The organism is Portibacter lacus (assembly GCF_021533215.1).
GTDB lineage: Bacteria > Bacteroidota > Bacteroidia > Chitinophagales > Saprospiraceae > Portibacter > Portibacter lacus.
The window spans coordinates 1-113,938 of sequence record NZ_JAJNKA010000016.1; the positions used below are offsets into that span (position 1 = coordinate 1).

93 protein-coding genes, 2 tRNA genes and 1 pseudogene are annotated in these 113,938 nt (G+C 35.4%); 43 read left to right on the forward strand and 53 right to left on the reverse strand.

Annotated features, from left to right (window positions below):
* Positions 1 to 3,441: pseudogene (locus tag L2586_RS21030) on the reverse strand (hypothetical protein); the annotation flags it as partial.
* A 522-nt stretch (positions 3,442 to 3,963) separates the two neighbouring features.
* Between L2586_RS21030 and L2586_RS21035 the strand changes: the two are divergent.
* The gene (locus L2586_RS21035) at positions 3,964 to 4,311 is read left to right on the forward strand and encodes a 4Fe-4S dicluster domain-containing protein (protein WP_235294931.1); all 348 of its coding nucleotides are present in this window, start codon (positions 3,964 to 3,966) and stop codon (positions 4,309 to 4,311) included.
* On the opposite strand, the gene L2586_RS21040 is transcribed toward L2586_RS21035, so the two are convergent.
* The 3 genes from L2586_RS21040 to L2586_RS21050 form a co-directional block, all read right to left on the reverse strand.
* Entirely contained in the window at positions 4,306 to 5,646 is a 1,341-nt protein-coding gene (locus tag L2586_RS21040; protein WP_235294932.1) for a hypothetical protein, read from the reverse strand. The two genes, L2586_RS21035 and L2586_RS21040, sit on opposite strands and share 6 nt — an antisense overlap.
* Positions 5,636 to 6,184 (reverse strand): RNA polymerase sigma factor, encoded by a 549-nt coding sequence (locus L2586_RS21045; protein WP_235294933.1) that lies wholly within the window; start codon positions 6,182 to 6,184, stop codon positions 5,636 to 5,638. The genes L2586_RS21040 and L2586_RS21045 overlap by 11 nt, the downstream gene beginning before the upstream one ends.
* 396 nt (positions 6,185 to 6,580) lie before the next feature.
* A complete protein-coding gene (locus L2586_RS21050) occupies positions 6,581 to 7,720 on the reverse strand; it encodes a DNA recombination protein RmuC (protein WP_235294934.1) in 1,140 nt (379 codons plus the stop codon).
* A gap of 82 nt (positions 7,721 to 7,802) precedes the next feature.
* Between L2586_RS21050 and L2586_RS21055 the strand changes: the two genes are divergently transcribed.
* Together L2586_RS21055 and L2586_RS21060 are read left to right on the forward strand one after the other, a co-directional pair.
* The gene (locus L2586_RS21055) at positions 7,803 to 8,522 is read left to right on the forward strand and encodes a hypothetical protein (RefSeq protein WP_235294935.1); all 720 of its coding nucleotides are present in this window, start codon (positions 7,803 to 7,805) and stop codon (positions 8,520 to 8,522) included.
* A 232-nt stretch (positions 8,523 to 8,754) separates the two neighbouring features.
* Positions 8,755 to 10,116 carry an aminopeptidase P family protein gene (locus L2586_RS21060; RefSeq protein WP_235294936.1) on the forward strand — a complete coding sequence of 454 codons (1,362 nt, stop codon included), beginning with the start codon at positions 8,755 to 8,757 and terminating at the stop codon, positions 10,114 to 10,116.
* Here the strand turns inward: L2586_RS21060 and L2586_RS21065 are convergent.
* The 10 genes from L2586_RS21065 to L2586_RS21110 all read right to left on the reverse strand — a co-directional run bounded on the left by L2586_RS21065 (position 10,110) and on the right by L2586_RS21110 (position 20,971).
* Complete coding sequence (locus L2586_RS21065; protein ID WP_284284825.1) at positions 10,110 to 10,982, reverse strand: TIGR01459 family HAD-type hydrolase; 873 nt, start codon at positions 10,980 to 10,982, stop codon at positions 10,110 to 10,112. The two genes, L2586_RS21060 and L2586_RS21065, sit on opposite strands and share 7 nt — an antisense overlap.
* Positions 10,979 to 12,010: a hypothetical protein gene (locus L2586_RS21070; RefSeq protein ID WP_235294938.1), complete on the reverse strand. Its 1,032-nt coding sequence runs from the start codon at positions 12,008 to 12,010 to the stop codon at positions 10,979 to 10,981. The genes L2586_RS21065 and L2586_RS21070 overlap by 4 nt, the downstream gene beginning before the upstream one ends.
* 158 nt (positions 12,011 to 12,168) lie before the next feature.
* Complete coding sequence (locus L2586_RS21075) at positions 12,169 to 13,068, reverse strand: DMT family transporter (RefSeq protein WP_235294939.1); 900 nt, start codon at positions 13,066 to 13,068, stop codon at positions 12,169 to 12,171.
* A gap of 155 nt (positions 13,069 to 13,223) precedes the next feature.
* Positions 13,224 to 13,311: transfer RNA gene (locus L2586_RS21080), tRNA-Ser, on the reverse strand.
* A gap of 217 nt (positions 13,312 to 13,528) precedes the next feature.
* Positions 13,529 to 14,260: a Crp/Fnr family transcriptional regulator gene (locus L2586_RS21085; RefSeq protein WP_235294940.1), complete on the reverse strand. Its 732-nt coding sequence runs from the start codon at positions 14,258 to 14,260 to the stop codon at positions 13,529 to 13,531.
* Positions 14,261 to 14,422: 162 nt separating this feature from the next.
* Complete coding sequence (locus L2586_RS21090) at positions 14,423 to 15,301, reverse strand: DUF4249 family protein (RefSeq protein WP_235294941.1); 879 nt, start codon at positions 15,299 to 15,301, stop codon at positions 14,423 to 14,425.
* Between the two features lie 165 nt (positions 15,302 to 15,466).
* Complete coding sequence (locus L2586_RS21095; protein ID WP_235294942.1) at positions 15,467 to 16,354, reverse strand: DUF4249 family protein; 888 nt, start codon at positions 16,352 to 16,354, stop codon at positions 15,467 to 15,469.
* Positions 16,355 to 16,553: 199 nt separating this feature from the next.
* Entirely contained in the window at positions 16,554 to 19,199 is a 2,646-nt protein-coding gene (locus tag L2586_RS21100) for a TonB-dependent receptor (RefSeq protein ID WP_235294943.1), read from the reverse strand.
* A 125-nt stretch (positions 19,200 to 19,324) separates the two neighbouring features.
* Positions 19,325 to 20,350, reverse strand: coding sequence for a FecR family protein (locus tag L2586_RS21105; protein WP_235294944.1), 1,026 nt, complete (start codon positions 20,348 to 20,350; stop codon positions 19,325 to 19,327).
* Between the two features lie 63 nt (positions 20,351 to 20,413).
* The gene (locus tag L2586_RS21110) at positions 20,414 to 20,971 is read right to left on the reverse strand and encodes an RNA polymerase sigma-70 factor (protein WP_235294945.1); all 558 of its coding nucleotides are present in this window, start codon (positions 20,969 to 20,971) and stop codon (positions 20,414 to 20,416) included.
* 320 nt (positions 20,972 to 21,291) lie between these two features.
* Between L2586_RS21110 and L2586_RS21115 the strand changes: the two genes are divergently transcribed.
* Positions 21,292 to 22,098, forward strand: a complete 807-nt coding sequence (locus L2586_RS21115; RefSeq protein ID WP_235294946.1) for a hypothetical protein — start codon at positions 21,292 to 21,294, stop codon at positions 22,096 to 22,098.
* 140 nt (positions 22,099 to 22,238) lie between these two features.
* Here L2586_RS21115 and L2586_RS21120 read toward each other — a convergent pair whose 3' ends face one another.
* On the reverse strand, positions 22,239 to 23,720 hold the full coding sequence (locus tag L2586_RS21120) for an ArnT family glycosyltransferase (RefSeq protein ID WP_235294947.1): 1,482 nt from the start codon (positions 23,718 to 23,720) through the stop codon (positions 22,239 to 22,241).
* A 141-nt stretch (positions 23,721 to 23,861) separates the two neighbouring features.
* Here L2586_RS21120 and L2586_RS21125 point away from each other — a divergent pair.
* Positions 23,862 to 23,938 (forward strand) — tRNA-His (locus tag L2586_RS21125).
* A gap of 103 nt (positions 23,939 to 24,041) precedes the next feature.
* Here the strand turns inward: L2586_RS21125 and L2586_RS21130 are convergent.
* Positions 24,042 to 26,837 carry an FG-GAP-like repeat-containing protein gene (locus L2586_RS21130; RefSeq protein ID WP_235294948.1) on the reverse strand — a complete coding sequence of 932 codons (2,796 nt, stop codon included), beginning with the start codon at positions 26,835 to 26,837 and terminating at the stop codon, positions 24,042 to 24,044.
* A gap of 158 nt (positions 26,838 to 26,995) precedes the next feature.
* On the opposite strand from L2586_RS21130, the gene L2586_RS21135 reads away from it, so the two are divergent.
* Entirely contained in the window at positions 26,996 to 27,700 is a 705-nt protein-coding gene (locus tag L2586_RS21135) for an O-methyltransferase (RefSeq protein ID WP_235294949.1), read from the forward strand.
* On the opposite strand, the gene L2586_RS21140 is transcribed toward L2586_RS21135, so the two are convergent.
* A complete protein-coding gene (locus tag L2586_RS21140; protein ID WP_235294950.1) occupies positions 27,686 to 28,348 on the reverse strand; it encodes a CoA transferase subunit B in 663 nt (220 codons plus the stop codon). The two genes, L2586_RS21135 and L2586_RS21140, sit on opposite strands and share 15 nt — an antisense overlap.
* Position 28,349: 1 nt before the next feature.
* Positions 28,350 to 29,045 carry a CoA transferase subunit A gene (locus L2586_RS21145; RefSeq protein WP_235294951.1) on the reverse strand — a complete coding sequence of 232 codons (696 nt, stop codon included), beginning with the start codon at positions 29,043 to 29,045 and terminating at the stop codon, positions 28,350 to 28,352.
* Positions 29,046 to 29,120: 75 nt separating this feature from the next.
* Between L2586_RS21145 and L2586_RS21150 the strand changes: the two genes are divergently transcribed.
* The gene (locus tag L2586_RS21150; RefSeq protein WP_235294952.1) at positions 29,121 to 30,794 is read left to right on the forward strand and encodes an RluA family pseudouridine synthase; all 1,674 of its coding nucleotides are present in this window, start codon (positions 29,121 to 29,123) and stop codon (positions 30,792 to 30,794) included.
* A 7-nt stretch (positions 30,795 to 30,801) separates the two neighbouring features.
* On the opposite strand, the gene L2586_RS21155 is transcribed toward L2586_RS21150, so the two are convergent.
* On the reverse strand, positions 30,802 to 30,969 hold the full coding sequence (locus tag L2586_RS21155) for a hypothetical protein (protein ID WP_235294953.1): 168 nt from the start codon (positions 30,967 to 30,969) through the stop codon (positions 30,802 to 30,804).
* A gap of 137 nt (positions 30,970 to 31,106) precedes the next feature.
* Between L2586_RS21155 and L2586_RS21160 the strand changes: the two genes are divergently transcribed.
* The 4 genes from L2586_RS21160 to L2586_RS21175 all read left to right on the forward strand — a co-directional run bounded on the left by L2586_RS21160 (position 31,107) and on the right by L2586_RS21175 (position 34,507).
* A complete protein-coding gene (locus L2586_RS21160; RefSeq protein WP_235294954.1) occupies positions 31,107 to 32,060 on the forward strand; it encodes a hypothetical protein in 954 nt (317 codons plus the stop codon).
* 29 nt (positions 32,061 to 32,089) lie between these two features.
* Positions 32,090 to 32,557 (forward strand): YehS family protein, encoded by a 468-nt coding sequence (locus L2586_RS21165; RefSeq protein ID WP_235294955.1) that lies wholly within the window; start codon positions 32,090 to 32,092, stop codon positions 32,555 to 32,557.
* 125 nt (positions 32,558 to 32,682) lie between these two features.
* Positions 32,683 to 33,957 carry an alpha/beta hydrolase family protein gene (locus L2586_RS21170; protein ID WP_235294956.1) on the forward strand — a complete coding sequence of 425 codons (1,275 nt, stop codon included), beginning with the start codon at positions 32,683 to 32,685 and terminating at the stop codon, positions 33,955 to 33,957.
* A 94-nt stretch (positions 33,958 to 34,051) separates the two neighbouring features.
* Positions 34,052 to 34,507: a hypothetical protein gene (locus L2586_RS21175; protein WP_235294957.1), complete on the forward strand. Its 456-nt coding sequence runs from the start codon at positions 34,052 to 34,054 to the stop codon at positions 34,505 to 34,507.
* Here L2586_RS21175 and L2586_RS21180 read toward each other — a convergent pair.
* From L2586_RS21180 to L2586_RS21190, 3 genes are read right to left on the reverse strand one after another with little or no spacing between them, the layout of a single operon-like run.
* Positions 34,499 to 35,281 carry a M90 family metallopeptidase gene (locus L2586_RS21180; RefSeq protein WP_235294958.1) on the reverse strand — a complete coding sequence of 261 codons (783 nt, stop codon included), beginning with the start codon at positions 35,279 to 35,281 and terminating at the stop codon, positions 34,499 to 34,501. The two genes, L2586_RS21175 and L2586_RS21180, sit on opposite strands and share 9 nt — an antisense overlap.
* Before the next feature lie 9 nt (positions 35,282 to 35,290).
* Positions 35,291 to 35,503 carry a hypothetical protein gene (locus L2586_RS21185; protein ID WP_235294959.1) on the reverse strand — a complete coding sequence of 71 codons (213 nt, stop codon included), beginning with the start codon at positions 35,501 to 35,503 and terminating at the stop codon, positions 35,291 to 35,293.
* 9 nt (positions 35,504 to 35,512) lie between these two features.
* Positions 35,513 to 36,049, reverse strand: a complete 537-nt coding sequence (locus L2586_RS21190; protein ID WP_235294960.1) for a GNAT family N-acetyltransferase — start codon at positions 36,047 to 36,049, stop codon at positions 35,513 to 35,515.
* Positions 36,050 to 36,224: 175 nt separating this feature from the next.
* Here L2586_RS21190 and L2586_RS21195 point away from each other — a divergent pair, with 175 nt between their 5' ends.
* The 6 genes from L2586_RS21195 to L2586_RS21220 are packed head-to-tail and all read left to right on the forward strand — an operon-like array spanning position 36,225 to position 41,950.
* Positions 36,225 to 38,087 carry a SulP family inorganic anion transporter gene (locus L2586_RS21195; protein ID WP_235294961.1) on the forward strand — a complete coding sequence of 621 codons (1,863 nt, stop codon included), beginning with the start codon at positions 36,225 to 36,227 and terminating at the stop codon, positions 38,085 to 38,087.
* Between the two features lie 2 nt (positions 38,088 to 38,089).
* Complete coding sequence (locus tag L2586_RS21200; protein ID WP_235295023.1) at positions 38,090 to 38,287, forward strand: YwbE family protein; 198 nt, start codon at positions 38,090 to 38,092, stop codon at positions 38,285 to 38,287.
* 51 nt (positions 38,288 to 38,338) lie between these two features.
* The gene (locus L2586_RS21205) at positions 38,339 to 39,121 is read left to right on the forward strand and encodes a DUF4349 domain-containing protein (RefSeq protein ID WP_235294962.1); all 783 of its coding nucleotides are present in this window, start codon (positions 38,339 to 38,341) and stop codon (positions 39,119 to 39,121) included.
* 19 nt (positions 39,122 to 39,140) lie between these two features.
* Positions 39,141 to 40,241 carry a M23 family metallopeptidase gene (locus tag L2586_RS21210; RefSeq protein WP_235294963.1) on the forward strand — a complete coding sequence of 367 codons (1,101 nt, stop codon included), beginning with the start codon at positions 39,141 to 39,143 and terminating at the stop codon, positions 40,239 to 40,241.
* Between the two features lie 43 nt (positions 40,242 to 40,284).
* Positions 40,285 to 40,893 (forward strand): hypothetical protein, encoded by a 609-nt coding sequence (locus tag L2586_RS21215; protein WP_235294964.1) that lies wholly within the window; start codon positions 40,285 to 40,287, stop codon positions 40,891 to 40,893.
* A complete protein-coding gene (locus tag L2586_RS21220; protein ID WP_235294965.1) occupies positions 40,883 to 41,950 on the forward strand; it encodes an alpha/beta fold hydrolase in 1,068 nt (355 codons plus the stop codon). The genes L2586_RS21215 and L2586_RS21220 overlap by 11 nt, the downstream gene beginning before the upstream one ends.
* Positions 41,951 to 41,985: 35 nt before the next feature.
* Here the strand turns inward: L2586_RS21220 and L2586_RS21225 are convergent, their stop codons facing one another.
* The 5 genes from L2586_RS21225 to L2586_RS21245 form a co-directional block, all read right to left on the reverse strand.
* Positions 41,986 to 43,959, reverse strand: coding sequence for a choice-of-anchor V domain-containing protein (locus L2586_RS21225; protein WP_235294966.1), 1,974 nt, complete (start codon positions 43,957 to 43,959; stop codon positions 41,986 to 41,988).
* Positions 43,960 to 44,067: 108 nt separating this feature from the next.
* Complete coding sequence (locus L2586_RS24720; protein WP_235294967.1) at positions 44,068 to 45,114, reverse strand: NAD(P)/FAD-dependent oxidoreductase; 1,047 nt, start codon at positions 45,112 to 45,114, stop codon at positions 44,068 to 44,070.
* Positions 45,104 to 45,460 carry an MmcQ/YjbR family DNA-binding protein gene (locus tag L2586_RS21235; protein ID WP_235294968.1) on the reverse strand — a complete coding sequence of 119 codons (357 nt, stop codon included), beginning with the start codon at positions 45,458 to 45,460 and terminating at the stop codon, positions 45,104 to 45,106. Before L2586_RS21235 ends, L2586_RS24720 begins: the two co-directional genes overlap by 11 nt.
* A 5-nt stretch (positions 45,461 to 45,465) precedes the next feature.
* Entirely contained in the window at positions 45,466 to 46,047 is a 582-nt protein-coding gene (gene ribA / locus L2586_RS21240; RefSeq protein ID WP_235294969.1) for a GTP cyclohydrolase II, read from the reverse strand.
* An 81-nt stretch (positions 46,048 to 46,128) separates the two neighbouring features.
* Complete coding sequence (locus L2586_RS21245) at positions 46,129 to 49,371, reverse strand: amidohydrolase family protein (protein ID WP_235294970.1); 3,243 nt, start codon at positions 49,369 to 49,371, stop codon at positions 46,129 to 46,131.
* A gap of 170 nt (positions 49,372 to 49,541) precedes the next feature.
* Between L2586_RS21245 and L2586_RS21250 the strand changes: the two genes are divergently transcribed.
* The 3 genes from L2586_RS21250 to L2586_RS21260 all read left to right on the forward strand — a co-directional run bounded on the left by L2586_RS21250 (position 49,542) and on the right by L2586_RS21260 (position 51,646).
* Entirely contained in the window at positions 49,542 to 50,267 is a 726-nt protein-coding gene (locus L2586_RS21250) for a hypothetical protein (RefSeq protein WP_235294971.1), read from the forward strand.
* Between the two features lie 94 nt (positions 50,268 to 50,361).
* On the forward strand, positions 50,362 to 50,709 hold the full coding sequence (locus tag L2586_RS21255) for a TfoX/Sxy family protein (protein ID WP_235294972.1): 348 nt from the start codon (positions 50,362 to 50,364) through the stop codon (positions 50,707 to 50,709).
* A gap of 1 nt (position 50,710) precedes the next feature.
* A complete protein-coding gene (locus L2586_RS21260) occupies positions 50,711 to 51,646 on the forward strand; it encodes a YheT family hydrolase (RefSeq protein ID WP_235294973.1) in 936 nt (311 codons plus the stop codon).
* Positions 51,647 to 51,751: 105 nt separating this feature from the next.
* Here L2586_RS21260 and L2586_RS21265 read toward each other — a convergent pair whose 3' ends face one another.
* The 7 genes from L2586_RS21265 to L2586_RS21295 form a co-directional block, all read right to left on the reverse strand.
* Positions 51,752 to 52,156 (reverse strand): hypothetical protein, encoded by a 405-nt coding sequence (locus tag L2586_RS21265; protein WP_235294974.1) that lies wholly within the window; start codon positions 52,154 to 52,156, stop codon positions 51,752 to 51,754.
* 120 nt (positions 52,157 to 52,276) lie between these two features.
* Positions 52,277 to 53,854, reverse strand: coding sequence for a T9SS type A sorting domain-containing protein (locus L2586_RS21270; RefSeq protein WP_235294975.1), 1,578 nt, complete (start codon positions 53,852 to 53,854; stop codon positions 52,277 to 52,279).
* Positions 53,855 to 53,876: 22 nt separating this feature from the next.
* Positions 53,877 to 56,693 carry a TonB-dependent receptor gene (locus L2586_RS21275; protein ID WP_235294976.1) on the reverse strand — a complete coding sequence of 939 codons (2,817 nt, stop codon included), beginning with the start codon at positions 56,691 to 56,693 and terminating at the stop codon, positions 53,877 to 53,879.
* A 134-nt stretch (positions 56,694 to 56,827) separates the two neighbouring features.
* The gene (locus L2586_RS21280) at positions 56,828 to 59,665 is read right to left on the reverse strand and encodes a M16 family metallopeptidase (protein WP_235294977.1); all 2,838 of its coding nucleotides are present in this window, start codon (positions 59,663 to 59,665) and stop codon (positions 56,828 to 56,830) included.
* 140 nt (positions 59,666 to 59,805) lie between these two features.
* Positions 59,806 to 60,543 carry an MIP/aquaporin family protein gene (locus L2586_RS21285; protein WP_235294978.1) on the reverse strand — a complete coding sequence of 246 codons (738 nt, stop codon included), beginning with the start codon at positions 60,541 to 60,543 and terminating at the stop codon, positions 59,806 to 59,808.
* A gap of 87 nt (positions 60,544 to 60,630) precedes the next feature.
* Positions 60,631 to 62,112 carry a glycerol kinase GlpK gene (glpK, locus tag L2586_RS21290; protein ID WP_235294979.1) on the reverse strand — a complete coding sequence of 494 codons (1,482 nt, stop codon included), beginning with the start codon at positions 62,110 to 62,112 and terminating at the stop codon, positions 60,631 to 60,633.
* A 135-nt stretch (positions 62,113 to 62,247) separates the two neighbouring features.
* Entirely contained in the window at positions 62,248 to 63,609 is a 1,362-nt protein-coding gene (locus tag L2586_RS21295) for a M1 family aminopeptidase (protein ID WP_235294980.1), read from the reverse strand.
* A 144-nt stretch (positions 63,610 to 63,753) separates the two neighbouring features.
* Between L2586_RS21295 and L2586_RS21300 the strand changes: the two genes are divergently transcribed.
* From L2586_RS21300 to L2586_RS21325, 6 genes are all read left to right on the forward strand, one after another.
* The gene (locus L2586_RS21300) at positions 63,754 to 64,155 is read left to right on the forward strand and encodes a rhodanese-like domain-containing protein (protein ID WP_235294981.1); all 402 of its coding nucleotides are present in this window, start codon (positions 63,754 to 63,756) and stop codon (positions 64,153 to 64,155) included.
* A gap of 299 nt (positions 64,156 to 64,454) precedes the next feature.
* Positions 64,455 to 64,838 (forward strand): DUF7009 family protein, encoded by a 384-nt coding sequence (locus tag L2586_RS21305; RefSeq protein ID WP_235294982.1) that lies wholly within the window; start codon positions 64,455 to 64,457, stop codon positions 64,836 to 64,838.
* A gap of 46 nt (positions 64,839 to 64,884) precedes the next feature.
* Positions 64,885 to 65,682 carry a formate dehydrogenase accessory sulfurtransferase FdhD gene (gene fdhD / locus L2586_RS21310; protein ID WP_235294983.1) on the forward strand — a complete coding sequence of 266 codons (798 nt, stop codon included), beginning with the start codon at positions 64,885 to 64,887 and terminating at the stop codon, positions 65,680 to 65,682.
* Positions 65,669 to 67,942 (forward strand): FdhF/YdeP family oxidoreductase, encoded by a 2,274-nt coding sequence (locus tag L2586_RS21315; protein WP_235294984.1) that lies wholly within the window; start codon positions 65,669 to 65,671, stop codon positions 67,940 to 67,942. Before fdhD ends, L2586_RS21315 begins: the two co-directional genes overlap by 14 nt.
* A 33-nt stretch (positions 67,943 to 67,975) precedes the next feature.
* On the forward strand, positions 67,976 to 70,063 hold the full coding sequence (locus L2586_RS21320; protein ID WP_235294985.1) for a putative metal-binding motif-containing protein: 2,088 nt from the start codon (positions 67,976 to 67,978) through the stop codon (positions 70,061 to 70,063).
* A gap of 56 nt (positions 70,064 to 70,119) precedes the next feature.
* A complete protein-coding gene (locus L2586_RS21325) occupies positions 70,120 to 72,108 on the forward strand; it encodes a MopE-related protein (protein WP_235294986.1) in 1,989 nt (662 codons plus the stop codon).
* 42 nt (positions 72,109 to 72,150) lie between these two features.
* On the opposite strand, the gene L2586_RS21330 is transcribed toward L2586_RS21325, so the two are convergent.
* The 4 genes from L2586_RS21330 to L2586_RS21345 form a co-directional block, all read right to left on the reverse strand.
* Positions 72,151 to 72,504, reverse strand: a complete 354-nt coding sequence (locus tag L2586_RS21330) for a hypothetical protein (RefSeq protein WP_235294987.1) — start codon at positions 72,502 to 72,504, stop codon at positions 72,151 to 72,153.
* Positions 72,505 to 72,603: 99 nt separating this feature from the next.
* Complete coding sequence (locus L2586_RS21335) at positions 72,604 to 74,907, reverse strand: T9SS type A sorting domain-containing protein (protein WP_235294988.1); 2,304 nt, start codon at positions 74,905 to 74,907, stop codon at positions 72,604 to 72,606.
* 127 nt (positions 74,908 to 75,034) lie between these two features.
* Positions 75,035 to 76,954 (reverse strand): molecular chaperone DnaK, encoded by a 1,920-nt coding sequence (dnaK, locus tag L2586_RS21340; RefSeq protein WP_235294989.1) that lies wholly within the window; start codon positions 76,952 to 76,954, stop codon positions 75,035 to 75,037.
* 218 nt (positions 76,955 to 77,172) lie between these two features.
* A complete protein-coding gene (locus tag L2586_RS21345; protein WP_235294990.1) occupies positions 77,173 to 78,159 on the reverse strand; it encodes a hypothetical protein in 987 nt (328 codons plus the stop codon).
* Between the two features lie 422 nt (positions 78,160 to 78,581).
* Here L2586_RS21345 and panB point away from each other — a divergent pair, with 422 nt between their 5' ends.
* Positions 78,582 to 79,400: a 3-methyl-2-oxobutanoate hydroxymethyltransferase gene (panB, locus tag L2586_RS21350; protein ID WP_235294991.1), complete on the forward strand. Its 819-nt coding sequence runs from the start codon at positions 78,582 to 78,584 to the stop codon at positions 79,398 to 79,400.
* Between the two features lie 8 nt (positions 79,401 to 79,408).
* The gene (gene mltG / locus L2586_RS21355; protein ID WP_235294992.1) at positions 79,409 to 80,437 is read left to right on the forward strand and encodes an endolytic transglycosylase MltG; all 1,029 of its coding nucleotides are present in this window, start codon (positions 79,409 to 79,411) and stop codon (positions 80,435 to 80,437) included.
* Between the two features lie 10 nt (positions 80,438 to 80,447).
* Here mltG and L2586_RS21360 read toward each other — a convergent pair whose 3' ends face one another.
* Complete coding sequence (locus L2586_RS21360; protein ID WP_235294993.1) at positions 80,448 to 80,912, reverse strand: hypothetical protein; 465 nt, start codon at positions 80,910 to 80,912, stop codon at positions 80,448 to 80,450.
* A gap of 74 nt (positions 80,913 to 80,986) precedes the next feature.
* On the opposite strand from L2586_RS21360, the gene tilS reads away from it, so the two are divergent.
* The 3 genes from tilS to L2586_RS21375 all read left to right on the forward strand — a co-directional run bounded on the left by tilS (position 80,987) and on the right by L2586_RS21375 (position 84,088).
* Positions 80,987 to 82,300: a tRNA lysidine(34) synthetase TilS gene (tilS, locus tag L2586_RS21365; protein ID WP_235294994.1), complete on the forward strand. Its 1,314-nt coding sequence runs from the start codon at positions 80,987 to 80,989 to the stop codon at positions 82,298 to 82,300.
* Positions 82,301 to 82,317: 17 nt separating this feature from the next.
* Positions 82,318 to 82,914 carry a cytochrome c oxidase subunit 3 gene (locus L2586_RS21370; protein WP_235294995.1) on the forward strand — a complete coding sequence of 199 codons (597 nt, stop codon included), beginning with the start codon at positions 82,318 to 82,320 and terminating at the stop codon, positions 82,912 to 82,914.
* A gap of 67 nt (positions 82,915 to 82,981) precedes the next feature.
* The gene (locus L2586_RS21375) at positions 82,982 to 84,088 is read left to right on the forward strand and encodes a peroxiredoxin family protein (protein ID WP_235294996.1); all 1,107 of its coding nucleotides are present in this window, start codon (positions 82,982 to 82,984) and stop codon (positions 84,086 to 84,088) included.
* 29 nt (positions 84,089 to 84,117) lie between these two features.
* Here L2586_RS21375 and L2586_RS21380 read toward each other — a convergent pair whose 3' ends face one another.
* On the reverse strand, positions 84,118 to 84,852 hold the full coding sequence (locus L2586_RS21380) for an RNA methyltransferase (protein ID WP_235294997.1): 735 nt from the start codon (positions 84,850 to 84,852) through the stop codon (positions 84,118 to 84,120).
* Positions 84,853 to 84,878: 26 nt separating this feature from the next.
* Between L2586_RS21380 and tamL the strand changes: the two genes are divergently transcribed.
* On the forward strand, positions 84,879 to 87,257 hold the full coding sequence (tamL, locus tag L2586_RS21385; protein ID WP_235294998.1) for a translocation and assembly module lipoprotein TamL: 2,379 nt from the start codon (positions 84,879 to 84,881) through the stop codon (positions 87,255 to 87,257).
* Between the two features lie 33 nt (positions 87,258 to 87,290).
* Here tamL and L2586_RS24725 read toward each other — a convergent pair whose 3' ends face one another.
* The 6 genes from L2586_RS24725 to L2586_RS21415 form a co-directional block, all read right to left on the reverse strand.
* Positions 87,291 to 87,488: a GDCCVxC domain-containing (seleno)protein gene (locus L2586_RS24725; protein WP_317218963.1), complete on the reverse strand. Its 198-nt coding sequence runs from the start codon at positions 87,486 to 87,488 to the stop codon at positions 87,291 to 87,293.
* A 251-nt stretch (positions 87,489 to 87,739) separates the two neighbouring features.
* Positions 87,740 to 88,375, reverse strand: a complete 636-nt coding sequence (nth, locus tag L2586_RS21395; protein WP_235295000.1) for an endonuclease III — start codon at positions 88,373 to 88,375, stop codon at positions 87,740 to 87,742.
* On the reverse strand, positions 88,372 to 89,379 hold the full coding sequence (locus L2586_RS21400; protein WP_235295001.1) for an acyl-CoA reductase: 1,008 nt from the start codon (positions 89,377 to 89,379) through the stop codon (positions 88,372 to 88,374). Before L2586_RS21400 ends, nth begins: the two co-directional genes overlap by 4 nt.
* A complete protein-coding gene (locus L2586_RS21405) occupies positions 89,363 to 89,875 on the reverse strand; it encodes a DUF1415 family protein (protein WP_235295002.1) in 513 nt (170 codons plus the stop codon). The genes L2586_RS21400 and L2586_RS21405 overlap by 17 nt, the downstream gene beginning before the upstream one ends.
* A gap of 2 nt (positions 89,876 to 89,877) precedes the next feature.
* Positions 89,878 to 90,912 (reverse strand): RluA family pseudouridine synthase, encoded by a 1,035-nt coding sequence (locus L2586_RS21410; RefSeq protein ID WP_235295003.1) that lies wholly within the window; start codon positions 90,910 to 90,912, stop codon positions 89,878 to 89,880.
* 4 nt (positions 90,913 to 90,916) lie between these two features.
* Entirely contained in the window at positions 90,917 to 91,609 is a 693-nt protein-coding gene (locus tag L2586_RS21415) for a hypothetical protein (RefSeq protein ID WP_235295004.1), read from the reverse strand.
* Positions 91,610 to 91,654: 45 nt separating this feature from the next.
* On the opposite strand from L2586_RS21415, the gene L2586_RS21420 reads away from it, so the two are divergent.
* The 3 genes from L2586_RS21420 (at position 91,655) to L2586_RS21430 (ending at position 94,515) form a co-directional block, all read left to right on the forward strand.
* Positions 91,655 to 92,851, forward strand: a complete 1,197-nt coding sequence (locus tag L2586_RS21420; RefSeq protein WP_235295005.1) for a trans-sulfuration enzyme family protein — start codon at positions 91,655 to 91,657, stop codon at positions 92,849 to 92,851.
* A gap of 72 nt (positions 92,852 to 92,923) precedes the next feature.
* Entirely contained in the window at positions 92,924 to 93,358 is a 435-nt protein-coding gene (locus tag L2586_RS21425; RefSeq protein ID WP_235295006.1) for an SRPBCC family protein, read from the forward strand.
* Positions 93,355 to 94,515, forward strand: coding sequence for an FAD-dependent oxidoreductase (locus L2586_RS21430; RefSeq protein ID WP_235295007.1), 1,161 nt, complete (start codon positions 93,355 to 93,357; stop codon positions 94,513 to 94,515). The genes L2586_RS21425 and L2586_RS21430 overlap by 4 nt, the downstream gene beginning before the upstream one ends.
* 3 nt (positions 94,516 to 94,518) lie before the next feature.
* Here the strand turns inward: L2586_RS21430 and L2586_RS21435 are convergent, their stop codons facing one another.
* Together L2586_RS21435 and L2586_RS21440 are read right to left on the reverse strand one after the other, a co-directional pair.
* Complete coding sequence (locus tag L2586_RS21435; protein WP_235295008.1) at positions 94,519 to 95,049, reverse strand: metallophosphoesterase family protein; 531 nt, start codon at positions 95,047 to 95,049, stop codon at positions 94,519 to 94,521.
* Positions 95,046 to 96,014 (reverse strand): quinone oxidoreductase family protein, encoded by a 969-nt coding sequence (locus L2586_RS21440; protein WP_235295009.1) that lies wholly within the window; start codon positions 96,012 to 96,014, stop codon positions 95,046 to 95,048. Before L2586_RS21440 ends, L2586_RS21435 begins: the two co-directional genes overlap by 4 nt.
* A gap of 44 nt (positions 96,015 to 96,058) precedes the next feature.
* Here L2586_RS21440 and L2586_RS21445 point away from each other — a divergent pair, with 44 nt between their 5' ends.
* Positions 96,059 to 98,785: an AAA domain-containing protein gene (locus L2586_RS21445; RefSeq protein ID WP_235295010.1), complete on the forward strand. Its 2,727-nt coding sequence runs from the start codon at positions 96,059 to 96,061 to the stop codon at positions 98,783 to 98,785.
* A gap of 9 nt (positions 98,786 to 98,794) precedes the next feature.
* Here L2586_RS21445 and L2586_RS21450 read toward each other — a convergent pair whose 3' ends face one another.
* The 5 genes from L2586_RS21450 to L2586_RS21470 all read right to left on the reverse strand — a co-directional run bounded on the left by L2586_RS21450 (position 98,795) and on the right by L2586_RS21470 (position 106,432).
* Positions 98,795 to 99,256, reverse strand: coding sequence for a hypothetical protein (locus tag L2586_RS21450; protein WP_235295011.1), 462 nt, complete (start codon positions 99,254 to 99,256; stop codon positions 98,795 to 98,797).
* Between the two features lie 84 nt (positions 99,257 to 99,340).
* Positions 99,341 to 100,933 carry a hypothetical protein gene (locus tag L2586_RS21455; RefSeq protein WP_235295012.1) on the reverse strand — a complete coding sequence of 531 codons (1,593 nt, stop codon included), beginning with the start codon at positions 100,931 to 100,933 and terminating at the stop codon, positions 99,341 to 99,343.
* A gap of 164 nt (positions 100,934 to 101,097) precedes the next feature.
* Positions 101,098 to 101,709: a Cif family virulence factor gene (locus L2586_RS21460; protein WP_235295013.1), complete on the reverse strand. Its 612-nt coding sequence runs from the start codon at positions 101,707 to 101,709 to the stop codon at positions 101,098 to 101,100.
* Between the two features lie 138 nt (positions 101,710 to 101,847).
* The gene (locus L2586_RS21465) at positions 101,848 to 104,520 is read right to left on the reverse strand and encodes a tail fiber domain-containing protein (RefSeq protein ID WP_235295014.1); all 2,673 of its coding nucleotides are present in this window, start codon (positions 104,518 to 104,520) and stop codon (positions 101,848 to 101,850) included.
* Between the two features lie 196 nt (positions 104,521 to 104,716).
* Positions 104,717 to 106,432: a helix-turn-helix transcriptional regulator gene (locus tag L2586_RS21470; protein WP_235295015.1), complete on the reverse strand. Its 1,716-nt coding sequence runs from the start codon at positions 106,430 to 106,432 to the stop codon at positions 104,717 to 104,719.
* Between the two features lie 162 nt (positions 106,433 to 106,594).
* Between L2586_RS21470 and L2586_RS21475 the strand changes: the two genes are divergently transcribed.
* The 7 genes from L2586_RS21475 to L2586_RS21505 all read left to right on the forward strand — a co-directional run bounded on the left by L2586_RS21475 (position 106,595) and on the right by L2586_RS21505 (position 113,381).
* The gene (locus tag L2586_RS21475) at positions 106,595 to 107,284 is read left to right on the forward strand and encodes a hypothetical protein (RefSeq protein WP_235295016.1); all 690 of its coding nucleotides are present in this window, start codon (positions 106,595 to 106,597) and stop codon (positions 107,282 to 107,284) included.
* A gap of 12 nt (positions 107,285 to 107,296) precedes the next feature.
* Positions 107,297 to 107,914 (forward strand): response regulator transcription factor, encoded by a 618-nt coding sequence (locus L2586_RS21480; protein ID WP_235295017.1) that lies wholly within the window; start codon positions 107,297 to 107,299, stop codon positions 107,912 to 107,914.
* A complete protein-coding gene (locus L2586_RS21485; RefSeq protein ID WP_235295018.1) occupies positions 107,911 to 109,722 on the forward strand; it encodes a tetratricopeptide repeat-containing sensor histidine kinase in 1,812 nt (603 codons plus the stop codon). Before L2586_RS21480 ends, L2586_RS21485 begins: the two co-directional genes overlap by 4 nt.
* A 188-nt stretch (positions 109,723 to 109,910) precedes the next feature.
* Positions 109,911 to 110,795 (forward strand): sugar phosphate isomerase/epimerase family protein, encoded by an 885-nt coding sequence (locus tag L2586_RS21490; RefSeq protein WP_235295019.1) that lies wholly within the window; start codon positions 109,911 to 109,913, stop codon positions 110,793 to 110,795.
* Complete coding sequence (locus L2586_RS21495; protein WP_235295020.1) at positions 110,795 to 111,955, forward strand: mandelate racemase/muconate lactonizing enzyme family protein; 1,161 nt, start codon at positions 110,795 to 110,797, stop codon at positions 111,953 to 111,955. The genes L2586_RS21490 and L2586_RS21495 overlap by 1 nt, the downstream gene beginning before the upstream one ends.
* Positions 111,956 to 111,960: 5 nt before the next feature.
* Entirely contained in the window at positions 111,961 to 112,449 is a 489-nt protein-coding gene (locus L2586_RS21500; protein WP_235295021.1) for a VOC family protein, read from the forward strand.
* Positions 112,446 to 113,381 carry a 2-hydroxyacid dehydrogenase gene (locus L2586_RS21505; RefSeq protein WP_235295022.1) on the forward strand — a complete coding sequence of 312 codons (936 nt, stop codon included), beginning with the start codon at positions 112,446 to 112,448 and terminating at the stop codon, positions 113,379 to 113,381. Before L2586_RS21500 ends, L2586_RS21505 begins: the two co-directional genes overlap by 4 nt.
* The last annotated feature ends 557 nt before the right edge of the window (positions 113,382 to 113,938 follow it).

Consider the following 113,938-nt stretch of genomic DNA (forward strand, 5'->3'; position numbering starts at 1 on the left):
CCAGGTCCTGGTAATCATCCCGGTTCCATTGCATCCTGATAAATCTGCTACATCTGCAAACGTCGCTTCTACTACTCCACAATTATCGGCTTCGTCTTCTACATCGCCTGTATTTGCAATTGTTGGCTTTACTTCACAATTGATCGTAATAGCTGATGGGACAGTGAAGCTTGGCGGTGTGGTGTCTTGAACAGTAATGGTTTGCTCTTGCACATTCATATTTCCACAGGCATCAACTAAGGTCCAGGTCCTGGTAATCATCCCGGTTCCATTGCATCCTGATAAATCTGCTACATCTGCAAACGTCGCTTCTCCCACTCCACAATTATCGGTTTCGTCTTCTACATCGCCTGTATTTGCTATGGTTGGCATTACTTCACAATTGATTGTAATATTTGATGGGACGGTAAAGCTCGGCGGTGAGGTGTCTTGAACAGTGATGATCTGCTCTTGCACATTCATATTTCCACAGGCATCAACTAAGGTCCAGGTCCTGGTAATCATCCCGGTTCCATTGCATCCTGATAAATCTGCTACATCTGCAAACGTCGCTTCTCCCACTCCACAATTATCGGCTTCATCCAATACATCGCCTGTATTTGCAATTGTTGGCATTACTTCACAATTGATCGTAATATTTGATGGCACGGTAAAGCTTGGAGGTGTGGTGTCTACAACATTAATAATTTGCACTATCATATTGCTTAACCCACAAGAATCAACAACCGTAATAGTTCTTTCTACGACTCCAGTATTATTACATTGACCTAACGAAGGTAAAAATACTTCCATCGTATCTGAAATCCCTGATATACTAGAAATTACTTCAACCTGCCCGATTAAACTCTTATGTGTATAATCTTCTTCACACGAAATAGTAATCGGTGATTGAATATTCAAACTTGGGACTGTATTCCCCAAAATAATGATATCCACCATATCAAAAACTGGATCGCAAGTATTATTCCCATCTACATTCCAGGTTAGACTTACCGTATTCCCAATTTCAGAACTTTCAGGTGTATAAATTGCCAAAGGATCATTAATATTTGAAAACATTCCATCTCCACCAGTCCATATCCCTGTTTCCCCACTGGCCAAAGTAGCTGCTAATTGGGCATCTTCATCATAACAAATTAATAAATCTTCTCCAGCATTTGCAATACTTTCATTTTCAATTGTTATCGCAAATGATGAAAATGCTTCACACCCAAATCTATCAGTAACTGTAGTGCTGAAAATTGAAGATTCTGTGACATCGACTTCAATTTCAGGAGTGGTTTCACCTGTATTCCACAGGTATAAATAACCTTCATGCCCTCCTAAATTTTCATGTTTCAAAGTACCTGAATATGATTCACATACTGTTGTATCCATCGCTGAATTCGTCATCACATCAATAATAAATCCACTGTTATATGATATGGAATAGACTATACATGCAGATCCTGTAACACCTAATTCATTTTCAAAAGAAACTGTCACCGTATCATTACCATTAAAATCATCTGGAGGAGTATATAATATACAAATATCTCTAATCGCAGAAGCACTAGATTGAGAATTCGCAGTTACTATTGACGTGATTTGATAAGTCTCTCCACAACCAGCAAAGTCCAAGCACATTTCATTAGGTTCACCAGCACAAATAGTATCCGAGTAAAAAAAGGTACTAGGAAGTCCGTTTTCTGGATCAACTATAAAGATTCTCTCTTCAAAAGATGAAAGGTACCCAAAAGTGCCACTTGCACCATCGCCAACAATTAGCCCAGCAGTAAAATTAATATCTGCTGTAATTGTATTTTCATCTTCAACTTCAGAATTTGGAATTGTTACCGCTATATGCGCCGGACTTAATCCAGGAACGACATCCGTAATAGCATTGCCAATATCATTAACTAATGTGTTATTAAATCTCAATGAATTAAATCCAGAAACAGGAATAATAATTTGCACCACATTTTGGCCTGCATTAAATTTTGCAAAACTAATACTAGTAGAACCTGAACATTCAGAAATCGGTCCTGCTATTCCCATTCCTACTTCTTCAGAAGACTGGCCTGTGATATGATAAACGTACGAAGGCTTAGAGGTATTTATATAATGTGATTCTCCTTCTGTATTGCCTCCTAAGTAATATTCATAGAATTGGCCTGCATCTAAAATAACCTCAGGACTTGCATTTCCATCGATATAAACACTCGTATTATTATCCACAGCTATAATGATCGCGTAATCATCATCAGCATCGACTCCACCTCTAACCACAACATAATCGTTGCCCAAACTTTCAATCGGGACTAACTGATCTATTCCGCCATCTAAATCACCACCTTCTAAAAGCCTTGAATGCTGTGAACCTGAAATAGCAGCAATGTCCTTAGTTGAAGTAATTTTTATACCTGAAACCGTTACGTTGTTTTCATTATCTTTTATCAAGTAAGTTTCTCCCCTATTAAGGGTAACAGTATGTGGACTAGTTATCCCTTGCATAGGTACATCAAATATAAAAGTTACATCCGTATCATCTTCCACAGCCATGACTGATATAAAGTGATTCTCTGATAAACCAGTTCCTTGATTTCTCGCAATTGCCATTCTGGTTTGACTACCTGCAATAAATGAACGCCCTAATGCTTCTATACCTTTACCAGTCATTAAAACTTTATTATTTCTTGCGTCAATTTTATAGATAAGCTGGATAGGGAAATCAGAAGTTACGATTACACCATTATCCAACTCCTTTGCATTATTGTTGGGTGTTTGCATAATATTCTCCCCTTGCAAATCTACTGTTAATGAATTCATACTATTTACAACACCTGAATAAGTGTATGACCCATCTGCAGAGGTAATGTTAAAATTTGCTTCGGGAAAAATTGTAGATATATTAAAAGAAGATGGTTCCATATAATCAGTATTGCCTGCATTAGACATTCTCCATACTGGTGGGATGTAATATGTTAAGGCATTATCACAGTCAAATTGCTCCATAACACCATCTTCTATACAACTTAAATCCAATTCATCTATAAACTGGTCTCCATCGTTATCTATGCCATCTGTACAATCTTCAATTTCTGACATGGTGTCATAAGGGTCTTCACAATAAATTTGGGCAACCCATCCTGCCCTATTGGTGCTGCCATCAGAAATAAAATGAAATGTCAGACAGTTAGTTGAAGCAACAATTAAACTACGCATATCTCCTTCATTTCCGTTATAAGTCCCAATTAGTGAAGAACTTGTATTCGGACCATCATATATAAGAAAATCGTCAGAACTATGAACATTAAACGCTGAAAAAATAGCACGAATTCTTCCACCTCCGTTATCTGAGCAAAAAGTTGAAACTATATTTTGATTATTGCCATAATTTGATCCAGTTCCTCCAGAATCTGTAAACGTAGTGCTACAGGTATTAATCACCTGAGCTACCATAGTTGTCGGGCTAAAAAAATACAGCACACTCAAAAGCATAATCAGCACAGATTTACACTGCGAGTTTACTAGGTGTTTAGTCATTTTACTTCAAAATATTTATATTAGACTACTTCCCATTCAAATGAAATAGCCTAGTTAATTTTATTCCAGGTAACGATTTCTCATCGTGAATAAAATCAGAACATCCCTATTCTAGCATGAAAAGTAATAATAAATAGTTCATTCTATATCTTTTACATAGAATTATTTTTAATATAAATTATAAAAATTTATATTATACTGATAAAGTGTTAATTAAACATTATTAAATATTTTAATATCAAATTTATATATCTATAAGTGTATCACTTTTAATAAAAACGTATTATATAATTCACTTTTGGTCAATAAGAAACATATCACAAAATAGAACCCTATGATAATTCATATTATGATTTTATTAATACACTTTTTCTGAACTAAACAAGGCTTATTATTCTTTATTTGTATATTTGCATCCTAATACTTGAATGAACACATATGGCAATTTATATAACAGATGAATGTATTAACTGTGGAGCATGTGAACCTGAATGCCCTAATAATGCAATTTATGAAGGTGGAGTTAACTGGCAAATTGCTGAAGGAACAGGAGTTTCTGGAAAGTATGAGCTAGAAACAGGTGAATTTGTAGACGCAGAACATGATAACGAACCAGTCAGTGATGAATTCTATTTTATTGCTCCTGATAAATGTACAGAATGTAAAGGTTTTCATGATGAACCTCAGTGTGCAGCTGTTTGTCCAGTGGATTGTTGTTTACCTGATCCAGACAGGGAAGAAACAGAAGAAGAATTGTTAGCAAGAAAAGCTAGACTACACTTATAATTTGTAGGCTACTCCTACATTAATATAGGACAATCTATTCTTTGAATCCAATTTGGCTTCAGTTTTCAGAATTTTATTCAAACCATAATTTGTAGTAAGGTTGACGCCTAATTTATTGGTTATCTCATATCTATACTGACCTCTGAAAGCAAAGTTATGCTTTGTTAATAGGTTATTATCATTCAGAGTAGAAACTCCTAAGAAACTATTAGAATTGGAAAGGCTCGTCACAATTTCAGCAAGATTTATTTCATCATTATATCCTTTTATAAGATAACTATATTGAACTCCCAATCCTACATGATGTTTTTGAGTAATCTTGTAATTTATCTGCAGTGGGATATTCAGAAAATAGAGTTTGGTTAATTTCTGAGACACAAGACTGTAGTATTTCTCAGATATTTTATTCTTACCAAGCTCCTCAACTGTATTATACCCGACAAATTCATCTGTCACTTCGGTTGGAGCGCCAAAACTAACATCAAATTCTTCAGTCCTATAATTAGATAAAAAACTATAATTTTTATTGCTTAATAAAAAATGAATCCCAGTTTGTAATTCCCAACGGCGGCCTAACACTTTTCCAGCATTAAAACCAAATTCAGGCCCTTTTACATCAGAGGCTAATGGAAAGGCATACCCAGCATAAAATCTAAAGAATATTGGATTAGGATTCATAATTTCTACAATTTCGGGAGATTCGCTGATTCTATCTTCAATTAAAAACATTTTAAGATCTTGACTTGACAATCCATCTAGTAAATTTATGGATGGCTTTTTAATTATCGCTTCAACCTTTTCCGTTTGATTGCCACTATCTTTAATGCTTGTGTCATGTTCGAGGTTAGAATAGGATTTCAACTTAATTTCTTCAATACTTGTTGCCTTATTTATATCATCATCTGAAAAGTTAGTGCTTTCATGACTATTCTGACCATCACCCTTTTGAAGAAGGCTAGGTAAACTATGGTCACCACTTAGGTTTTTCACAGGAGTAATATTTACAGCTTCGCTTTCACTCCTTGCTGTTTTAGGTAAAACGGAAGTTTCTTGGATTGTGTTATTTACTAAGAGTTCAGTAGTTATCTTTTCTTTATTCACTTTACTTTCCAGGTTCTCATCTAATGCGACATCTTCAATTTTTGTCTTGACATCATTTTCTAAAATTAAATTATTTAATGTAAAATAACCTAAAGTAGAAGCAACCATGCCGAACAATAGAAAAAAGATCAAAGCTCTCCTTCTATTATCTCTTACAGGCATTTCTTTATCGAGCAATGCCTCCATCGACTTCCAGCCTATTTCGCTAAGATCTTTATGTTTATTATCCTGCATGATTAAGTGTTGCCTTTGATTCTTTAATTATTTCCTTTAATTTTCTACGAGCTTCAGATAGATGCCATTTAGATGTTCCTTCACTGATGCATAGCTTTTCTGCAATTTCTCTGTGATTAAAACCTTCTATAGCGTAAAGACTAAAAACTTTGTGAGTATTACCAGATAATCGATTGATAAGTAAGATCAAATCATCATAGAAAAGCCTTTCTAATATGGTTTCATCTGATTTCTTTTCTGGCTCTTCGAAAATCATAAACTTTAAGTACTTATTCTCCTTCCGAAAATAATCGGACAAACTAGTAAATATGATTCTTCTAACCCATCCTTCGAATGAGCCACGATTTTCAAAATTTTGAATATTCTTGAATACTTTTAGAAATCCGTCATTAACTACCATCATGGCAGTGTCTTGGTCAGATGTATATCTGAGACACATAGCAATCATCTTAGAGAAATACATTTTGTATAACTCTTCCTGGTAGCGCCTTTTATTAGCAATACAACCCGATATGATTTTATCTAATGAAGAACCCATTATTTAAATAGACGGAAGGAAATAGAAAAAGGTTGGCTAAGGGTATAAAAAAAGGCTAGGAAATTTAAATTCCTAACCATCTTTCGTAATCCTCTTCTGGGCCCATGGCAATCTTCCGCTTTCTGGAAGTAAAAATTAGAAAACTGAAGAAGGATTTGAGCAAGCTCTTTAATTTGTTCATAATAGTTGGATTAATAATGTTACTTAATAAAGTTAATTTTCATAGTGTCAAAGAATTCAAAATACATTTTGCAACTTTTGAATAAAGTCATATAATGTTCTGCACATCTCAAATTCTTCCTTCTATATAATAAGAACGATATTAGATTCAATTATGTTGATGCTAATATGTTAATAATTTATAATTTTTTAAAAAATGTCTTACAAAAGCATAAATCAGTCTAAAAATTTGATTTTATCAAGATTATTTAACTTTCGTTCAATATTTCTAGATTTCGCTCCAGCCGTTTCGATTATCTTATTTGCCTCTAGAATTTTTCTTTGAGTTTTATCTAAAATATCTCCGAACTTGTGAAATTCATTTTTTACTACATTTAGTAATTTCCACACTTCACCAGTTTGTTTTTCAATTGCTAAGCTTTTAAATCCTTGCTGCAGTGAAGATAAGAATGCCCCTAAATTACTAGGACCTACAATCATTATCTTATATGCACTTTGTACATCCATTATTAAGCCAGGAATTCTTAAAACTTCAGCATAAAGACTTTCTGTCGGCAAAAACATGATACCGAAATCTGTTGTGTATGGTGGATAGACATATTTCGTGTTTATTTCAGAGGCCATTTGCTTAACAGTTACTCCTAATTGTTTCCGCTTCTTTGTAATTTCATCTTTATCATTGCTTTCATACGCATTTAATAGATGTTCATATATATCTAGGGGAAACTTAGCATCTACAGGAAGCCAGATATAGGGCAAACTTTCTGTATTTCCTGGAAATTTTATTGCGAATTCAACATGGTTTCTCGTATTGGGAATTGTCGTTACATTTAAAGAATATTGATCTTGAGTCAACAATTGTTCTAGTAGATTACTGAGTTGTATTTCCCCTAAAACACCTCTTGATTTTGTATTGGACAATACTCGCTTTAAGTCGCCTACCCCATTCGCTAAAATTTGCATTTCTCCAAGTCCTTTCTGAACTTTAGTTAACGAATCAGAAACCAATTGAAAAGAATGGGTCAACCTAGTTTCAAGTGTCTTTTGTAATTTTTCATCGACTACAAATTTTATTTCTTCTAATTTCTTGTGTACTGTTTCATCTAACGACTTGCTACTTTTCTCTAGCTCCTCAAAAACAAACTGGTGATGATTGGCTGTATTTTCTAGTTGACCAAAAATTGACTTCTGGAAATTAAAAAAGTTTTCTTGAACATGCTTATTTAGACTAAGTTCTAACTGATTAGAAATAGCCTTCTGAGACTGGAAGGATTTCTGGTGTTGGATTAAGTTGATGAACAAAATACAAATCACTAGAATTAGCATGATGATAATGACAACAAGAAGCTGGTTCATAGTACAAATATATATTATATTTTTATTTAATATATACCTTAATAAGAAATTTTGTATTTTAACTTTTATAATTCGATAATTAATGAAATTAAGAAACCTATTTGCCAAAAAAATAGACCCTGCAATTCAACATTCGATAGAATTAAAAGCTTTATCGAAAGTACCGCTGGCCGAACGAAATTTGACGTGGGATAAGAACTTTATGAAGCATGCTGGTGAAGCTCATCTAGCTTGTAGAATTCCACAAATAGAAAAAGGAGACGATGGATTCCCATATTTCCAGCTTGAAATCCCAAATGTAGGTGCTCCATTTCAGGCGTATACCATATCTAAACTAATCGAAGATCATTTATTAAAAGATGGTTTGGGTGCATCTATCACTGCTTATGGTGAGAAACCAGAAATGAGATTTTCTTATGGGGAACTCCTGAACTACCATTATAGGAAATCGTTCAGAAGCAACTTGCAAAACTGGCTACCACCCTCGCCTACTCAGTTTCAAAATGAAAAAGAAATATTAGGTGGGAATCCAACAGCCAGTATATTACATCCACTGACTCGTAAAGTTATACTAGCATACCTTGTGAAGAATAATTACCATTTTCCAAAGGTCTCTTTATTGAATATTATGACAGAAAATGGAATTATGAATCAACTTGTATTCAATCTAGTTCCTTCGAAGTTTAATAGTGAAAAACATTTTCAGGCGGTGTTAAGCAGTTTGAAGTGGTACCTTCCAGTACATTACACTTATACATCTATGCCAGAGCACTATCTTGGAGAATTATTTTTTGATTTATAGAACAATTTAACAGAAGTAAATTCTTTTTAAATGAAATCTACCTTATAAATCATCATGAGATGCCTTATATTGTGAAGATTATAAATAATGTGTCAAGTGATTGACGCTCAAAATACTATTAAACATAAACTTTGAAAGAGAAAAAATTTCTAAGGAATTGGGGACTAGGTATTATTGTGGGTTTCATCATTTATAAAATTATTATGGCTATAATTACGTAAATTTAAATCGCATGATGATCCACACATTTAGTGCAGAAACCTATATTAAAAGGAGAGAACAATTAGCAAAGACCATTTCTAACGGGAAAATATTCTTATTAGGAAATAGAGAAAGCAGTGTTAATTTCAAAGATAATTGGTATCCATTCCGACAAGATTCTACATTTTTATATTATGCAGGTCTGAATATTCCCAGCCTTGATTTAATCATTGATACAGATACAGGAGAAACAACACTTTATGGAGACGAGTTAACGATAGAAGATATTGTGTGGACTGGGCCACTTCCTACGGTCAAAGAAATGGCTGAAAAAGTTGGAATCACAAATGTAAAACCGTTATCTGATCTTGCTAAAGATTTAGGAGGTAACATTCATCACTTACCACCATATCGGCCGCTTCATCAGATGAGAGTTGCAAGTTTAGGAGATCACTCTGAAGAACTTATAGAAGCAATCGTAGCACAACGAAATGTAAAATCACCAGAAGAGATTGATTCTTTACATGAAGCATGTACTTTCACTAGCCACATGCACTTAGAAGTAATGTCTAAAGCTAGGCGTGGAATGCATGAATATGATCTGGTGGCGATAGCTAAAGCATTTGGTGCTAGTAAGAATGTCGATTTTAGTTTTTTACCAATATGTACAAAACGTGGTCATGTACTTCATAATCATTCCTATGATAATGTCTTAGAACACGGAGACATGATTCTTTTCGATAGTGGTCTGGAATCCACTTTGCATTATGCAGGGGATATGACAAGGACATTCCCTGTCGATAGAAAATTCTCTGCAATACAAGCAGATATGTACCAAATTGTTCTTAATGCGCAGAAGGCAGCCATTAGAAAATCAAAAGTTGGTGTAAAGTTTCTTGATGTTCATTTAGAATCTTCTAAAACTTTAGTAAAAGGTTTAATTGAGTTAGGCATCATGAAAGGTGATCCAGAAGAAGCTGTTGCTAATGGTGCACATACTATGTTTTTCCAATGCGGCCTAGGTCATCTTATGGGACTCGATGTTCACGATATGGAAAACTTAGGAGAACAGCATGTAGGTTATGGCGGTGGAATGATTAAAAGCAAAGAATTCGGATTAAAATCTTTGAGGTTAGGAAGATCTTTGGAAGAAGATTTTGTCATTACGATCGAACCTGGATTGTATATTATACCAGAATTAATTGATCAATTAAGTGCTGAAAAGAAGCACACTTCCTTTATCGATTACAAAGAATTAAATAAAATACGAGATTTCGGTGGTATTAGAATCGAAGATGACTACTTAATAAAGCAAGATGGAATCGAATTACTAGGAGAACCACTAGCTAAAGAAATCAAAGAAATAGAAGATATTAGATCAGCAAATCAATAATGGTCCATAGCGATACTCGGGCAGATATAATTTGGAATTATACCGGTACTTTTGATGTAGGTCCTCATCTGATTTTCAGATGTATTCCCACTGAGTACGAGTGCGGTGCCTAGTCCGAATTTATTACCACCCATAATGTCTGTTCTCAGCGTATCACCTACCATCAGAATCTCATTCCTCTTCAAGTTCTTTTTGTTGACAATGCGCTCATAAGCAAACATAAACATTTGAGAATCTGGCTTCCCAAAGTAAATGAACTTTTTCTTGCTAATCTTTTCTATCATTCTTGCAATTGCGCCAGTTGCTATGTTTACTTCCGTGGAAGAAACAGGATATGTATTATCTGTATTAGCCACAACCACTGGAATACTCTTCATTCTCAGAATATTAATAGTTTTATTTAAGTGCATCTGCCAATCATATCCTTCGTCATCCAGAAAAACTAGTGCTGAAACATCCTTTATATCTTTCAAATTAAAGTCTCGAATAGAAATAAAATTTCTTCCTGTTTCTTCTACATAGAATGAAGATTGCTTTGTTCCAACGTAAACAATAGTCCCCTTTTTGATTTTATTTTTCAAAAAAGCCAAAGCCATCATTCCTGAGCTAATTATATTTTCTTCGTTGACCATATCCATACCCAACCGGCGAAAGTTCTGTGCAAGCAATGCAGGACTTTTAGAAGAGTCATTTGTCAAAACAATTACCTCCTTGCCCATTTCTTTTAAGGTATTCACTGAATCTATAACACCAGGAATAATTCCATGAGCATTTTTTATTACTCCAAATGAATCAAGGAACACGGCTTTATAGTTTTTTAAAACCGATTCAAAGCTTCTCAGCTTCATTCTGTGCGACATAGTCATATCTTAAGATGTTTTAAATAGATATCAGTATCTAGATCATTGTCTAATTGAGGTAAATAATGATATGCATCTTCCTGTAATTTATAGCTGTAGTCATTATGGAAAAAACGTCTTCCTTCTCTCACTACATAGTTCAATATGAAGAATCGATAGCTTTCTTTGATAAAATGCAGCTCTTCTCCTGAAAAAGGAAAAACCTCGTGGTATGATTTGAGAAAGTGCATAAATCGATCTTCTTTTAAAATTTCAAATCCATAATGAAATGAAGTTTTGTCCCCTACTTCAGAGACGACTCTTGCCAGAAAGTAAAGATCCATTATTCTACTGTCTATTCTGAACCAATCATAATCCCATCGTGAGAAAAGCGAAAAATTTTCATTGACACTAAAGTTTCCAATATTCCAATCTAAGAATACAGGAATTTTATTAAATGACCTATAATTTAAAGTAGCTGCATTTACTAAAAACTTTTCTATGTGTTCATGTATTAATGGAGCATGAGCACCGAACTGCGTGTGACCATTATATAAGTCTGTTTTTAGATGTCTCAAATCATCATACAGATCTTTCTTTGATTCTGGAAGTGTATTTCTTATTTGATCACAGCAGAGATGAAAATGAGCTATGCTTCTTGCTAACTTAGTGATTTGATTCTCATCTAATTTCTTCGGAGGTCTTTGGTTAATTTTAACAGGCAAGTAAAATACAAGTGAAGCATCTATTTCTACATCTTTAAATCGATAGATGTATAATTTTTTTCCTTGCATTAAAGAGCGAGCTAAGAATCCATCAAATGGTAAACCCAAATTATTAGAAAGCACGTTGATTATCCTATGATCATTAGAAAAAGCTTCATGTTTTCCGAAATAGGATAATTTGGCAAACAGAATATTCTTATCCTCTAAGTCTATTTTATAAACAGCATTTGTAGATACTTCAATACTAATATTTGTAATATTTCTAATCTTCCTGGTATCCCCATAACCATCCCAAGCTTTCTGAATAATCGCTGTGTAATCAATCTGCATAAGAAGTTTGTTTGACTAAAGGTAATTTTTTTTCTGTCGTTGAAAAAGGAACACCTAAATAAACCAATAAATATTAGTTCTAAAAAATTAATTGGTAAATATGATAAAGTAAATGCCTTCTATTTAAAGATAAAGAATTTGCCTCCGTGTCACAATCATTACCTCGGGATAAGATGTGGATCCTTTTTCTTTTCTCTGATTAAATATATACCTATAAGGATTAAAAGTCCGCCGATCACATAAATAATGGAAAATTCTTCTCCATCTATTAAACCCCACATGACAGCAACAACCGGAAGAAGGTAAGTTACGGTACTTGCGAAAATAGGTGAAGTACTTTGAATTAGTTTAAAATACAAAATCATCGCTATTGCTGTACCCATAATAGTCAGAATACTCAAGTATCCCAAGGATTGCAATGTTTCACTATCCAAGTTTGTGTTTTCAAAGAAGCCAGAAAATATTAATAATACAAAAGAAGGAATCATCCAAATGGTGAAGACACCACCCGAAAGCTGCAAGGAAGGGACGTGTTGCAATTTCTCTTTTACAATTAATCCATTAGTTGCATAGCAAATGGTTGCTAATACTATTAATAAGGCATACCCAATTTGAGAATCGGTACTACTACTCTTAGAATAATACATCAAGAGAGCTGCTCCTATAAACCCAATCACTGCTCCTATTAATTGGAACCATCGACTTTTAATCCCGAAAAAGAGAAATCCGAGAACTAACACAAAAACTGGAACCAAAGAGTTAAGAATACCAGCGATCGAACTACTAATATGCGTCTGGGCAATTGGAAATAAAAACATTGGTAAAAAATTCCCTAAGAAACCTGATACGGTTACCCAGAATAAGGTTTTCTTCTTCATCTTTAATAAAGCCGGTATTCCATAGATGGACATTATCAGACCGGAAACGCCAACTCTGAATGCTCCTATTTCCAGCGGCGTAAAGGAAATAAGTGTTTTCTTAATTAAGATAAAAGAACTCCCCCAAGTAAGTGCTATAATGATTAATAAAAACCAGCGATTTTCTAGTAGATTCTTCATATCAATCTAAAAATTTGATCACAAGAAATAGATTTAAGACTTCATAGCACTTCTAACATTATTCATTACTTCATGAAGAATACAATATTCTAGCAATTATATGTAAAATAAAAAAGAGGCAATCTCTATTGAGAAAGCCTCTTTATTAGTATTTGCGGAGGAGGAGGGATTCGAACCCCCGGTACCGGTAAGGGTACGTCGGTTTTCAAGACCGGTGCATTAAACCAGCTCTGCCACTCCTCCGAAATAAAAACATTCTAATCATTTTTAGAATGGGACACAAAAGTACATTTCCTTTTTGAATTGAGAAATATTTTTTGGTTTTTTTTTATAAAAAAGGAAAAAGGCACGCAATCTTTTTTGCATGCCTTTTAGTGCTTCTTGTTTGAGTGGCTAAGCTGGCCACATGAAAACATTAACTAAACCTAATTACTAATTACTACTTACGTCTTATATATTTTTAAACTAATGCTGCCATATCTCTGATAAGAATACTCTTACGCTTGAAATATATTAGATTAGATTTTTTCAAATCATTTAATACGGAGGTGACAGTTTGCCTGCTCGTACCCGTAAAATTTGCGATATCTTGCTGGGTTAAACTATGTTTTAACAACATTTCAAATCCAACTTTTCTACCTTGATTTCTAGCATTATCTTTCAAGAAATCAATTATCCTTGCTCTTGCATCTTTTAAGATCATTGACTCTAATCGCATTTCCGTATTTTTCAGTTTTCTTCCTAACATGGAAATCAACTTCATACTTAACTGCGAATTAGATCTTACAACTTCTTTAAAGTCAGCAACCTTCATTATATAGTATACCGTTGCAGAATCCATTGTTTTAGCAAAATCTGCTCTTTTCTCTTCTCCAAGTAAAGACAGCTCACCAAACATTGCTTTCGGATGCAATATTGATTTTATAACTTCTTTGCCTTCTTTAGAATGAGTGCCAATTTTCAAAGTACCTTTTTCTAAGAAGTATATGGTATCCGTTAGGTCGCCGGCTTGGTATATAAAATGATATTTTGGCGATTCTTTTTTATCAATGATACTGGCTAACTTTACCAAATCTTGATTCGGAAGGTCCTCAAAAAGAGGAAAATTTCTTAAAAAATCTGCTTTAATCTGAATTTCCACGTCACTACATTTTTTATTTCTAACACTAATTTTAGATTTGATAATTTTCAAAACCGCATCTGTATAATAGACACTCACAACTCTCTCCTCCCCTATGTTTATATTTAAATAAGAACTTTACTATCGGGCACATATACGCTTAAGCCCTTTAAAATGGGGAATACTCGCTAATTTTAAAGCTAATATTAATTGATAAAAAAAAATATATGTTATTTAATTGATAAGGAAACTGGCACTACTTTTAGCATAACCTGTGAAAAGGCCTAGTCCATTTTCGAAATTTGTCTGACGAATAATTGGTTCCGATACAGAAATACTTTGAGAAACAACTTCTAGTGAATACTTTTCATAATACTTATAAGCCTCTTTAGTAATACTTCTTAATTCTATGTCTAGTAGATTACCAGTTAAAACTTCATCAGATGTCACCTCAAAGATGAGATCTTCCTCTAACTCTGCTTTAGAAATTAATAATTTATTCTCATTAATAATTGATCTTAGAGATACATTAGTATTTTCTATATCGCTTATTTCAGTCCTTAAAAAGGCTCCTTGATAACTCTTAAACTTAGGTATTAGCATGAAATACTCATTTTCTAAGTTCTTAAATCCGCAAGAAACTCTTATGTGACTTTCATCTATTTTCTCAATTAATACATTACTTAGAGTGTCCTTTACAGGTATAGATGTTTCTGCATAAATTTCCTTAATCTTTGAAGTCTTATCCGTTAATTCAACATGCAAACCATAAACTGCATTTGTTTCAGGTCGAAAGGATCCAAGAGACACAAAAGCTGCTTTAGAAGATATATATCTAAATCCTGGGTTATCTAATGGAACTCCATCTTTATAAAGGGTCACATTAGCACCTTCCTGTCCTGGAAAATAAAATCGGTCGTCAGTATTAATACCTATACTGGTATTAACTTTAACTTCTATTAAATCTTCAGTATTAATTTCTGAAAACGCAAACAATTTTGACTCTCCATCTGGAACTTCAAAATAAGCATCAGATTCACAAGATGTGAATCCTATAGATATCATAACAAGTAAGGCTATGATAGAACGAATTGTAAGTAGTGGTCTAATCATATCGTTAAGACGATACAACTTTTGATTGTCACACTTTAGGCAAAAAAAATTTACAAATTAAATTTGCATATTAACTACGTATGCAAAATATTTATAATATATGACTATGTAATTATGGAGAATGGAGTATATAATATATATACTCCAGAGAAATGTAGAAAGATTTTAATTTACGCTAACCGTAAGCTCTGTAGATGAATATCCTGTGAATAAACCCAAACCATTTTCAAAATTAGTATAAGAAATTACTGGTTCAGCAATCCCTGCAGATTGAGAAGCAACTTGCTTTGCAAAAGATTTATAATAATTATAAGCATCTGATGTAATAGATAACAATTCAAATTGTATTTCATCGATTAATAAATCGCCATCTACATTTTTTCTATTAGTAAATTCAATAGTTAATTCATCAGTTAATTTATCCTTATTAATTAATACTCCTTTATTATAATTAGAAATGTATGCACCTTCCCCTTCTTGATTAATATCTCGAACTAGTAAATTTTCTTTAACACCATTATTATCGAAATAAGCTCTTAAGATATAAAGACCATTTTCCATATCGTCAAAACCAATGTTAAAAGAAGCTACGAAATCTTTCATATTATAGGCTAGAAATTGCTCTTTAAGAGATTTTACTTTTACAACTTTCAAAGTATCAGGAATAGGAATCATCGTATTCCCTAAAATAGGATTAATACGATTATTTTCACTCAATATAACTTTAAGTCCATAATTTATGCCAGCTTCAGGCCTGAAAGCCCCTTGCGATACAAATGCTCCTTCTGAACTAATATATCTAAACCCCGGATCTTCTAGTGCAACACCATCGATCATCAGAATAACTTCTGCGTCAGATTGTTTCGGATAAATAAAGCTGTCGTCAGTATTAATACCAACTGCTGTGTTAACAAATACCTTTACCTTTTCTTTAGTAGATATTTCTGAAAAAGCAAATAATTTAGAATCCCCATCGGGAACTGTAAAAAATGCGTCTTGCTCGCAGGATGAAAATAGCAAGAGGGCGAATAAAAAAATAGTTAGTCTTTTCAAAGTATTCCTAGTTGGTTCCATAAATCTCAATGCAAATATACAATTTACATTTAAGTCCTCATTAATTTTAACATATTACACTTTTCTCATAAGTGATTGATTCTCATACAGTAAAGTTACAAATAATTTATTCTAATATCCATAAAAATAACTTTTTGCAAGATTACTTACTTATTACACTTAACATCATATGTAACCTTTAGAAAGTCAGACTGTAACTTAATGAAGGTAAAAGGGGTAAAATGGAAATTTGTTTCCTTTCGGGTTGGGTTATATTATCTTTGTTTCTTCTGACATAATAAAACAGGGGATTTTGCCAGTTAAATAAGTTGTAAACACCTATGGTAAGTTTTTGGCGTCCCCAAGCATATTTATTAAATATGTTAACCGAAACATCTATTCTTTTATAATCAGAGAGTCTGATATTATTTTTTTCTGTATAAACACTTATAAAATCCGGTGAATCTGGCCCTACCGGTAAAAATTGAGAGGGAACTGTAACTGGGTTGCCAGTTAAGTAAAGACCATTCATTGCTATTTCTATGTTACTATTTATTCTATAAGATGCACTCGTGTTAACCATATGCCTCCTATCATATCTAAAATAATAAGGATTTCCATTATTTACTTCATCAAATAAACGGGTAGCTTTAGACCATGTATACGAGGCCGAACCTTTGAATTTTCCTACATTCTTTACTAAAGTGGTTTCGATTCCATAACTTAAGCCACTTCCCGTAGGTATGTCACTTTCCCAGTTTGTGCCACTATTAATATCTAAAACAGGGCCTTCCCTTAAAGTAAGAATCTGACTTAAATTTTTGTAAAATCCTCCTATTTCTAAATGCCCAAATTCCGTAAACCTAGACAAAATACTTGCACTGTATTGCCAAGCACGTTCTGGCTGTAACTCATCTGTCGTAGGCAACCAAACATCTGTAGGCAATCCCAAACCTGATGTCGTAAGTAAATGTAGAAATTGGTTAGATCTAGAATAAGTCAATCTCAATAAAAAATCTTCTGATAATTCTGAATTTATGATTACAGAAGGTAAAAAGGAAATATAATTTTTCTTCCTTGATCTAATGAATGAAGCTCGTGCACCTAATACAACATCTATATTATCTGTCGCTTTTATCTTATCTTCAAAATATAAATTCCCCTCTAGACCCGATTCAGTTGTTGGGTCTAAATATTCTTTTAAGTCCGCTCTTCTCAGGACTTCGTCATCAAATACTATTGAATCTGATTCATTTACAACTGCTAAACCTGGATCAAACTGATGTCTAACTAAATCTAACCCAAACTGGAGTTGGTGGTAATTATTAGCATTCAGGTTAAAGTCAAGTCTATACCCTATATCTGTTATTTTACTTTGGAAAAGACTTCCATCATATTTTAATGTATTCGGTTCTAGGTCAATGGTAGATCTAGATTGTTCATTTTTGAAGGCATCAAACGAAAATTGAGAATAGTAAGCTGTAGAATTCATAAACAGCTTCTTGCCTATTTTTGTGCTTAACCTTGCAGAACCTATTCTATTCCCCCAGTTCCAGGCATTTTCATAATTATCAATAATATCTAATGAATCCTCTCTAGATTCACTAATTGTTTCATCACCGAATACATCTTTTCCCTCATAATAACTCAAATAGAAAGTAGAACTTTTTCCAACTCTGAAAGTCAGTTTTGCATTTAAGTCATAAAAACTATAAGATACTTGTCCATCATTCTGAGCAGCATTTTTGAAAGATCTCGAAAATGATTTTATCCATGGATCTATCATCGATCGTCGACCAGAAATAATAAATGAACTTCTATCTTTCTTAATAGGTCCTTCTAGAACAAACTTTGCAGAAATAGTCCCTAGTGAAACATCTCCTGCAAATTTCTTAAGGTTTCCTTCTTTCGTTCTTACATCTAACACAGAGGATAATCTTCCTCCATACTTAGCAGGAAATGCATCTTTGTAAAGTTTCGCACTTTTAACCATAGAGGTATTGAACACTGAAAACATTCCTAGTGTATGACCTGTATTATAAACTGGAACACCATCCATTAATATTAAATTCTGATCAATAGAACCACCTCTCACATTTATTCCTCCCAGACCATCAGCTCCAGTTGATACTCCTGCTTGCATTCCGGCAAGTCTAATTACATCAGGATCACCACCAAGGGCGGTCATATTATTTAAGATATGAAGTGGGAAAGTATTGACTTCCTGGATGTTCTCTTTCTTTACAAGTCTAGTATCCTCAATGATAATTTCATTCAATAAGATATTAGGCGTCATGCTGATCACATGATTTTTCTTTTCGTATGATAAAGTAGCAGTAAAAGCTTCATAACCTAAGTATGTAAATCTTAAATTGACGATACTATCTTTTGCCGTAAAACTAAAATATCCATATTCATTTGCAGAAACACCCACATTAAGTTTCATGCTATAAACATTCGCATATGCCAGTCGCTCCCTACTTACTGCATCTTCTATATATCCAGAAAAAATAAATTTGCCCACCTTATCCTTGAGCGGATTAGCAGTTATTATAATTTGGCCTCCGAGCATTTCATATTCCAGATTCGTGTCAGCGAGGATAACACTTAACACATCTGCTAAAGATTCTTTCTGAATATTAATAGAAATAATATATTCTTCAGAAATGACGGAAGGATCAAAGGCAATATTAATATCTGTAGCGGTACTTAGATCTACCAGAACTGCGGAAAGCGGTTTCTTAAAACAAGAATATGTTATATTCTTAGCGAATACATCATTCTGCCCAAAGGCTAATATTGGTAGTCCAAAAACGATTAGTATGAGTAGTATTTTCTTGTGCATAGGTTGTTACCTATCTGAATTGACAAAATCATGCCAAACTTGCATCAATAAAGGGTTTTTGCTCTATAAACAAAAAAAAGCTCTTGGAAACCAAGAGCTTTTAAAAATTATATTTTTTTTAAAATCTAATTACAAGGATCAGCATTAATAATATATTTATTATTCTCTACTTTCTCAATGGTTAAATTTCTATTCTTGTATACTCTTTCGATAACATTCAAAGCACTTTGAATATTATTTTTATCAAATTCTATCGGACTTGTAAATTCACAGTTCTCTAATCCTTCATTTCCGAATTCAAAATCTACATCATATACATCTTCTAAAACTCCGAAAACAAATGTGTATTTAGAATTAACAAACTTATACTTATTAGTGATAAAGAAATCCGCGTTAGAGACTGAAAGTAATTCTTTTTCTAGGAACATCTTCTTATCTGAATCGAAGTAACCTTTCTCATTCTTTGTAAGAACAAATGATTCACTACTTCCTTTAGGTTTGATTTCTACTGTCCCCGTTTTAACTTCTACTTCCATTAGGCCATCCATGTTTTCAGTATCAAAGGAAAATGAAGTTCCTAATACTTTAACATCTGCATCACCACCTTGTATAATAAAAGGTTTTTTTGCATTTTTTTCAATTTCAAAGAAAGCTTGGCCATCTAGAGAGACCACTCTTTCACTTCCATTAAATTTATCTGGATAACTAAAAGAACTTTTCTCGTTAATCCACACCTTAGAACCGTCAGGTAAATCTATTGACTTTATTTCATTCGAAATTGTCGATACCATCAGTTGATTAACATTAACAGATTGCGTGAGTTGCCAGACTAGAACTGAACTGATCAGAACAGCAGCGACTGCAGCGTACTTCATCCAAGCTTTAATTGGATTTAATGATAATACTTTAGTGGGTTGTGGAATAGCTTCTTTCTGTATTCGATTAGAAAATCGTTCGAAACCTTTATTTACATCAGGTTCGAAAGAAGGCTCATAATTTCCAGAAAGCTCCCAAATCTTGGACACATCTTTCTGTTCCTCTACATTCTGTGAGGAATTTTCCAACCAGTCTAGTAAAAGCCTCTTATCGGGACCTTCCAACTGATTAGTCAGTTGCTTATGCAACAGCGTTATTACTGAATTGTCATGCATAGTTTTAAGCGTATATGACAGTAAGACACCATTACTTTAATGTCCCCCTACTCTTTTTAAAGATTATTTTAAATCTTTATCAAGATAAGGGTTTACTGCTTTTTTCAAAATCTTTAAAGCCTTTGAAATTTGGTTCTCTACGGTTTTAATAGAGATTTCCAGCTGGGCAGCAATTTCCTTATAACTCATTTCCTCAAAACGACTCATCATAAATACGATGCGACACTTTTCAGGAAGTGTGTCAATGGAAGCGTTAATAATATCCTGCAATTCCATTGCTTCAAAGCTGTTTTCAGAGCTAGCAACAGAAATATTAATTACAGTATCATTATCATCACTATCAAACTTCATCTTCTTACTACGAATGTAATTCAATGCTTTATTGATAGCTGCGCGTTTCAAATAGGCTTTCAAAGAACTATTAATCTGAATCTTCTCCCTCTTTCTCCACAACTCATAAAAAACATCTTGGGCTAAATCTTCCGTCAGTACAGGATCTGGGATAATCTTATAAACCGCACTACATATATAAGAGTAGTATTGTTTAAAGATTTTTTCAATCGCACCGTCGTCAGTATCATTTAAAAAGCCAACAAGTTCTTTATCGGTATAGTTGCTCATACAAGGAACACTAAGGTTCAAAGATTTAAATTTAAAATAACTCTAATTTAGAAAAACACACTTTTGTCAAGCACTTATCGAAATTAAATTTTCAAATCATATAAAGCAACAATCATGCAATTTAATTCCAATTTCACATATTACATAATTTTATAATGTAAAAATTCAACAAAATCAACACGCTTCGTCCAAAAAAAAAATATTATATTTTTATTAACATATTAAACCACAATAAAAAAAAGTGTTTTACCGAACAATTAATGCTTATTCAATATTTTAATAGTATTAAACCTTACCTTTGAGTAAACAAAATTATTAAAATGAAAACTTATATTTTAAGACTATCCATATTTATTGCAGTGGCTTCATTCGCATCTTGTGACAATGCAACTAAGACTGCAGACACTATGGATGCTAAAGATGATGTGACTGTAGCGGAGATGAAATACACTATTAGTCCATTCTCAGAATCACCTGCTTTTACAGATGCTGCTATTCAATCTATGGATTATCAAAATGGTAAATTCAACTTTGGGGTTACAGGATCGGAATACAAACTAGGAAACCAGACTCCAGATGCTGAAGTGAAAATGTGCGCTAATTCTAGTAAGGGCCAACATATTCACTTAATTGTAGATAATGAGCCATACGCTGCTAAATATACTGCAGACTTTGACTATGAAATTGCTGATGGAGAACACTACTTACTTGCTTTCTTAAGTAGATCTTATCATGAATCGATCAAAACAGATCAAGCAAATGTTGCGCAAAAAATAGAAGTTAAGAACAATTCTATTGTTGCAGGAGAAGACATTAAGGAGCCTATGTTGTTTTACAGCAGACCTAAAGGAACTTATGTAGGTCAGAAGGACACAGAGAAAATCATGCTTGATTTCTACCTCGCTAATACGACACTAGCAGCCAATGGTAATAAAGTAAAAGCTGAAATAAATGGTGAGGAACATATGTTTGACAAATGGCAACCATATTTTATAGAAGGCTTACCAATGGGAGATAATACAATCACCTTGACCTTAGTAGATAAAGATGGTAAAACGGTGGACACTCCGTTAAATCCAGTAACTAGAACCTTTAAATTAGAAAAAGATCCAGCTCCAGCTGACTAATTCTTTTCTTAAAAGATATAATAAAAAGACTGTCACTAACTGGCAGTCTTTTTTTTGTCGTTAACTGAGCGGTTCCTATATACAATGCCCATAAATTGACATAAATACTGAGTATTATCTAATCAATAAACTCTAACAACCTATTCCTTCTCTTTCCATATTTCAAACCAGACGTGATTCATTTCAAAACGTTTTAATAAGTCTCCATTAAAATTATCTCGCCTTTCGTCTAGTTCCACATTATTAAAAATGTAGATCGCTTCCCTACTTTCTTTACCTCCATTTACATTTTCAAAGGTTTCTGAAGTTTTCCGGTAACCTGCTTTATCATCAGTCAATGCGATATACATAAGAAACTTTGTATTAATCCTTTCTTTGTACCATTCATTCTCTTCTAGGAATTCGACAGCCTCCATCTGCAGTGGACAATAGCTTAGATAAGATAAATTGACATCATTTACCGCTTTTGGATTCAATAATTCAAAAATGAATAGTGGAACAAATACGATAAACAAATAAGGTATATATTTCTTGAATACACTATCGGTTAGTAAAAAATAAATCGGGATGAATAGAATGTACAAAAATGTGGATAGCAAATATCTGACGGTATAAAAATTAGCCGCAGAAAAGAGGCAATAAATTATGATGAAAATAAAAAACAATAGAATTATTTTCTCTCGCTCTTTACCTTTTATAAATCTTTCGATTGCAAAATGTCCTGCAAACAAAATGTATAAGACAGTAATTACAAAATGATTGCCGTAAAATGTATTAAAATATAAACTGATTAGGATGCTTATTATTATAAAGACTATGGAGGCAAAATTTTTCTTCAACACAATATGATAACCGTATAAAAGAATAAACGGCACAGTTATCAGAAATCGCCATTGATTCCATACTTGATCTTTAATTGTTGAACTAAATGCTATAATGACTCTATTAATATCGCTCTTAATCAACCCTGTATGTTCTGGGTATAAATACCAGCCAAAAACTGCTTTCAAATAGATCATGTGAGCTACTAATGCTAGTATGGGACAGATATAAATAAAACCGCTCTTTATGATCTCAATAAAACTTCGCTTCTCTGCAATGTTCTTAATAAAGTCATACAATGCAATTGCTCCGATGATCAGAATTCCTGTTTCTTTCGTTAGAATAGTCAACACGCCAAAACATATATATAATAGTGTCCTGCCTTTCACATAGAAGTAAATACTACATAACGTTAAGGTAGCAAGCAGCATTTCAGGTAAGACAATAGAAGCTTGAGCTACAAATAAAGGTTGGATACAAAGAAGTAAGGTAACCCAAAAAGTTACTTGATCATTTTCAAATGTTTTAAGAAGCGCTACAGCAGTAAATAAAAATCCTATGGTTATGGTCAATGCAAAAAAATGCATACTAAAAAAACCACTTCCAAAAATTAAGATCCATGAACTTCCAAGAAAATGAAAAAGTAGTGGATGTCCTCTAGAATAATCTAGTGGAATAGAATCTGGTAATAAGGAAGGTCCAATTTCTGCCATCGAGCGAATTGCAGGTGCATAAACCCACGATTCATCCCAAAAAAAACTAACATTTAGGTGAAAAAGCTTAAAAATCACAAAGATCATGATCAAAAGATAAGGACTTAAACTTCTGACTACCTGACTGTTATACATAAATTAGCGAAAATTTTAATCAAATATTGAAAAAATTTACATAAATATGCAATATATATTATTTTTGCAGCGCTTTACGAAGGTAAATATATGGTGGTTGTAGCTCAGCTGGTTAGAGCATCGGTTTGTGGTACCGAGGGTCGCGGGTTCGAATCCCGTCTTCCACCCCACTTAAGACATTATTCTGAAAAGGATAATGTCTTTTTTTTTTGCAACACTTCTACCTATCCAACTCAGACTAAACCTCTTACTATTCTATATTTAACTAGCTAGCTACAGTTTGACAATTTTATATACTTCCGAAGCTATCTTTAGGAAGTAAATACCAGAATGCAATGAAGACAGATCTATTTTATGATCCATTCTTTCTTTCTTTAGTAATCTGCCATCCATGCTAAGTATATGATAAGCCATATCTTCTTCGAAATCTCCTCTTATAAAGACAACATCATCTACAGGATTAGGAAATATTTCTAATCTAGCTGAGGAAATTGATGAAATAGAGCTGCTTTGATCCACAATGATCGGAACCCCTACTCTATCTGAAACACAACTAAGAGCAGAAACAATAGTTTTCCAATTATAGAAGGAATAATAAGAATCTGGCGTTCCAGTGGATGCCTGAATAACGACATTACCATCCTTCGATTTTAAATCATAAACACTCTCATTGTAAAGGCCTCTAAAAAGCCTAGGAGATCGTGAGCCTAGATTTTCCTGATTATATGCTTCATCGGTCGTTAACAAATAATAAGAAGCAGGTTGCATTTTGAATCCTAACTGAATTACAGAGTCTGTAGGAGAGATGAATACTTCTTTTTCATGAATTACCGTTCCCCAGTAATCTTTAATCTGAATCCTCCTCATCGCAGCCGTATCCGTGTAGCTATTGACTGATTCTAAAATCGTATTGTAATGCTCTACTGAAAAGATGACACCGCCATTTATATGACTTGGTGGCAATCCAAATTCACTTGCAGTCAAATCTATTTGGATAGAATCTATAATTTTCTTGCTTACTCTATTTTCAGCAAATATGATCGTGTCCGATTGCAAGTTCGCTATAACAAATTCATTCCCTTCAGCTAAAGCAGCTTCCGCTGATTCTGTCTCAAACCAAGAAATATCACTTCCAGTTACTTTAAAAATTGCATCATCTCCTTTCATGATGGTATCGATGCTAAATGCTGGAGTATCCACTATGAAAAGGTTAGCATTGTAAATTTCAGAGGTTAATGTATCACATAGATGATAGGTTGCATATACTGGCTCACCTGCAGACGCGAGATAAGTAGTGGCTTTTATCTTATTGTTCCACCACACACTATCATACTGAGTTTCCAGCACTATCATATCACTTGCGCAATATATCGCCTCAGGATCAACCGCCGAAATAAAAGGCTTCGCTATTTCAGATACGTCTCGAATATAAAGAGAAGTAGATGGAAACGTACAACCAGATTCATCTGTAACAGAAATTTTATATAAGCCTGAGTTCTCGACTTCTATCGTCTGACTTGTAGAACCATTGCTCCATTTATATTCAGCAAAATCTGGAGAGGTCAATGTTAGAGTAGTATTAGAGCAAATTATATCTTCCTCATAATTCAAATCGATCTGCTTGTGAATACAATCTGAATCATTGACTATGTAGTTATTATTTACCTCTAAGTCAATATAAACACTTCGATATCCATTGGGCCATTTCACAACTAATGAATCAATTGTTGAGTGAGTCCCTAATCCGAAGATGACAGACAATGAATTATTGATTCCATAGCTTTCTCCCGACCTAAGTTCGTAAGATTGAACTCCCCAGTCTCCATACAATTCACATGTGCTTCCTATGGCATCCGAATTTCCATTTTCGGACATTAAATTAACTTTAAAAAAGGTATTATCATTTTTATGATTAATCATGATTTCATCAGCAACGTAGTCATTTTCGTCAGTAATGCCATTACTGTAACTATTATAAACATCCCAAAATCCATCATTATTTAAGTCTCCGACTGCAAGTGATACCGCTTCTTTATTTCCGAAAAAATGCGGATCCTCTTCAAACTCTAACCCGCCCTTATTCCAGAACAATTTTGACTTGATCCCACCTATTAAAATATCTTTCAGTCCATCATTATCAAAATCACGTATAATCAATTGTAATCCTTCGAATAGTGCATTCCAGTTATCTTCCGTATCTACAATCGAATAACTACCATCTCCATTGTTCTCATAAATATTATTTCCTCCCGTATGGTTGATGACAACGACATCCTTATCTCCATCATTGTCAAGATCTGCAAAATCAGAAACCCAAGATTGTTCTCCATCATCCAAACCATAATCTCCTGCTTGTTCTAAGAAACCGCCTAAGCCATCATTAACAAATAGCTGGTTGATTCTCCTAGGATCCGCAGCGTCATTTACTCCAAGTCTGCATTTCGATATGTATAAATCAAGATCACCATCATCATCGAAATCCGTCCATATAGATCCATAATTCCCTGAAGCATCCTCTCCTTCATAACCGAAATCTATCCATTCTACCTTTTCATAACTGCTGCCATCAGCATTTCCAAATATTTTTGGTGGCCCATCATCATCATTTACGTACAAATCGAGAAATCCATCTCCATTAATATCTACTAGAGATATATTCTGTGTGTAAAAAGTGGCTTCCGTTTTGCTAAATTGTAGATAATCTTCTGAACCTGCAAATGCTTTGTAAATCTTGATTCCATCATAATAACCACCAACAAAAATCTCTTTTAGTCCATCATTATCTAGATCTCCTACTCCTAATGCTAGCTGATCGAAAGTAGAAACCAATCCATAATCTTTAGCATAAAACTCCTCGGAATTATGGCTCTGATAAAAAACTTTTAAATGATTTCCCTTGTCTAAAGTGACTATATCGTCAAGTAAATCATTATTAATATCGACAACGGCAATAGGAATTTGGGAATGAATTTCTATATTTCCGAAAGCTTTTTGATTTGGTTGAAAAGAAACTTGCCCTAATAGGTAAATGGGCAGCAATAATAAAAACAAACACTTTAACTTCAACACTATATACATTTAAGTAAATCAAAATATAAGATTACTTTCGCAAGTTAATAAAACTAAGATTCATTTATCAATTAATCAAATACATAAAATTTCTACTCGTTGCTAAAAACCTGCGAGGACTGAAATCTACCTCTTTAACAGATTGGTACAAGCAAGTCGTGCAAGATAACGAGGATGATTCTGCTTTTTCTATCATAGAAAAATTAAGAACGGAGCTGAAAGCCAACAAACAGAGCATTAACTTCCAAGAATATGGAGCTGGCTCGTCTATCTCGAATGGGCAAAAGCGAAAAATTGCAACTATTGCACAAAATGCTTTATCTGGGCCTTATCAATGTAGAGTTATGCATCGATTGGTTAACTACACTAAAGCAGAAACCGTAGTCGAGTTAGGAACTTCTCTAGGGATTAGCGCACTTTACTTAGGCAGTCCAGCACATCATCCACAGGTATATACACTGGAAGGCGATGAAAATTCTTTCAATATTGCTTCCGGCTTATTTGAAAAATTAAGTTGCGATAATATACATCCGATTTTAGGTAAATTTTCGGACACCTTGATTCCAACATTGAATAAAGTAAAGCAAGTTGACATTGCTTTTATCGATGGACATCATAGCAAAGATGCTACTCTTGATTATTTCTCAATGATTCAACCTTATTGCAAGCAAAGCAGTATCATTATCGTCGATGATATTTATTGGTCTCAAGGAATGAACGAAGCGTGGAATATTATAAAAGATCTTCCTGGAGTAACTTATTCTATTGATTTATTCTTCTGTGGGTTCATTTTTTTCGACAAAAAATTTACAGAAAAAGAACACATTAAAATCAAGCCTGGAAAGCTTTTATTCCATATTTAATTTCATTTCAGGAATATCACCTTCTATAATTAGTTTTCCTTCTGTTGCATTTTGAATTTCTTCTACTGAAACTCCTGGCGCCCTTTCTAAAAGTCTGAACGCTCCATTCTCTATATCTAAAACGGCCAAGTTTGTTACAATTTTATTAACACACTTTACGCCTGTAATAGGCAAAGAACAAGTTTTTAGTAATTTGGACTCACCTCTTTTATTCGTGTGCATCATGGCCACGATTATATTATCAGCAGAAGCAACAAGATCCATTGCACCGCCCATACCTTTCACCATTTTTCCTGGAATTTTCCAGTTCGCGATATCCCCATTCTCAGAAACTTCCATCGCTCCCAGAACGGTAAGTTGAATATGCTTTCCGCGAATCATTGCAAAACTTACCGAAGAATCAAAGATTGCTGCTCCTGGATTCAGAGTGACGGTTTGCTTTCCCGCATTGATCATATCTGCATCTTCCTCTCCATCAAATGGAAAAGCCCCCATACCCAAAATTCCATTTTCTGACTGGAATTCGACTTCTATGCCTTCTGGAACATAATTCGCGACTAATGTCGGGATCCCAATTCCTAAATTGACATACCAACCATCCTTTAACTCCTGTGCAATTCTCTGAGCGATTTGATTTTTATTTAGCATGTTATTTAGTTCTTACTGTTCTTTGTTCAATTCTTTTCTCATAATTAGATCCTTGGAAGATCCGCTGTACAAATACTCCAGGCGTATGAATAAAATATGGATCTAATTCTCCAGGCTCTACTAATTCTTCCACTTCTGCTACCGTTATTTTTCCTGCAGTTGCCATAACTGGATTAAAATTACGAGCTGTTCCTTTGTATATTAAATTTCCATAACGGTCTCCTTTCCATGCTTTCACAAAAGCAAAGTCAGCTTCTAACGCGTGTTCTAAAATATGTGCTTTACCATTGAAAAATCTCACTTCTTTGCCTTCTGCCACTTCTGTTCCATAGCCAGCTGGTGTGAAAAATGCAGGAATTCCAGCTCCTCCAGCTCTACATCTTTCTGCTAATGAACCTTGTGGAATTAAATCCACTTCTAATTCACCAGACAACATTTGTCGCTCGAATTCATCATTCTCTCCTACATATGAGGAAATCATTTTCTTTATCTGACGCTTTTGCAATAATAATCCAAGACCGAAATCATCTACTCCTGCATTATTCGAAATACATGTTAGGTCCGTTAAACCAAGCTCCATCAGTTCTGCAATGCAATTTTCAGGTATACCACACAACCCAAAACCTCCTAGCATTAGGGTCATTCCTGATTCTACTCCTGCTAACGCCTCCTTTGCGTTTTTATATACTTTATTCATAGTTCATATTATTCTTGCTAAGTTATGAAAATATATTTTTGGTGATGTCAACTTATTCTTTTTAGATTTGTACTCGTGAAGCATTTTACTCAGTTTTCTTCAGATATTTCCAATTACGAACTTCCAGAAAGATTTAACTTTCCGTTCTATTACACACCTCATCCGCTTGCAGTATTGGCTGCTCATGAATTACAAGATGAATTACGAAACAATCAGGAGTTGGATCATAATTTTGGGTTGGATGACGAAAAGCAAGGGTTAGTTATTGGAAAAATGTTTGGTGTACTTGTCGTAGAGAATGCGGCAGGAGAAATTGGTTACTTAAAAGCTTTTTCTGGGAAACTAGCTAACGCTAATCATCATATGGGTTTTGTGCCTCCAGTTTTTGACATGTTAACTGAAAAGGGATTTTTCAAGAAAGAAGAGGAAGTCATTTCCAGTTTAAATTTTGAGCTAGAAATTAAGGAAGAGGATGTTAATTATATCAATGTGAAGAAAAAGCTTGAAGAACTGAAATTACAATCCATTAGTGAAATTGCAGCCGAAAAGCAGCGGGTAAAAGACGGAAAGAAATCAAGGAAAATTCAACGGGCGGAAGCTAAAACAACATTATCTAACGAGGAATTTGAAGTATTTAATGAAGTCCTAAGACTAGAAAGTATTAAAAGCAATTTTTCGCTGAGAGATTTAATTCGGATTTGGGCTATTAAAATTGAAGAAGCAGAAACGGAATACAACAAATATGCAATTCCGATCCAACAATTAAGAGAAGAAAGGAAGAAACGATCTTCTGCGCTACAGAATCAACTATTCGACAGTTACACGTTTCTAAATGCTGAAGGTGATAAGAAATCATTGCTTACCATCTTCGAAAATACAATATCTAACAGACCGCCAGCCGGTGCAGGTGAATGTGCTGCACCCAAATTGTTACAATATGCTTTTCTCAATGATCTAAAGCCAATCACGATGGCAGAATTCTGGTGGGGCCAATCGCCAAGTGCTGAAGTCAGAATGAGTGAGACGTTCTACCCGGCTTGTCGTGGAAAATGTGAACCGATCCTTGGCCACATGCTTTCAGCAACGAATATGGATCCTAATCCAATGCTAGAAAATCCAGCTCTAGGCAAAACTATAAAGATCGTTTATGAAGATGATGATATCGCCATCATTAATAAGCCAGCGGAGTTTCTTTCCGTTCCTGGGAAAAACATTGTTGATTCTGTGTATGCTAGATTGAAAATCCTGTATCCCAAGGCGGAAGGCCCATTACTCGTTCATCGGCTAGATATGTCTACATCAGGAATCATGATTATGGCTAAGAATCTAAAAGCACATAAATTCATACAACAACAGTTTATCAAGCGAGAAGTATATAAGAGGTATGTTGCGATTCTAGAGGGAGAAATAAAGGATACTAAAGGTTTTATAGACCTACCATTAAGAGTTGACTTAAATGATCGACCGAGACAGTTAGTTTGCTATGAGCATGGAAAATCAGCAAGAACAAAATGGAAGGTTGTAGAAGTCAAGGACAAAAAAACTAGAATACATTTTATTCCATTGACAGGAAGAACACACCAACTGAGGGTCCACGCAGCACATTCCAAAGGATTGTTTGCACCCATTGTCGGTGATGATTTATATGGGACTAAAAAAGATAGACTTCTACTACATGCGGAATCCATAATTTTCATTCATCCTACAACAAGAAAAGAAATGAAATTTAAAATCAAAGCCCCATTTTAAATACTTATTATGCTAATTCAGAATCCTCTTTTTGTGATAGCAAATTATCCAAATAGCTTTTATTCATGACTACAGGTACTTCTGAAAATGAAAAATGAACTTTGTACTTTCCGTTCTCCAAAGCCTCAATTTTCTGTATGCCTGAAACTCCAGTTTTATTATTCACTCGATTCATACAATATGATTTCAATTAATGTGTAATTATATAAACTGATTTATTTCAACTTTGTTGCACATATAATATTTTTTCACATGTAAAATTCATTCTTAATTTAGGTTTGGATTGTCAAAAAAAGTTATTAAACTGCAGCTATGAAAAGGTATTCGATATTATTTATAGCATGGATATTAATTTCCTGCAATGCAAGTAAAAATTTGCACGTCCAAAATGTTCAAGATAAAAAACTTGAAACAGGTTCAAGTGGAATGGCCCAGGTAAATGATAACACCTATCTCGCTGTCTACGATCTTAAAAATTTCCAAAAAGGATATCGCCTAGGACTCATTTCATCTTATGCAGATTCTATAACTGTTGTTCCTATAAAAGTTGAGAATTGGGTCTCTGAAGGAGGCATCCCAAGTGATTTAGAAGCTATTTCTGTTATTCCAGACAGACCTTATGAGTTTTTAATGACTGAATCTGGTAACTGGCAAGGAAATCTTGGAAGAATTTTTCATATCAAGTTAAATATAATTTCAAGATCTGCCGAAGTGTTAGGCGTCTTCCAATTGCCGATGATTCACAAAAATGATATTGGATTAACAGGTGATCAGTATGAAGGCATTGCATGTGTTAAAAACGATGATGGCGCTTACCAAGTCATTTTGGCTGAAAGAGGAGGATCTTCTGCCTACCCTAATGGATTGTTAAAATGGGCAAACATAGATTTCACAACTCATCAGATAAATTTTTCAGAACAAGGAAAAACTGGAATACCAGTAGCTGCTCCTGGAGAATGGAGCAATGCAAGTTCTAAGCGGGACTTAACCGATCTTTATATTGACAAAAATGGTGAATTATGGGCTGCCGCATCTCAAGATTTAGGCGACTCTGGACCATTTAATTCTATCATTTATAAAGTTGGAAATACAAATTCATCGAATAATGCTCCTTTTACTGTTTTTGGAACTTTAGAAGTGTATAAATCATTATCTGGATATAAAATAGAAGCGCTTTCAGGACCAAGTATTGCCGCACCGGCAAGCAAATTCACATTTGGAACAGAAGATGAAATCTACGGTGGAACTTGGAGACCTATAGAATAAAAAGATAAATTTAGAGTTAAAAAAAATATATGAATAATAGCGATGTACTTCGAAACATTAGATTCACATTTGATTTGAATGATGATAAAATGATGAAGATGTGTAGTTTCGAAGATTACAATGCCTCGAGGGCTGAGATTAGTGCTTGGTTGAAAAGAGATGAAGATCCAGATTTTATAGAAATTCCAGATAGAAATTTATCTATATTCTTGAATTCATTCATCGAAAAAAAGCGAGGAAAGAAAGAAGGTGTGGTCATGCAGCCAGATAAATACTTGAATAATAATGTAATTCTCCGTAAATTAAAGATAGCATTGAACTTGAAAGTGGAGGACATGGTTGAAATATTTAAGTATGTAGGAATGCGAGTAAGTCCCCATGAAATCAGTGCTTTTTTCAGAAAACCCGATCAGCGCCAATATCGCAAATGTATGGATCAGTTTCTGAGAAAATTTTTACATGGCATTCAAATAAAATATAAAGGAGCAATAGAATAAAAAAGTAGCAAATGTCTAGTTAACCGGATTTCAAACCCAATCATACCTTGAATATTGATTGTTTTAATTCTTGATTTCAGAATTGAATTAAATTCTATTTAGTATTTTACTTGAAAAAGTACTAAATGATTAAGATCTCAACTTTACTTACCTGTCTATTATTTATTTTCTCATCACTGAACGCTCAGCAAGCGAGTCCTAACTTCATATTCGGAGATGCTTTGCCCGATGCTCCAGAATTAGCTACAAGAGGAAATTTAAAAGTTGGCGTTAGAACGATAGAATTCATCAATAAAGATCAAATTGACATCCTAAATGCCGTAGATGGAGTTGCACCCAATTACGATAGAGATTTAAAAGTTGAGATATGGTATCCAGCTGCGTTAAAGCAGAATGAAGCAGAGCTTGTGATGTATGATCAAGTTATGGGTTCTTTAAATGATAAAGATCGACCTATTGTACCATTCACCTTTGCTGGAAGAGCAGCTAGGGACGCCACGCCATCCACTGGAAAGTTCCCTTTAATTGTGGTCTCACATGGTTACTTAGGCTCAAGAGTACTCATGACTTATTTGACTGAAAACCTGGCATCGAAAGGCTACATTGTTGCTGCAATAGGTCACAAAGAATCCACATTCGAAGATGCTAATGGCTTTCAATCAACTTTATTAAATCGACCAAAAGACATTCTTTTCGTGATGAATGAAATTTTAGAAGGAGATCATTTTTTAAGCAACAATGTTCAAGATGATAATGTCGGAATTATAGGTTATTCTATGGGAGGATATGGCGTATTAAATGTCGGAGGTGCTGGTTATAGTGAAGGACTAGCGAAATTCTTCAGTGGAATGACAGGTGGGAATAAATCTATAGAATCCTTAACCATCAATAATCCGGATCACTCAGCCATGTTTGATGATCGAATCAAGTGTATTGTTGCCTTTGCGCCATGGGGAATGGAAAGAGGCATATGGAATGCCGAAGGACTAAAAGGATTAAAGCTTCCTACATTCTTTGTAGCTGGTAGTGAAGATGATATTTCAGGATACGAAAAAGGAATTAAGGCTATATATGAAGGAGCATCTAATACAGATCGCTACTTACTTACCTATACGAATGCAAGGCATAACGTGGCTCCTAATCCACCTGCGGAGATTACAATGCAACCAGGTCTTCATTTCGATGAATACTATCGATATGCTGAACCTTCTTGGGATGAAAGAAGAATTAACAACATCAACCAGCATTTTGTAACTGCGTTTTTAGGGACTTATTTAAAAGCTGAAGATCATTCCGACTATCTTAAAATGAAAGTAGATTCAAATGAAGAAACCTGGAAAGGATTTAAGCCAAGGTCATCTACAGGAATGAAACTTGAATATCTAGAAAAGGCAAAATAATTGTCAACGGAAGAAAAATAGCTTTTTATTTACTAATTTTCGCTCGTAATAATTCATTCAGGAATTAAATAGTCATTCAATATTTAGAAAAAACATGGATCAGAATAGTTTTACAAGTAGAATATCGATCATCCATATGGCTTTATTTTCAGGTCAATTGATACTTTTAGCAGTGATGTTATATCTCAAAGCATCCTACACTGTGAGTCTAGACATACAAGACGATATTTATATATTTTTAGTTCTAGGATTAGCAGTTGCTAGCTATATGCTCGGTAATTATTTATACAAAGCAAGAATTTCTTCTATTATTCCCTCAGAGTCATTTGATGTAAAATTGAACAGTTTTCGATCTGCAGCTATTCTGAGAATGGCTTTAATAGAAGCAGCCACACTATTTGCTATTATAGCTTATTTTTTTAATGGAAATTTCTTATTTATTTTAGTTGCCTTTATCATGTTAATTTATTTCTTTATGATAAAACCTTCTAGACCTATCATTCAACAAGAAGCCAAGTTAAATGCATCGGAATCTAAGCAATTAGGCTAGGTCTTGAGCATACATTTTTTCAAGAATATCGAACAAGTCTGGGTGTTTCTCTTTCATTAATTCAGGTTGTTCAAAGAAGTATTCTGAAACAACACTAAGGAATTCTATTTCGCTTTTTGCAGCATAAGGATTGATATCAGATTCATTCTCGTGAATTGCTTTAATTTCCATATGAACTAGCTTTAGCCAAGGTTTCAGATATTCAGACTTGAGTAGGATCTTAGGTAAGCCGTCTACCTTTCCATCAGCCTTATCAAGCAGATGGACAAATTCATGAATACCTACATTTTGTCTGCTGTTCTTATTTTGAAAACCACGATAGAGCTCTGGTTTAGAAAGGATCATCATTCTATTCATTGCGCCCTCTCCTACCATACCTAGAATATTGCGTTCATTTCCTTCTGTCTCATAGTCTTGATTGAAGGTAGTTTTGTACAACAGAACTTCATCAAGGTTTCTAAAGCTCCAACCTGGAAAACCAAAGAGGGGAATAACTGCGCTTGATGCAACTAATAACTTATCCGTTTCTGTGATTTCCGTTTCTACTCCTGTTACCGTAACTTTATTTAAAAAGTTAATGATACCTTTCTCGAATCGGATTTTATCCGCCTCACTTGATAATTCTCGGTAAAAAGCAACCTCTTGCTCAAGAATCTTCTTCCAATTTGATGGAAACTCATCATTCACATCAACAGCTGGCTCCTTCTTTCTAAATAGAAAATAGAGGGCCGCAATAAATAGAGCAATAAATATGGGAATAACGATGTATTGCATATAATAAGTTTAACAGTTACAATAATACCAGTTATGCAATTCTCCAGCAATCTGATCTAGATGCTTAGCAATCGCGTTTTCTCCTTGAAAAACTTCCTTCCCATCTTCCAATTTTAACAGATGTTCTGGTATCATTTCAGCTGTAAAAGCTAAGCTCATCGATTTCATTCTTTCTCGAATTTCTACGCCAGCATCGGATTGACTATTATAATATAATTTCATTCGTATTTTTTATTCTAACCAATATCCCATCGAGATCATATCATAATATTGGTCATTGATATAAAACTCTTTAGTGATTCTTCCTTCCATAGTAAATTCATATTTTCTATAAAGGTTTATAGCGGACTCATTATTAGAGATCACTTTCAAGTTTAATTTTTTAATATGAGCATTCGATCTAGCCCAATCCAGCATATATTCTATCAAGCAACTGCCTACTCCTATTCCCCAGAAATCCTTTCGAACTGACAGACCAAATTCAGCTGAATGCCTAATTCGTTTTTTATGGCTTGCTGAAACATCAAGAAGTCCAATAATCTGATTATCTAGCTCCGCGTATATATACAATTGATTTTCAGCATTACAGTATTGCTGAAGTATTATCTCTTCTTCTGGAATGGTTTTATCAAATTCACTAGCACCGAAAGACAAATAATCCGTTTCGCCACCTACTCTTTGGCAATATTCAATTATACGACTTGCATCCACTGGCAAGGCTAGTTTAACCAATAAATGTTGACCGGATTTCAATAAATACTCACGCATAACTTTAGTCTTTTTTAGACTTCTAATTCAATATTTTAAAATCAGTCGAAATATAAGAAATCCTTACTTCTGAAAGTTCTTTTGTAAATATTTTGTTAAATCATTAAGCTTATGTAGTATAAATTGAAGAATTTTCAATAATTTAAGATTTTAGTTTTACTATACTAAACAATATATGACTAAACTTATAGGACTTGATTTTTCAAATATCAAGGGTGATCTCTTTGGGGGTATAACAGCGGGAATCGTTGCTTTACCTCTAGCGCTTGCCTTTGGACTCCAATCTGGCCTTGGAGCAACTGCTGGACTTTATGGCGCAATATTCATTAGCTTTTTTGCGGCATTATTAGGTGGTACGAACACCCAAATTTCAGGGCCTACCGCCCCAATGACGGCAGTTAGTATGGTGATTATAGCCGGAATTGTCGCCGCAAATGAAGGTGATCTTCAAAAAGCTATCCCATCCATTCTCATCGTATTTCTATTAGCTGGTTTGATTCAGATTCTAATGGGAGTTCTTAAGTTGGGACAATACATTGAGTATATTCCTTATCCAGTGGTTTCTGGTTTCATGACTGGAATCGGTGTGATTATTATTATTACACAGATTCTGCCTATGTTAGGATACTATCCTAAAGAAGATGCGCAATTTGTCAATAGTTTCAAGCCCCAAGCAGAAGAAGTTATTTTAGAAAGAATTTTACGGGAAGAAGCCGCGGAAGAGATTCTGGTATTAGATGATTTTGAAGAAACGGTGAGAAGAGCACAAGAAATAACAGAAGACGATATATTTCAAGAGGCTCAGGTGCTAACAGCAAATCATTCTGCAGGAGTAATTGGTTCTCTTAAAGTGATGGGGAAAGCCTTAAAGAATATTAACATTATAGATCTCATACTGGGTTTAATAACTATAGGTATAATTTATGGATTCAGGTATATAACAACAAAAGTGCCTAGTACATTAGTAGCCTTGCTGGTCGTCACATTAGGAGCTTACTTCTTCTTGCCCGAATACAGAGATATTGGTAATATTCCTAGTGGATTTCCTTCGTTTCAGTTTTCCATGTTTACGAACTTCAGGCTAGGAGCTATTATGCCTTACATTGTATCTGCAATTTCACTAGCCGCACTTGGAGCAATAGATTCTCTATTAACGTCTATCGTCGCAGATAATATGACCAAGACAAAACACAAGCCAAATAAAGAATTAATAGGACAAGGCGTAGGTAATTCAATTGCCGCAATGTTCGGTGGAATTCCGGGAGCTGGGGCAACCATAAGAACTGTTGTAAATATCAATTCAGGTGGAAAAACAAGAATATCTGGGATGATTGCCGGTTTAGTGATTCTAGTTATTCTTTTATCATTAGGACCCTTAGCTTCCAAAATACCAGCCGCTGTTTTAGCAGGAATTCTTGTAACAGTAGGAATAGGTGTTATGGATTATAAAGGTCTTAGACATATTAGATCTTTACCTAAAAGTGAAGTTGTAGTGATGTTGATCGTTCTTGCTTTGACAGTATTCATCGGTTTAATAGAAGCAGTAATCGTAGGGATGATATTATCATCGGTATTATTCATGAAGAAGATTTCTGATGTGGTTGAAAACCGAACAAAAACATCTCCATTAAGAACTTTCTCTAGAGAAATTCCTTGGATGGATGAAGAAGAATTCTTTAAAAAATACGGAGATAAAGTCTATATCAAGCACTTAGATGGACCGTTATTTTTTGGTTTTGCGTCTCGCTTCCAGGAAATGATTAAAGCACTGCCTGATATTTCTACGGTTGTGATCAGAATGGATAAAGTACCTTATGTAGATCAATCAGGACTTTATGCAATGGAGGATGCCATTAATGATCTTCAGAGTCAAAATATAACTGTTGTGTTTACAGGCTTAGAAGGACAACCAAAAGACATGCTAAGTGAATTCAGTATTGTTCCTGGTTTAGTGGATTCGAAATATTGTTTTGCTACTTTCGAAGAGTGTGCTATATGGTTAGAAAAGCATGTAGACGAGGAAGTAGAAAGTAATTAATGATGGATGGAAACCAGAGAGCAAATATAAAAGTTGGTGCACTTGTCGAGATCGTTCAAAAACACCATCAGCGATCAGGAGAATTGACGGAAGGCTTTGTAAAACGTATCTTAACAAAGTCTCCTAATCATCCTCATGGTATTAAAGTTATGCTGGATACGAAGGAAGTAGGTCGCGTAAAAAATATCATAGAGGAATAGCAATTTGTGTAATTTTCTAGGATTTTGCATCTAATGTTAAAAATCAATCCTATGAAAATTAAAATCTATCTATTATTTCTCGCACTATTCTTAATGAGTTGTGAAAATTCAAGCGAAAGTAAAATTGCTTTTGCTCCTGAAGCAGATGAGCTTTATATGGAAGAAGCTTCTTTTCAAGACGAATCCGGTTCAGTTGAAAGAAAATTAATTACAGAAGGAGCTCTAAGTTTTGAAACTTCGGATCTAATCAATTCTAGAAAGCAAATATTAGAATCCGTGAAAAAACATGGCGGATATATTGCTTCAGATCAAGAATCAAATTCTACAACTACCCTATCAAATGATATTACGGTTAGAATTCCATCTGACAAAATGGATCTTTTTCTTGCAGAAGCTACTAGTGGAATTACCAAGTTCGATTTTAAAAATATCAATGCTAGAGATGTAACTGATCAGTTTTTGGATTTAACTACTCGTATAAAAACAAATAGAGAGCTAGAAAGTAGATTCTTAGAAATACTTCAAAAAGCAAATAAAGTGGATGAATTACTCCAAGTAGAAAGAGAACTTGGTAGAATTAGAAATGAAATTGAGTCGCAAGAAGGACGTTTAAAATTGATGAATAATCAAATTTCATATGCTACCCTATCTATTCATTTTTATAAAAAAGTTTCCTCCCCATTGTCAAACGGTCCTCAGTTTGCTAGAGGCTTTGAAAATGGATGGAAAAACCTAATCCAATTTATCATTGGGATAGTGAATCTATGGCCATTTATTATTATACTTATTGTAGCCTTGATTGGATTTAGAAAATGGAGAAAAAACAAAACTTAAGTTTAGCCGTTAAATTGAGGTGAAGTATGCTTATCTATTTTTGTGTCTATTCATTGTCTCTTGCGGAATTGAGGAACTAATTATTCCAAGTGACGCTAGACAGCAATATGAGAAATCGCTCACTGACTTAGAAAGAACTTATTGGAACAATGTGAGTCAGGTAGCTTTAAAGGACAGTATCGTCATTGACCTACCTTATAAAGAAAGTATAATTCAAGATTCTTCCTCTTCAATTTCTGCAGGATATATCCTTTCTCTTCAGCAAGGAAAAATCTTACAAGTAAGTCTTGGCTCTATTTCTATTTTGATGGATGTGTTCTTTATAGAAACTGATACTGCCCAAACACTTAAATCTGTTTATAGCCCACGATACTTAAGTGACCAGTATGATGTTGAAATTGAAAAAAGTGGACGATACTTCATTAGAGTTCAATCAAAATTAAAAACAGATACAAATTTCGAAATTACATTTAATACAAAGCCAGTATTTACTTTTCCAGTCGCTGGAGGGAAGAATGCAGACATCGGAAGCTTCTGGGGAGACCCAAGAGATGGTGGAAAAAGAAAACATAAAGGAATTGATATTTTTGCAAAGAAAGGCACACCACTTGTTGCTGTTTCAGATGCTAGAGTCTCTACAGTAAGAAATCGAGGACTTGGTGGAAAGCAGATTTGGTTACACGATGCGAAAAGAAAATTGAATATTTATTATGCGCACCTTGATAGTCAATATGTTAACCAAGGACAAGCTGTATTTCGTGGGGATACGATAGGAACTGTTGGAAATACGGGAAATGCCCGAACCACGCCTCCACATCTGCATTTCGGAATTTATAAGTCCTTTTCTGGTGCAATTAATCCATTAGATTTTGTTAAAGTTGCTACCCTTAAGTTTACTGAACCGACTGCCCCAAGCTTAGTTGCTGGAAGTATCAAGGAGATAAGCAATGTGAAGGCCAATTTTAGAGCCTCTCCTCATAGTAAGAACTCCATTGTACAAGTCCTTCAAAAGGGTGATCAAATTAAAATTATCGGTGTTTCTGGGGATTGGTATCATGTAAGAACGGTGGAAGGCACTGCAGGTTATCTCCATAAATCTCTTATCAATAAGGTTACGTAATAATCTAGATACTTATTTCGTTTTCATTCATGATGCTTAATAGATGAAAAAACGACTGCTATTCTTTTTTATATTCATCATTTCCCTTTCTCTTCATGCCCAAAAAAGCATCTTGAGTGATTGGCATTTAGGCATCTCTTACCTAGGAAATAATTTATGGAACCCTGGAGCGCAAGTCACTGGTCAGAAATTACTATTTGATCGTACCATTTCAAGAACTAATCGTAGAGATCAACTAAAAATAAAACATCGACAAATCTTCCTTGACGCCAATATCGGATTCTACTATGATAATCCAACACATTGGTCGATTTTCAATAATTATCAGGTTCAGTATAGAAGAGTACGTAAGAAAGGAAGATATCAGAATTTAGGAATTGGTGCTGGTGCACTTAGAACATTGCTTCCCGAAACCTATAATGTAGCAAATGGTACCGTTAGTAAAGTAAAATATCCTGGGAATTGGCATTTCACACCGATGGTATCAATCGGCATAGGACGGTTATGGAAACGAAGAGGTACGAATCCTTGGAGGCTTCAGGTTCATACGATGATCCTCACGAATTACAATGTTTCTTTTACTCCACTTCTAAATATTGAATATGGCTACGTTTTCGGATACCACTCTAAAGAAATCATTAATGAAATCTAAACTCAAATTTCTATTCCTATTAGGTATGATGGTGATCTCTTCTTGCTCATGGGAAGTAGATACCGCAGAGAAATTCTATGACTTATTCTATGTCGAAAGAAATGGTGCTCAAATGCCTATTCATGTCCATGGCAATATCCAAAGCAAAACTTTTATCCTTATTCTACATGGCGGACCAGGTGGCAATGGTCTACAATATAGACCAGGTGTATTCCAGGAATCACTAGAAGAAAGCTATGCCTTAGTCTACATAGACCAACGAGGTCAAGGCATGTCCCAAGGCCAGCTCGATGAAAAAAACTTGACTTTAGACGAGATGATAGAGGATATTAATGCAATTATTTCTGTACTCGATCATAAATATGGTACTGATAATAGCTTATTTCTACTTGGACATAGTTGGGGCGGAACGCTCGGTACAGCTTTTCTTACCACTAAAGATAATCAAGACAATTTTAAAGGTTGGATAGAAGTCGATGGTGCTCATGATTTTGACCTCTTGGTCAAATCCCAATTTCGTCTTGTCCAAAAGGTGGCTGCAGAGGAGATGGCGATGGATCGAGATACTGATTTCTGGAATGAGTTTATAGATAAATTAAGCGAAGTAGATACTTTTAATATCACGAATGAAAACATTAGTGAATTGAATGCATTGGCATTTGAAGCAGAAGGAAAACTATTTGACGCTGAAATCATACGAGACGGCACCGCTGATTATTTAAACCTTGAATCATTAACCAAAAGTTATTTGTTTTCTGTGAATCCGCTCACGAGTTGGATGACCGGAACATTTACAAATAATTATTTAACCAGTGAGCAAGATTTATTTATGACCAACTTAGAAAGTGAATTAAAGAAGATTCACATTCCGTCTCTATTACTGTGGGGCAAATATGACTTTGTTGTTCCAGCAGAACTTGGCGTTCAAGCATTTGAAAATATAGATACCGAAGATAAAAAGCTGGTCATCTTTGAAGAATCTGGACACAGTCCGATGACCAATGAAGCCAAACTATTCAATGGCGAAGTAATATCGTTTATCGAGCAATACAAATAAGAAAATCTAGCAATGAATTAGAAAAGCAAGTTGTCTTATTGTTTTACAAATTTCAATGTTTGCATTTCAGAATCAAAGAACAACTGTATAAAATAAATACCAGAAGCATACGATTCCAGATTGATACTAATTGTTTTCGAGGCAAATCCTGTTTCCACTGCATTCAAAAATTGACCATTAAAACCTACAATATTAGCTTTCATGAGTGTTCCTGTATACTCCAGATAAAGCACAGAATTAACTGGATTAGGGTAGATTTCTACTTCTTGAATAGCAGCATCATGCGTAGACGATCCTAGTTCAATAGTTATTGGTTCTGAATGGATAACACAACCACTTCCATCTGTTACTTTCACAACGTAACTTCCTGGATCTAAATTACTAACATCTTCGAAACTGGAAACAACCATGGTGTCATTCATTATCCATTCATAATTAAAAACACCAGTTCCGCCACCTGCAGTAATCATAATACTTCCACCATTATTAGCACTAGCATCTTGCACTTCATCGATCTCCAACATCAAATTATTATTGGTTACCACATAAAAAGTGCAGGTACCACTATTGCCCGAAAAGTCATAAAACTCATAAGTGACTTTAGTGCTATCTTTTGGAAACTGAGCTCCTGAAGCTAGCCCTTCTATAAGTAAGACTGTATCTATTCCACAATTGTCTATAAAATCCGGTAAGGCATAATCTACTGGACTACAGCCATCTTGAATAATGTCTTCTCTGCATGGTGAGGTCGGTGGAAAGGTGTCTATGATTCCATTGATATATACCGATGCATCTGCAACATTTCCATTTACATCTGTGACCTTATAATTAAGGTTTCTTGCAGATAACTCATTGCAAGATTTATTGCCAGATAGTAAAACCGAAGCTACTCCACAATTATCTGTTTCATTTAAATTCAAAGGTGTAAAATCCAACGTACCATCCGCCCCAATATATAAATCCACACTATCTGTAAAACTGATGACTGGCGGTTCTTTGTCTTTAAGCTCGAATACATATTGATCCATAGCAACACAGCCACTTTCATCAGTAATTGTAACAGAATAATTACCAACTGTAACGTTTTGCAGCACTTCATCAGAAGAGCCATTATTCCATTTGTAAGTATACTTACCTGTTCCGCCTCTGACATCTGCTACTAAAGAATTCATTGTTAAATCATCACAATTTTCAAATTTCGAACGTAATGATACTTCGAGCAAATCTGGTTCTACAATTTCAAACGCTTCTACTATGCTACATCCTGAACCGTCTGTTACGGTGATATCATATTTCCCCGCAGATAAAGCCGCCATAGCGATAAATAATTTTTCACCATTAGACCACTCGAACTTCAAAGGCTGCTGGAAACCTTCTGGGTCAATGGTTACTTCACCGTCATTTGCGCCAAAACAAGAAATCTGATTAACATTTAAGTTTAAACTGAAATCACAGGTAGAGCTTGCTGCTTGTACTTTAATTTTTTCTTCTTTAAATTTTATTGCGTCTCCAGATGAAGCACCACCGTTAGCAATATTACCAGCAGCATACATGGTAATTTCTGTATCTTCATCAACATCGGGTGCAACCCAATCAAAAATCCAAGTTGCAACATTGTCTTCAAAATTTTTAGGACCTCGATGTTCTAGATACTGCCTATCACCGATTTTCGAAACATCAGAATCACTAGACTGCGAAATATAATCTCCGGCATTCTTGAAATCCTCATCAAATAATGAAACCAATTGGAATCCTGCTCTTACAGCCTTAGCATCAGTATTGGTAACAGCTACCGTCATCTTGTAACGCTGACCACTTACGACTGTAGAAGGAAGATCTAGAATATTAATATGGCCTTCGAAGTTATTTCCTCCATGGCATGAAGTACATACACCATCTCCCGGTGCTCCTGTTCTACCATTCGGCGGATCTGCTGAATTGCTTAGAAATAAGGCAATTACAAAGAAGCCAGCAACGATCTTGCTCGCTAGATTTAAAGATTTATTCATAAAATTAGTACTAGGTCATGCAAATATGATAAAATATATTCACATTATAACTAATCATAATACGAGTAAAATTCTTTCAGACCTGGAAATAGAAATTGCAGCAAAACATTATCCTAGGAAAATCGAAATATCCACTTCTTTATCTAGTGCTGAATCCTTTTCTAAATAATTCATGAAATGATCTGCCCAGTATGGACCTAGAGAAGATCCTTTCGTGCCAAGCCCATTAAATATATGAATATATTTATGAGTAGGATGCGATCCCATAAATGGTCTGCGCTGGTCAGTAGAAGGTCGAACACCTGCTTTATGATCTATAACTTTGTATGGAATATCTAGCACCTTATCTAAAGTTTTTAGAAGTGTGACTTTCTTTTCTTCTGAAGGTCTTTCGTTTAAATCATCCCATGCGTAAGTCGCACCAGCCCAAAAGATATCTTTTTCTAATTGGACTAAGAAAACACCATCTTTTAGAATTTTATCAGACTCTAGACCAGGAATTTCAACGATTAATAATTCACCTTTCGCTAGCGCAAATGGCAATTGATTAAAATATGGATTTTCTATTGCTTTATAACCTTCACAGAATATAATATGATCTGCATGTATATCTCGGTAAGTGATGCTATTTTCCTCAAGATCTACTTCCGCATGATCGAAACTCATTTCACGATAAGCACCTTTATTAATTAAGTAGTTTTTAAAATCTTCTAGTAATTCACTTACTTTCAATTGATAACCGTGCACCTTTCCGTAACCGATCTTCAACTTAACCTTGTTTTCAAAATCTGTGAAATCATAGTCAGATTGCATAAATGGACCAGCATCTTCGCTCAGAGATCTTGCATCCCAGTTATTCTGATCGGAGATCTTCGGAAAAGCTCTAATAATTTCTTTCTCAACTAGATACTTCTTTGCGAGCAAATCTTCAAAAGCTTTGTAGCCAGGAATAAACGCCTCTTCAAGCGCTTCATACATCCAAGTCTTAACAAACTTTCGTCCTGTGATCGGGTTTATGATTCCTGCAGCAATTCGAGATGCACTGCTCTTCGATGGATCATCAATGAGTAAAAAAGAAACTCCCCTCTTAAGGCACTCCATTGCAACTAGACTCCCCGCAATCCCTTGACCTACTATTAAATACTTATAATTCACTCAGCTGTGCTTTTTGGCTTTTCGTAAGTTTACTGACCACCAATTCATAACTATGATCTATCAATTTTTTAATCAATTTATCATCTAATTCTCTTTCACAATAAACTGTGTTCCAGTGCTTTTTGCTCATATGCCAACCCGGAATAATATCTGAATACTCATTTCTTAGTTCCAAGGCATAATCTGGATCACACTTTAAGTTGCATCTAAACTCTGCTTCATTCAGGCTTGTTAAAGCAAACATTTTCGTCATCACTTTATAGACTAAAGTATCAGGACCGAAAGGTGTCTCTTCCGTTATCCCCTTTTTACTTAAGCAATAAAATCTAAATGTTTCTATATCCATAATGACTAGTCTAAAAGATGGCCCATCAAATCATTCTTGATCTGCAAGTACGCCTTATTTTCTTTCGACGGCGAAATGATTATCGGTAATCTTTCCGCCACTTGAATACCATACTCATTTAAGCCATTCACCTTTTCTGGATTATTGGTGAGTAATCGTACACTTTTAACGCCCAAGTCTTTCAATATTTCACTCGCCACTTCATAATCCCTTTCGTCGGGTTCGAAACCTAGGTGGATATTAGCATCGATCGTATTCATTCCTGTATCCTGGAGCTGATAGGCCTTCAGCTTATTGATCAAGCCTATACCTCTACCTTCTTGTCTCAGGTAAATTAAAATCCCTTTTTCCTCTCCAATAATCTGGAGCGCTTTATCAAGCTGCTCACCACAATCACACCTTTTGGATCCGAATAAATCACCAGTGAGGCACTCAGAGTGAATACGCATCACCACATTATCATAGGAATCTAAGTCTTCATGGACTAAAACCACGTGAGGCATTAAATCTTTATTATCGTCTGCATAAGCAATCATTCGAAAAACACCATTCGGTGTCGGAATCATAGCTTCTGATTGCTTTTTCATTTCTTAACTTCTAAATACAAATATAAGTATAACAGATTTATAGTATAAAGTTCATGCAAAAAACATCTTATTTTCTAATATTTAATGCCTGCATGAGCAAGTACTTTCCATAAAACTTTGCGTCATTGTATTAAATGGATAAGCATTCCCTGAGCCTTCCAGCTCCCAGTAAAACTTAGACCGTTTCTTATCATAATTCCCGACTTCATTCATAGTTGCTGAATCATAAACTCGACCATTAATGATCGTGTATAAGACATGCTCTGAATCCTGAATATTTTCGAGCGGATTACCATCAATAACAATTAAATCAGCCAATTTTCCTTCTTTTACCGATCCTAGCATTTTTCCCATTCCTAGGTATTCTGCTCCATTAATCGTTGCTGCCTTTAGTGCTTCCAAGTTAGACATTCCTCCTTGTTCAAGCATCCATAATTCCCAGTGCGCTCCGAGTCCTTGCAATTGTCCGTGTGCACCTAGGTTTATTTTCACACCTGCATCTGCCAGCATCTTACACGACTGAGATGTTAAAATGTGCCCATTTTCATATTCCTCATCTGGCGCCATGGTTCTATGTCTAGATCTCGAATCAATTATGGCTCTAGGTGTGAAAGTTAGTAACCGCTCTTTTTCCCAAACATTCGTTTTTTGGTACCAGTAATATTCTCCGTTTAAACCAGCATAATTCACAATAAGTGTAGGTGTATTAGAGGTTTTCGAAGCAGCCCAAAATTGAATTACATCCTTGTGTAATGGTGCAACTGGAATATTATGTTCTACACTGGAATGGCCATCGGCAACCATCGACATATTATGGTAGAAAAATGATCCACCTTCCGGAAATACCATGATATCTAATTCTCGAGCTGCCTGAATAATTTGTTGTCGTTGCTCTCTTCTTGGTTGATTATAAGATTTCACTGAAAAAGCACCATAAGCCTTCGTTCTTCTTAAGGCAGATTTCGCATCTTCTAGACTATTAATTTCTGCTTTAAAGTCTCCATCTGCACCATATAATATAGTTCCAGTTGAAAATATTCTAGGACCGATCATTTCACCCGACTTCACCATTTCAGATTGAGCAAATGTAATTTCTGTGTTTACAGAAGGATCATGTGTTGTTGTTACACCGTAAGCTAGGTTCGCAAAATATTGATAATGCTTTTGTGGACTTAAGCCGCCTCTAAAAGCACCCAGATGCGCATGTACATCAATCAAGCCAGGCATAATGGTTTTTCCTTCTAAATCTATCACTTTTGTGTTCGCTGGAATGGCAACCTCCCCTACTCCTATGATCTTATTTTCTTTAATTAGGACCGTTCCACTTTCTATTACTTCATCATTTTCCATGGTGATAATTCTTGCATTGGTAAATGCAATCATTCCTTCTGGTTTATCAGCTTTAACTGTCAATGAAATTTTCATTCCAGTCGTGTCTAATGGCGGGACAGAATCTACGGCATTTTCTAAGAATAAAAAGTGATCTGTTAATGGAGCTGAGAAGTATTCATTTCCCAATGTCCAGTTCACAGATTTAGAATCCCCATCCCAATGCAAATTAATTCCAGCATCTACTGCAACTTGTGCCACTGGAATAGCTTTAGTTTTAGCACTTAATTCGAACGTTTTTCCCAATTTCGGCATAGGTGCAATATAAACCTTGAACAATTCTACGAAGGCAACCCATTTATTATCCGGACTTGGTGTGAACATCGTTGTATAACTTGTATTGAAAACGGGTTCAACTTTCTTAGACTTTAGATTATATTTTTTAAATGCCTTCTTTATACTACCGAAAACGAATCCACCAGTTTGGTAGAAAATATGCTGATCATCTACACTGAACTTTGGATTCTCTCCTTCACCTTGTAGGTATTCAGCTTTTTTTGTAGTCAAGTCATAGATATACAGTCCAGGTTTCTTTGTAAAAGAAAATCCTTGATGCCCATTTCCTGCGGCTTTCACATAAACGATTTTCGTCCCATCATTAGAAAAGGATGGTTGACGATAAATTCCTTTTTCCTCATTGATTTTCACTCTAGATCCATTCTGTAGATCCATCACATAGATATTTCCTAAGTCTTCATCGTCCCATGTCACATAAACTAACTTCTTACCATCTTTAGAAAAAGAAGGTTCTGCTTCGAAATCTTTGTTATCCGTAAGTCTTCTCATAGAAGGATAACTGTATAAATGTCCAAGAGCATTAAAAATGATTGTCTTCCCATTTGGCGACTTGGTAACATTTCTGAGCACTTTAACATCTATTTCTTCGTCGAAAGCACTATTTTCAAATTGCACGGTATTCATGATTCGGTGCTCTATATCAACTTCAAATGGAATTTCTACAGCATCACCATTATTTACATCTACCTTCCATATCTTTCCTTTCCCCCAAATGATAATATGCTTATCATCTGGCGTCCAGTCAAATCCTGTATAAATACCAAAAATGGTCCAAGCTTCTTGTTGATCTTTAGTTAATCCCTTGAAAAGTGGAAAATCTTGTCCGGTTTCTAAGTCATGTATAAAAAGTACAGATTCTGTTCTAACTCTTCTCACATAAGCTATCTTCTTTCCTGAATTAGAAATTTCAGGTCTACATGCACCACCAGGGCCACCCACTACTGTTTCTACCTCACCTTTCTCAAAATCGTATCTACGGATGACAAAAATCTGATCATTGGGATCTTTATTATATTGGAAGTAACCCCCAGGATACATATCCTCACTGAAATAAAGATATTTTCCATCTTTAGATGTGGAGGGCTCATTTACATCTTGCTGGTCATTTTTTTTCTTTGTCAATTGAATACCTGAACCACCTGTTTTATGATACATCCACATTTCACCTGCACCTAGGGAACGTGTAGATGAAAAGTGCTTTCTTCCGATAAGATATTCCCCATCAGCAGACCACACGCCGTTATTTAATAAGCGAAACGATTCTTTCGTGATTTGCTTAGCATTCGAACCATCTTTATCCATAACCCATATATTATCACCTCCACCTGCATCACTTGTAAATGAAATTGACTTTCCATCAGGGCTGAATCTAGGCTGAACTTCCCACGCTAGACCTGAACGTAAAACTTTCGCGTTTCCTCCTGAGAACGGCATAATAAATATATCCCCGAGCATATCAAATACTATAGACTGACCATCTGGACTTACATCTAAGTTCATCCAAGTCCCTTCATCGGTATTGATATTTACGGTTGTATAATCTCCTGGAGGATTGTTAACATCCCACTTGTCTTTTTCTTGAGCAAAAAGAGCGATTGAGAAAAAATAAAAAATAGCAATAGTAAATGTGGCTTTCATGTAAGATTGTTTTGATTTTCCAAAGATATAAATTTCACGCGGAGGTAGTCCCATAATCATGACAGGAAGTCTTATGATTTTTTTAACACATTTATTAATATATGAATTAAACCTATCGAAAGAGGAATGGTCCAAGTGTGTAAGAAGTTAATATTTAAAATAAAAAAAAGATGAAAAAATTAAAAATGACAGGAATGATCATGTTCGCATTAATGATTGCAACATTTTCATTTGCACAGAAAGGACATAAAAAAGATTTGAACAAACTTAATAGTGAATTAAATCTGACAGATGATCAATCCCTTGAATTACAGAAAGCTAGAACTGCGGCCCAAGCTAAAATGAAAGTTATCAGAGCTGATGAGAACTTATCAAAAGATGAAAAAAGAACTGAGATCAGGAAGATGAGAACAGAACAAAAAGAGGTTATGGATAAGGTCTTAACAGATGAGCAGAAATTAAAAATGAAAGAACTCAGAAAAGAAGGAAGGAAAAATGGTGAGATGAAAAGAGAGAGAGGTAAGGAAGATCGTGCTGAACTGAAAAAAATGAGAGCTGAATTTGACAGTAAAATTTCGGCAGAAGATAAAGCTGAAATCACTAGAATTAAGGAAGCTTTGAAAGGAGACAGAGAGAAAGGAAAAATGGAAGCTGAAGATAGAGAGGCATTCAGAGAAGCGCATAAAGCTGATTTTGAAAAACTGAAAGAAATTTCAGAAAAGTACAAACCTGAAATTCAAGCTCTAATGAAAGACAAATCAGAAATGAGAAATAAAGAAAAATCTGGAGAGAAGAAAATGAAGAGTGAAGATCAGAAAAGAGAGCACAAAGGAAAAAGAGATGGAAAAGGTAAGAGAGGTAATAAGACAACTGGATTCCTTTTAATGGATTTCTAGAATAAGAAGTAAAACCCGTAGCCTAGAGATCTATGGAGTTTTCATTGGTAATGTTTCCAGTTAAAATCATATTTTAGCTGGAAATTTTTTATTTATGGCATATGATGAACATTTAGGAGACCGTATAAGTATTCAATTAGAACAAAAAAAAATAACCTTTCAAGCAAAAAAAATGTTTGGTGGTCTTTGCTTTATGGTCAATGATAAAATGTGTGTCGGAATTAATGGTGATACACTGATGATTCGCATCGATCCAGAATTAGAAAAAGAACTAAAACTAAAAGAAGGTGTTAGAGATATGAACTTTACTGGACGTCCTATGAAGGGTTTTCTATACGTTAATCCTGAAGCAATAGACAATGAAGAAGGTCTCCGTTATTTCATAGACAAAGCATTAGAATACAATCCTATTGCTAAATCGAGCAAGAAAAAGAAAAAGTAATTTGCAAGAATATCGACCTAGTGTATTATTAAGAAATGGGCACATTAACACCATTTATACCTCTTTATTCAGAAATGAGCCTGAAGTCAAATTCGAACGCAAACGGATTTCTACCTACGATGAAGACTTCCTTGACTTAGACCTTATCACACAGAATTCCAAGAAGGTTGTAATTTTATGTCATGGCTTAGAAGGATCTAGTGGTTCCAAGTACATTTCAGGAACTTCTCACCTATTATCGGAAAACGGTTATGACATATGTGCTATGAACTATCGATATTGTTCAGGAGAGATTAATAGAACACCTCAATTGTATCACAGTGGGTACACTCCTGATCTTCATTGTGTCATCGAAAGTATTGAATCTGATTATGAAGAAATATACTTAGTTGGATTTTCTCTGGGAGGTAACTTAATATTAAAATATTTAGGTGAAAAGTTATTTGCTAGAACAAGTAAATTAAAGCAGGCGGTTGCCATCTCCGCTCCAGTTGATTTAAAATCCTCTTCTATGCAAATGTTGAAATTCGAAAACAAATTATACACCAATCGTTTTTTGAAAACTTTGAACCAGAAAGTAAAAGAAAAGCATAAACAATATCCGGAACTGTTTGACTTAAAGTATATCCCTAAAGTAAAGACGGTCTATGATTTTGATGACTATTATACAGGTCCATTGAATGGTTTCAAAGATGCAGATGATTACTACGCGCAATGTAGTTCACGACAATTTTTGCCTAGAATCGAGATCCCTACGATGTTACTTAATTCTAAGGATGATCCATTCTTAGGGATAGATTGCTATCCTAGTAAAGAGGAAGTTAAAAATGATCTTATGAACTTAAAGTATAGTAAATATGGTGGCCATGTCGGATTTTACCAAAAAGGATCCTCATGCTGGGATGAAGAGAAAGTGCTAGAATTCTTTTCAAAATAGATTATTCATGGCGGGCTTTCTTAAGCTTTATGAAACTTTTGCCTATTCATGTCAGCCTACTTCCTGTAATGTGATAAGAGTGTTTTGGTGATTGGAATGCATCAACTACTCATCAGGTGCCCTCCTTAATTCTATATACCCATCCCCTAAAATTGTGAGTTTCTTTCCGGAAATGAAATATGCTATCTTCTTATTACCAAAAGCTTTAGGAAGTGCATCGCTAAAATCTGTTTCTCTTCCGCCTACTAATGTACATGTTGGAAAATCATGTTCAAAAGCACCATCATTCCCAGCATTATAAGTAAACCCACATGAATTATGATCAGTATGAAAAATGCCATATTCATCTGTGAAAGTTATGAAATAAGGGTCACTAGCTCTTAAAACATTGGAAGTTGAATCTACCTTAATCTCTTTAAATTTCCATCTTCCTATGATTTGCTCGGATAATTCGTCTTTTGAACAAGAACATAAAAAGACTAAAGTGATGAAGATGAGTAAGTTTTTCATGACTAGTTGTTAATTATTACATTAACGCAAAAAGTAATTATTATGTATCAAAATTTAAAAATGAACAAAAAAAAGGGGCTAAGCTCCCCAGCTTAACCCCAAATTCTATTGTCTCAATCTTTATTCAAATAATAATTGCTTCACCACTGCTCCTTCTTCTACAAAAATTCTAGCAAAGTAACTTCCTGAAGGTAGATCATTTCGCTTCAAATTATAAATATTGCTATTAATATTCGTAACGGCCTGAACTAATTTTCCTTCTGTGTTGTAAAGATATACTTTTTGTATTGATTCGTCAGCATTAACTTGTAATGTTGTTTCAGTCAATACTGGATTAGGGAATGCTTTTAATCCAATTTCAAGTGGCTTTAAATCCTGAACGCCAGAAACTTGGCAACCTAGATTTAAAGCTAAACATGCTCTTGGAGCAAAATGTAAAAACATGGTATCTAAGTATGTATTTCCTAATTCAGCACTCATATTTGGATTTGTTAATAAACCACTTAAGTGTAAAGTATCTGAACTATAATCCGTCCCTAGTACAAAATTTACTTGCGGGATTATAGCATCTAGTGTTGGTTTATCCCACCAGTTCCAAGGAGAACCAATTGGAACAGGCGTCTGGAATGCATACATATTATCTGCTCCTGCTTCAGTAGAATATTCAGCCGACCAATTTATTGTTTTAGCTTTTTGAGCCTCTACTTGATCTTTCAGAGGATCAAATTCTGGAAGAAGCGATGCAAATACATCATTATTTCCTTTCGCATTAGCACTATCAATGACTGTTTTTGTACCTGATACATTCACAACAAATTGCATTGTTGTAGGAACGATAACTGGACCATCTGCGAATGGAGCAAATACATCTCCTGTTGCATGATATCCAATAAACGCTGGCTCGTTTTCCTTTCCATCTAACCATGAGATATCGCCCATTGCACCACCTACATTTACACAAAGTGCAAAATCACTGCTATATCCTACGTGATTAGGAAGATTAAGCTGTGTTTGATTTGTTCCATAAAAATTCCCTAAAAGCACCGTGTCAGCAAGTGGTAATAATGTCTCTGAATTCAAAAACTTATCTAATGTCACTTCTTCATAATCATCTAAAGTAGCAGCTCCTAAAGATACATAACCTCCAGTTCCAATACCCCAGATTCCAATTTTTTCAGGATCTACACCATATGGATTTCCCTCTTCAGCTACAGACTTTCTGATGAATCTCACAGCAGTTCTAGCATCTTGAATTCCTCTATACGCAGCTTGTAATAAGGTACCTGTTCTGGTATCTTGATCAGGTGCAATCGGATTCCAACCTTGTCTGTACGTAAATGCAGCGGCAACATAACCTTTCGCAGTTAATCTTTTACAAGTATTAACAACAACTGAATCAGACATTCCACCTCCTATACCACCATTTATATACTGTGGTAAAAAGTTTCCTGTGTGCGCTACTAAGATAATAGGTCTATCTGTGTGATCATCTCCTTCAGGTGTATATATCTTCATCGCTAGATCAATGGGTTCAATGATTCCCTGGGGAGCTCTTAGAATAGAAATATTCGTAGAATAAACCGTATCCTTAGTGGTATAGGATGTAAAGACATCATCGATATACCTGGTTTGACTCTGAGCGAAAAACCCGCTCAACATTAAGCCTAAAAAAATAATTAAAGTGTAATTCTGTTTCATATTCAAAATATTTAAATTGTTTTTAAGTTTTTTTATTCCAATCATAAAGTACTGAGAAGTAAGCCATACGGCCTATTCTTGGGCCTCCATAAGTCTGAAAATTCATTGTATTTAATAAATTAGATGCACCTAACTTAAATGTTAAATTTCTAGCTTTCCAATTCCAATTTACTTGTCCATCTAAAAGTGCGTAAGTTGGAATAAATCCTGTAAACTGCGGAGAACCTTCATAAATGAATCCTTCTATCCATTTGTATTGAAAATTGAATCCGAAATTCTTCATTTTAAGACTACCTAAATTCATCATCATATCTCTACCTGACAAACTTAAATTATATTTATGTTCAGGCGTATTAAATGCTGGAATTATTGGATCATCTGTCTGCGTATTTAACTTATTCCAAGAATAATTTCCAGTGACGAGAAAGTATTTAGCAAAATAATAACTTAATCCAATAGAAAATCCCTGTGTCGTGACAACATCTGTTGCATTCGAACTCACCCGATATGCTTGAACACTCGTGGGATTATTTATAAAATTATCAAACGTTGCGTCTATCCCTATTTGGTAGCCAATAAAATCTCTATATCTAGAATAGTAATAGGTTGCATCAACATAAACTTTATTAAATAAGGTCGTTCTGAATCCAGACTCTATCGTTCTAACTTTCTCAGGTTGTATCGGATCCACGTCAAAATACTCTAATAAAGTGATATCTTGAGCATTCAGGTAATCTCCGAAAGACTCTACTCTAATTAAATCTTCAACCCCACCTATGTTACCTAGTAAAATTGCTCTACCTACATTATAATAAAGATACTGATCCGTTAATGTTGGATTTCTCACTGCAGCAGAATATGATAACCTTAAGTAAGTGTTCCTTCCAGGATTATACACTAAAGAGCCAGCTGGTGAAAACAAATAATTAAAATTCTGATGCTTATCTAGCCTTGCTGAAAAATTAAATTTCAACTTACTCTCCATAAATGAGACGGTAGAACCTCCGTAGATACCATATTCATAGGTGTTAATATTCCTTCCCATCGTATCGGAAAGAATAGAACCTTGTGAGTTAGGAATATAATACCTGCCACTTCCTCCTACTAATAAATCTATACCATTCAACACTCCTGCGCTCTGATATACATCATTAAACTTATATTCTCCATGTACGTGCCCAAGCGCTGACTTATCGAAGAATTTGGTTCCTCCTTCAGAATTCGCAACTCTCGAAATAATATCGTTAAAAGCTAAATTAAAAGGATCCGTTCCTGGAAGTAAAAAATCATTTGTTTGATTAAAAGTGACTCCCTTATTCGCGGATTCTTCTGCTGAAGCATGCAACTGATTCAATAAGGTAGAATTGTTTGATAAAAATTGATTTATAGCTGCCCGATATCCGTCTGGATCTCCCGGAAAACTTGATGTTTTAGGAAATCCTTCTAATCCTTTAATTTGTGGATTCGCTGTAATATTCCAATAGTTTATATAAGCGCTTCCCCACTCTCCGTTTTCCGCAGCTCGCTCTTGCAATTTTAAGGCTGTAAAATATGGATCATATGAATCCCCAGAATCTTCATGTGTAACGAAAGCTCTTAAAAAATACTTATCTCGCTTTTTCAATTCAACTTTATGTTGAAAAAAACGAATATTCTTTAAGCTAAATCGATTGTCTCCTTGATATACAGTCGTTCCTCCACCGTAGTTAGATGCAACAACTAATTCTGGTGACTCAAAATCCATTTCCGGTCTCAATCTAAAATGTAGAGACGCATTGGCTTTTAAGTTTTCAGTATTGTAATCGACAAGATCTGTTTCTTTATATCCAGTCCTGTGAAAAATTCCAAGACCTGGATTAGATAATGATTTTCTTAAATCGTAATTGGATTGGTATTCATCACCGTAGATATTGACCGCATCAAATCGTCCTGGATTGTTTTTACCCGTATCTGTGTCAAATACAGGTTCATAGTTGTCCGCTTCCCAATCATTCGCTTTCAGATAGAAAAAATTGATCTTATAAGCGAAAGAATAATCTCCATTCTTATTCCTGATAGCGTCTGCAAATCTAAACGATGGATTAAGCATGTTTCGCTCCCCTACTTTAACCTTCGCAGAAAGTCCTCGATTAATAAATGGATCTTTAGTGGTCATGCTAATCACACCATTAAATGCATTAGGTCCGTAGAACGCTGAACTAGCTCCCACGATTAGATCCACTTTATTGATATCTAATTCTGATGCTCCGAGGAAATTCCCTAGTGAGAAATTCAGCCCTGGAGATTGATTATCTACACCATCTATAATCTGCAATGAACGAACTGGACTTGTACTATTAAATCCTCTTGTATTAATTATCGTAAATCCTAAACTAGCTGTTGTAAGATCTACATCTTTCAGTGCACCTAAACCATCGTAAAAGTTAGCTGATGCAGTTTGCTTTATTCCGATAATATCTAATGATTCTACGGTAAGTGGTGCAGCTTTCTGTTTATCAGAAATTCTCTGTCCTTTAACTTCTACACCTTCTACAATTACACTTGCTTCTGAAAGCTCGAATGTCAACTTCTCTCCTACTTCAGTCATTTGTAAAGTAGAAAGTTCATATCCTAAGTAAGAGGATTCAACAGTAAAAGGAAGATCAACTTCTGCAGCGAAACTGAATGAACCATCCCAATCTGTAACGGTTCCATTCGTTGTTCCTGCCACTACGACATTCGCTCCTATTAAAGGTTCCTTTGTTATTTTATCAACAACAATTCCAGAAACCTCAACTTGCCCAACCAGTTGAATTATTGATATTAAAAAAAGTGCAAACAGTATCCCTATTCTTTCCATACATTATGATCTTAAGGCGAAAGATATTAAATATCTTTTATTAATTGACTTAAAGTCAAAATATTAATTTGAGGCTTACCACAATGTACGAAATATTTTATCTGAATATTTGCATTTTAAGAAATAATAAAGTCTTAGTTTATAACTTCATTTAAAAGAATAGGCTTACCAAAGCCAAGCTTTTCTAATTTATTCATTTGGGTCTTAGCATCACCAACTAGTAAATAAATCATTTTATCAGGATTGATATATTTTTCTGCGAGATCCTTGATGTCATCTATTGTTATATTCTTTACAATTTCTTCTCTTTCATTGATGTAATCATCTGAATAACCATAATTACTGATATTCGACAACATATTAAGCTTTGCATTCAAAGTTTCAAAGGCTCTTGCATTACTTTTTATCATTGAACTCTTGGTGATTTCAAGATCTTCCGCTGAAAATCGTCTTCCATACTTCCGCATGATCCTTTTAATCAATCGAGATGAGTGATAAGTTACATTAGATCTTACATTACTTGATATAGAAAAAGTCCCTGGAATCTCCGTACCAGCAAACTCAGAGCGTATATTATAAGTATATCCCTTCGATTCACGTAATACTTGCGTAAGATCAGAAGCGAAACCACCACCTCCAAGTCTGAAATTCATGATTTGAACAGGATAGAAATCTTCATTCTTAGCCGAAATGGCAAGGTTACCGAATTTTAAAGCAGTTTGTTTCGCATCGGGAACATTATAAAAATAGACTACTGATTTCTCTGGCCCCTTAGGTGCATCAACTGCAGGAAAATCAACCTCCTTAGGTGACCAATGGTTTTCGAATTGATCCATAGAGCTTATGACTTCTCTTCGAGTAATATCTCCGACGATCTGAAGGATAGAAATATTCGGAGCTATATTCTTTTCATAAAAAGCTTTCAAGTCCTCCATATATATTCCTTTTATTGACTCTTCAGTTCCTAGTATATTATGTGCCAATAAATGACCTTCTCCATAGACTAATTTCTCGAATTCATTAGCAGCTATACTGTTTGGATTAACAGACTCTTGTTGAATTCTACTTATGATACTACGCTTGAGCAACGACAACTCAGTATCACACCATCGAGGATGCAAGATAAGTTCTGCAATCAAGTCCATTGTCTTCTGAAAATTCCTAGCTAGCGTTGTTACTTCGAATATGATAGCTTCATTTGTAGAATAAGACCTCAAACTAGCACCCAGTTTTTGAGCAGCAATTTCCAGTTCAGCTGTAGATTTCTTTTCAGTACCCTTGAGCAGCATTTTAGCCAACAAATTAGAAATCCCTTTTTCATTCGATTTTTCTAATAAAAGTCCTCCTTTGATGGTCAATTTTAACTGGACCAATGGAACTTCATCATTCGTTATACCATACAGTTCCATACCTGTTGAAAATCGCTCCTTCCATACTTTCGGGACTTGCATAACTGGTGCCTCTCCATATGTCGGCTCCATGCTTCGATCAAAAGAAGAAACTGTTTTCTGATATTCCGCTTGAGCATTGGAATTAAAAGTCTCTTCTGCACCATCTATAATGACTTCTTCTATGACATCGGCTTGCTCTGCTCCTGTTAAAATTAATTCTACTTCACCTCTGGGAACGAAACTAGTGGATACAAAGGGTTTATCCTTTATGTACTTTCTATAAACACGCTGAACGTCCATTGCCGTAACCGCTAAAATATTCTGTACATCCTCATTAATATACCCTGGATCACCAGCAAATATTTCATATTGTGCAAGTTGGAATCCTTTGCCTAATACACTAGATAATCCAGTATAAAATGCGGTTTCTTTTACAGCTTTTATTCTCTCTAGGTCCGCCTGTGAAATTCCAGTTTTTTCGAAATCTTTAAATGCGGTTTCGATGCCTTTCATCACCTGATCTAATGGTGTTTTCTCGAAAGCTCTAATACGTAGGTGCAATTCCCCTGCTAATTCAGAATTGTAATTATACATGGAGACATTAGAACTTAACTGCAATTGGTCAACTAAGATTTGATTGAGCGGAGCTGTTTTGCCTTCTGATAAATAACTGGCCAATACTTCTAAAGGATAAGCATCCGGATGATATTGATAAACTGTGGGAAAAGTCATAGTTAACTGAGGTAGTCTCGCAAAGTTATCCTCATAATATAGATGTTTCGTACGATCAAGAGCAACTGGCTGCTTTGCAATATCTTCAACTTCCTCACCACGCTTAATTTCATCGAAGTATTTATGAACCCATACTTTAGTCTGGGCTACATCGATATCACCAGCAATGGTTAATGTCACATTATTAGGTGTATACCAACGATTAAAAAATGATTTAACATCATCTAGGTTTGCGTTCTGAAGATCTTCCAGTGAACCTATAACTTGCCAATTATATGGATGATTTTCAGGATATAGATGCTTACCTATTACATAAGAAACATGACCATAAGGACGATTGTCTACTGCTTGCCGCTTTTCATTTTTAACTACTTGCTTTTCCTTTGCGAGAACAGGTTCAGTCACTGTATTTATAAAATAACCAAGTTTATCTGCTTCCGCCCAAATCATTTTCTCTAGTGCATCCTTTGGAACTGTCTGGAAATAATTAGTTCTATCTCGACTAGTAGATCCATTCGCACCTGATCCACCTATCTTAGCACTCATTTTATCAAGACCACCTTTACCTAAATTTTCAGATTCCAGAAATAGAAGATGTTCGAAGAGGTGTGCGAAGCCAGTTTTTCCTTTACTTTCTCTTGCAGAACCTACATGCGCAGTGAGTGCAACAGCAACAACTGGATCTGATCGATCAACATGTAGAATGACTTGAAGACCGTTATCTAGGGTAAATTTTTCAAAGTCAATGTTAAATCCTACTTTTTCGTTATTCCCAAAATCTTCTGCTTCCTGACAAGCATTGAATGTCAGAACCAAAATGATAAAAAGAAAACCAAAACAAATTCTCATTGAAACTTAATTTGGATCAAAGATATAAACGAGAACCCATTATTTCAATTAATACGTGTGATGATGAAAATCTTATTCAAAAGAAATCCTTTCGATATTCAATGAATTTAGGAAATGAACTACAAACCAATTATGAGAAATTACTGCAAGGCAAGGTATAAACCTGCTGCGCAAACTGCACCTATTAAAGGCGCTACCACAGGAATCCAAGCATACGACCATGCGCTATCTCTGCGTTCTCCTATCGGTAGAATACCATGCATAATCCTAGGTATTAAATCCCTCGCAGGGTTAATAGCATATCCTGTAGGTCCACCTAAAGAGAAACCAATAACCACAACGATCAAGGCAACTGGCAAGGCGCCAAGTGATCCTAATCCTATGGTTGTATCTTCCATACCTTCTAGAGTCAATTCCGGACCAGCGATATATAATACTGAAAACAATAGCACAAATGTTCCTATCGCTTCTGTTAAAATATTCGGAATGACATTAGGAATGGCAGGTGTCGTCGCAAATGAAGCTAACTTAAAATCTAGATTATCCGTTTGCTTGTAATGATCATAATAAGATAGAACCACAAGAATACTTCCTAATGCAGCCCCGATACATTGACCAGCGATATAAATAGGAACTAATCCCCATTCAAACTGTCCCGTCACTGCCAGACCAACACTTACCGCTGGATTAAGATGAGCGCCACTGTAAGGTCCAGCAACAAGAACGCCTACATAAACCGCTAGTCCCCAAGCAATTGCTATTCCCACTATTCCTGCATCACCACCTTTGGTTTTACTCAATAATGCATTAGCAACTACACCGTTACCAAGAAGTATTAACAGCATTGTACCTATAATTTCTGCAACAAAAGGGCTCATAAATTCTATTTTACATTCTAACTTTTAAGTGATATATATTTTAATATAAGTGAGTAGAAGCACAGAAATTCCTGTGCATTGAAACAATCATATTTCTATCCAACCTCTACTTCTTTCGACTGCTCGTTTCCATTGCCTCTTCTCTTCTTTAACAATTCCAGGATCTTTTTTCGGCCTGAAGGTTTTATCTTCCTTCCATTGTTTCTGAATTTCTTCTAAACTTTCCCAGTAACCCACTGCTAATCCTGCAAGATATGCAGCACCAAGAGCAGTTGTTTCTAGGACCATAGGTCTTACTACTTCACAGCCTAAGAAATCCGCTTGACCTTGAAGCAAGATATTATTTGCAACTGCACCACCATCGACTTTTAACGTTTCTAATTTCACTCCTGTATCAGCTTCCATTGCACTTACGACATCAGCTACTTGAAAAGCAATACTTTCTAAAGCAGCTCTCACGAAATGTTCTTTAGTTGTACCTCGTGTAATTCCCACTATTGTTCCTCTTGCGTACTGATCCCAATAAGGCGCTCCTAATCCTGTTAATGCAGGAACAAAATACACGCCTCCGTTATCTTCTACAGAAGCAGCCATCTCTTCACTTTTATCTGCTGACTGAAGCAGCTGTAAGCCATCTCTCAACCATTGGATCACAGCTCCTGCTACAAAAACGGACCCCTCTAAAGCATAAGTTACTTTGCCATCAATTTTCCAAGCGATCGTGCTGAGTAAATTATTCTTAGAATGTATGATTTCATCTCCTGTATTAAGTACTAAGAAGCACCCTGTTCCATAGGTATTTTTCGCCATTCCCGGATCTATACACATTTGCCCAAATAATGCAGCTTGTTGGTCTCCAGCAATTCCTGCTATAGAAATTCCGTCAGCTGTCTCACCGTATACTTCACTACTTTCCTTTACTTCCCCTAACATCGTTCTGGGAACATTGAGCATTTTTAATAATTCATCATCCCATTCTAAGGTATTTATATTGAACAGCATCGTTCTACTCGCATTCGTCACATCTGTTATGTGAACTTTTCCTTGTGTTAATTTCCAGACGAGCCAAGTGTCCATTGTTCCAAATAGCAAATCACCTTTCTCTGCAAGTTCACGAGCACCTTCTACATTATCTAATAACCAGTTTATCTTCGTACCTGAGAAATATGCATCGATAACTAGCCCCGTTTTTTCTGATACCATGTCGGAATGACCTTTAGCTCGTAGTTCATCACATAATTTCGATGTTCTTCTATCTTGCCAGACAATTGCATTGTGAATAGGCTCTCCTGTATTTTTATTCCAGACCACTGTTGTCTCTCGCTGGTTTGTAATTCCTATTGCCGCAACATCAGAGGGCGATATATTATTATTAGCAATCAAGTCATCTAGCACTTTCTTTTGAGTATTCCAGATTTCATTAGCATCATGTTCTACCCATCCTGGCTTCGGAAAATGCTGAGTAAATTCTTCTTGCTCCACTGAAACAATAAGTCCATCGTGGTTAAATAAAATTGCGCGTGAGGATGTTGTCCCTTGATCAAGAGAAATAATATACTTTTCCGACATTATTTAAATTGTGTTTCTTTAAAATAAAACCTTAAGTTAATTGAAAATGTGACAAATAATAAAATATTATTTAGTTCAAAACATTTTATTTAGGATGTAAAAGTAATTCAAGGCAATACAATATTCCAAAATCTGCTAATTGGCAAAATCATAATTTAGAACTAATTCACCTTTTAAGATATAGTTATTGAAGATGGACTGCTCTTCTTGGTCGAAAAAATCAAGGAGTATTTTCTCAAAATATTGATTGGTAAATAGTTTGTTTTCCGTATCTGACAGAATTTGTAGCATCACATCCTTTAATGAAGTCTTCCCATCAGATTGTGCTTGCAGCTTTTCATCTAAATAATGAGCGTACAAAAGACCTCTTTGATATGGTATTTCTTCTATTTGGCTGTTATTCGTTGTCAGACTTAATTCATTGTTGCGCAGTTTACCATATGGTGATTCCTCAAGCTTTTCATAAGTTCTTTGAATTTCTTGGTCAAATTCTTTCTGGGTCATTTCATTTTGCTGAAGTATCAATTTCATAGAAAAATACTCCGTAAAGCCTTCTGAAAACCACAGTTCCTCTCCAGGTGAACTATTTCTGATCTTTCCACCTATCCAGTGATGCATTAATTCATGATAATACAAACTAGAAAGGTTCTCTAATTTGGATTTTTTGCTATTCGTACAATAGGAAGCAAACCCATTAGCTAATCCAGTCCCTCCAAGATAATTTCCTCCATTTTGATCAAATGGAAGTAAGGTTACTGTATATATATCATCAGAGTAGTCATTCCAAAAATCTCTCTGAACATGAACAATACGCTCTAATTTCTGGAGTAATTCTTCATCATCAAAACTTTTCCAGCTTCCTCGCGTAAGTAAGTGTAAATTGATTCCATTAAAGTTTACACTATGCCTTCTAAAGTCACCACCCACGACTACAGATTCTAATAATTCGTCTCGCGTTAAATAATAAACACCTTCGCTTTCTGTTCCAAAATTGTGCTGAACTAGATATGGTACTTCTTCCCAATTAATCTCAATGGTATTTTTATTTTTAGACTTAAAAATCTTGTCAGGGATTAAAAAAAGACGATGCCCAAATAAATGAAAGTATTCTTTATTAATAATAGGCCGATAATAATCAGATATATTAGCCTCTCCGTCGAAATCTTGTTTTAAAACATATTCTATTAACAGTAAATGCCTAGGAAGAGACTTAATAATAATGCTATTCGTTTCTGGGTCAATTTTAATATCAGCTTTCGAATTAAGAACTTCTAATGATTGTAAGCAATTAAAAAGATTCTGTTCTCCCCATGCTTCATCAAAATAAACAAGACTTGCTACACCGTCTTCATTGGTTTTTACTTCTAACTGAACTCTAATTGTTGATTGGCTTGCAGAAAGATTTGGTGTAATTGTATAACTTGCATCAATGGCTAAGACCGCATTATTTATGCAGATTAGGAATAAAAAAGACCAGATGTAATTGATTATTCTCATTATAATGTACAATGCCTGCTCTAAAAGACATGATTATTAGCACTAAATTTACATAAAACCAGCGTTTAATTCATATTAAATTTACATTTAGTTTACATTAAATTAACATTGGAAGATTAAATGTTGTACAAATACTCAATAACAATGAAATATTATTTTATCATTATCTCACTTTTTTTAATAGGTTGTAATACAAATTCTAACTCTAAAAGTGATCCAACATCATCAACAGCTTCCGCTACTTATAACAACATAGATGTTGCTACTTTTAATCAGGGCCTGAAAGGTGAAAATAGTGTAGTAATAGATGTTCGTACTCCACAAGAAATTGCAGGCGGAAAGATTGAAAATGCTGTAGAGCTAGATTATTACGACAAGGAATTCGCTTCTAAGATTAAGGCCTTAGATCCAGATAAGAATTACTACCTATACTGCAAAGCTGGAACCCGAAGTGCTAAAGCAGCTGAAATCATGATCGAAAACGGCTTCAAAAATGTGCATAATTTAAAGGGAGGATACACCGATTGGAAAAAAGATTCAAAGTAAAACATATTTTTTTTTCAGTAATTCGAAATTTATTGTGTGGTCACTAAAATTGACCAAAATTCTAATTTATTGATAGATATTAAAAAATAAATTTTACGCTGAATTGAAAATCAACAGATAGTAAAGTACTTTTATTTTATATATGTTTATTCTCCCATTTATACATGCCTTACACTTAATTTTAATATGTCGTAATTTAAACTTTAGATAAAATTATCATGTGAAAAATCTTGAACACTAATTAAGGTTTTATAGAAAAATTTGTCTTACTTTCGTTTTGTAAATACCAACTTAATCGCATGAGAATTCAGATAGCTAAGAACGAGCTCTTTATAGAGCTTGACGAGAAGGACCTTGTTAATCTTTCCCAGAAGTACCTTATAAAGGATAAATTTAAATTTTCCATTTTAGACGACGAATCTCTTCTAATCAGCCTCCGAATGGAGGGAAGTGATAAGTTGTGTACAATGTATGATAGCAACGAACTTATTATCTTTTTACCATTTAACGAATTCGAAAAATGGTTAAACTCTGATAACACGATCTATCATTCCTCTAAAGGTAATAATGCAAGTAACAATATGCATATTACACTGAAAAAGAATACAGTTACACCTAAAGTAAAGGCTATTAAAATTGCCAATGAATCTACTTTAGACAATAACAATTTCATTTATAACTAAAAGTCTTACTTCTTTTTTGCTAACTTGATTTCATTAAAAGCAGATTTTGGAATCAGTAATAAAAAAAGAAATTCAAAGATTTTCAGAGCAGAAGTTTACATCACTTTTTGACAATATTATCGTCGAAGAGCCGCTAGAGATATTTATAAATCAAAAGATATCTCCTTACTTAGTCACTATGCGGACTCCGGGAGACGATATGAACTTGTCACTTGGGTTGTTGTATAGTTTAGGAATCATTGCTAAGGCAAGTGATGTCGAGTCCTATAAGGTCATCAATGATCATCAACTGATCATTTACTTAATTCATACCAATATTCCAGAAGCTAAAATACATTCTAGTTTTTCTAGTTGTGGAATTTGTAATTCTCAATCCTGGGAAGAAGTAAACTTCCATTCAATCTTTCCCGTATTTGATAAAGCCATCCGATTCTCTTCTAACACTATCCATCAATCACATATCAAACTCACCGAATCTGATGATTACTTTTCGTTAACCGGAGGAAATCACAAAGTTGCGCTATGGTCAGAAAAGGAAAATAAGATTTTTGTTGCAGAAGATGTCGGTAGGCATAATGCTTTAGATAAAGTGATCGGAAAGTGCATTTCAGGTAATTTACTTCCTTTAAAAAATTATATTGCCATTCTTAGTGGTAGATGTAGTTTTGAAATGTGCCAAAAAACATGGTTAGCTGGAATACCTATTATAGTAAGTAGAGGAGCTCCCACAAGTAAAGCTATCGAACTAGCAGATAATGCTGGAATTACATTAATTGGTTTTGCAAGATCTGAAAGTTTTAATGTATATACTCACCCATATCGAATCGAAAATGAAAGAAAATAAACCGACTATTCCCATTGAAGAAAAAATTGGAAAGCTTACTAAACCTAAAGATTTTGCTGCAGGAATACCAGCGCTGAATTCTTCGATTTCTCAGATTGCAAAGTATATGAAGCCTGGAGATGCTGTTACTACAATGAGAAAATTGAATCAAAAAGGAGGTTTTGACTGTCCTGGGTGCGCATGGCCTGACCCAGACGATGATCGCTCATCTTTAGGCGAATATTGCGAAAATGGAGTAAAAGCGATTGCTGAGGAGGCAACAAAGAAAAGTTTATCCGAATCCTTTTTCAAAGAAAATTCCATAAGCGAATTAAGGAAGAAATCAGATTTCGAACTCGGAAAGCTAGGTAGAATCAATCAGCCATACTTTAAAGCGAATGGAGAAGATACATTTAAACCTATAGACTGGAAAGCAGCACTCCTTCACATCTCGAATAAACTTAAAGGATTAGATCATCCAGATAAAGCAATCTTTTATACTTCTGGAAGAACGAGTAATGAAGCAGCATATTTATACCAATTATTCGTTAGAAAATATGGGACGAACAATCTACCAGACTGCTCTAATATGTGCCATGAATCCAGTGGCGTTGGATTAGGAAAAACGTTAGGAATCGGAAAAGGATCTGTTACATTACTTGACATTCATCAAGCGGAATTGATCATGATTATGGGCCAGAACCCAGGTACAAATCATCCTAGAATGCTCTCTGCCTTAGAAAAGTGTAAGCAAAATGGAGGAAAAATAATTTCTGTAAATCCATTAAAAGAAGCGGGTCTCGTCTCCTTCAAACATCCACAAAAAGTAAGTAAAGTATTATTAGGAGGAACAAAAATCACAGACATCTATTGTCAAGTTAATATCAATAGTGATATCTATTTCCTTAAAGCCATCATGAAATTACTCATTGGATACGATGAAAAGAATAAGCATAAAATTCTAGATTACAACTTCATAAATGATAAAACAGACGGCTGGGAAGCACTTAAGACGAGTCTGGAAGAGATAGATATCAATGAGTGCAGTAAAGCGTGTGGGATATCTCTTGAAAAATTAGAAAAAGTAGCTAAGCTATTTGCAACCAATGAAAAAATTATTATTTGTTGGGCAATGGGACTAACACAACACCTGAATGGAGCATATAATATCCAAGAAGTTGTGAATCTATTGCTTATGAAAGGCGCCATAGGTAAGCCGGGAGCAGGAACATGTCCTGTACGAGGACACAGTAATGTGCAAGGCGATAGGACTATGGGCATATGGCATAAACCAGGGAACGACTTCCTTAATAAATTAGAAGAGAGGTACCATTTCAAACCACCTGCAGATCATGGTGTAGGCGTTGTAGATGCTATTAAGACATTATATGAAGAAAAAGCTGCTGTCTTATTCTGTATGGGCGGGAATCTGCTTAATGCATCTCCTGATACCGAATACACTGCTGAAGCAATGAGAAAAGCGGATTTAATTGTCAATGTTTCCACAAAACTTAACCGAACACATCTCGTTAGCGATCATGAGTCTATCATTCTTCCATGTCGAGGAAGAACGGAAATAGATGATGGCCAGTTTGTGTCCGTAGAAAATTCAATGGGTATCGTTCATAAAAGTGAAGGGGTTCTTCCACCATTTAACAAGATCATTAAGAGTGAAGTTTCTATCATTTGCGAGCTTGCAGATATTTTATTCACTGATGCGAGCATTCCTTGGTTAAAATTTGCTTCTAACTATGATTTAATAAGAGATGAAATAGAAGCTATTATACCAGGTTTCGATAATTACAATAAAAAAGTGAGACAACCAGCTGGTTTCTACTTGCCTAATACTGCTAGAGAGCAAGAATTCGCAACAGATAATGGGAAGGCGCACTTTACCGTTAATCCCCTACCCGCTTGTCTTCTAAAGGAAAATGAATTTGCGATGATGACAATAAGAAGTCATGATCAATTTAATACTACTATTTATGGTGAGGACGATAGATATCGAGGTATAAAAGGAATGAGAAGAATTGTGTTTATGAATGAAGAGGATATGAAAAACTTGGGATTGAAACAGTTTGATGAAGTCAATTTATATAGCTATTTCAATGAGGAAGAAAGGTCCGCTTTACAATTTAAAGTCATTCCATATGATATCCCTAAAAAAAATATTGCCACTTATTTTCCTGAAGCAAATTCCCTTATTCATATCAACGCTTACGACAAGATTAGTGAGACGCCATCTAGCAAATTCACTAAGGTATTGATTAAGAGGACGTAGGGGGCAAGCGGATTTGTCGAGTCCTTTATCCGTATGAAAAAGTTTGTAGTATTTATTACATTTCTGGCATTCGGCTCAGGAATATTCGGGCAACAAGAAATAATTGAACAAGTTGATTTAACTGGAATTGTCAATTATCCTTTCGATATCGACATCCAAGAAGATGGTGACAGCACCATTTGGGCGATTCACAGTTATGTAGACGGTGGCCTTCTCACTGATCTGATGAAATATGATGGTGAAAATTGGATAGCATCTAGTTTTCCTTGCAATGACTGCCTTCGTGATTTAGCAATTGACACTTCAGGAATGCTCTATGCTGCTGCAAATGACAACGGTATTTACAAATTAGAAAGTGGAACTTGGCAACAAGTCATAACGGATAGCGCAATCAAATTGGGATTTACTACCAATGGAATCATGAAATTCGTGAATGATATTGGAATTTTCAGTTATGATGGCATGAATGTTATTGCTGGAAACCATACAGGTAAACCTAATTATTTTGCTTTGAAAGGCTTTGAAATTGACCAAAGTGATAATATATGGATTTTAAAATCTGGGGAGCTATATCAATACACTGACCAAACTGGTTGGGTCAGGAGAACAGAAGCCTACGATCCTGAAATGATCGAATTAGCGCCCGACAATAAATTATGGTTTGCAGAAAACACTGGTGCTTTTAGCTACTTTTTAAATGGCACCTATAATTATAATCAAATTCAAAATGTTTTCCCATCCGGTATTGCTCCATCAACAATCTTTATTGATTTAAATAATACATTTTGGGTAGGTGTCCAAGGTAGCCAACCTGGAATTCATAAGTATAATCCAGCGGAACAAAAAATATATAACGCAATAGAATTATTTGGGAATAGTAATCCTCCAACTAATATCTTTGTAAATTCAGTAGGTGATATATGGTCTTTTCAAAACTATAATAACATCGCAGGTCATGCTTACACAATAGCTGTAGATGAAGACGGAGATGGTTTTAATTCTGATGTAGATTGTGACGACAGTGATCCAGCGATTAATCCTGATGCAACAGAAATCCCCAACAATGATATAGATGAAAATTGTGACGACATCATTCTTATCATTGATGAAGACGGAGATGGTTTCAACTCTGATGTAGATTGTGACGACAATGATCCAGCGATCAATCCTGATGCAACGGAAATTCCTAACAATGATGTCGATGAAAATTGTGACGAGATCATTCTTATCATTGACGAAGACGAAGATGGTTTCCACTCTGATGTAGATTGTGACGACAGTGATCCAGCGATTAATCCTGATGCAACGGAAATTCCTAACAATGATGTCGATGAAAATTGTGACGAAATCATTTTTATCATTGACGAAGACGGAGATGGTTTCAACTCTGATGTTGATTGTGACGACAATGATCCAGCGATCAATCCTGATGCAACGGAAATTCCTAACAATGATGTCGATGAAAATTGTGACGACATCATTCTTATCATTGACGAAGACGAAGATGGTTTCAACTCTGATGTAGATTGCGATGATAACAATCCATTGATTAATCCAGCAGCACAAGAAATTCCAAATAATAATTATGATGAGAATTGCGATGATATTATTCTTATTATTGATGAGGATGAAGATGGATTTAATTCTGATGTAGATTGCGATGACACCAATCCATTAATTAATCCTGATGCGACAGAAATTCCTAACAATGATGTCGATGAAAATTGTGATGACATCATTCTTATCATTGACGAAGATGGAGATGGTTTTAATTCTGACGTGGATTGTGATGACAATAATCCCCTAATCAATCCTGATGCTCAAGAAATACCGGACAACGAAATTGATGAGAATTGTGATGGTGAATTAAGAGCCAATCTTTTTCATGTGAGAACTCAAAATAGTGAACCATTACTGGAAATAGATCAACAAGGTGAAGTGGGAATTGGTACGAGTAATCCTAAAGCAAAGTTACAAGTTACTGATGGTGATGTATTCATAAGTGACATCAATAAAGGAGTGATTATGAAATCGCCTAATGGCTCATGTTGGCGCATGACAGTCAGTGATGAAGGAGTCCCTATTTATACGCAAATAACTTGCCCCGATAGTCAAGAATAATTAAAGTTTATCATATATTAATAGGGATGTCATAACGGTTTTGTTTCTCTTTATATATGAAGAAGCAGATACTCATTTTATTATGTTTAGCATTAGCTGTACTAGCCTATGCTCAAGAAGAGAAAATTGAACAAGTTGATCTCAACGGAATTCTCAATTCACCTTTTGACATAGAAGGTGCAGAAACAGCAAATGGGGATGTATGGGTAATGCATAGTTTCATCGGAAATGGCCTGGAATCCGCTTTAATGAGATACGATGGTGAGGAGTGGTCAAGTGAAACTTTTCCATGTAATACCTGCTTAAGAGACATCAAAGTAGATCAAGACGGCACTTTATGGGCTGCTGCCGATACAGAAGGAATCTACAAACATGTCAATGGATCGTGGGAACAAGTAGTAGAAAATACTGCTATTAAAATTGCATTTACTTCAGATGGTAATATAAAGTTTGTTAACACTGATGGTGTATTTAATTTAATAGACGGAGCTGTTACAGAATCAAACAATACGGGTAGTCCTACTTTCTTCGCATTACCAGGTTTTGAAATTGACAATAATGACGATCTATGGATTCTAAAATCAATGGATCTTTTCCAAGTTTCACCTAATTCAGGCTGGACACCTCGAACCGAGTCATTTAATCCAGTATTGATAGAAATGGCTCCTGACGGCAAATTATGGACTGCTGAAAATACGGGTGTCTTAAGTTATTTTGAAAATGGTACATATAATTACAATCAAATAACAGGTGTGTTCCCAATGGGTGTAAAAGCAACGGCCATAACTATAGACCAAGAGAATAATTTCTGGGTAGGTGTTCAAGGTGATAATCCTGGAGTAACAAAATACAACTCAGAAGCTACTAAGAAATATAAATCAGAAGCATTAGTTGGAAGTGCTTCTCCTGTGCACAAAGTTTTCATTACTAGTAAGGGTGAAGCTTGGGTGTTTCAAAATTACAACAATACGGTTGGCCACATTTACATGACTGAAGTTACTGAACCTGTTGATGCAGATGAAGACGGCTTCAATGCAGATGTAGATTGTGATGATAATGATCCAGCGATCAATCCTGACGCAACTGAAATTCCGAATAACGATATTGACGAAAACTGTGACGGTGAAATTACTGTCATTGACAATGATCAAGATGGTTTCAATTCTGATGTAGACTGTGATGATAATGATCCGTCAATCAATCCTGATGCAACTGAGATTCCGAATAATGATATTGACGAAAACTGCGACGGTGAAATTACTGTCATTGACAATGATCAAGATGGTTTCAATTCGGATGTAGACTGTGATGATAATGATCCAGCAATCAATCCTGATGCAACTGAGATTCCAAATAATGATATCGACGAAAACTGCGACGGTGAAGTGACTGTCATTGACAATGATCAAGATGGTTTCAATTCGGATGTAGACTGTGATGATAATGATCCAGCAATCAATCCTGATGCAACTGAGATTCCGAATAACGATATTGACGAAAACTGCGACGGTGAATTAACTGTAGTAGATAATGATGATGATGGTTTCAACTCTGATGTAGACTGTGATGATAATGATCCATCAATCAATCCTGACGCAGCTGAGATTCCGAATAACGATATTGACGAAAACTGTGATGGTGAAATTACTGTCATTGATAACGATGAAGATGGTTTCAACTCTGATGTAGATTGCGATGATAATAATGCAGCAATCAATCCAGATGCAACTGAAATTCCAAATAATAATATAGATGAAGACTGTGATGGTTCTGACCTAACCAGTTCACTCGAAGAATTTGAAAATTTAAAAATCAGTATTTCTCCAAATCCATCAAAAGGAAATACGCGTATTTCATTCACTCAACCTTTAAACAACACTGTAATTAAAATTATAGGTTTTGACGGAAAAGTAATCCAGCGAATAGAGTCTAAAAGTGCGCTTCAATACTTCGACATCAATACTTCTAATTTTTCTAAAGGTGTTTATATTGTCAATGTAGTTTCTGAAAACAATTTCAAGAATGAAAGATTAGTCGTAGAATAGTAAATGTACCGTTGTTTAATAATTCTGATTCGATCTAAGAATCTAGAATGATATTTTAATGAACAAACAGTCATCTTCTGCCTCAGCTGCCATGCCACCGCCCTCTCCTATTATGGAAAGACCATTGGAACTGATACCTAGGTTGCCTACAGCTTTGACGTCATCATTTTCATCTTTTACTTCTATCTTGTAGTTTCCATAAGATAATTGCAGTGTTATTAGTTGATCGAGAATGGAGGCTTCAGAGGAACAGCTTATGTCTCCTTGAGTTTTGAATAATTGCCCTTCTTCCTGATCGTCAATAAATAGAATAAGGTTCTCCGTACTTGCAGTAGCTGCAAAAAAATGTGCATTATAAGTAGTAATCTCCTTCTTTGTACACTGTATAACTAGCATACTAAAAAAGATAATAACGCTGAACCTTTTAAAAAGCAAAAACATCATGGTTGTGGATTTTCTAGACCTAGAACGGCTGAATCACATTAAATGTTATTTTTATTTTTTCATGATCATAACTTTTTCTTGAATACTTCCATCTAGAGATCTGATCAAATAAAACCCATTCGGCCAATCTGTAGCATCAACTCTTAAACCTTCCTTTCCACCCATATCATGATTAAGGTTGTGCATAAGAAATCCACTAGCAGAATACACCTGAATATTTTGATTCAAACCTTTGCTCCCATTAATGTGAAAAAAGCCTGAAGCTGGATTAGGATATATTAAGACATCCTGAATTCGTGGTGACTTTACAGAACTCGTTAGTCCATTCCACCCAATTACTGAAGAGGAATCTACCGTACTATTTTCAGCGATAAAAGTAGCACCACCAATTGCATGATTGTCTCGAATATTTAAAAATTCTCCATTTATAGTTCCTGATTCACTGAACAAGTAAGCACGCTCTCCTAATTCTCTGGAAGCAATCTTTATTGAATCTGTTGGAGTACCTTCTGCAGTTAGATTTGTAAACTTAACCGTATCTCCAGGAAAAATCAGAATTTCTGATCGTGGTGCAAATGTCAAATTTTCAATATCCATAGGACCATAAACCCAATTCGAGCCTATGAAATCAACCTTATTGTAAAGATAATTCTCACCATAAAATATAAACGAGCAGGTAATCTCTGTTTGGTCAATATTTAGATCAAGATCTGGACTAGAAGGAAACCACGTTTTCACCTCTATCGAACTATTGCTTAAATCTATTGTGGGATCATGTGTTTTACCTAATTTAAAAGAATTGTATGTCTTGATTGTATTTCCATTGCTATTAAAAACTCCATTAGAAATACTTATCTCATAAGCTTCCATAGATCCGTCTAATTCTATAGTCGATGTACTTCCAAAATCCAAATTTGATACATAGCCCCATGTCATATCATTGGATCGAATAGTCTGAATACTATCTCCTAGAAAATTCACTTGCCTCATATTTAATATTACGTCCTTTCCATGATGGACATCTCCATAAATTCCCAATTCTCCTTCACTTCCAGATTTCACCTGTAATGTAGTTCCTGGCTTCAAACCGGCTGTCGAGAAATTGTTAAAAAATATAGCATCCAAGTCTATATTGATCACAACAGCTTCTTCCTGAACAGATTTTTCATCGAAAATCACATTATCGATTGCGCTTGGCAATTCTATATGATCAGGACTGCCACCAGATGTCTTCGACCAATGATCTAAGTCACTCCATTCTCCTTCTCCTCCGATCCAATAATAGTTATTTGGTGCTGTAACTTCTACATTCCAGCCACTTACATTTCCATTATCTATGCTATTAAAGGCATTAAATGTAGCTCCACCTGCAGCCATATTGTCTTTTATAATCAGGTAGTTTCCATTAACGACACCTGCTTCTTGGTGCAAGGTTCCAGCCTCGCCCTCAGCTCTACTTAGGATACTAATGGGGCCAGAAGATGTTCCCTCGAAATGAAACTGCTTGGCAGTTTGCACATCTCCATTTTCTAATGTCAATGTAGTGGATGGTTCTACTCGAAATTCTTCAAAATAATTATTTCCTAAAACCCTATCAATTTTACCATCGAAAGTAACATGATTAAAATGATTGCCATCACCAAAAAACAAATTGGTTCCACTTCCAGCTCTTTCAAAAATGGTAATCTGACTGCTTCCTGCATCCAACCTTCCATTGCTATTTACAATAAATCGAGAGGCTCTAATATCGGAATTACCGAAATTAATGAAAGGAGACCCATCTACAGTTGGCGTTCCAATTCTTATTTCATGTGTGTGCAAATTGAATCCATGCAACTCTAATTTGCCATTGTATAATTGTAAGCTATTAACAATAAAATCACCTAGCAAATTAATTTGAGTAAGCGAATCTTCAGGACTGATGTGTAATGTACCACTAAATTGTTCTTGAGAAACCTTAATATTGATTTCGCCATCTCCTAAAAGATAGTTCTGTGAAACGCCCCAAAAATGGTTTCCTGACATCTCAATATCTCCATGTATAAAAACAGTATTGTAATAGTTACTCGATAACATTTTAGGAGATAAAGTCATATCTTTGATTACCAAATTCCGGCAGTACATACTATCTAAATCCAATTGAACCTCCTGTCTCTCAGTGGTAAATGAATTTTCATCAAATATTACATTATCACTAGCGCCGGGGAGTTCAGCATGCAATGTCGATCCACCAGAACTAGTTGCCCAATGGTTTAGATCACTCCAGTTCCCTTCATTTCCTACCCAAAAATAATCTTGACCTTGAAGGAGTGAAACTATTAATAAAAGGAAGAGTGTGTTTACAAAAGTTTTCATAGCTTAAAATTTCTACAAAAATCAATGAAAACAAGCGCTTATACATCACCCCTGAGGATGATATTTAGATATAAAAAAAGGGCGCGGATCGTAATCGGCGCCCTTTTATATTTATGATGGATTCTAATTATTTCTTATCATCCACTTCCTCAAATTCTACATCGGTAACTTCCTCTGTATCTTCTGATCCTCCAGCACCATTAGCACCTGCAGATGGATCAACATCTGGAGCGCCTTCAGCACCTTGAGTATTCGCATACATGTCTTGACTAGCTGCTTGCCATGCCGTATTCAACGTTTCAGTAGCTGCATTTACTTTCTCAACATCTTGTAATTTGTGCGCTTCTTTAAGATCAGCTAGTGACTTATCGATCGCTTCCTTCTTCTCTGCAGGTATTTTATCTCCATGCTCTTCTATTTGCTTCTCTGTTTGGAAAATCAAATTATCAGCTGCATTTAGAATATCAACTTGCTCTCTTGCCGCTTTATCTGCATCTGCATTTGCTTCTGCTTCAGCTTTCATTTTAGCAATCTCTTCTTTAGATAATCCTGTAGAAGCTTCGATTCTGATATTCTGCTCTTTGTTCGTTCCTTTATCTTTTGCAGATACATTAAGGATACCATTCGCATCGATATCGAAAGAAACTTCGATCTGTGGAGTTCCTCTTCTTGCTGGTGGAATACCATCTAAGATGAATCTTCCTACACTTCTATTATCTCTAGCCATCGGTCTCTCTCCCTGAAGAATATGAACTTCTACTGAAGGTTGATTATCCGCTGCTGTTGAATATGTTTTAGACTTCTTAGTTGGAATTGTTGAGTTGGCTTCGATTACTACATCATAAACTCCACCCATTGTTTCAATACCGAAAGAAAGTGGTGTTACGTCTAGTAAAAGTACATCCTGAACATCTCCGCTTAATACTCCACCTTGAATTGCTGCACCTACTGCTACAACTTCATCAGGATTCACACTCTTATTTGGTTTCTTACCAAAGAATTTTTCAACTTCTTCTTGAATTCTAGGAATTCTAGTAGATCCTCCTACTAAAATAACTTCATCAATTTCACTTTTAGAAATTCCAGCATCTTTTAATGCTTCTTGGCATGGCTTAAGTGTTCTTGTAATCAAATCATCAGCTAATTGCTCGAATTTTGCTCTAGATAATTTAAGTACTAAGTGCTTAGGCACACCATCCACAGCTGTGATATATGGTAGATTGATTTCTGTTTCTGTAGAAGAAGATAATTCAATCTTAGCTTTTTCAGCTGCTTCTTTTAATCTCTGAAGAGCCATTGGATCTTTTCTTAAGTCAATGTTCTCTTGTTGCTTAAAGCTATCAGCTAAGTGCTCAATAATTACATGGTCAAAATCATCTCCACCTAAGTGTGTATCACCATTTGTAGATTTCACTTCGAATACACCGTCTCCTAATTCTAGGATAGAAATATCAAATGTTCCACCTCCTAAATCGTAAACAGCAATCGTAGAATCTTTACCTTGCTTATCGAAACCATAAGATAATGCTGCAGCTGTTGGCTCATTTATGATCCTTTTAACAGTAAGTCCTGCAACTTCACCTGCTTCTTTAGTAGCTTGTCTTTGAGAGTCATTAAAGTACGCTGGAACTGTAATAACAGCTTCAGTAACTTCACTACCTAAAAAGTCTTCAGCTGTTTTCTTCATTTTCTGAAGAACCATTGCTGAAATTTCTTGAGGTGTATATTTACGGTCACCGATTTCTACTCTTACCGTATCGTTATCACCTTTCACTACTTTATAACTTGTTCTCTTAGCTTCTTCTGAAACTTCAGAGAATCTGCTTCCCATAAATCTTTTAATTGAAGAGATTGTTTTCGTAGGGTTGGTGATAGCTTGTCTTTTCGCCGGGTCACCAATCTTACGCTCTCCATTGTCTAAGAATGCTACGATAGAAGGTGTAGTTCTCCTTCCTTCGTCATTAGGGATTACAACTGCTTCATTTCCTTCCATTACGGAAACACACGAGTTTGTTGTTCCTAAATCTATTCCAATGATCTTACCCATTATTATATTATTTTTTGATTTTTAATTTTAATTACACTTATACTTAATCAATCCATATGCCAACGGGGCAAAACTGACATTTTGTACAAAAACTAAGGAAAATGGGCAAAACAACATGACATATTTTATTTTTTCATATGTCAATTTGGCGCAAACCTATTATAAAGGCTTGTTTATCGATTCAACATTGCATTGAATAAAACAGGCATTATCTAATTCTAAAAATTAAAATTGAGAGATTTTGTTAAATCATTTGACTTTACCACGTTCTGAGCAACAGGTGTCAATAAAACTCTTTTCTTAAATTTTCTATTCCTTGATGAAAAAATACCTCGCCCTTCTGAAAGATTAGTATAAAATGGTATTTCCTGTGATGCTGTAATTCCAAGATTAGCCTGTCCTACTCTAACATAGTCTAATATTTCCTGGCCACCAGCATCGATCACGACATCTATTCCTATGAAGTCTCTTCTTATATTTTCCTTCACCTCTATATTATTCTGTAGGAATACAAAGAATTCGTTTCCTAACTTTAAAATTTCAGTCTCATCAGTAATACTTTTCGCTAAACTCCATTCCAATGTTACAGGAACAGGTTCCATATCTGGATCAAGCGTATTTACTTCTTCGAAATTTACGATCATACTAACATCATACACTGAAGGAACATTTCCAGTAGACTTAGGAAACCAACTCACTCTGAAATTCGTGTTGATATCAAAATTTAATCTTGTACTTGGCTGAGTGATAAGAATGGTGTCAACTACTGTGGTCGTTGCGCGAATAGCTTCCTTACCTTCACCTCGATTAATAACCAATTCATAAGATTCACCCGCAGAGAGACTCATTTCAGAGGTACCTATTGTATATAATGTGTTAGGATCTACAGCGAATGCACCCTCATCTCTTGGAAGTCCAATTTCATTCCCGTTTACTTTTCTTAGAGTGTGAACCTCATTATTCCGCAAATTAACAAGTTGAACATCTAATGAAGGATAATATATAGAATCCGATATTACCGCAATTTCCGTAGCAGATCTATCTGGATCCAAAAATGCCCTTTCAACTCTTATGAACTGATTCTCCTCAGAAACTGATAGCAATCCGTATACAATAGGAATATCCTGATATTCTGCATTTAAAACTAATGTGTTATCACAGCTAAAAAGTAATACGATGGTTATAATTCCAAGTGTGTATCTCATTTCGCAAAGGTAAATATTATTTGTTTTTTGTCTTCGTTATTTGTAAGTCTTTTCGTCTATCTAAGTCTGAACGACCATTGACCTTAAATAATGGAGAAGAAAATCCAAGGGAAATACCTTGTGTGAGATACCCGTAGTCATTAGTACTTTTTGTAGAACCGACACCCATTATATCTACTGCTAAATCAAACTAATTTTTGCTCTCCTATGGTTATAGAGTCTAAAATTGATCGCAATACTATTAGAAATACCTATATTCTTTTTTACAGTGTTCGACATGATATCAGTATCCACAAAATTTAAATGAGGCCCCGTATAACCACAAGTTTTTCTTTACATCTTGTCCTCTAGCTGAATCTATTTTGATCTTCGTCTACACTTCAAATATTTTTATATACATTTGAAATTAAATTTGAAAATAAATGTCTGTAGCAAAAGGTTCCGTTAAAAGAGTTACCACTAGTATCCTTCAAAACATGAAAGACAATGGTGAAAAAATAAGTATGCTAACTGCATATGATTTTTCTATGGCTAAAATATTAGACGATGCTGGTACTGAAGTTTTGCTTGTAGGTGACTCCGCTTCTAATGTGATGGCTGGTCATGAAACAACACTACCTATCACCTTAGATCAGATGATCTATCATGCTTCTTCTGTTATTCGTGGCGTAAGTAGAGCATTCGTTGTGGTAGATTTACCATTCGGATCTTACCAAGGTAATTCTAGAGAAGCGTTACAATCTGCAATCAGAATCATGAAAGAAAGTGGTGCTCATGGTGTGAAAATGGAAGGTGGTGAAGAAATTAAAGAATCTATTACAAGAATTCTTTCTGCAGGTATTCCGGTCATGGGACATTTAGGTCTTACGCCTCAGTCTATTTACAAATTTGGAACCTATGTCGTAAGAGCAAGAGAAGAAGAGGAAGCTGCTAAACTTAAATCTGATGCCAAACTGCTCGATGAATTAGGATGTTTCGGTGTTGTTCTTGAAAAAATTCCAGCTGCTCTCGGAAAAGAAGTAACAGAATCAATCAGTATTCCTACGATTGGTATCGGAGCAGGTCCACATACTTCGGGACAAGTTTTAGTTACTCATGATTTACTAGGCATTACTAAGGATTTCCACCCTAGGTTCCTTAGAAGATATTTGGACTTATACGATGAAATTAAAGGTGCAGTAGGGCAATATATCAAGGATGTAAAGAGTTCAGATTTTCCAAATGAAAAAGAACAATATTAATTGCTCAGATGAAAAAAGTTCTCTTAGTTCTCCTTGTTTTACTATTGATTGCCGGTGGTATTGCTTATTATGTATATCAAAGTATATTTAAAGAAAATGTACTCATTGGCCTAGAAGATCGCGAATTGTATATTCCTACTGGATCTACCTACGATGATGTGAAACAATTATTAGAAACAGAAGGAATTATAAATAATGCTTCCTCTTTTGACAGAGTTGCTTCTTGGATGAAGTACAAAGAAAGTGATATTTCATCAGGTAAATTTACTATCAAATCGGATTGGAATAATAAATCACTTATCTCTTTATTGAGATCTGGGAAACAAACACCAATCAAGATAACCTTTAACAATTTACGTACAAAGGAAGATTTAGCTGGAAAGATTAGCTCTTACATTGAGCTAGATTCACTAACGCTAGTAGAATACTTCCAAAACGAGGAGACACAAAAATCTTACGACTTACTTCCAGAAACATTCCTCACCCTATTCATTCCTAATACATACGAGTTTTACTGGAATGTAACAAAGGAGGAATTGGTTACAAGACTAGCTAAAGAACATGACAAATTTTGGTCTAGAGAGGAACGAGAGTCTAAAGCTCAAGCGCTAAATTTATCAAAAGAGGAAATATATACATTGGCCTCCATAGTAGAAAAAGAATCTCAGAGAAATCAGGAGAAACCTAGACTTGCTGGTGTGTATCTGAATAGAATAGAACGAGGAATTCCTCTCCAAGCGGACCCTACTGTAGTATATGCCAATGGAGATTTCGGTCTACGAAGAGTATTACTGAAGCATTTGGAGTTCGATTCACCTTATAATACATATAAATATGCAGGTTTGCCTCCTGGACCAATTTATATGCCATCTATTGCTAGTATTGACGCAGTTCTAAATAGAGAGAAACACAAGTATTTATATTTCTGCGCGAGTCCAGAAATACAAGGCGCACATCTTTTTGCTGAAACATTATCTCAGCACAATGCTAATGCTAGAAGATATCACAGATGGTTGAATGCTCAAGGAATCAGGTAGATATTTATGCTTATTTTTCTAAATTCGAACTTTTCTTGACCAATTTTAACTGCATTGCATGATGTCCAAACTTCGGAGTCCCAATCCAAACCATCATTGCTTTATTATGCTTTATAGACCATTCTGAATTTAAATCAGGATTATCAGATTCAAGTAGAACAATGTTCTTATTTAGATCTAAATTATATTTACCTAAATTCGAGAAACCTTCACCTTTCCATGAATAAGAACCATTTTCTTTAAATTCAACAATGCTTTCAATCCAATTATTATTAGCCGAGATCTGCCCATTATCTAATACGATTTCGACTATCCAAGAATTATTCGTTAACGTAGATTTCTCTATATTATCACTAGATTGAGGTGCAGCCTTTTGACTGGAAGCAGCAGGAACTACTTTATCCTTATTATCCGTAGTGCTATCCGTTTTACAGGCAACACAAATTATTAAAACTGAAAAAATAAAATACTTCATTATTGAATTTCCTGATTTTGATATTTATTTTAGTAATATTCGGAATCTTAACTAAGCAGTGTAAAATTAAAAAGATGCTTGACAAATTCAACCATTTTATTTCTAATCAAGAATTAGTCCATAAAAGTCAGAAGATTCTGATTGCAGTCAGTGGAGGTGTAGATTCAATGTGTATGACTGAATTATTCCGAAGAACGGGATATGATATAGGCATTGCTCATTTAAACCATGGAATGAGGGGCAATAGCTCTGATGAAGATGAAAAATTATGCAAAGCGTATGCTAAAAAACACCAAATTGAATTCTTTTCAAGGAAAGTAGATTTTTCAGATATCACCAGTAATTTCCAGTCTGAAGCTCGACGAATTCGATATAAATGGCTGAATCAGATCGTATCAGAAAATGACTATGACCTAATAGCTACCGCACATCATAAGGATGATCAAATAGAAAACTTCTTCATTAGGATTAACAGAAATTCTGGATTAAATGGGTTAAGTGGTATTAAAGCAAAATTTAATAATATTATTAGACCATTACTATTTGCTTCTAAAGAAGATATTTTACTCTTTGTACAATCAGAGAACATTCCATTTCGAGAGGATGAATCCAACATAGAATCAAAATATCGCAGAAATTTCTTTAGAAATGAAATCATTCCTTTAATAGAAAAGAAGATTCCTGGATATAAGTATAATGTTCATTCTACTATAGAAAAGGTAAATGAAGCAAATGTTCTTTTAAATCATTTGGTTTCAGGGATCGAGGATGAGGTTACTTTTAAAGAAAATGACCAAATTTTCATTTCGTTGCATGGTCTCAAGACATTTCCTTCACCCCAATTAATACTTTTTTATATTTTGCATAAATATGGATTAAATAGAACACAATCAGATAATTTATACGAAGCGGATACTGGGGCTGTAATCCAATCAGAAAAATTAATTTTCTTAAAGAATAGATCGGAAATCGTCATAAAAAAGAGATCAACAAAAAAATCTTCAATTATAAATATTGAATTATTCGAGACTCCATATCCTATAGGCAGATTAAATGAAATCACTTTATCTAAAGTGGATAATAAACAGCAGAAAAATAATGAAAGTGAAATATTTATAAGTCCTGAAGTAAAATTACCACTAACCGTTAGAAGTCGAAAAGAAGGAGACCGGTTTTATCCAATCGGAATGGACATGAAGCAAAAAAAGGTTAAGAAATTTTTGATTGATATAAAACTTAATCAATTTGAAAAAGATGCTATTCAATTACTGGTGGATCAGAATGATGAGATAATATGGGTTATCGGCTACCGTGCAGATGAAAGATATAAAATTGATCCTGAAATGGAACACGTAATAAAGGTGAAAATTTCAAAACATAGTGGATAAAACATTGTTTGATCATCATGGCTGAAGAAAGAGCATTTTTGATCCATCCTAAACAGATAATTATCACCTTAGTCATTGCAGCAGTGACTATGCTGTTTATTGCATTCAGTATTTCATATTTATACAACAGAATGCAGAGCGGGATTCCTCCTGTCAAGCTGCCGAATTTATTTTATTTCAATACCTTATTTCTATTATCTAGTAGTTACACACTACATTTAGCAAACAAGGCATATTTATCTGATCTGACAGAACGCTATAAAGTCTTAATAGGTGTAACCATTATCTCGTCTATTATTTTTCTTGTGCTGCAATTTTTCGCTTGGAAGCAAATGATTAACATGAACATTTTTGTTGATGCAGCCAATACTGGATCTTACATGTATTTATTATCTGCAACACACTTTGTCCATGTCATCGGTGGCTTACCTTTTCTAATTGTATTTTTTGTAAATGCATTAAAGAAAATGAAATCACCAGTAAGCGTACTCATTTATTTTTCAGATCCAGATAAAAAGAGAGATTTACAATTATTAACAACATATTGGCATTATATAGACATCTTGTGGATTTATTTGGTATTATTTTTTCTACTTAATTACTGGATACAATAAAAAGTTAATGCTTTCTTAAAATTACATATAATAATCTATTATCATTTATAAGATTTATTTTTACATTATGAAACATAGTATACTCATTTTATTTGCGACACTTTTAGTAGCTGCATCTTGTTCAGAAACTTCTACAGATGGTATATCTGGAACCATTAGCGGTGCCGAAAATTTATCTGTTTACTTTGATAAAGTAAATCCTGACGGAACGAATAATTCATTGACCCAAGTACCAGCAAGTGGTTCAGGTAAATTTAACATTGACCTAGAAGATCCACTGGAAGAGGGTGTATATAGAGTAAGAATCGGAGCTAAGAGTGCTTATATCATACATCAACCATCAGACATAGGAACAAATATTTCTGGAAGTATAGATGATTTCAGTACATACTCTTATTCTGTTTCAGGTAGCCCATTATCGGAAGAATTCCGTTCTTTAATGAATCAATATGTCAATAAGCAAAAAACTATAGATGACATGAAGACTGCTATAAAAGGAGATCTTCATCCTTTAATATCTATGGAAGCTGCTAATACACTGTTCAAATCTAATCCAGCTTTCTTAGATGTTCATGGTGCTGTTAATAACAAACTAAGAGCTAGTTATCCTAATTCCACATTTACTTTACGCCATTCTGAAATGTATACATTACTTCAGAATCAAATTGCGGCTTCACAAAGAAGTACTGGTAAATTTAGAATAGGTGATGAAGCACCGGATATCGCTCTACCCGACCCTTCTGGTAAAGTTCGAAAGCTTTCAGATCTAAGAGGGGAAGTAGTCTTAATTGATTTTTGGGCAAGTTGGTGTGGACCATGTAGAAAAGACAATCCAAAAGTCGTTAAAATTTATAAAAAATATAAAGACAAAGGTTTCAATATTTTCAGCGTTTCTCTAGACGGAATTCATCCAAGAAGATTACCTGCCTATAAAACGCAAGCGGAAGTAGATAAGCAGATTCAAGCATCTAAAGATAGATGGGTCGGAGCAATCGAGAAAGATCAACTTGAATGGGATAATCATGTCAGTGAATTAAAACACTGGAATTCGAATGTGACTAAGCTATATGGGGTTTCATCTATTCCACAAACATTCTTAGTAGATCGTGAAGGCAAAATTGCGGCGTTAAACCCAAGATATAATCTAGAGCAAGTATTACAAGAATTCTTATAAGCCATTAAATTTAGTAGTAGCAATAAATGCTATGAAGATGTTAAATGGCTTAAAAATATAGAGGTAGCGATACCTGCATTAAGAGACTCCGCTCTAGAATATGGTGATTTTGAAATAGTTAAATATTCAGTAGAAAGCTTTTGAATTTTCTGTGAAACTCCATGAGATTCACTTCCGATTACTAATATCATCGACTCAGGTTTTTCGAATTCGCTGAGCTTTGTTCCATTAAGGAGACTTGAATAGATGGGAATATCTGAAGGTAACTCTTCGATTTCAGCATTTATCAAATTAAGTCTTGCGAAGCTTCCCATTGTAGCTTGCAGTACTTTCGGATTATAAAACTCAACTGATTCAGGAGCCGCTATTATATTCTTTACGCCAAACCAATCTGCAGTACGAATGATTGTTCCCATATTGCCAGGATCTCTTATGTTATCCAAGTATAAACTAACTCCATTAAATTCTAAGGAATCAATCGAAGGCTGTGAAGGAATATTAGCAATTGCAAGAATACCTGGAGGTGATTTTAAGTTACTTAATTTTGAAATCGTCTTTGCATCAATTATATTATATTTAATGTCAGTTTCAGAAAGGAGGACCTCTTTTTCAGAAACACAGTAGATCGAATCAAAACTAATAAACTTCTCCTGGAGACCTTCGAGAATAATTTTCTCGCCCTCCACCAAAAATTTATTATACTTTTGACGATACTTTTTTTGTTTAAGAGATTGTATGAATGCAACTGTAGCTTTAGAGATCATGAACACGACGGATTATATCAAGTAAAATGCAAAATAAAGAATATAAAATTTATCCTTTGTCACAATTTTGCATTTATGCAATGCTTCTCTTGACTGTAGCATGCAATCCCACCGTCTATCTGGGTGATAATGAAGCACTTCTAACAGAAAATAAGATTCGATTTACAGATAGAAAAGCAAGTGAACCGAGGAATCTTCTTAGAGAAGAATTATCCCTAAACTATAAGCAGCGTCCTAATAAGGAATTTCTATTCATTCCAAGAGAATGGTATTACTATCGATTTGAAAATTCTTCAGATAGTTCTTTTCTTGCCAATTGGATCAGAAAAAACGTTTCTGAATATCCTTCTGTCCATGATAGCATCGCAGCAAGTGAAACAGCAGAAGCGATGCAACGCTACCTTAGAAAAGATAAAGGGTATTACAATGCCAACGTAAGTTCGAAACTTAAAGTGAAGGATAAGGAAGCATTTGTCACTTACATAGTGGATACAGATCGACAGTTTAAAGTAAAAAGCATAAATTATATCTGTGAAGATTCTAGTATTGTAGACATTATTTCTGATTTGTCTCAGGAATCTTTAATTCCCGTAGGCACCGGTGTTACAAGAGTCAATTTCAATAAAGAAGAAAACAGAATCGTAAGCGCATTACAAGATTCTGGATATGCCAAGTTTAATTCTAACTATGTAACTTTTCAAGGAGATACATCGGATTACAAAGTAGATGTTACCGTTACCATTTTAGCACCAGGAGCAGATCAAAACCATCAAAAATTCTACATCGGCAATATTAATGTCTACACAGATTATACAGCTGGTCACGATACTAGCTCGAAAATAAAGGTCAATATTAAAGACATCGATTACTTCAGTAAGGAAGAATCATTCTTTGTCACACCTAAAACATTGACCAGCAGAATATTCATAGAAGAAGGTGGAACCTATACACGAAGTAAAGAATTGAGGACGGCCCAAAGTCTTTCGAATCTGAACACGTATCGTTTTGTTACCTTAAATCCAACGATAGACGAGCGAATAGACTCCTTAATTAATTATAATTTCCAACTTTCTCCCATCAAAAATAAGTGGGTTTCTGAACATACCGGAAGTGTTTATTATGCCAATATTCAACGTGAGAATCAACGTGAGTTTTTGGGACTGAGTCTAAGTACCAATCTTTCGAGCAGAAATTTATTACAGAACGCTGAGAACTTCAGCATTGGTTTAGATGGTTTCGTGGAATTCAACCTGAATGCTGTGAACTCCATAGGCGCCTCATTTGAGACGGGCTTAAGTCAACCTCGATTGTACGATATAACCAAAGTACTTTACTTAGCACGTAAGACCAGAATTATTCCGGAGAGGGTTTTTAATTCTTTAAATGACAATACCAGTTCTGATTTAGGATTTACCTATTCTTATACTTATACATCAACCATTTATAGCTTAGCATCTTTAAATGCTAATTTCGGATACAATTATCGACCAACATTGAATTCATCGACAGCTTTCAATCAAATAGGTGTCAATTATCTACTATTAAATCCTTTAGAAACCTTTATTCCTATTTTAGAAAACAATCCATATCTCAAGAATTCATTTACTAAGCGGTTGCTTACAGGTGCTGTATTCCGAGATATTGCGTGGGTTTATAATGAACCAGCAAAGAGCAAAGGATTTTCTTGGGGACTTACCTATTTCGGGGAGATTTCTGGGTTAGAATTATCTCTTCTTAACGAGGGATTCAATTTGCTATCTGGAAAGGACAAAGTATGGGATCTTCCACTAGGTACTCAAGATTCTATAGAGTTTTCAAAATTTGTCAAAGTCGACTTTGATCACCATTTTAGCCAAAAACTATATGGGACTCATTTCTTAGCAGGAAAATTCAGGGCAGGAATTGCTCTACCATTTGGCGGATCTCAGACGGTTCCATTTGTTCGTCAATTTGCTGTAGGCGGTCAGAATAGTATTCGTGGTTGGCAGATCAGAAGCTTAGGTCCTGGTGGATACAACATTGCTGAAGATCCTAGTGCCAATACTAATACGCTACCCTACCAAACTGGTGATTTCATACTGGAGAGTTCTTTAGAATATCGCTTCCCTGTTTCTGGATTTTTACGAGGAGCTGTTTTTATAGATGCTGGGAATGTATGGACACTGAGTGAAGATGATGAGAGAACAGATTCCAGATTAACTTCTGATTTCTATAAGCAAATTGCGGTGGCTTCAGGCGTAGGAATACGAATGGACTTCTCCTACTTTTTACTGCGTTTTGACTTTGGATACAAGATCAGAAACCCATTTCCGAACGAAAAAGGTTCCTATTGGAATTATAGTACTTTTGGATGGGGAAATATCAATGATGCCAATCTTAGTTTCGGGGTAAATCTACCGTTCTAGATAGTTATTTTTTTCAATGCGAAAACATCCTAACTAGCAACAATTTTCATCTTTCTGGATAGGTGGACAAGGAACAGTGCCATAACTGCAAAAAACACAGCAGTCCCCTTTGATTGGTTTTAGGATTCGATGGCACGCCTCACATTCATAGAAATAGGTACATGAATCTGAAGGCATTTCTTCATCTTTCTGAAATCCACATTCTGGACAAGTGATCGTAGAAAGTAGCACAACATCCTTAGTTGTTTCATTTTTACTTTTACGGCTAAATTGATATAAACCATAGCCTAACAAACCAATTCCAATTGCTATAAAAACACCACTGAAATTTTCTATTCCATTGCTTAAACCGATTAATGTGCTACCACCACCCAATGCTATGATCAAAGCAGGTAACCAGCAACAATTCGTTGCTAAAATAAATGCAAGTGAACTTCCAATAATTGATTTTCTATAATTCATAATAGACATTCATCCATACCTTACTTAAATAACGTAGCTCTTCCGTATTTACTACAAATCGGGCATGCTTTCGGATCATGTCCTCGTGCTGGACAATATTCTCGTCCAAAAAATATAATTTGCAAGTGTAACTTATTCCAAATCTCCCGAGGGAATATTCGCTTTAAGTCCTTTTCCGTTTGCGTAACATTTTTCCCAGTACTTAACTTCCATCGATAAGCTAATCTATGAATATGGGTGTCCACAGGAAATGCTGGAACTCCGAAAGCTTGTGACATCACTACAGAAGCTGTTTTATGCCCTACACCAGGCAATGCTTCTAAATCCTTAAAATTATCTGGGACAATCCCGTTATGCTCCTCAATGATGATTTTAGAAAGGGTCGATATAGCTTTCGACTTCATCGGAGATAATCCACACGGTCGTATGATGGCCTTTATATCTTCTACAGGAACTTGTGCCATATCATATGGATTATCAGCCATCTGAAATAATGCTGGTGTCGTCTTATTCACACGCACATCTGTACACTGAGCAGATAGCAAAACAGCAACCAGCAAAGTGTAAGGATCCTTATGATCTAACGGCACAGGAACTTCAGGATAAAGCTCCTCTAATATTTGTATGATATCCTCTGCTATTTCTTTTTTAGTCATGATTTGCTCAGTTCTGCTAAAAATGCCATGGTATCTATTCCATCTGCATAATCATCTATCATCGGTTTTTGACAATCTCCTAATGGCAAAATTTTTAAACCATCTAACTTAATATTTCCGGAGATGCACTGAATTTCATCTAGTTGATCTCGTAATTGCTTAGCTAAAATTGACCTATCCGAAAATGTTTCATAATGCAAACAGGCAATCCTAGATACAATTTCATCACTTCTCCTCAATAAAACCGCGCCACTTGCGAGGTAGTCGTCCGCATTCAATAAAAAGATCGCATTATTATAATCATAATTATTTTTATACTTCACATGATTAATTAAGTACTTATATTCTTCGTGTAAGACCTCCATCAACCTCACTTTATTGAAATTTTCGTCAATGTAAATCTTCGATACATTTCTACAACCTAAACCGAAATAAGCAAAAATGTCCTGCCCTAAAGCCTTAATTTCATCTTCTGTTAATTCTCCTTCTAGCACTGCAATTGCATTCCGATTTCTTCTTATGATATTTGGATAGTTTGCAAAATACCTTTCGAATTGTTTTGCGGATTGGTTACTTCCAGTTGCAATCACAGCATCCATTCCTGAAAGTTTTTCCACGATTACAAATGCATTAAATGCTGCAAGTTTATCAAGCAAATGGATCGTAAGAACAGAATCTTTACTAGAAGTCTTCACTAACGCTTGGTGGCCTGAAAGAAAAGTGCAGAGTAAATCATGGAATCCTACTAAAGGAATATTACCTGCGAGAATTAGTCCCACCTTTTTTTGAATTGTCCCAAAATCATAGGCCGATAACCATTTTTTCAAAATCACTTCGTCCAGCATTTGATCCGCTATAGAATGCAAAGCAAAGTCAATATTTTCTATGGTAAACCAAGGATTACTTAGCTTCGCTTGGATTTTAACTGCTTTTAATTCTTCATTATCTGCTCGAATATATTCGCCTAACTCAACCAAGGCGGCTATCTTACTTTCTATACTCATCTAAAATATTTGTCATTTTTTTATAACCTAAGTCATTCAACAAAGTGGCATTTCGATCTAGAATTTTCTGTTTCCAACTTTCCGTCATTTCTAAAGCTTCAAGATCGCTCTCTCTTAACAGCTGCAACATCGGGTATGGAGACCTATTAGAAAAATTAACAGCATCATTCATTTCTAGACCACCAAATAGATGCTCAGGATGAAAATGAACTACCTTAAGAACTTCACCATAGCCGATCGATTCTATTAGATCTTCTACCCAATAGCCTACATCTAAGTACTCTTCAAACGTAGCCAATGCTGGAAAAATAAAAAATGAAGTCTTAAAAGAAGAATCAAGAAACGTTTCTATGCTTTTCTCCACCGCAGCAAAGTCCTGAATAACCTCCCAGTTAACTTCCTTCTTATCCATCGGTTCTTTGGCAAAAGGGCATAGATTATATCCAATGATAAATTCATAAACCCATTTTTTCGAACGCTGAATATGTGTTGTCACACCTAGTTAATTTCTTTTCTATTAGCGATGTAATTTCTCCATTTTTCTAAAACTTCCGCCATATCGTCAGGCAATGGTGTTTCGAAATACAACTTTTCCTTGGTAATTGGATGAATAAAGCCTAAGGACTTTGCATGTAGTGCTTGCCGTGGCAATATTTTAAAACAGTTCATCACGAATGTCTTATACTTAGAAAAAACAGTTCCTTTTACTACCTTATTTCCACCATATCGCTCATCATTGAAAAGCGGATGATTCGTATGTTTCATATGCACCCGAATCTGGTGCGTCCTTCCTGTTTCTAGCTGGCATTCCACTAAGGAAACATAATAAAAATTCTCAACCACCTTGTAATGTGTAACCGCTACTTTTCCTTCATCTCCATCTGGGAAAACGGTCATCAACTTTCGATCTCTCGGGTGCCTTCCTATATTTCCTTCTATGGTCCCAGATTCCTCATCAAAATTCCCCCACACAAGAGCAAGGTATTTCCGCTCTATAGAATGATCAAAAAACTGAGCAGCAAGGCCCTTCATGGCTTCTGGCGTTTTAGCAATCACTAGTAGCCCAGATGTATCCTTATCTATTCGGTGAACTAAACCTGGCCGATCAGCTTGATTACCATCCATTACAGGAAGATTCTTCTTGAAATAGTAAGCCAAAGCATTGACCAGAGTACCTGATTTATTACCTACTCCTGGATGAACAACCATTCCTGGCTTTTTATATACAACCATTAGGTGTTCATCTTCATAATGAATATCTAATGGAATATCTTCAGCAATCAGTTCGAACCCATCCACAGGGCGATTAAGAAATACTTTAATGTATTCTCCAGGGCGAATCTTATAATTAGATTTCACCTCTTTATCATCTACAAGGATATTTCCCGCCTTTATGGCAATCTGAATCTGGTTACGAGATGCTTTCTCGATCCTTTCCATTAGGAACTTATCGATTCTCATGGAACGCTGTCCAGGATCTGTTAATATATTATAGTGTTCGAATAAATCTTCGTCTACGTCGTCGTTAGTCATAATATTAGAATATAAAGGACAAAGATAAACTTATTGAGGTAGCACGATACGTTGCTTCCTTTAATTCGAACGCATCTTCGGAAAATTCAATGTTCGTTAAGTTATCTTTTTTTGAGAAGAAAGCGATCGTAGGTCCATAGGCAGTATAGGCCTTAGTCGTTAAGAACCAAGATTCATCAAGCGTAATATGCAGTCCTCCTCCACCATAAAAATAAATCTTGCGATCTACATTATTCGTGAACTGATTATAATAAGCTCCATCTATTCGGTCATAATCTCTTGAGAATGCTTTAATACTATTTAGGCCAACTCCTGCTTCACCGAATAATTCAAAAATTGAAAAATATACTTGTGGATATATTCTTCCCAGAAAAGTGAAATTATTATTGACCACTTTCGTTTGTAGGTCTAGGTCTGGAGCGAAATCAAGCAGTGTATAACTATCTAATTTCCTACTAGAGTAACTGAATCCTAAGAATATCCTTGAATAATTAATTTGCCGTAGATATGAAAACTCACCTCCTAAGCCATTATTAGCACTTTTTCTACCGAAATCGCTCTGAGGAATAAAATAACTAAGCCCGCCTTCAATTATGTTTTTATTGAAAACCTCATCATAATAGGTGTATTCCTCTTCTTCTTGAGCGTGAAGAACATTTATTAATAACAGGCAAGCAAAAATCAAATAAAACTTCATTATTTTAGCCGAATATTTATAAAAATTTAACAAAATTTAAGTTGTATGAGTTTATCGTTCGAGTCTATTTGTGTAAAAGAACCTAAAGATACAAAAAGGAATAAACCTCATATCCTTCCTATCTATGCAAGTTCGTCATTTGAGTTTGAAAATATAAATGAAGGGATAGATATATTTACGAACAAGAAAGAAGGTTTCGTATATTCTAGATACGCAAATCCAACTGTGGAGAGTGTTTCACAGAAAATCGGACAACTTGAATCTTACGGCCTAGAAGGTGAAGGAACAGCTATGATGACCTCTTCAGGTATGTCGGCTATTTCTACATTAATCGCTGGTTGTCTTAGCCAAGGTGATAAAATCTTAACACAAGGGAATCTCTATGGAGGAACAACAGAGTTGATTAAAAAAATATTTACGCGGTTCGGTGTTGAACCAATTTTCACCAATCTTAAGGACTATGATCATATAGAATCCTTACTAAAATCAGATCCAGCCATCAAAATGATTTTCTTAGAAAGTCCAGCTAATCCTACACTTGCTTGTGTAGATTTAGAAATTATTGCTGGTCTTGGAAAGAAATACGATACGCTCACCGCAATTGATAATACATTTTGTACTCCATATCTCCAACAACCACTAAAATGGGGAATAGACTTTGTAGTCCACTCTACTACAAAATATCTGAATGGACATGGTAATTCGATAGCAGGTGCGATTGTTTCTCTAGATAAAGAAATGATGAGAGATAAGATCTGGGCGACGATGAAACTACTAGGAACTAACTGCAATCCTTTCGATGCATGGCTAACTCATAATGGAATGAAAACGCTAGTCGTAAGAATGGAGAAACATAGCTCTAACGCCATGGCACTAGCTGAGTTCCTTAACAACCATGATAAAGTAGAACATGTTAATTATACGGGGCTGGCTGATCATTCCGACCACGAATTAGCAGTTAAGCAAATGAGGCTCCATGGTGGCATGTTAAGTTTCGAAGTTAAAGGAGGTGTAGAAGCAGGGAAGACGCTCATGAACAACATTAAGATGTGCACACTAGCACCGACTCTAGGAGATGTAGATACATTAATTTTACATCCAGCATCGATGTCTCATTTATCTATTCCAAGAGAAATCAGGATAGAAAATGGTATCACAGATGGATTAATTAGAGTTTCTGTTGGGATCGAAGACATTAAGGATTTGAAGGTAGATCTAGGTAATGCACTTGATTTCTGCTAGGTTATCTTATATACTTTAAATAAAAACAGTTTAGAGGCCAAACATTTAATAGGATAATGGGTTTCATACTGTATGAAATTAACTCTTAAGACGCCTATTCCTAAAAACTATAAAGTGGTCATGGATGGATTCGACAAGAATTTATTCGAATTCCTAAAACCTATCGGCGCCAAAATGGAAATCGTTGAATTCACTGGTTCTGAAACTGGAGATACCGTTCATATCCGATTCCTTAAGCCTATAAAGGCGGAATGGGTAAGTGATATTACAGATCATGGAATAAATGAACAAGAAGCATTTTTCTTAGATGAAGGCCGCATTTTACCCAAGCCACTTTCTAAGTGGAAACATCGGCATGTAGTTAAGAATATTAATCTTAACAAAAGTGTAATAGAAGATCAGATCGAATTTCAAACAGGGAATGTTATCTTAGACATCATATTATATCCCTTTATGTTTATGGGATTTTTTCCTAGAAAGTTTCAATACAAAAAGTATTTCAAATGATTGCGATAATAGGTGGTGGAATTGCGGGCTTAATTGCTGCTATAAATTTAGAGAAAGCTGGACATGAGTGCATTATATTTGAAAAGCAAAGCCATTATGGTGGAAGAATCGCGACCAAAGTTATAGATGGCATTCCTTTGGATATTGGGTTTCAGGTTTTATTAACAGATTACCCAATGGCCCATAAATACCTAGATTATAGTGAATTAGACTTGCAACCGTTCTCCTCTGGAGCTGTCATTTTCAAAGATGGGAAAAGTACAAAATTCGGTGATCCATTAAAAAATGTAAACTTTCTTTTTCCTATGCTCTTTTCTTGGGCAGCAACAATCAATGATAAAATCCTGGTTTACAAGTTAAGCAAAGTACTTAGAATCAAATCTATAGATGCCATTTTCGAATCAAGTGAAACTTCTACATTAGACTATCTCCAAAAATTTGGCTTCTCAGATAAGATCATTAATAACTTCTTTCGACCTTTCTTTGGTGGTATTTTCCTCGAAGAAGAGTTAAAAACTTCCTCTCGAATGTTTGAATTTGTTTTCAAAATGTTCGGCGAAGGAAGTGCTGCAATACCGAGCAAGGGAATGGAAGCGATCCCTAAACAATTAAGAAAGTCATTGAAAAAAACTAAAATTGCTCTTTCTACAGAAGCAAACATCAATGAGAATGGAACGGTAGAAGTTGATGGAAAAGAAATCAAGGTAAAAGGTATCGTGAAAGCCTATGCCGAAAATGAAATTTGGCAAGGATGTACAACCAATTATTATCGTGTTTCAAAACGTATTCTTAACGGAAAAATCATCGGATTGCTAGCGGATAAGAACACAATGATTAATAGTTTTTATTATGTCAATGATGAGATCATATCAGTTACTAGTCTCGAAGTCTTCAAGCCAGAAATCATGGATAGCAAGATGCGCGATGAAATGAAAAACAAATTAGGAATTACACCGATTGACTTAATAGCTAGCTTCGAAGTTCCAAATTCACTTCCTGTTCTGAATAGCCTCAGCCAAGAAGACCGTTCTAATTTCAAATTGATAAACAATATTCCTTTTGTCGAAGCTGGTGACCACTTATATTATGGTTCACTGAATGCTGCGATTCATGGAGGTGAAGTAGCAGCGAATACCTTGATGGATCACTTAGAGTAAGTTCTATTCTTCAGAATCATCTCCTTTTTTCTGTGCATAGCCTCTTATTCCTAACTCAATGGCTTGTAGATCTTTAACCCTTCCCTTATCAATGGTAAATCGAGCCATCGTTCTCATCTTGTGAAAACCATGGTGACCGCAAGCACCAGGATTCATATGCAGGAATCCATACTTCTTATCCATCATCACCTTCATAATATGAGAATGGCCACAAATAAACAAACCAGGAGGATTGGTCTTAAAAATCTCAGTAACACGCTTATTATATCGTCCTGGATAGCCACCGATATGTGTCATAAAAACATCTAATCCTTCGATCTCAAATCTCAAATCCAAAGGAAATGTTCTTCTCGCCTTAGCGTCATCTATGTTTCCATAAACACACCTTAACGGCTTAAAGGCCTTTATGGTATCCGTCACTTTTAAATCTCCTATATCACCAGCATGCCATATCTCATCACACTCTCCGAAATAAGATAAAATGTTCTTATCCATATAAGAATGCGTATCAGACAACAATCCTATTCTCTTCACAATTTATTTTTTATAACGATTTTGCCAAATTGAGCACCTTCCTTCATTCTTAAAATTGCTTCCTTAATTTCATCTATCGGATAAACCTTATCAATAACTGGCTTGATTTGATGTTTATTTACAAATTCCAACATATCACTAAAGTCTTGATCAGAACCCATTGTTGTACCAAGAATAGAGGCTTGATTCCAAAATAAACGCTGTGGACTAAAAGAAGCTTCACCTCTTGTCCCACCATATATACTGATTCTGGCACCTTTTGCAGTGATGTTGACTAACTTAGAAAATCCAGGTCCACCTGCAGAATCAATGATAACATCCATCGGTCCGACAGACTTAAGCACTTGCTTGTGCATGTCGTCATCTTTATAATTGTATCCGCCACTCGCTCCCAGACTAATTGCTTCCGCTATCTTTTCTTCAGATGATGAACTCACATACACTTCATTTCCATTTGCAACAGCGAATTGCATAGCAAACAAGGCTACTCCACCTCCAATGCCTGAAATAAATACTTTCTCGCCTTTCTGTAACTGAGCTCGAGAGAATAATGCTCGGTATGCAGTTAATCCACCTAGTGGCAATGCAGCCGCCTCTTCAACACTCATATGACTTGGTTTCTCATGCAAGTAAGCTTCTGAAACTTGAACTTTCTCTGCAAAACAACCTTCTGATGGCATTCCCAAAATATCAAAATCCCCTCCTTGATATGCTTGCCGGTCACCCCAATTCAATCCTGGATTAATCAAATATTGACCTCCATTATGACTTACACATCCATCGGATCCTAGAATGATTGGATACTGAATTCTGCCATATTGACCTTTAACAATCCATAAATCTCGGTGATTTAGAGCTGATGCAATCACATCTACAATAACCTCATCTGCCTTTACATCAATTTCATGATCTTGAAGGACTGGATACTCTCCTTCTTTATTGATAACTGCTGCTTTAATTTTCATAGCTCGAAAAATACAGTAAAAAAATTAAATACTATATTTAAGCCATGTCCAATATTTCTAATATTCTCAATTTCTACAAGGATTGTTATGCCTTCGACTACCAATCGGTATGCATTAGAAACTTCTTTGGTCGGGAGGCACAATATGTGAATGTAATAGCGGACCTCTCCCCTATTTCAGAAAAGAATAAAGAAATATTAGTCGAGGCCAGATGGGGCCAAAAAGTACTGAAAGACTTAGCTATTCATGGTAAAGAAAAAGCACTTTATGCGGGAGCGCTTTTTCTCCTTGGTTCATCTAAACAATTAGGTCGAAAAATAAGGGTAGCTCCGCCGCTATATTTGTACGAAGCTAGCTTAGTAGACCATTTCGGAAATCATAGAGTTTCTATAGATGTAGATGGAGCTATTATCAATCCATATTTCCTCGAATATCTGAAGAGTCTGTACCCAAATGTTGATATTTCTTATGAAGATTTTGCCTCTACACTACCAACTGGAATTTTAGGTATTGCAGAAATCATTCAGATAGAGACTACACTTAAGACGCACTTTCCATTATTAGATTGCTCCCACTTGAATAAATGGTACGTCCCGCATGCTAAATTAGAAAATGCTCGCTTCTGCTATAAACAGAATAATCCGAATGATTTCAATCGACTAATTTGTGGTGTATCCTTAGCAATTATTAAAAAACAGGAAGGGTCTCGCGGAGTGATAAATGAATTAGACGAATTAGCAAAACGAAACATTACGGACAATACGTTGAATGAATTGTTTAGTGAAGGAAAGAGATATCAAAAGTCTTCAATACCACTTTCAGTCGATGTACCTATTCCATTGAGTGAAAGGCAAAAAGAGGTGTTCTATAATGTTTCGCAAGAAAACATTTCTCTCGTCATCGGACCTCCAGGAACAGGTAAATCTTATACGATTTCAGCATTAACAACGGAGCTTATAGGGAAAGGCCAATCCGTATTAATTGCATCGAAAAATAGTCAAGCTGGTTCCGTTATCTCAAAGAAGATCGAGAACGATGTGCGCATTAAGGGTGTCGTCATTAAAGCCGCTCGGAAATCATATAAATATCACTTATCTAACAGAATTGATAATATCCTTTCAGGAATTCAGCGAAAAAATCCTCCTAGTAAAGAAGACTTAAGCATTATCGGGCGAAACATAACACAATATTCTCGGAGCATAGAAAAGCTGATAAAGCAACTCCAACTTCAAGAGAAAACTGAACATGAATGGGGTCTATTTTTCAAAGAATATCAAAATGGCTTCTTCGAAAAATTTAAGAAAAAATGGATAGAATATCGACATCAGAATCTTAAGAAAATTTGGCATCTAAAAGATGAAATTGATGATCTTGTTTCCAGGAAAAACAAGTTAGTTCGGAAATACATCAAGTTAAATTACGATTACACGTTATCGGAAACCTTGAAGAGGTTTCGAAGAGACATTCAAAATTTCTCGAAAACACTTAATACTAGTGAAGGGAAAGTAATTCAGAAGCACTTTGAAAATACAAACTTTAAGAATGTCCTAAAAGCTATACCTGCTTGGATAATTAACTGTTCTGATGCACATCATATCCTACCACTTGAATCAGAAATTTTTGATGTATTGATCATTGATGAAGCGACACAATGTGATATTGCAAGCTGTCTACCGCTGATCTACCGCGCTAAGAAAATTGTTATTATCGGTGATCCCAAGCAACTCAGACATATTTCTTTTCTATCTAATGCTAGGCAAGAAATCTTGAATCAGCAATATGAATTAAATGGGATGAAATATCGGAACTACAGTATTTTAGACTTGGTCAGTGACCTCATTCCTAGCCAAACGCAGATTACCTTCCTCAACGAACACTTTAGAAGCTTCCCAGATATTATTTCTTTCTCAAATAGTAAATTCTACAATAACAGTCTTCATTTAATGACTGCAACTCCGATCACAAACATTCTCAAGCATCTTTACATCCATCATGTCTCAGGAGTGAGAAATACAAAGGGTGAGAACTTAGCGGAGGCCAATGCAATCATTAAAAAGATGCTATCTGTGGTTGAGAAAGAAGTGGATTTGGATGCTGATCTATCCAGCAAAATTGGAATCATATCCCCGTTCAGAGCGCAAGTTTCCTTATTGAAATCATTAATCAGAGAGACATTCTCATTGGAACAAATTAAAAAACATGATCTGCTCATCGGTACGCCTTATCATTTTCAAGGTGAAGAGCGCGACATCATGTTAATCTCCTTCACACTAGATGCATCGTCTCACAGTGGAGCGTTTAATTACCTGAATAAAGCTGATGTATTTAATGTTTCCATCACTCGTGCAAGAAGTTTGCAAATTATCTATACATCTTTACAACATGCAGAAGTAAATGAGCAGTCCTTGCTACACGAATACCTCCTACACATCGAGAAAATTCGGACTCCGAAGAAGTTGCAGTCTGGAGCAGATGACCACGACGAGTTTACGCAAGAAATTATCCAGCACATCACTAACTGGGGAGTAGACAGAATCTACACAACATATGCGATCTCTGGCGTTATCATTGATCTTGTCATTGTTCAAAATGGAAAGACACTGTGTATAGACCTAATCGGGTATCCCGGAGAATACCAAGAAATGTTTAGTCAGAATCAACTCAATATGCTAGATCGAATGGGACATAAGGTCTTTTTTCTTCCCTACAGCGAATGGAAATTGAACTATGAGCAAACCTTAGAAAGTTTGCATAAATTTATCTTCAGTTAAAAAGACGGTTTACTGCTCTAAGAATGCAGGCTTAAAATTGCTCTCTATTGCTTTCTCAATTTTCCTTGCAAATTTAGGATCTCTTTTCCACTGTCTGCTTTGAGATTGTACAAGGATCGTCTCACCAAAATAGAAGTACCAATTAATGTTCTCAATAGCCTGAGCCACTCTTTCGTGTGGGCCATCTTTGATGAAGTCCTGGACTTCATTTTCAGAAATCGATTTTAATTTTTCTATCCCTTTTTCAGACAAGGTTCCTACTTTCTCCCACGAAATATCATCCTTCTTAATATTTTGATTAGAACCTAAAAAGATCTTATAGATATCGCCATTATCATAGATTCTATTAGCTTCTGCGTTTCCAATTCTAGTCTGAATATATTTTTCAAAAATCACCTCTCTATCCATTAACTCTTGTTCAAGTCCTGCTTCCAAGTTGAATAATGGCGGTTTAGTTTTAGGAGTATCCATCTTATATATTTTAGAATCTTGACAGCTCATTATAAGAAACGTCATCGATAACAATAAATAAATCTTTTTCAATTCGGGTATTTTTTAATAATGATCATATCGCCTCATCATTCTTTCGATATATGCATCATATACTGCTTTCGTAGCATGTGGACGCATAATATGGTCTAAATCTGAAGCGGCTAATACTGACCCAAAGGTATCATTATTATAGTAATGATCTGCTAAAATTCTTTGATCTGTCGAATTCGAGGCATTCATTAATTCTCTAACTTTTGCAACTCTATCTGTGTTCGAAATACCAGCTAACTTCAGCGTAAGGGACATTGTACCACAGAGCGTTCCTAGAATTTCTTTCTTTTGATCTAATGTCAATTGATCATAATGTTTTGCAAATGCAGCTCCGATGTGCGCTTTACTGTTTAGGAATCTTTCGATTAAGTCAACATCTAAATCACGCTTATCATACTCTTGAATCCACCAATCCATATTCGTTTGCCCAGCAAGTGGATTGCTTGTATCCGCACCAGGTTCTCGACCTAAGTAATCATAACCAGGCCCGATTCCGTGGCAATTATAGAGATATCCTGCTGCATCGTGAACCGCTCCATGTGTCGCAACGGCGCTTCCATCCTCTACTAGCGGAACTCTCTCATTTCCAGGACCTGCCATTCCTCCAGTTGGACTAATTAACGAACCAAAGACTGCATCTATTCCGAATACATCTCCTAGTATTTTACCAAACCTTAGCTGAGCATTGCTTCCTGTAAAATCTGGATGCTCTGAAGTGTTCAAGGCTGGTGATGGATTATCAACTGCATGATCGTAGACATGACCAGATTCTTCTTTGTGTTTTTTATAATGATCTACACCGGCAGTTTGTTTTGCCATCGCTTTGGTGTACTGGCTTAATCCAGATCCAGGTGACAGACCTCTGATATTTTCAATTTGTGATATGGCTTCTTGTAACACTGTTCCGCCCGGTTTCGAATACAAAGTCACCATCGCAGTCCTCAGACCATTGGACTCAGCACCTGTAAATTGGGATCCGATTAATGCTCTCAACTTATCTTCAGTAATTACCAACTCTTCTTCTCCTGACTGTTCACTTCCAAATGTATTTCCTTGAATACTATCTTGAGTTGTAATTAAATCCAATGCCTTCTGTAGATCATCACCAGACAATTCCCATTGAAGAATGTACTTGAGACCAAATGATTTCTTAGTTTGCAAGTCCATGCTATCTAATGCTGCAAAAACTCCATCCTCATTGGTACCAGCACCTTTCGTTGCTTTCCATAAAGCAGAAATTGACGAAGGATAATTAGATTCCGATCCGTATTCCATTAAAAGATATGCCTTCCATAATTCATGCCCATCCATATCGCCAGCAAGCGCACTTAGCACTGCTCCGTCAGATTTCAATCCTGATCTACTGCTGCACCTTCTTATCGCATCATAGATTGCAGATTCATCAGTTCCCCAGCCATCCGTTGCATCAATAATGATTCGCTTAGCTTCTGAAAGAGAAATCCCATTTTCAATGGCTTGGTTTCCAGGTGCATTATTTGCTTGAAGTTGGAGTGTGGGAGGTGCCATAGTTGCAGTACTTTCCGCATTCTCTCCATGGGAGATGTTCGTTTTTAAAATATCAGATTCATTTTCAAATTCTCCCATATATTGTATTTCACTTTAAATTAACCTTTGTAAGTTAAATAAACCTTGCTTACAAATCAAGGCTTTGCACCGCTTAGATAAACTTTTAATAATATCATTATCTCACATTAAAACTCGAAGTCCAGCAAAGCCTTAGCCGACGACTTAAATTATTGGTCATTGAATTACAAGTTAGCGTCAAATTTGACCAGCCATGAATCGTTTTTATTTTTTTCCCAAATTAGAATATATTTTCCATGATAGGAGCCTTCGCATCGCCCTATTTCAAAGACAACGTTGTGATTAACCGCTTCCACAATTAAAGGCACCAAATTCAAACTGTAATTAGGATTATTCATATAACTATACTCCGCAATAATAGCATCCGTCCCTTGAATAAGTGGTTTATGATTATAGTAAAGAGCATCCGAAGCGTAAAAATTTCGTACTAATTCTTCTGCATTGTGTTGGTTGCAAGTTCGTATCCATTCTTTTCTTTTTAGGTCAATGGGATCTAAATCTTGCAATGTATCATTATTTATTTCGATCCATTCTAGAAGAACCTGAGTTGAATCTTTAATTATTAATCCCTTATAACGTTGGTCAGATAATCCTACGTAATCAATTAGCATATAGGTTATGGAAGAATCTAGGCCCACTTTTGTTTGATAGATGATGCGATTTTCGAATAATGCATCACTAATATTATTAATAATTTTAATCGTCCCCGCTTGCCCATGTGCTAAGAAAGATAGTGTTGTAAATAGAATAAGAGCCTGAATTTTAAAACCCATCATTGAAAGCTTGAATGAATTTAAAATTACGAATAATTCAATTCCTAATTTCAATGAAAATTGAAGAATTTCTCATTTTGTCTTAATTTCCATCATTTTCTTTAATAAAACCAGTTCTTTATATTTTATGTAATATTGATTTTAATTATTTAGTTTTTGATTATGTGGCTTTTCAATTGCCTCTAACCGTTCTTCAAAAGACTTTATTTTTAGATTTTGTTTCTTCAGATGTACTTCCAAATTCTCAATTATTTGATTATTCTCCAATTCTAATTTCTTAATCCTAGATTCTTGGTTTTCAATTAAGATTTGTTGCTCCTTGATGGCTTCTAATAGAATAGGTGTCAGACGGGAATAATCTACGGACTTATAGCCTTCCTTATCCGTCATTACAAGTTCAGGGAAGGCTGTTTCCACTTCCTGGGCCATGACACCAATTTGTCTCTCATCTGAAAAGTCTTTCTCAGGAAAATCTTCTTGGTTCCAATAATAGTATTGTCCCTTAATTGTTTTCAGTTTATCTAATGTTTGTGTAAAGGATTCAAAATCTTTTTTGTATCTGATGTCGGAGCATGCGCCGATGGAGCCCGTGTAGCATATATTCCCACTTACATTTAACTGACCTCCTACTTGAAGCAAGTTTTGAAAACTTCCTGAACCAATCACATGTAGTTTAAAGCCTGGAGAAGAAGTACCGATACCTACATTAACATTATTTCCGAGCACCACGGCATTACTCATTCCAACAGTTGCATTAGCACCAATAGCTGTAGAATTACTATACCCTGATATAACTTGTGAATTATAACCAATTGCTGTATTATTTGTTCCTCCGAATGTAAGAGCATTGTGCCCTAATGCACTGTTTCCAATTCCGCCAAAACTATAATATAGTGCATCCGTTCCGATTCCTACGTTATAAAGACCATTTGTACTTGAAAAGAGTGCATTTTCGCCAATAGCTATATTTTTTTCCCCACTAGAATTTTTATAAAGAGCATAGTTTCCAACCGCTACATTCTCTTTTCCAGATAAACTATTGTAAAGAGCATTCGTTCCTATTCCTATGCTATGGGTACTATACTGGCTATCATCATAACCTGCATTTTCACCTATAAATATACTTCCTCCTGATGCTTTGGGTTCAAGTCTACGTTCCTTCATAACCCATCTTTCCGTACCCCCAACATGAAAACTAATGGGGTCGCCAGAAAAAGCCGTTGCATCTACATTACCGATAACTTGTAATTTTGCAGCGGGTGTAGAAGTGCCTATTCCTACATTAACATTGTCTCCGAGCACCAGGCTGTTACTTTGATCAACTATTGCATTAGCGCCTATGGCTGTGGCATTTTCCAAATCCCCATAGCCCACTCCTGCTCTATAACCAATGGCCGTATTGGAATCTCCTGTGGTATTATAAAAAAGCGCTTCTCGTCCAGTGGCCGTATTCCAGCTTCCATTAGTATTATTATACAATGCATGATATCCATTTGCATTATTCAAGTCTCCTCCGATATTGGACCAAAGTGCTTGATAACCATAGGCCGTATTCCAGTTTCCCTCTGTATTTTTATATAGAGCTTGATAACCACTAGCAATATTTCTGAATCCTGTGGTATTATGGTACAATGTTTCAGTGCCTATGGCAGTATTTTGGTTCGATGAAGTATTACTAAAGAGTGCATTATATCCAAATGCTATATTACGATTTGAAGATAAGTCATCATTCATTCCTGCCCCTTCACCTATAAAAACACTTCCTCCTGAGTTCTTAGGCTCTAGTCTATTTTCATTCATAGTCCATCTTTCCTTTCCCCTCGTACGAAATCGAATAACATCTTCATCAATAGACTCTTCCACCTCAATTTTGGTATCATTATCGGTATCGCTTAATCCGAGTGCGCTTTTACTAACGATCTGCCATGAATCTCCATCAAAGACATAAAATTGTTTTTCATTATAAACATAGACCAGTAAACCTTCTTCGGGATCCACAATATTTTCCATATGACCTGTATACATTCTAGGGATCAGTAAACCTTTAGAAGTACTAGACATCTCCAATTGTGATGAGCTATGTGGCGTTGATGTCCCAATGCCTACATTTGCATTGTTACCCAAGATTAGACTATTGCTTTGATCAACAATGGTATTCGCACCGATAGCCGTAGCATTTTCTAAATCTTCGGCACCCACATCAGCTCCATATCCCAGTGCAGTATTGAATGCTCCTCCTCTATTAGTAAACAACGTTTGGTGACCAATGGCAGTATTATTTGACGCTTTAGTACTACTTATTAATTCTCTCGAATTATATAGGGCGGCAGTGCCGATTGCAACGTTGCCTGATCCTATAGTATTACGTGTAAGTGTTGAATCTCCAATGGCAATATTATAACTATTGAGTAGAGAATTATAAAATCCAGCTTGTCTACCTATAAATACAGACCCCCCAGTATTAACAGGTTCTAATCTTGCGCCAATCATTCGCCATCTTTCGCTACCATTTACCGAATATCGAATTATATCTTCATCTGGAAATTGCTCTACCTCTATATTTGTGTCTTCATCGTTATCGGTTAATAATGCACTTGTTGTTAGCGAGATCCACTGGTTACCATCGTATCCCATAAATTTATTAGTCACAGTGTCATACTTCATCATCCCTTTTGCAGGTGGCATGTTGTCCTCAGAAATTCGAATTTTCCCTACAATATCAAGACTGGCTTTGGGATTATCAGTGTTAATACCTATTTGAGCAAAAGCAAATTGGACCGTAATTAAAAGTGTGAAGATTAGTAGTGTTTTCATTTTTTGTAATTCAAAGAGTTATAGAATTATTAGGGTGAAAAACTTAATGTTTAAGTTTTACTAATAAGTGATCTTTCAAAACTCTTTAAATTTATGAGGTATAAACTGGATATGCACCTAAAGAGCAATGGACAAATAATGGACACCGCACTATTATGTTGCCATAAATGCCTGTTTATGAACTTATTATCAGTGATTATAAACGCTGGATAAAATCATCTAATTCCTCGTCTTTTGCAAGGTTCATTTTCTTCCTGAGCCGATATCTGCTCTTATTTAATGAAGACAGGGTTATATTTTGCACGATAGCAATATTTCTGCTATCTATATTCAGGCGAATTAAAGAACATAATCTTTTTTCCGTTTTACTTAAATCGGGAAATTTTGAATGTAAACGACTGTAAAATGCATCGCTCAATTTATCTATTTTTTCATAGAACTCTTTCGTGTTGGTATCAAAAATAGTCTTTTTAAGTACCTCATTTTCAAAGTCATCCATCAGCTTTTTCCGTTCTCTTCCACGAGTAGTTTTGAGGTATTCTAATTTACTAGCGAGAACTTTTGCCCACTCTTGATTCTGAGTCAAATTGATTGCGAAATCTGACAAATCTCTTTGCTTCGATTCAATTTCTAACTTGAGCTGTTGATTTCTGATCGATGTCAATTCAAGATTTTGCTGGGCAATGAGTTGTTTATTCCTTGCATTTTCAATGTGCTGTTTTCTTAGATAATACAAAACGCTCATCACCACTAAGAAAATGATCGATAAAATAGATATGAGCCAGGTTATGAGCCTTTGATTCAGCAATTCCACTTCTTTTTGCTTCTTTTCTGCACTATGCTTATCATTTATTCCATTTAGAACCAAATCATTCAGAATAATCTGATAATTTTCCTTCGAATAAAACTCAGCTTGATTAATGCTATCAGATAAGATTTTAATATCAGCAAGTAATTGGTGCGATTTCTCAAAATTATTGTTTGCTAATTTTTGATGCATCTCTACTTCCAAAAACTCCAATTTTACTTTACACTTAGTATTTTCAGTAAAAATGGAAGTTTGATAGAGTTCTTTGACCTCCATATAAAAATCATTCAGTATTTGTATCTTTTGTTGACGACCTAAAATCTCAACAACTTTAGCTGCAGAATGAAATACATGACTTTCATTGCTAAAATGATTCTTAAGGTTTTCCTTGTAATAAAAATAGTTTAAATGAAACATATCAAAGGCTTTCTCTAGCCTACCTTTATTTAGATAGATCTCACCTAAATTATTTCGAATACTCCCAATTAACTCATGATCTGGAAATTTTTCAGCAGTTACCTTATATACCATCTCAAATTGCTGCATAGCTGCAATAGAATCCTTTAAACTCCCAAGCAAAAATATTCCAAAATCATTATGAGCTGCCGGATACCATATTCCATCTCTTAATTCAACTAATGCTAGGTTATTCTGATGTTCTAAATATGCACTATCGAGGTGTCCAAGCTTTTCATAAGCTAGTGCGGTCCCACGATAATCGAAAGAACGTTTAGCTCTAAAATCCTCCTTCACTTCAGGACTAAACTCGTTTACATGTTTTTCATAATATTTAAAAAATTCTTTATATGCTAAAAGAGATTCTTCATAGAGCTTGAATAAATAAAAATCATAACCAGAATAGTGATAAAAATTTAATACGATCTCATGTTGATCTTTAATTTTGGATACTAATTGTCTTCGCTGTAGATGAAGTTCCAGCCACTTTTCACGATCCGTTTGGTAATTGATGTCACGATGTAATTCATGAACTTTTCTGTACTTTAAAAGTGCTTCTTCTGAACTTATAGATTCCTTCTGTGTACAACTTATTAAAACAAGAAAATTGCAAAATATTAAACACAACCATTTTATTCTGACATCCATAAAATTTCTATAATCTGCTTAGAGATGAAGCAAATAGTAATTACGCTAATTATTCAATTTACATATCCAACAAATCTAATTCCTCCATATTCACCTATTTAGGTGAACGCATCCAAGTCCATATCCCATAAATTTGAATCTCAACCAAATTAATCAAATCAAATGAAAAATCTATCATTTTTAATCGTCGTAATTACGTTATACTCTTTCCAGCTCCAAGCTCAATCTACAACCGAGAATAGAATCGCTTACTCCTACTTAAGCGGGATTTTCGAAAATGGAATCGTAGAACAACTGGATAAATCAAAACTATCTAGCAAAGAAGAAAAGCTCTACACAAAATGTAAGGAAAAACTGGAAGCAATTACCATCAGCTATTTCGAGCAGAATCTTACTTCAAAATTGAAGGATAAAAATATGGAAGTGATGCCGCTAAATGCAGTGAGTGTTATGGGAATGGGTGCCACCAATCTGAAAGGAAATCCAGCTATATTTTTTCCGAAGAAAACATTGAAAAAGCATGCAGATAAAGACATCGCAGATACTTTCTTAAGTGCTTCCATATCAATCAACAAACCAATCGTATCTATAGGAGGTATGAAACCAGAAGTCATTGTCACCTTGAAACACTTCAACAAAAAAGGAGAATTAATTAACAAATCAACTGCTAATGCAAAAACAGAGAAGAAGGTAAGCAACATTGGATTTTCAGTCAGTCAGAGCGAATCATTTAATAAAATTGACATGGATCACATTGAAATTTTATTTTCAAGAGTCGAAGAACCGATAAATCTTGCAACTGAAGATGCATTTAATCAATTATTCGTAGATGGTGAAATTTCTGAAAATTAGTATATTTAGTTAATGATAACCAAAAAGCCAAGAATCCTTATCGTAGAAGATGAAGTGTTTATTGCCAATGACATAAGCGCTCATCTTCTCAGTCTTGGGTATTCTGTAAGTGGAATTGCCTACAATTCTGACAAGGCGCTAGATTTAATGAACAATAGGCCTTTTGATTTCGCAATTCTTGATATTAATATTGGCGGCAGTAAGGATGGAATAGAAATAGCAGAGTTGATCAATACTAAATACAAAGTTCCTTTCATTTACTTAACCTCCTATTCCGACAAAACTACCCTTCATCGTGCACAGACTACTCTACCCTACGGTTACATTATAAAGCCATTCGATGAGCAAGATTTAGACGCTGCAATAACAATGGCCATTTACAAACACAGCCAGGAGCAAAAAGATGAATTTCCTCGACTTGAAAAAGTTAACGACTTCCATCAAGTGAATATTACCGAAAGAGAATATGAGATTATTCATCACTTGCTCAATGGCAATAGCCTCCAAGATGTTGCACAAACCTTGTTCTTAACAGAGAACACCATCAAGACGCATATTAAGAGAATCTATGTAAAATTAGATGTTCATAATCGGGTAGATTTCACCAAAAAAATATTAGAAGTCCAATGAGAATGTTCTTCGTCATCTTCCTATTTCTACTTTATTTCACCTCTGGAATAAGCCAAATAGATTCGCTGTTACATGCCTTAGATTCGAATCCTTCTGATGAAACAACGATGGAAGAGATTCATACCTATTTCAACAGCACTTATTATAGAGATCCTGCTTTATCATTGGCGAATGCACTAAAAACAGATAGTCTCGCACAAGTTCATGGATTAGAAAAAGACTATGACAGGACACAACTTATGCTCGGCGTTGCTTATAATATCAATGAAGACTATGATTTTGCCGTTGAGCATTTCTTAAATGCTGTCCATTTCGCAAATACATTAGATCATAAAAAAATCGAGGCGCAAGCCTACAATGGCCTTGCAGTTGTATGGCAAGTCAGAAAAGACACTGAAACTTCTACTTTGTATTTTCACAAAGCGTTAGATATCTACAAAGAAATTCAAGATACACTCTGGGTGGGTCTTATCAATCTAAATTTAGGTGGATTATACATGGAGGATGAACTCTTAGAGGAAGCAGATTCCTATCTAGAAGATGCCGTTATCGCAATGGTAAAAATGAAACAGCCGATCTATGCCGGATATGGCAAACTGAATCTGGGTAGTCTTCGTGTGAAGCAGAAAAGATATAACGAAGCGATCACCTTTCTTGATGATGCACTTACAAGTGTCCCTTATGAGGTCAATCCTTTAATCCATGCCGTTGGAAATACCGCTTTGGGGGAAGCATATATGCGAATTAAGCAGAATGTTGTTGCAAAAAAATATCTTGATCTTGCTTTAGACCAAAGTAAAAAAGTAAAAAACTATGAGCAATTAGAAGTAGCAAATGAATTGATGTCTGAATACTATGAGAACATTGGTAATCATGCAGAAGCACTCAAGTATTTCAAGGAATCTTCTAGTCTTAAAGATTCATTTATCAGTAAAGAAGAAGATGAAAGACTGATCGATGCACTTAAAAAATATGAAGTGGAAAAGAAAGAACAAGAAATCATGTTGCTTTCTGCTGAAAACGAATTTAAAGATCTTCGGAATGAGAGAGATCGCAAGAATTTACAATTAGCGTTGTTGGGAATTCTGACCATGCTCGTCTTGTCCATCTTGATAATTGTCAATAGAAATAGAATCAAAAAATTGAATAAAACCTTAGCAGAACAACAAGAGGTCATTAAAGTAAATCTGCAGGAGAAAGAGTTGTTGCTGAAAGAAATTCATCATCGAGTGAAAAACAATCTCCAAGTCATTTCCAGTTTGTTAAACCTCCAGTCATCTTATGTGAAAGATTCATCTGCTATCACGGCTTTAAGAGAAGGCAAGAATAGGGTTAAAAGTATGGCGCTCATACATCAGAATCTATACCAGGAGGGAAACTTGACCGGAGTCCGACTGAAGCCATACTTTGAAAAGTTATGTCGTAACTTGTTTGATTCTTACCTTGTCCAAAAGGATACTGTTCAGCTAGAATTAGAAATAGAGGATATAGACCTGGACATTGACACCGTCATACCTTTAGGATTATTAGCGAATGAATTAATCTCTAATTCCTTAAAACACGCTTTCTCTGAATCCGATCATGCCCTAATAAATATACAGCTTTATGAAACTTCTGGCAAAATACATCTCAAGATTACAGACAATGGCGTGGGTGTAGATCCAGCATTTCTAATTGACAAACACGATTCTTTCGGCTATCAAATGATTCATGCTTTCAAAGACAAGTTAGATGGAGAAATTCTTATAGAAAATAATGACGGTCTTTCGGTAGAACTTATTTTTGAAAACTTTTCAAAGGTCTCATAATTAATTTCATGTTGATGACCTTTAATTATAATCGATCTAATCACTAATGTCGCAGATTAAAAGATTTAACCTAAATGCGTCCTTTCTTTACAATAATTTAAATATTTAAGGTAGTATTTAAAGAAACCTACTACTAAAACCGCATTATTAGAAAAAATTCTTAGATTAGATTTCAAACAAAATTATTCATGAATATTGCAATCCATAACTGGATGAGAGCTGAGCCGCTTGAATCCACTATCAAAAGAATATCTAGCCTCGGGTATGATCAAATAGAAATCCAAGGCACACCAGAATTATATGACCCCGCTGTGGTTAAACCATTACTTGACAAGTACAACATAAAGTGCTGGGGCTCTGTAACCTTAATGTTAGAAGACCGGAACTTACTGGCTAAAGATAAAGCACAGAGAGAAATGTCTATTCAGTACGTCATCGACATCGTCAAAATGGTTAAGGCGCTTGGTGGATCAGTTATTTCTTTAGTCCCTTCTACAGTTGGGAAGATCATACCAGAAGGAACTCCAGACGAAGATTGGGAGATTGCAGTAGAAAGTGTAAAGAAAATTTATGAAGTATCTGAACAAGAAGGTATTCTAATCGGAATAGAACCTATTAACAGATTCGAAACTTATTTCATTAATCGTGGGGATCAGGCGCTTGCACTTGCAGAAGCCGTCGGACCTAATTGTGGAGTTTGCTTGGATGCTTTCCATATGAATATCGAAGAAGATAACTCTGCAGATGCAATAAGAAGAGTTGGTAGTCGATTGGTCAATTTTCATGTTGCTGATAACAACAGAATGGCTCCAGGAATGGGTACTATTAATTGGTCAGAAATCATATCAACACTACAAGAGATTGGTTATGACAAAACACTTTCTATGGAATTCTGTCCGCCATTAGATCGGACTCCAGCGAATCCTTACCCGAATTCAGTGGAGGAAAATCCTGAAGGTTTAAGTCCTGAACAAAAGAAATTTTTAGAAGATCATGGTAGCTCCGCTGTTAAAGAGGAATTTTATACCATGTTAACTAAGAAATCATTAGAAACAATAAAGCCATTAGTATAATGAAAATTGCAAATATAGAAGCTTACTGGCTTAGATGTCCTATTGATTCACATAAGCAGCATCGATCTGATTATGGACTACTTACTCATTTCGATATGACATTAGTAGTTGTCACCACCGACACTGGTCTTCAAGGATTCGGTGAAGCGAAGGCAGCTGTAGGTTCTTCGGGATCATGTGCATCCATCGTGAGTTGTGTAGAACAAGATATCAAGCCGCTATTGGTTGGTAGAGATGTAGAAGAAATTACCCAAAACTGGGAAATCATATATAACGGAAGTAGAGATCATTATGCCTTATCTCAAGGTCGCAAATTTCCAATTCTAGGACGTAGAGGTTTAACTATTTCTGCATTAAGTGGAGTGGATACAGCGCTTTGGGATATCAAAGGTAAAATCTTAAATACTCCAGTGGTCAATTTACTAGGAGGACCATGTAGAGATCGAATGGAAGCATATGCAAGTGGAGGCTGGGCAGATGCAGAAAATATTGGTGATCAATTGCAAGGATATGTTGACAAAGGTTTCAACGGCGTAAAAATGCGAGTTGGGATCATGGATAACTCTGTAGAATATAGTGTAAAAAGAGTAAAAGCAGCTCGGGCCGCTTTAGATGATAATATTAAGTTGATGTTAGATGCGCATGGGACTTTCAGTGTTCCAGAAGCGAAGAAATTCAGCAGGTATGTTGAAGATTGCAATATCTACTGGTTCGAAGAGCCGATTAGTCCAGATAATAAAAAAGGAACAGCAGAAGTTCGTCGGGATACTTTTATTCCGATTGCGGCAGGCGAAAGTGAATACAGCGCATTTGATATGAGAGACTTGGTAGCTGAAAATGCAGTCGATGTTTTACAACCAGATTGTGCCATCGTAGGTGGAATTTCAGAAGCGATGAAAACGGCTCACTTAGCAGATATATACCAGATTGAGCTAGCACCACATTGCTGGGGATCTGCTTTCTCATTTATGGCAGGGCTTAGTGTGGCATTTGCTTCACCAGCAGCTCGGGTTATAGAGTTTTCATCTGGAGGAAATCCAATGATGTACGACTTGATCAATGAAAAAATAGAGGTGGTCGAAGGGCATCTTTTAGCACCATCAAAACCAGGTCTTGGAATTACACCAAACTGGGATTTTGTTAATGAATTCAAACAATAAATATTATGGCTAAAGCGGTAAAAATAAATCACGTTGCGTTAGTAGTAAGCAACCTAGAAGAAGCATGTAAGTTCTATGAGAACGAATTAGGATTGGAAGCAATTCCAGCATTTTTATTCGATTATCCAACGGCATTTTTCAAGTTCAATGAAGAGCAGCAGTTGCATTTAACAGAATGGGAAGATGAATATTCATTCCGAGGACATATCTGTGTTACGGTAGATGATATCAACGAAGTCTTCTTTCGCATGAAGGAACTCGGAGTGATCGATATTACGCCTTGGGGAAAGGTGAGACAACTTCCAGACGGAGCAATTCAAATGTTCGTTCGTGATCCTTCAGGTAACTTAATAGAGCTTTCTTCTGATCCAAATGCGGAGATTGATCCTAAGATTTTCGAAGATGAATTATTCAAGGAAGGGATTTATGTTTCTGGAAGAAACGATTTCCGAGGATACAAATCAAAAGACGCTACACTATACCATAACAAATGACAAAACATACGGTACTAATGCTAGAAACCATTGCTGACAATGCGATGGAAATGCTAGAACAAGCTGATGATGTTTCTATCATCTGGGAATCAGACTTAGCTGGTAACGAATCTGTAGTAGATGGAATCATCACTCGTGGAAAGGGCCAAGTCAATGAACAACTATTGACCAGTCTTCCTAATCTAAAAGCGGTTGCAAGATGTGGTGTTGGTTTGGATAATGTGGATATACCGACTGCAACGAAACATCAGATTCAAGTCTTGAATACGCCTGGAGAGAACTCAGCTACGATTGCAGAGCACACCATATCATTATTATTGATGTTGGTTAGACACTTATACTCATCGATTAACGATACCAAGTCAGGAAATTGGGAATCTCGGAAGAATTTCGGAGGAGATGAAATCAGAGGAAAGACACTGGGCTTGTTAGGTATGGGAAATATCGGGAGTCAAGTGGCTAAAATGGCGGAATTGTTTGGGATGAAGGTTATTTATGCCAATTTGGACAAAGTCGATGTTCCCTATGAATATGTTACGATTGATGAGTTGATTCAGCAATCCGATGTAATCAGTATTCACTTGCCGTTAACGAAATCTACCTCAAAAATGGTAGATGACTCCTTTTTATCCAAAATGAAGGAAGGGAGTTATTTGATCAACACAGCGCGAGGAGGTATTATAGATGAAGAAGCATTAGTAGAGGCGTTGAATAGTGGCCATATTGCGGGATTTGCAGCTGATGTTTTAGCTGTCGAACCTCCTGCTGATAATCATCCACTGGTCATTCATCCGAGTACGCTGATTACAGCTCATGTGGGTAGTTTGACAAAGTTGACCTTTGAGAATATGTGCGTCCTTTCAGTTGAGAACATCTTGAGTTTATTGAGGGGTGATTACGTGGATCGGAAGTATCGGTTTAACGAGGTTTAGTTTTTTGTTATTAGTTTTTTGTTTTTTGTTTTTAGGATTTAGTTTTTTGTTTTTTGGGAATGAACCGAGAAAGCTGTAGAATCTTCACTAAATTAGACAGCAGTTCTGCAATCCTAGCTAGCGCTCATTTCCGCGCTCAGCTTACAGATCTAATACAAATCAAGTCGTAATTCCAATGGAGCTTGGACTTCAGTCCGCTTTTTTCGAATTAAAATGGCTAAGTAGTCCCTCCAAATGTTAGGAAAGTGTAAATCAGAAGATTAAAATGATGAGAATAGGCTATAGAGAATTGTTTGTTTAGATGTCGGGCTTACCTGTCCATTTTAATAAAGCATCATTAAAGTTAAGCTGCCATAGGACCTTGGACTTCAGTCCGAGAAAAAAACGAGCATTCTACAAGACAATAGCTCTGCAATCCTAGCTAGCGCATATTTCCGCGCTCGGCTTACAGATCTAATTCAAATCAAGTCATAATACCCAAAGGAGCTTTCACTTCAGTCCGCTTTTTTCGAATTAAAATGGCTAAGTAGTCCCTCCAAATTTGAGGAAAGGTAAAT

Excerpts from the sequence above, each read along its gene's own strand:
- L2586_RS21410 (WP_235295003.1), bottom strand. The coding sequence starts at position 90,912 with ATGACTAACGACGACGTAGACGAAGATTTATTCGAACACTATAATATA.
- L2586_RS21345 (WP_235294990.1), bottom strand. The coding sequence starts at position 78,159 with ATGAGATACACACTTGGAATTATAACCATCGTATTACTTTTTAGCTGT.
- L2586_RS21145 (WP_235294951.1), bottom strand. The coding sequence starts at position 29,045 with ATGAATAAAGTATATAAAAACGCAAAGGAGGCGTTAGCAGGAGTAGAA.
- L2586_RS21460 (WP_235295013.1), bottom strand. The coding sequence starts at position 101,709 with ATGATGGGTTTTAAAATTCAGGCTCTTATTCTATTTACAACACTATCT.
- L2586_RS21165 (WP_235294955.1), top strand. The coding sequence starts at position 32,090 with ATGAATAATAGCGATGTACTTCGAAACATTAGATTCACATTTGATTTG.
- L2586_RS21045 (WP_235294933.1), bottom strand. The coding sequence starts at position 6,184 with ATGGGTTCTTCATTAGATAAAATCATATCGGGTTGTATTGCTAATAAA.
- L2586_RS21300 (WP_235294981.1), top strand. The coding sequence starts at position 63,754 with ATGAAATATTATTTTATCATTATCTCACTTTTTTTAATAGGTTGTAAT.
- L2586_RS21140 (WP_235294950.1), bottom strand. The coding sequence starts at position 28,348 with ATGCTAAATAAAAATCAAATCGCTCAGAGAATTGCACAGGAGTTAAAG.
- L2586_RS21505 (WP_235295022.1), top strand. The coding sequence starts at position 112,446 with ATGACAAAACATACGGTACTAATGCTAGAAACCATTGCTGACAATGCG.
- nth (WP_235295000.1), bottom strand. The coding sequence starts at position 88,375 with ATGACTAAAAAAGAAATAGCAGAGGATATCATACAAATATTAGAGGAG.
- ribA (WP_235294969.1), bottom strand. The coding sequence starts at position 46,047 with ATGAAAAAGCAATCAGAAGCTATGATTCCGACACCGAATGGTGTTTTT.
- L2586_RS21400 (WP_235295001.1), bottom strand. The coding sequence starts at position 89,379 with ATGAGTATAGAAAGTAAGATAGCCGCCTTGGTTGAGTTAGGCGAATAT.
- L2586_RS21455 (WP_235295012.1), bottom strand. The coding sequence starts at position 100,933 with ATGGGAGAATTTGAAAATGAATCTGATATTTTAAAAACGAACATCTCC.
- L2586_RS21075 (WP_235294939.1), bottom strand. The coding sequence starts at position 13,068 with ATGAAGAATCTACTAGAAAATCGCTGGTTTTTATTAATCATTATAGCA.
- L2586_RS21175 (WP_235294957.1), top strand. The coding sequence starts at position 34,052 with ATGGATCAGAATAGTTTTACAAGTAGAATATCGATCATCCATATGGCT.
- L2586_RS21160 (WP_235294954.1), top strand. The coding sequence starts at position 31,107 with ATGAAAAGGTATTCGATATTATTTATAGCATGGATATTAATTTCCTGC.
- L2586_RS21265 (WP_235294974.1), bottom strand. The coding sequence starts at position 52,156 with ATGAAAAACTTACTCATCTTCATCACTTTAGTCTTTTTATGTTCTTGT.
- L2586_RS21185 (WP_235294959.1), bottom strand. The coding sequence starts at position 35,503 with ATGAAATTATATTATAATAGTCAATCCGATGCTGGCGTAGAAATTCGA.
- L2586_RS21050 (WP_235294934.1), bottom strand. The coding sequence starts at position 7,720 with ATGAACCAGCTTCTTGTTGTCATTATCATCATGCTAATTCTAGTGATT.
- L2586_RS21360 (WP_235294993.1), bottom strand. The coding sequence starts at position 80,912 with ATGAAGTATTTTATTTTTTCAGTTTTAATAATTTGTGTTGCCTGTAAA.
- L2586_RS21065 (WP_284284825.1), bottom strand. The coding sequence starts at position 10,982 with ATGACTATGTCGCACAGAATGAAGCTGAGAAGCTTTGAATCGGTTTTA.
- panB (WP_235294991.1), top strand. The coding sequence starts at position 78,582 with ATGTCTGTAGCAAAAGGTTCCGTTAAAAGAGTTACCACTAGTATCCTT.
- L2586_RS21215 (WP_235294964.1), top strand. The coding sequence starts at position 40,285 with ATGAAAAAACGACTGCTATTCTTTTTTATATTCATCATTTCCCTTTCT.
- L2586_RS21040 (WP_235294932.1), bottom strand. The coding sequence starts at position 5,646 with ATGCAGGATAATAAACATAAAGATCTTAGCGAAATAGGCTGGAAGTCG.
- L2586_RS21295 (WP_235294980.1), bottom strand. The coding sequence starts at position 63,609 with ATGAGAATAATCAATTACATCTGGTCTTTTTTATTCCTAATCTGCATA.
- L2586_RS21475 (WP_235295016.1), top strand. The coding sequence starts at position 106,595 with ATGAAAAATCTATCATTTTTAATCGTCGTAATTACGTTATACTCTTTC.
- L2586_RS21035 (WP_235294931.1), top strand. The coding sequence starts at position 3,964 with ATGGCAATTTATATAACAGATGAATGTATTAACTGTGGAGCATGTGAA.
- L2586_RS21245 (WP_235294970.1), bottom strand. The coding sequence starts at position 49,371 with ATGAAAGCCACATTTACTATTGCTATTTTTTATTTTTTCTCAATCGCT.
- L2586_RS21205 (WP_235294962.1), top strand. The coding sequence starts at position 38,339 with ATGAAAATTAAAATCTATCTATTATTTCTCGCACTATTCTTAATGAGT.
- L2586_RS21330 (WP_235294987.1), bottom strand. The coding sequence starts at position 72,504 with ATGCTAGTTATACAGTGTACAAAGAAGGAGATTACTACTTATAATGCA.
- L2586_RS21305 (WP_235294982.1), top strand. The coding sequence starts at position 64,455 with ATGAGAATTCAGATAGCTAAGAACGAGCTCTTTATAGAGCTTGACGAG.
- L2586_RS21280 (WP_235294977.1), bottom strand. The coding sequence starts at position 59,665 with ATGAGAATTTGTTTTGGTTTTCTTTTTATCATTTTGGTTCTGACATTC.
- L2586_RS21120 (WP_235294947.1), bottom strand. The coding sequence starts at position 23,720 with ATGATCTTTGTGATTTTTAAGCTTTTTCACCTAAATGTTAGTTTTTTT.
- L2586_RS21155 (WP_235294953.1), bottom strand. The coding sequence starts at position 30,969 with ATGAATCGAGTGAATAATAAAACTGGAGTTTCAGGCATACAGAAAATT.
- L2586_RS21445 (WP_235295010.1), top strand. The coding sequence starts at position 96,059 with ATGTCCAATATTTCTAATATTCTCAATTTCTACAAGGATTGTTATGCC.
- L2586_RS21070 (WP_235294938.1), bottom strand. The coding sequence starts at position 12,010 with ATGCAGATTGATTACACAGCGATTATTCAGAAAGCTTGGGATGGTTAT.
- L2586_RS21450 (WP_235295011.1), bottom strand. The coding sequence starts at position 99,256 with ATGGATACTCCTAAAACTAAACCGCCATTATTCAACTTGGAAGCAGGA.
- L2586_RS21270 (WP_235294975.1), bottom strand. The coding sequence starts at position 53,854 with ATGAAACAGAATTACACTTTAATTATTTTTTTAGGCTTAATGTTGAGC.
- L2586_RS21335 (WP_235294988.1), bottom strand. The coding sequence starts at position 74,907 with ATGAAAACTTTTGTAAACACACTCTTCCTTTTATTAATAGTTTCACTC.
- L2586_RS21105 (WP_235294944.1), bottom strand. The coding sequence starts at position 20,350 with ATGCATGACAATTCAGTAATAACGCTGTTGCATAAGCAACTGACTAAT.
- L2586_RS21420 (WP_235295005.1), top strand. The coding sequence starts at position 91,655 with ATGAGTTTATCGTTCGAGTCTATTTGTGTAAAAGAACCTAAAGATACA.
- L2586_RS21195 (WP_235294961.1), top strand. The coding sequence starts at position 36,225 with ATGACTAAACTTATAGGACTTGATTTTTCAAATATCAAGGGTGATCTC.
- L2586_RS21110 (WP_235294945.1), bottom strand. The coding sequence starts at position 20,971 with ATGAGCAACTATACCGATAAAGAACTTGTTGGCTTTTTAAATGATACT.
- L2586_RS21090 (WP_235294941.1), bottom strand. The coding sequence starts at position 15,301 with ATGATTAGACCACTACTTACAATTCGTTCTATCATAGCCTTACTTGTT.
- L2586_RS21425 (WP_235295006.1), top strand. The coding sequence starts at position 92,924 with ATGAAATTAACTCTTAAGACGCCTATTCCTAAAAACTATAAAGTGGTC.
- L2586_RS21055 (WP_235294935.1), top strand. The coding sequence starts at position 7,803 with ATGAAATTAAGAAACCTATTTGCCAAAAAAATAGACCCTGCAATTCAA.
- L2586_RS21380 (WP_235294997.1), bottom strand. The coding sequence starts at position 84,852 with ATGATCTCTAAAGCTACAGTTGCATTCATACAATCTCTTAAACAAAAA.
- L2586_RS21440 (WP_235295009.1), bottom strand. The coding sequence starts at position 96,014 with ATGAAAATTAAAGCAGCAGTTATCAATAAAGAAGGAGAGTATCCAGTC.
- glpK (WP_235294979.1), bottom strand. The coding sequence starts at position 62,112 with ATGTCGGAAAAGTATATTATTTCTCTTGATCAAGGGACAACATCCTCA.
- L2586_RS21170 (WP_235294956.1), top strand. The coding sequence starts at position 32,683 with ATGATTAAGATCTCAACTTTACTTACCTGTCTATTATTTATTTTCTCA.
- tilS (WP_235294994.1), top strand. The coding sequence starts at position 80,987 with ATGCTTGACAAATTCAACCATTTTATTTCTAATCAAGAATTAGTCCAT.
- L2586_RS21250 (WP_235294971.1), top strand. The coding sequence starts at position 49,542 with ATGAAAAAATTAAAAATGACAGGAATGATCATGTTCGCATTAATGATT.
- mltG (WP_235294992.1), top strand. The coding sequence starts at position 79,409 with ATGAAAAAAGTTCTCTTAGTTCTCCTTGTTTTACTATTGATTGCCGGT.
- L2586_RS21285 (WP_235294978.1), bottom strand. The coding sequence starts at position 60,543 with ATGAGCCCTTTTGTTGCAGAAATTATAGGTACAATGCTGTTAATACTT.
- L2586_RS21225 (WP_235294966.1), bottom strand. The coding sequence starts at position 43,959 with ATGAATAAATCTTTAAATCTAGCGAGCAAGATCGTTGCTGGCTTCTTT.
- L2586_RS21495 (WP_235295020.1), top strand. The coding sequence starts at position 110,795 with ATGAAAATTGCAAATATAGAAGCTTACTGGCTTAGATGTCCTATTGAT.
- L2586_RS21480 (WP_235295017.1), top strand. The coding sequence starts at position 107,297 with ATGATAACCAAAAAGCCAAGAATCCTTATCGTAGAAGATGAAGTGTTT.
- L2586_RS21275 (WP_235294976.1), bottom strand. The coding sequence starts at position 56,693 with ATGGAAAGAATAGGGATACTGTTTGCACTTTTTTTAATATCAATAATT.
- L2586_RS21200 (WP_235295023.1), top strand. The coding sequence starts at position 38,090 with ATGGATGGAAACCAGAGAGCAAATATAAAAGTTGGTGCACTTGTCGAG.
- L2586_RS21430 (WP_235295007.1), top strand. The coding sequence starts at position 93,355 with ATGATTGCGATAATAGGTGGTGGAATTGCGGGCTTAATTGCTGCTATA.
- L2586_RS21220 (WP_235294965.1), top strand. The coding sequence starts at position 40,883 with ATGAAATCTAAACTCAAATTTCTATTCCTATTAGGTATGATGGTGATC.
- L2586_RS21060 (WP_235294936.1), top strand. The coding sequence starts at position 8,755 with ATGATGATCCACACATTTAGTGCAGAAACCTATATTAAAAGGAGAGAA.
- L2586_RS21485 (WP_235295018.1), top strand. The coding sequence starts at position 107,911 with ATGAGAATGTTCTTCGTCATCTTCCTATTTCTACTTTATTTCACCTCT.
- L2586_RS21470 (WP_235295015.1), bottom strand. The coding sequence starts at position 106,432 with ATGGATGTCAGAATAAAATGGTTGTGTTTAATATTTTGCAATTTTCTT.
- L2586_RS21500 (WP_235295021.1), top strand. The coding sequence starts at position 111,961 with ATGGCTAAAGCGGTAAAAATAAATCACGTTGCGTTAGTAGTAAGCAAC.
- L2586_RS21255 (WP_235294972.1), top strand. The coding sequence starts at position 50,362 with ATGGCATATGATGAACATTTAGGAGACCGTATAAGTATTCAATTAGAA.
- L2586_RS21490 (WP_235295019.1), top strand. The coding sequence starts at position 109,911 with ATGAATATTGCAATCCATAACTGGATGAGAGCTGAGCCGCTTGAATCC.
- L2586_RS21465 (WP_235295014.1), bottom strand. The coding sequence starts at position 104,520 with ATGAAAACACTACTAATCTTCACACTTTTAATTACGGTCCAATTTGCT.
- L2586_RS21190 (WP_235294960.1), bottom strand. The coding sequence starts at position 36,049 with ATGCGTGAGTATTTATTGAAATCCGGTCAACATTTATTGGTTAAACTA.
- L2586_RS21235 (WP_235294968.1), bottom strand. The coding sequence starts at position 45,460 with ATGGATATAGAAACATTTAGATTTTATTGCTTAAGTAAAAAGGGGATA.
- dnaK (WP_235294989.1), bottom strand. The coding sequence starts at position 76,954 with ATGGGTAAGATCATTGGAATAGATTTAGGAACAACAAACTCGTGTGTT.
- L2586_RS21315 (WP_235294984.1), top strand. The coding sequence starts at position 65,669 with ATGAAAGAAAATAAACCGACTATTCCCATTGAAGAAAAAATTGGAAAG.
- tamL (WP_235294998.1), top strand. The coding sequence starts at position 84,879 with ATGCAAAATAAAGAATATAAAATTTATCCTTTGTCACAATTTTGCATT.
- L2586_RS21115 (WP_235294946.1), top strand. The coding sequence starts at position 21,292 with ATGAAAACTTATATTTTAAGACTATCCATATTTATTGCAGTGGCTTCA.
- L2586_RS21180 (WP_235294958.1), bottom strand. The coding sequence starts at position 35,281 with ATGCAATACATCGTTATTCCCATATTTATTGCTCTATTTATTGCGGCC.
- L2586_RS21325 (WP_235294986.1), top strand. The coding sequence starts at position 70,120 with ATGAAGAAGCAGATACTCATTTTATTATGTTTAGCATTAGCTGTACTA.
- L2586_RS21370 (WP_235294995.1), top strand. The coding sequence starts at position 82,318 with ATGGCTGAAGAAAGAGCATTTTTGATCCATCCTAAACAGATAATTATC.
- L2586_RS21320 (WP_235294985.1), top strand. The coding sequence starts at position 67,976 with ATGAAAAAGTTTGTAGTATTTATTACATTTCTGGCATTCGGCTCAGGA.
- L2586_RS21415 (WP_235295004.1), bottom strand. The coding sequence starts at position 91,609 with ATGAAGTTTTATTTGATTTTTGCTTGCCTGTTATTAATAAATGTTCTT.
- L2586_RS21375 (WP_235294996.1), top strand. The coding sequence starts at position 82,982 with ATGAAACATAGTATACTCATTTTATTTGCGACACTTTTAGTAGCTGCA.
- L2586_RS21100 (WP_235294943.1), bottom strand. The coding sequence starts at position 19,199 with ATGCACAAGAAAATACTACTCATACTAATCGTTTTTGGACTACCAATA.